The following is a 115,343-nucleotide window of genomic DNA, read 5'->3' on the forward strand; positions in this document are numbered from 1 at the left end:
GGGGTGCAAATGTAAAAAGCATTTTCAAATCTCACAAGCTTTTCGAAATCTTTTTTTGAAAATATTTTTTCATCATGATTCCGTATTCTTGTCAGTATTTCAGTGAACGTCTCTCGTTGTTGCGGGTGCAAAAGTAGAACCTTTATTCAGTTATACAAGCTTTTTCGATGTGTTTTTTTTATCTTTTTTTGGATTATTTCTTAACTCACTGATAACGGATTCTTTACAATCCAAAAAATTTTACCCATCTGTAGCCTTTTTCTGAATTAAGGTGCGGTTTTGATTGTTTCCGGCATTTTTCCGTTCTCCATTTTGTTGATTTTTTAGTCTTCCCCACGCTTTTATGAACAAAAAACAACCTTTTGAAGTCGAACATTTGGCCGTTTTGATCCCCGAAAGACGCAAAAGTCCCGAGTTTTCTTCCTTTCAGCCCCTCCTTTTATACGCAATCTTCCCTTCTCACTCTGGATTTCTCCTCAAAACAGCTCCCATAGCCCCGATAGTAGCGGAAATCCTTTTGCTTTTTTCTTTAAAAAGCAAAAGATTGGAGCGGATAGCGGGAAATAGCTCCTTATACAAAATCCAAAATTCGGTTTTTTTACCCTTATATATAGCATAGCTTTCTATATACATATATATGTATCGAAAAAAAAAAAAAAAAAAAAAAAACGACAGGTTTTCAAAAACTGTCGGGTTGCGTGACTGAAATCTACTATTATATAATGGTAATCATTTTATACATATATAATAGAGTAATCTTCTCAATATATATATTGTATGTATTTTTGTAATCATGTATATTTGCATTCACAAAATTATAAACAATGATCAAGATTACTTTACCCGATGGGTCAATTAGAGAGTTCGCTCAAGGCGTAACTCCAATGGAGGTCGCTAAAAACATTAGCGAAGGTTTTGCACGAAATGTTATTTCTGCATCTTTTAATGGTACAACTATTGAAACCGAGACTCCATTAACGACCGATGGTAATCTTATATTATATACTTGGAATGATGCTGAAGGTAAAAAAGCTTTCTGGCATTCGACTTCGCACGTAATGGCGCAAGCTCTTGAGGAATTATACCCAGGAATTAAATTAACTCTTGGACCCGCAATTGCTAATGGATTCTATTATGATGTTGATTTTGAAGATCAGAAAATTTCTGAAGCAGACTTTAAAAAGATTGAAGACCGTATTCTTGAAATTTCGAGAGGAAAATATGATTTCAAAATGCGTCCTGTAAGCAAAGCAGAGGCTTTGGAAATGTATAAAGATAACGTTTACAAGACTGAATTGATTTCCAACCTTGAAGACGGAACTATAACTTTTTGCGATCACGCAACTTTTACTGATTTATGCCGTGGAGGACACATTCCAAACACAGGAATTATCAAAGCTGTAAAAATAATGAGTGTTGCTGGTGCTTACTGGAGAGGTGATGAGAAAAACAAACAGCTAACTCGTGTTTATGGAACTTCTTTCCCTAAACAGAAAGATTTAACTGAATACCTTGAACTTCTTGAAGAAGCGAAACGTCGTGATCACCGTAAATTAGGAAAAGAATTAGAATTATTTGCTTTCTCACAAAAAGTTGGTCAAGGTTTACCTTTATGGCTGCCAAAAGGTGCTGCACTTAGAGAACGTTTAGAGCAATTCTTAAAGAGAGCTCAAAAGAAAGCAGGTTATGAACAAGTTGTGAGTCCACATATTGGTCAAAAGGAACTTTATGTTACTTCAGGTCACTATGCTAAATATGGCGCTGATAGTTTTCAGCCAATTCATACTCCAGCAGAAGGCGAAGAGTTTTTATTGAAACCAATGAACTGTCCTCACCACTGTGAGATTTATAATGTTCGTCCTTGGTCTTATAAAGATTTACCAAAACGTTATGCTGAATTTGGTACTGTATATAGATATGAGCAATCTGGCGAATTACATGGTTTAACTCGTGTTAGAGGATTTACTCAGGATGATGCGCATATTTTCTGTACTCCAGAACAATTAGACGAAGAGTTTAAAAAAGTAATTGACCTTGTATTATATGTATTTGGTTCATTAGGCTTTGAAAACTTTACAGCTCAGATTTCTTTGAGAGATCAGGAAAACAGAGAAAAGTATATTGGTACGGACGAAAACTGGGAGAAAGCCGAAAATGCTATTATCAACGCAGCAAGAGATAAAGGCCTTAATACTGTTGTTGAATATGGTGAAGCAGCATTTTACGGTCCGAAACTGGATTTCATGGTAAAAGATGCCTTAGGAAGACAATGGCAATTAGGAACAATTCAGGTAGATTACAACTTGCCTGAGCGTTTTGATTTGACTTACAAAGGTGCTGATAATGAATTACATCGACCAGTTATGATTCATAGAGCTCCTTTTGGATCTATGGAACGATTTATAGCAATTTTACTAGAACACACTGCGGGAAATTTCCCACTTTGGCTAATGCCTGAACAGGCTATAATCTTGTCTTTGAGCGAGAAATACGAAAATTATGCTAAAAAAGTTTTAGATTTGCTAGAAAATCACGAAATTCGCGCCCTAATTGACAATCGAAACGAGACAATTGGCAAGAAAATTAGAGATGCAGAAATGCAAAAAATCCCATTTATGCTGATTGTAGGCGAAGAAGAAGAGAAAAACGGTACTATTTCTATTCGCCGCCACGGACAAGAAGGAAAAGGTAACATTACAGTTTCTATTGAAGAATTCGCTTCGATTGTAAACGAAGAAATAAAAAAGACATTAAAAGTTTTTACAGTTTAACTTAAATTATAAAGTCATAGCAATAAGAAGCAACAGAGGTTTTCAACCTCGAGTAGAAAAAAAGGACGCACACAGGATAAATAACAATATTCGTGGTGTACAAGAAGTAAGACTAGTGGGTGAGAACATCGAACCAGGTGTTTTTAAACTTGCAGATGCTTTGCGATTAGCAGATCAGTTCGAATTAGATTTGGTTGAAATTTCACCAAATGCTGAGCCGCCGGTTTGTAAAATCATGGATTACAAGAAATTTGTTTACGAACAAAAGAAACGTGATAAAGCTCTAAAAGCTAAGTCAACTCAGGTTGTAGTAAAAGAAATTCGTTTTGGTCCTCAAACAGATGAGCATGATTATGAATTTAAAAGAAAGAATGCTGAAAAGTTCCTTAAAGAAGGTGCTAAATTAAAAGCTTTCGTATTCTTTAAAGGTCGTTCTATCATCTATAAAGATCAAGGGCAAATTTTATTATTGCGTTTGGCTACGGATTTGGAAGAACATGGTAAAGTTGAAGCGATGCCAGTTTTGGAAGGAAAGAGAATGATTATGTTCATTGCTCCTAAGAAAAAGAAATAAGTCTTAAAGTACAAAGTCTTAAAGTCGAAAGTCATAAACTGACTTTTGACTTTTGCTTTGCAAACTTTCAGATAAAGAAATAAGTAAGTAAGAATAAATTAAAACACTAGGAAAAATGCCTAAAATGAAAACTAAATCTAGCGCTAAGAAACGTTTTAAAGTTACTGGTTCTGGAAAGATTAAAAGAAAGCATGCTTTTAAAAGTCACATCTTGACTAAAAAATCTAAAAAACGTAAATTAGCTTTGACACACTCAGCGCTAGTTCACTCAACAGATATGAAAAGCATCAAACAACAATTAAGAATTATCTAATAATTCTTTAGGTTAAAAAATTATTTATATAACCTTGGAGTATGGCTTTGAAGTTCCTTTGATTCAATTCAGGACGCCTGCTACAAAAACACATTAAAATTATGCCAAGATCGGTAAATTCAGTTGCTAAAAGAGCAAGAAGAAAAAAAATAATGAAGCAAGCCAAAGGTTTCTTTGGAAGACGTAAAAACGTTTGGACAGTTGCTAAGAATGCAGTAGAGAAAGCAATGTGCTACGCTTACCGCGATAGAAAACAAAACAAAAGAAATTTCCGTTCATTATGGATTCAACGTATCAACGCTGGAGCTAGATTAGAAGGAATGTCTTATTCTCAATTCATGGGGAAAGTTAAAGCTAACGGAATCGAATTGAACCGTAAAGTTCTTGCAGATTTAGCTATGAACCACCCAGAAGCTTTCAAAGCTATTCTTAATAAAGTAAAATAAAACGTTTTATAAACTCAATTTAAGATTACTTACTTATTATAGAAAAACCATTCGTTAACGCGAATGGTTTTTTGTTTTTGAACAACTTTCAAATATAGACTTTATGCAAAATAAAATTAAAAAGTAACTTTGCACAAACCAAGCTAGTATTATGTACAAACCACTTTTTGATCATATTGAAAAATTCATTGTTTTAGAACCTTCAGAAATTGATAAATTAGAATCAACTCTTACTCTTTCGAAAATTAAAAAGAAAGAGCATGTATTAGAAGAAGGTCAAATCTGCAGCACTATATATTTTATAATTAAAGGCTGCATAAGGCAATATATTATCAACTCGAAAGGTGCAGAACAAACATTACAGTTTGGCATCGAAAATTGGTGGATTACAGATTATCTGAGCTACCATAATCATATTCCATCCAGCTTTTATTTACAAGCAGTAGAAAACACAGAAGTTATTGCAATCGAAAAAACTGTATTAGAAGCACTTTTAATTGAAATTCCGAGTCTGGAACGATACTTTAGAATTGTATCTCAAAAAACATTTGGCGCAATGCAAATGCGGATTAAATTCTTATTCACTATGTCGGCTGAAGAAAGATATCATCATTTTAACGATCATTTCCCAGAATTTGTTCAACGCGTCCCTCAATATATGATTGCATCTTATTTAGATTTTTCAGCAGAATTTATGAGTAAAATTAGGGCAGGAAAAGTCTAATTCGAATTTCTTGAAGTAGTTCAAGTTTTTACAAGTATACATTACTGACCTTTGTAATGAACTTTTAAAACACATAAAAATGAAATCAAGAATCGTTATCCCACAAGTTGCCCCTGAAGCTTACCAAGCCATGTTAGGCCTAGAAAAATATATTGCTTCTACTTCCCTGTCTCCAGTACACAAGGAGTTAATTAAAATTAGAGCATCGCAAATCAACGGCTGTGCTTACTGTATAAACATGCATACAGCAGATGCAAGAAAATTAGGCGTAACAGAACAACGCATTTATTTGTTAAGTGCTTGGCGCGAAGCTGATTTTTACAGTGAAGAGGAAAAAGCAATATTGGCACTTACTGAAGAAATAACTTTAATCAGTAATCACGTTTCAGAAGAAGTATATCAAAATGCTGCAAAATTATTCGACGAAAAATATCTTGCCGAAATCATTTTAGCTATTATTACAATTAATGCTTGGAACAGAATTGGAATTGCTACCGGAATGAGAGCAGAATAATTTTATAAAGATAAATTTTACAACAAATTCACACGTACACACCCTTCTATTGAAGGGTGTGTTTGTATATGCCTGTAAATGAGATTCCGAAATTTATTTTTTTCAAACTAAAACAAAATACCGTATTTATACGTGGTTGTAAGAAATATAATTTTCTATTTTTGGCGCATGGTTACAAAAAGAATACGATTTTCTTGGCCTATTTTGTTTCTTCTTCTGTTGTTTTTTGCCTGTCAGAAGAAAAAAAATAATACAGAGAAAATCACAAACAATAAGGTCGAAATAGAAAAGATAATTAATGCTGCTGATTTATTTTATAAGAATAAACAGCTTGATAGCGCATTTTATCTTTACAATAAAGCAAGAGCAAACTGTAACCCAAATGAAGATGCTAAAAGCTATGTCTACTGCATGTATTACATGGCCGAAATTCAACAAGACCATGAAGACTTTATTGGAAGCACTATAACAGCGACAGAAACATTTCCCTTTCTAAATAAAATTACTGATTCTGAATACGTATGGAATATCTATAGCGTTTTAGGCAGAAATTATTATTATACTTATGACTACCCGAATGCTATTTATTATTATTCGAAAGCATTTATTTTAAAAAGTGATCGAATTAATAAACTTGAAGCAAAAAATAATATTGCAGTTATTTATATAAAACAGCAAAAATTCAATAAAGCACTGCGAATTTTTCTTTCAATAAGTAAAGAAAAAATTATACAACAAAACCCTGCATATTATTCAAAAATACTCGATTATATTGGGCATTGCTATTATAGACTTAAGGATCCTAGAGCATTACCTTATTTTCAAAAAAGTATTGAAATAAAGTCCGAAGCAAAAGATCAAGATGGTTTAGGTCGAACTTATTATAATCTTGCTGACTATTATAAAAAGTACGATGCTGCTTTATCGATGAAGTATGCAAAATTAAGTTACGAAAATTTCACTGCGGCCGGCAATATTGATGATTGTTTACTTTCTCTAAAATTGATTATAAATAATAGCTCAGATATAGAGACTAAGAGAAATACACTTACTTACATAAAATTAGTAGATAGTATTTATGAAGTAAGACAAAAAGCAAAAAATAAATTTGCAAAAATTAAATATGATTCTAAAAAAGAAAAAATAGAAAATCTAAAACTAAAGGCTCAAAAAATTAAAAATGAACTTCAAATAGAAAAACAGGAAAGAAGAAATATCATTTCATACGTCATAATCATAATAGCATTATGCCTTATTATCTTTCTTTATTTTTATTTAACCGCACGAGCAAATCGTGAAAAAATTGAAGCAACTTATCAGAGTGAAACCAGAATTTCAAAAAAATTACACGATGAATTAGCTAATGATGTCTATCATGCTATGGCATTTGTAGAAAACAGAAATCTTTCTGTTGAAGAAAACAATACTCATTTATTAAAAAAGATAGATGAAATTTATTCCCGAACAAGAAATATTTCAAAAGAAAACAATCCCGTTTCGAATGATCAAAACTATACTTCCCAGCTTAAAGAAATGATTTCGAAATTCGACAATTCTAATGTAAATCTTTTGCTAAATGGATTGGACACAATTTCGTGGAATAAAGTCGATAAAACAAAAAAAATAGCTGTTTACAGGGCCATACAGGAACTACTTGTAAATATGAAAAAACATAGTGAGGCCAGCTTAGTTGCAATAACTTTTAAAGAAAAAGACAATAATACTATTATAATCAATTATGCTGATAATGGAAAAGGAATAGATACATCCAAAATGATTTTAAAAAACGGTTTACATAATATGGAAAACCGAATTCATAGTATTCAAGGCGAAATTGATATTTATTCCGAGTTTGGAAAAGGTTTTAAAGTTCAAATTAAATTCCCACTATGATGATTAAGAACTTAATTCGCTTTTTACGAAAAAAACACATAGCCTTTTACTTGCTATTCTTTTCTATAGTTTTGGCAACAATTTTTTCTATACAATTTTCTCAGGCAAAAAGTCTACAGATAAAATACATCCAAAAAGACCGTACAGCCGAAATAAAACAAATGCAGGATAAAGCATTTATTTTTTTCAATTCAGGAAAACATGATAGCGCATTTTTTTATTTCAATAAAACACAGTTATTATGTGAGCCAAAAACAGATTATGCAGATTATTATGTTGAATCATTAAACTATATGGTAGAAATATTGCAGCGATATGGCAATTATTACGAAGCAGAAACTACACTTATAAAAGCATTTCCTTACTTAGAAAAAACAACCAATATAAAATATGCTGTTAATTCTTATACATTTATGGGCTACAACTATTTGTATACCTATGATTACGAAAAGGCATTATATTACCATAAAAAGGCATTAAAAAAAGCAGTATCTACATTTAGAAAATCACGAATATTGTCTGAAATTGCATTTGTCTATATGCAACAAAAAAAATATCAAGAGGCTATAAATTTATTAGAACCAATAGTTAAATATAAAATTGAAGATAAAATAACCCCTTCAAAGACAAATTATCAACGTGCAGCTATTTTATATAATCTAGGCCTTTCCTATTTATATCTCGGAAATCATAAAGAACAAGCATTCAAATGCTTCGACGAAAGCTTAAAAATTACACTAACACTGAACGATGATTATGAACTAATTGGCAGTTATCATGCTTTTTATAAATATTATGAAAAGTACAACAATCCAGAGCTGAAAAAAATTAATGCGGAGAAAGCTTACTATTGTGCAAAAAGGGCAAAATCTTCGACAAATGAAATTAATATGTTGGCCCAACTTATTGAGGCTGATGATGCCAAAAATTCAAAAAAATATTGGAAAATTTATATTAGAAAGATTGACAGTCTTATTGTAAACAGAAAAAAAGCAAAAAATCAATTTGCTGATGTTATATACAATTCAAAAAAAGATAAAGACGAAAATCTAGAACTAAAAAATCAAAAAGCGGAAAAAGAATTACAACTAGAAAGACAAAAAAATCGTAATATCATTCTATATATTTCTATAATTTTTGTTCTTTCAGCGTTTCTATTTCTATTTTTCCATCTTTTCAAAAAAAGTAAAAAAGAAAAAAATGAAGCCATCTATACAAGCGAAACGAGAATTTCTAAAAAATTAGATACTGAACTTGCTAACGATTTGTATCAAACCTTAATTCTCATCAAAAAAGGAAGTCTGGAACAAAATGAAAATAAAAATCAGCTTTTAAATAATCTTGAAAAAATATATTCGAAGACCAGAAACATTTCTAAAGAAAACAGTTTTATTACCACTGATGAAAATTATCCATCTGAATTAAAAGAAATGATTTCAGGTTACAAAACCGATAAAGTGAATATTCTTCTTCAAGGCTTTGATACTGTACGCTGGAATCAAATTGAGAAAAACAAAAAAATCATTCTCTACAGAGTACTTCAGGAAATGTTTCGCAACATGAAAAATCATAGCGAGGCAAGTTTGGCTAGTGTCACTTTGAAAATATCTAATAATATTTTAACCGTTTCGTATGCAGATAATGGCATTGGAACGACGAAAAGTTCTCTAATTCTTCAAAATGGTCTTCAAAATGTGGAAAACCGTATAAAAACTATAAAAGGAACTATTACTTTTGATAAAAATTCTGACAAAGGTTTTAAAGTAAGTTTTACATTCCCAATTTAAAAGAAAATTATATGTTCAAAAAGGTTTTAGTTGCCGAAGATCTAGACAGCATAAGCATAGCTGTAATTCAAGTACTTGAAGATTTAAAAGTTCCTGTAATCGACCATGTAAAATATTGTGATGATGGTTTATTAAAAATAAAAAAAGCAATTGCTGATAATGCCCCTTATGATTTATTAATTAGTGATTTATCATTTAAGATTGATCATAGAAAAAACCAGCTGACTAGTGGTGAAGATCTTGTTGAAGCCGCAAATAAAGTACAGCCGGAGTTAAAAAAAATTATTTTTTCTATAGAAGACAAATCGTATCGCATAAAATCATTATTCAATGATTTGGGTATTAATGCATATGTATCTAAAGGTAGAAATAGTATCGAAGAATTAAGAAAAGCTATTGAAAAAGTTTATCAGAATGAAGAAAAAATATTATCATCTGATTTATCTTTTAGTTTTAGTGACAAATCTCTGATTGAAATTGAATCGTATGATATTTCAATTTTATCGCTTTTAGCAAAAGGCTATATTTTAGAGCATATTTCAAATGAATTCAAAGCATTATCTATAACTCCAAATGGAACTAGCAGTATCGAAAAACGAATCAACAAATTAAAAATATATTTTAAAGCAAATAATAATGTTCATTTGATTGCTATTGCAAAAGATTTCGGATTAGTTTAATTAACATTTTCATTACGGTTTTCCGTAAGGAAATGTCTTTTTATACTCATAAATTTGTGTACAATTCTATTAACTGACCAATGAAACCTAAATATCGCATTAATTTTTTAACAAAAATTAATACAACCAAAAACAGAATTATTATGAAAACAATGCTTCTTTGTATCTTTTTATCTGTAAGTTTTGCATTTGTATCTGAAAAATCAGGTGGTTATGAAATTGAATGGAAAATGATTTTTATTCCGGCACTGCTAGTATTACAAATCATTATTATTTCGACTGCATTAAAAAACAGATACAAAAAGAATTAATTCCTTCGAGTCAAAACTTGTAATGCTTATATTTGAATTTTAGATTTCGAATGAAAACCATTTTAAGCATTGTCCTTTCTTTTTTTACGTTTCTTTCTTTTTCACAAACAAAAATTCTGTCCTGGAATTTAGAAAATTATGGGAAATCAAAATCTGAATCCGAAATAAACTTTATCGCAAATGTAGTTCTCGACTACGATATCATTGCCATTCAAGAAGTTGTTGCCGGTTATGGCGGAGCTCAGGCAATTGCAAAACTTACTTCAGTTTTAAACGAAAAAGGCTCAAAATGGGCTTATACAATCAGTGACCCAACAACCAGCAGCAGCTATAAGGCCGAACGTTATGCCTTTATCTGGAAAACAAGTAAAGCAAAATTAAAAGGAAAACCGTGGCTTGAAAAAAGATATACTTTAGAAATTGATCGCGAACCTTATTATGCCACATTTGAAATTGGCAAAAAAACCTTCACTTTAAGTAACTTTCACGCCATCACCAAAAGCAAAAACCCAGAAACCGAAATAAAATATTTTAAATTTATACCTAACTCCTACCCTGATTTAAATCTGATTTTTATGGGGGACTTTAATTGCCCGCAATCACATACGGTATTTTTTCCATTAAAGAAAATGGGATATACTTCTGCTTTAAAAAATCAAAAAACGACATTAAAGCAAAAATGTAAAAATGCCGAATGCCTAGCTTCAGAATTTGATAATATATTTTACAAAACGGTAAATGTAAACTATTTAAATTCAGGCATAATTCCATTTCACAAAAAGTTTAATTCATTGGCAGAAGCCCGAAAAATATCCGATCATTTACCAATTTGGCTGGAATTTTCTTTAAATTAATTTAGGTCTTAAGTTTCTTCTTTTTTGCCGCAGGAAATAAAACATTGTTCAAAATTAATCGGTAACCGGGAGAATTAGGATGCAAATCTAAAACAGTTGGCGGATCTCCGACTTGATGCTGGAAATCTTCAGGATCATGTCCTCCAAAAAAAGTAAACATCCCTTTTCCTTTTTCTCCATGAATGTATCTTGATTCACCATTTAATTCACAGGTTCCCATTATTAAAACATTAGATTTAATTAATGCGGTATCAAACGAAGTCGTTTGCCCCATAAATCCTTTAACCAACTGAGTGTGGTTTTGACATAACATACTCGGAATTGGATCCCATTTTGCTGAAAATTCCATTAAAGTAAAATAATCTTTTTCCATTGGAACTTTACGTTTTAGTGTCATATCAATATCCGAAAATTCATAAACTTCTGGCCTTCTTTCCAAAGTGAAATTTTTAAAAGCAAATGAATTTCCATAATCTAATTTTGACTGATAATTAGAATCACTTGGGTCACCATCAAACATAGCTTCACAAATATCAACACCATCAGCGGCAAGTGCAATATCAAAACTATCTGTTGCAGAGCACATGGCAAACATAAAACCGCCACCAATTACAAAATCACGAATTTTTTTGGCAACAGCTCCTTTTTCCTGCGAAACTTTGGCATAACCTAATTTTGCAGCCAAAGCCTCAGCATCCTTTTTCTGATCAATATACCAGGGCGTATTTTTATATGCCGCATAAAACTTACCATATTGCCCCGTAAAATCCTCATGATGCAAGTGGAGCCAATCATATAATAAGAGTTGATCACTCAAAACTTCTTCATCATATATTGGTGTAAAAGGAATCTCAGCATAAGTTAGAACCAATGTTACCGCATCATCCCAAGGTTGTTTTCCCTTTGGAGTATATACCGCAATTTTTGGGGCTTTTTCCAAAATAACCGACTCCATATTTTGAGACGGACTGGAAATCTCATTTAAAATTGCCGCTTCTTCACTATCAGATAAAACTTCAAAGCTTACACCTCGAATTTTACATTCTTTCCTAATTTCTTCGGCATCAGGCAATAAAAATGAACCCCCTCTATAATTTAGAAGCCAGCTTGCCTTATAATCTTTACTTAAACACCAATAGGTAATTCCGTAAGCTTTAAGGTGATTTTGCTGTGTCGTTTCGTCCATTGGAAGTAAAATAAAGGACGCTTTTGCTGAAAACGAAAGCAATACTATAAAGATAAAAACTAAACTCTTCTTCATTAAAAAATTATTTTAGTAAAGATATAAAGGAAGCATGTAAAATACTATAGTTGCTCTTGTTTTATGATTGAAAGAAAAGTTAAAAAAAATTAACTTTTTATATTTAAGAATGTAAAAACAGGTATAAACACCTATTTCACAAAAACAAATTCTAACTACATTTGGTATCCCAAATCATTGAGAGATAAATCAATGAAAATAGAAATTATGAAATTTAACGAAAGTAATAACCAGCCAAAAGGATTAAATGTCATTCAAAAAATTGGGATTTGCGTACTTGTTCTTACCATTATCTTGTATTACGTTCTGTCAATACAATTTCTAACAGCCTAAAAAATTATAGCGTCAAAACGGCAATTTCATTTTGTATCGCATACACAACTAATCCAGCAATATTTCTTGATTCTGTTTTAAGAAGCAAATTATTGCGATGCCCCTCAACTGTTCTCGGACTTAAAAAAAGACGTTCTGCAATTTCAGTAGTTGTTTTTTGCTGGCATATAAGTTGGAGAATTTCAATTTCACGAGGAGAAAGAAAACTAGTTTCCAGATTAACTTTTGATGTTTTTGATGAAACAATCGTTTCCTGAATTATTTTTAATACATTCTCGTTATAATAAAATCCTTTTTTTGCAACTTCATTTATAGTATGTATCAAATCCTTTGGAGTTGTATTTTTTATAAGATAGGCAACAGCACCAACCTGAATCATATTGGCTATAAATGATTTTGTATCGTAGCTGGTAAGTGCAATTATTTTAATATCCGGATAAGATTTACGAATGATTTTTGTTGCTTCGACACCGTTGAGAACTGGCATCTTCAAATCCATTATAATAATATCAGGTTTTGTTTCGCTTTCTTCTAAGCTGGCAAGAAGTTCTTCACCATTAGATGCTTCAAAAATAATTTCTATATTTTCTTCTCTCTGCAACAAAAAGGCAATTCCTTTTCGAAATAAAACTTCATCATCTACTAAAGCAATTTTAACAGCAGCTTTCATTTTTTATTCTGTTTTGGTCATTTGGTCTGCCGAATTTACAAAATATGTAGCAAACAATAACTCAAGAAAGCTAATATGTCGATTTAAAACTACAAATAATACACCATTTTAACTTAAAATGTAAAATTTGCAGTGAAACCTTTATTTTTTTCTGAAGAAATTTGAATCGTTCCTTTTAAGAAAGAAATTCGGCTCTCAATATTTTTCATTCCGAGTCCTTTTTGATTTTCAGCATTTTTACTATCAAAACCAATTCCGTTATCATGATAATTACAAGTTGAAATTCCATTTTCATCAGAGAAAGAAATTTTGATTTCAGTTGCTTTTCCATGTCGAAGTGAATTACTCATAAATTCCTGAAGAATTCTAAAAATGTGCAAATGGCGATCAATATCTTTTTCATCAAAATCAATCTCATTTTTATAAAACACTTTTACCGATTTACTGGTTTCAAATTCTGCACATAACTCTTCCACGCCTGCGTTAAGTCCAAATTTTTCAAAAACCGGAGGCAGTAAGTTGTGTGCAATTTTTCGGGAATTTTCTAATGCTTTAGCGGTAAGGTCAATAATATTTTCTGTAATTTCTTTAACTTCAGATTCAGTTAAATTTGGTGCAGATAACAAATGTGTGTTTAACGAAACAATATTTAGTTTAGAACTAATATCATCATGAAGATCTTGGGCAATTCGTTTTCTTTCCTCTTCCTGAGTAACAATAATTGCATGCAACTGTTCTCTTTGATGGAAGATTTCAAGATCTCTTTTTTCTAGTTCTTTCTGAGTTATTTTTTTTCGCGAAAAATAAAAAAACAAGATTAAAACAAGCCCCATTAATAAAAAAGAGACACAACTGAATATTGCGGTTGCAACAATTTCGGATTCTTGGATTGCTTGAGCTCTCATAATTATTTTAATAAATTTTGTTTTTTACACTTTTGAACTGAAATTCATAGTGAATTTTCAAATAAAACTCTCTCACCATTTTTATCGTGAGAGAGTTTCAATATTTTCCTAAGAAATTAAATCTTAATATGGAAGTGAAGGACGTACATCGTAAACATCCAGAGGAACATCTATTTTTTAATTAATTAGAATTAATTGTCTTCGTTCTGGAATAACTTACTTTCCATTCGTACAAGAAAAATAAATGATATACTATAACCAAACCAGCATTTAAAGTCCAAGTTATCAGATTAAAATCCTTACTGAATTTTGCAGTCAAATTTCCAATTAGAAATAAAATTGTACTTGCGAACAGATACAATAAAATGCCCATATTGATAAAATAAAACTCTTTTTTTTCATCAAGCATATTATAAAAATGAAAAACTGCGTAAATAATTAACAAAAACGAAGTAATAAAAATTTCATATAAATTAAATTTCAAAAACATTTCTGGCTTTAAACCATATTGAATACCTAAGGTCAACAAAACTAGCACAAATCCAATTTTAATAACTTTCTTCTGGAATTGATCTTTTACTAATTTTAAATAAAAAATACTCAGTGCAATAAACTGTCCAATAAAATAAATATGCGATAAAAATAAATTACTAACTTTTTTCATCATACATATTCTTGCTGCAATCTGTACACAAACAATAATTAGCAAGTAAATTACAAACACTTTATATGCCTTGTTTTTTCCAGGGAATTTTATGGTATACAAAATAAAATTAAGGAACAAGAAAACGTATCCACAGTTTACAAGAAATGAATACATACTTTTATTCGTTCATAGGACTATCTGGATCAGCGGTAGCAGGTGGGCTTGGTTCTGTAAAATCATAAATACCTGCACCGTCTTCAGTTACTCCATCTTTGTAACCAGGAATTTGATCTTCATAAATTCCAGTTTTTTCATTATAAGTTGTTCCAACGATCATTAAAGTTTGCAAGCCTTTATCGTTTACTCCTATATAAGCTCTTGCAGCATCAATTCCTTGTGCTAAAACTTTTTCTAAATTAACTTTAGGAATTAAAAACGAATTAACACGTTTCTTTGCTGTTTCTTCGTCTGTTTGCTTTTTCCAACTTGCTACCCAAGTTTGAGCTACTTCTAAAGTAATGTTAGTATCCTTTTCAGGTAATCTCTCATTTGCCATAATATATAATTTGTTTATTGGTTACAGTTAATTATGCGATTGTTTAGCAATCGATTCGCTAATCTACTGAATTTTATCAATAAATTTAACATTAAGACATAAAAAAAACCTTATAAAAAGGTTTTTAAATTGTATTTAGAATGGCACATCACTGTCATCGTCATCGTCATTGAGATTGCTTCCAAAAGCTTCATTCGCTGACGGGAGATTTTTAGTAATAAATGGATTATCGTCGTGATTCATTTTTGAAGGCAAATCATCAAATCCACCGGTAAATTCTTCAAGATTGTCGAACTTACCTAAATGTCCTAAGAATTTCAAACGAATATTCTCAAGTCCACCATTACGGTGTTTGGCTATAATAAACTCCGCCTGACCAGCTGTAGGTGATGCCTCATCATCATCCCATTCCTCAATTTTATAATATTCAGGACGATAAATAAATGATACAATATCGGCATCCTGCTCAATCGCTCCAGATTCACGAAGATCCGAAAGCAAAGGTCGTTTACTAGATCCACGAGTCTCAACGGCACGTGACAACTGCGAAAGTGCAATAACCGGCACGTTTAACTCTTTTGCTAAAGCTTTTAAGTTTCGGGAAATTGTCGAGATTTCCTGCTCACGATTTCCTCCTCCTTTTCCGTTACCTCCAGCAGTCATTAACTGCAAGTAGTCGATAATGATTAATTTAATTCCGTGTTGTGATGCCAAACGACGACATTTTGCACGTAAATCGAATATCGAAAGCGAAGGTGTATCATCAATAAATAATGGGGCTTTTTCTAGATTCTTAACTTTTGTACTTAATTGCTCCCATTCGTGTTTTTCTAATTTTCCAGTTCTTAATTTTTCTGAAGACAATCCTGTTTCAGAAGAAATAAGCCTTGTAATCAACTGAACAGACGCCATCTCCAGAGAGAAAACTGCCACTGCATGCCCAAACTGAATCGCAACATTTCGTGCCATCGAAAGTACGAAAGCCGTTTTACCCATACCCGGACGAGCCGCAATAATAATCAAATCCGAAGGCTGCCATCCAGATGTTACCTCATCTAATTTTTCAAAACCAGTTGCGATACCACTCAAACCTTCTTTACCTGCAATTTCTTCAATACGTTTTTTCGCCTGAAGAACCAAACTCTGCGCAGTTTCAGAACTACGCTTGATATTTCCCTGAGTTACTTCGTATAATTTAGATTCGGCTTTGTCTAATAAATCGAAAACGTCTGTAGTTTCATCGTACGATTCTTCGATAATTTCAGAAGAAATTCGAATCAAACTTCTTTGAATAAATTTCTGAAGAATAATACGTGAGTGAAACTCGATATGCGCAGACGAAGCAATTTTCTGCGTAAGCTGAATCAAATAAAAATCTCCACCCGCTACATCTAACTTTCCATTTTTCTTTAACTGTGTCGAAACCGTCAATAAATCGATTGGCTGTGTTTCGGTAAAAAGTTGTAAAATCGCCTCAAAAATATGTTTGTGTGCGTCTTTGTAAAAAGCATCAGGCTGCAAAATATCAATTACATCATCTACACCCTTTTTATCAATCATCATCGCTCCAAGAACAGCCTCTTCAAGATCAATTACTTGCGGAGGAAGTTTTCCTTTTTCAAGATTAATAATAGTGGTTTTATCTACCTTTACAGGGTTTACATTTTTGAAATTTTCCATATAGCGAAAGTAACAAAATTTAAAAAAAAATTGTTATCGAGTTATAACTATTAATTGTTTATAAATATGCTTTTTTTGTTCATAACCAAAAAAAAATCCGAAACTGTAAGGCTTCGGATTTTTAATTAATCTGTAAGAATTTACTCTTTATACTCGCCCATATTACTATATTTGTCCATTCTTTGGGCAATTAGCTCGGCTGTTGATAAGTCTTTCAATTCGTTATATCCTTTGGTAATGTATTCTGCTACTGTTTTGAAAGTAGTTTCGCGGTCGTAGTGTGCTCCACCTAGTGGTTCCGGAATAACATCATCAACTAATTTTTGTTTTTTCATGTCAGATGAAGTCAATTTCAAAGCATCAGCAGCACGTTCTTTGTACTCCCAGCTTTTCCATAAAATTGACGAACAAGATTCTGGTGAGATTACAGAATACCAAGTATTTTCTAACATGTAAACTTTATCTCCAACACCAATTCCTAAAGCTCCTCCAGAAGCACCTTCACCAACAATAATTGTGATGATTGGCACTTGTAAACGAACCATTTCAAAAATGTTTCTTGCAATTGCTTCACCTTGTCCTCTTTCTTCAGCTTCAAGTCCTGGATATGCACCCGGAGTATCAACTAAAGTAAGAACCGGAATTCCGAATTTCTCTGCCATTTTCATTAAACGCAAAGCTTTACGATATCCTTCAGGGTTTGCCATACCAAAATTACGGTATTGGCGTGTTTTTGTATTAAAACCTTTTTGCTGTCCAACGATCATAAACGACTGCCCGTTTATTTTTCCAAGACCACCAACCATTGCTTTATCATCTTTAAAACCTCTGTCTCCATGAAGTTCTAAAAAAGTATCACCACAAATTGCTCTGATATAATCTAAAGTATAAGGTCTATTTGGGTGTCTTGACAATTGTACACGCTGCCAAGCCGTAAGGTTTTTATATATTTCTTTCTTAGTTTCTACTAATTTTTTGTTGATTTCCTTGCAAGTTGCTGTTACATCAACCTCAGATTCTTTTCCAATTACAACACACTTTTGCAACTGTTCTTCAAGTTCTTTGATTGGAAGCTCAAAATCTAAATATTCCATGGATTTTTGAATTTTGTTTTTAAATCGAACCGCAAATATAAAAATATTATATCATTGGCATAGTTAATTGTTAGTAAAGTATCAAATTCTGAATTAAAAGATAAGTAAACTATTACACTTCTTTCTTGTTTTTATAATGTTTAAAAACACCATTTAAAATAACTGTAATGATGATTATTACGGCTCCTATGTAAAATTCAGTACTCATTTTTTCTTTTCCGCCAAGAATAAAATAAGCTAGCATAATTCCGTAAACTGGCTCTAAATTAGTCGTTAACATTACTGTATAAGGTGTTAATCGCTGCATCACTTTTACAGATGCGGTAAAAGCATAAGCAGTACAAATGGAAGCCAGAATAAGTAATAAAACCCAATTATTCAATGACAGAGTAAAGAAATCAGCGGTAAATTTTCCTTGAAATAAAAAATAAATAGTGATAAAGAAAACTCCAGCACCAAATTCATAAAATGTAATTACTGAAGGTTCATGATCTGAAATTAATTTTCCGTTCATCAACGTAAATAACACACCAAGAATTATCGCTGCCAAGGCATAATAAACACCTGTAAGATATTTAATTTCAACCTGTAAGATCAAAGCGAGACCAGCAATAATAATCAATCCGAAGAAAACTTCGTAAAACAATATTTTTCTTCCGTAAAAAAGCGGTTCGAGTAATGAAGCAAAAAAAGCGCCCAAAGAAAATATCGAGAGTGTTATCGATACATTGGAAACATGAATGGCTTTAAAAAAGAAAATCCAGTGCAATGCAATCAATAAACCAACAAATATCAACTTAAAAAGCTCTTTTATCGGAACCTGAAAAGACTGCTTTTTATAAATAATAAATGCTCCTAAAAAAATCATGGCAAGAAGCATTCTGAACCAAACCAAATTTTCGGCATCAATGGTGATTAAAGCGCCCAAAATGGCTGTAAAACCCCAGATAAAAACAATTAAATGAAGATTTAAATAACTTTTTAAATTATCGTTTCGCATTACGTAGTAGGTAAACTGCTAAAATTCCGAAAACAATATTCGGAAACCAAACAGCTAATAAAGGTGAGAATGTAGATTTTTCGGCAAGGGTTCCAAATATTTTATCAAAGAACACAAATGAGAAAGCAATTGCAATTCCGATAGCCAGATTGGTTCCCATTCCGCCACGGCGTTTCATAGAAGAAACCGCAACGGCGATAATCGTTAAAATAAAGGCAGAAACCGGTACACTATACTTTTTATAAAGGACAACCAAATAAGTATTGATATTTCCTGAACCTCTTTTTCTTTCTTTATCAATAAAATCGATCAATTTACCAAGAGAAAGTGTTTCGGCAATATAAACCACCGGAGTCAAATCGGCCAATTCGAATTTGAATTTCTGTTCTTTTTCAGGAACTTTTTCGATTATATCATTTAGTTCACCTACAGTTCTTTTAGTGTAATCGTATAAAATATATGTTTTCTTTTTTGGATCCCATTTAATTCGGCTTGCTGAAATTTTATACGTCATTTTTTCCTTTTCAAAATGCTCTAGCGTAAAATTAAAAGCCGTTTTAGATTCTTCATTAAAACTGTTTACATAAATAAAATCGTGATCATTTAATTGTCTGTATACATTGGTATTATTACCAAGCATCTCAGCTTTTCCGTTTCCTTTTAAATAAGTATATCTAAAATTATTGAATCCTTCACTAGCCGCAGGAACAATAAAAAATCCCATTAAAAGAACAAAAACCGAAACGATTGAAGCGCCAATAATATAAGGTCTTAAAAAACGGCTAAATGAAATTCCAGAACTTAAAACCGCAATAATCTCTGTATTATTTGCCAATTTTGAAGTAAACCAAATCACCGATAAAAACAAAAATATCGGAAAAAGTGAATTCGCAAAATAAATAGTAAAGTTGTAATAATAGAGCGCAATATCCATAAATGGAATCTTGTTCTCCAGCATTTTATTCACCTTTTCAGAAACATCAATTACAATTCCAATCGGAATAAATAACAAGATCATCACCGAGAAAGTGGCTAAATATCTTTTTAAAATATACTTATCTATTATTGTCAGCATATATTTTTTGTTTGTTTTGTTTCAAGTTTCAGGTTTCAAGTTCTGCAGAGAACATGAAACCTGAAACCTAAAACTTGAAACTTTTTATTTAAAGTCTTTGACTCATGTTTTTAACCATCATTTCTTTCCAAGGCCTGAAATCTCCGGCTAAGATATGTTTTCTCGCTTCACGAACCAACCACATATAAAAACCAAGATTGTGGATCGTTGCAATTTGTTTTCCTAAATATTCGTTAGCCGCGAATAAGTGACGCAAATAAGCTTTTGTATATTCTGTATCTACAAAAGTATGCCCCATTTCGTCGATTGGAGAAAAATCAGCTTCCCATTTCTTGTTTTTGATGTTGATTGTTCCGTTTGCTGTAAATAACATTCCGTTTCTTGCGTTACGCGTTGGCATTACGCAATCGAACATATCAATTCCTAATGCAATATTTTCTAAAATATTTATAGGAGTTCCAACACCCATTAAATAACGAGGTTTATCTTCTGGAAGAATTTCGCAAACTACTTCAGTCATTGCGTACATTTCCTCAGCTGGTTCACCAACCGAAAGTCCACCAATTGCATTTCCTTGCTGACCAGAGTTAGCAATATATTCAGCCGACTGGCGACGTAAATCTTTATAAGTACTTCCTTGAACAATTGGAAAAAATGTTTGTTCGTAACCGTATTTATATGGAACTTTTTCCAAATGATTAATACAACGATCCAACCAACGGTGAGTCATGTGCATTGAACGTTGTGCATATCTGTAGTCACAAGGATAAGGTGTACATTCATCAAAAGCCATAATAATATCAGCTCCAATTGTACGTTGAATTTCCATTACATTTTCCGGTGTAAAAAAGTGATATGAACCGTCAATATGCGATTTAAACTTCACTCCTTCTTCCTTAATTTTTCTGTTTGAAGAAAGAGAATATACTTGATATCCGCCAGAATCCGTTAAGATATTACGATCCCAATTCATGAATTTATGCAATCCTCCTGCTTTTTCAAGAATTTCTGTCTGCGGACGTAAATATAAATGATAGGTATTTCCAAGAATAATATCCGGATTAATATCATCTTTTAACTCACGCTGATGTACCCCTTTTACAGAAGCCACCGTTCCTACAGGCATAAAAATAGGCGTTTCAATTACGCCGTGATCAGTAGTTATACTTCCCGCTCTTGCTTTTGACTGCGGATCTTTTTGTAATAAATCGAACTTCATTTGTTTCTTTTTTCAGTCGGCAAAGATAAGTTAATTTCATGGAAATTTAATTAATTAGGCAATTTGTCAATTATAAAATTGAGTTAATTCAAAAACAATATAAAACCTAAACTCCAGAAATTTTTAAATTTGAATAAAATCAATTAAAAATGAATCTAGCTCAAAAACTCGGATATCCAGAAAACACCAAACTATTAATGATTCACGCCGATGATGCCGGATTATCTCACTCAGAAAATCAGGCCACGATAAAAGCGCTTCAAAATGGCTCTGTAAACTCTTATAGTATAATGGTACCGTGTCCGTGGTTTTTTGAAATGGCAACATTTACCAAAGACAATCCAAATTACGATTGTGGCATTCATTTAACGCTGACTTGCGAATGGGAAAATTATAAATTCGGGCCAGTGCTTCCTATTTCTGAAGTTTCGAGTTTAGTTGATCAAAACGGTTATTTCTATAAAACGAGACAAGATTTCAAAAACAATGCAAAGCTTTCTGAAATTAAAAAAGAACTTACTGCTCAAATAGAAAAAGCTTTGCAATTTGGCATTCAACCTACACATCTCGATTCGCATATGTGCAGTGTTGGAGTAACTCCTGAAATTTTGGAAATTTATAAAGAACTCGGGAAAACATATAATTTACCCGTTTTTATTAATAAAGCATTTGTAGAATCCATTAGTTTATGTGATGAAAAATATGATTTTGAAAATACACTTTTAGCAGATAATCTTTTGATTGGATATTACACTGATTTCGAAAAAGGTGAACTTAGAAAATCTTATGAAAAAGCTTTAGACAACGTAATTCCCGGATTCAATGTTTTCTTACTCCATCCTGCTTTTGATGACTTTGAAATGCAGGGAATCACTCTAAATCATCCAAATTTTGGTTCAGAATGGCGCCAAATTGACTTTGATTTTTTTACAAGTGAAGAATGCGCTACAAAGCTCAAAGAAAACAATATCCAGCTTATTACATGGAAAGAGATTGCTGCAATTAGATAATTTGTCAATTAGAAAATGAAATATTTTTTTGCACTTAATGTAAATATTGCAATTTTCTGATTTCTAAAATATAACAAATCAAATTCATTGATTTCATAACTTTATAAAACACTTAAAATTTAGAAATCATGATAAATTCAGAAGATAAAAATCCAGCAAAAGAAAATCAAATTGAAAGAAATCTGGAGAATTTAGATTATCCGGCAAACGAAGATATTTATAATCAGGAAGACAAACTTGAGGATATTGATCCAGAAGATATTTCCAGCGAAAGAATCATTAATCAGAACAATCACGAATGGAAACAAAACAGCGACAAACTTGGCGACGATCTTGATGTTCCAGGCGCTGAACTTGATGATGATCAGGAAGAAATTGGTTCAGAAGATGAAGAAAATAATTTTTACAGCGAAAGCGATTCAAATTAATTTTTACATCAAATTTTCTGCAACTATTTTTATGCCGTAAATTAAGTGTATTTACAACATTTAAAACCGTTGTTATACATTTAATTCGTAGCATAATTTTTATGTACAATTATCAATATCTCTAATTTTACTCAAATCAGGTAAAAAAAGCGCAAAAAAATATCACAATTGAGGCAAACTAAAGCAAAAAATCATTTGTCTCCCCGCAAAATAACCTTTACTTTTGCTTCAGTTTAAAATTTTACATATAAAATGAAGCCTAACACACAACAATTAAGCGATTTAACGATCCAAGTAAGAAGAGACATTCTTAGAATGGTACATGCTGTAAACTCTGGACACCCAGGTGGTTCATTAGGTTGTACTGAATTTTTGGTAACACTATATCAAAATATTATGGACCGCAAAGAAGGTTTTGATATGAACGGAATTGGAGAAGATTTATTTTTCCTTTCAAACGGACATATCTCTCCTGTATTTTATAGCGTATTAGCGCGCAGCGGTTATTTTCCAGTTTCAGAACTTGCTACTTTTAGATTATTAGATTCTCGTTTACAAGGACACCCAACAACTCACGAAGGTTTGCCTGGAGTGCGTATTGCATCTGGTTCATTAGGACAAGGTTTATCTGTAGCTCTTGGAGCGGCGCAAGCAAAAAAATTAAACGGTGATAATCATATTGTTTATACTTTACACGGAGACGGAGAATTGCAAGAAGGTCAAAACTGGGAAGCTATCATGTATGCTTCTGCTAAAAAAGTAGACAACATTATTGCAACTATCGACTTAAACGGAAAACAAATCGACGGAACAACTGACGAAGTTTTGCCAATGGGAAGTATTCGCGCTAAATTCGAAGCTTTTGACTGGGATGTTTTAGAAATTAAAGAAGGAAACAGTATTGATGCAATTCTTGCTGGCTTAACTGATGCTAAATCAAGAACAGGAAAAGGAAAACCAGTTTGTATTTTATTACATACAGAAATGGGTAATGGAGTTGATTTTATGATGCATACTCACGCATGGCATGGTAAAGCACCAAACAATGACCAATTAGCAAACGCTTTGGCTCAAAACATTTCAACTTTAGCGGATTATTAAAAAAAGCTATAAGCTGTAAGCCATAAGCCATAAGCTTATTGCCTAAAGCTTACTGCCTAAAGCAAAAAACAAAAATGAAAAAATACGAAAATACAGGAAGTAAAGATACTCGTTCTGGTTTTGGAGCGGGAATGACTGAATTAGGTCAAAAAAATGAAAACGTAGTAGCGTTATGCGCAGATTTAATTGGTTCATTGAAATTTGATGAATTCAAAAAAAATCACCCAGAGCGTTTTTTCCAAATCGGAATTGCAGAAGCTAACATGATTGGAATTGCTGCAGGTTTAACAATTGGAGGGAAAATTCCTTTTACAGGAACTTTCGCGAATTTCTCTACAGGTAGAGTTTACGACCAAATTCGCCAATCTGTTGCTTATTCAGATAAAAATGTAAAAATCTGCGCTTCTCACGCTGGTTTGACTTTAGGAGAAGACGGAGCAACACACCAAATCTTAGAAGATATCGGATTAATGAAAATGTTGCCAGGAATGACTGTAATCAATACTTGCGATTACAACCAGACTAAAGCTGCAACTTTAGCTTTAGCAGATCACCACGGCCCTGCTTATTTGCGTTTTGGACGTCCAGTTGTACCAAACTTTACTCCTGCTGATGAGCCATTCGTAATTGGAAAAGCAATTATGTTAAACGAAGGAACTGATGTTACAATCGTTGCAACAGGTCACTTAGTTTGGGAAGCTCTTATTGCTGCTGAAGCTCTAGAAGCAAAAGGAATTTCTGCTGAAGTAATCAACATTCACACTATTAAACCTCTTGATGAAGAAGCTATCTTAAAATCTGTAGCTAAAACGAGATGTGTAGTTACTGCAGAAGAGCACAACTACCTTGGAGGTCTTGGAGAAAGCATTTCAGGCGTATTAGCTTTAAAAAATCCGACTCCACAAGAATTTGTAGCAGTACAAGATAGTTTTGGAGAATCTGGAACACCAGAGCAATTAATGGAAAAATACAAATTAAACAATCAAGCGATTGTTGAAGCTGTAGAAAGAGTTATCAAAAGAAAATAATTTTTACTTTCTTACTTTATAAAAAAAGCCTCGAAATTAAATTTCGAGGCTTTTTTGTATTTCTATTTTATCTTAATTATTTTACGCTATGATGATTTTTATCAACATGAATTCTTAATCTTCCTGGAGAAGTATAATCACCTCCAAATGCAGGAATTCCATATGTTTCACTCTCATCTACATTTGGCGTGCTAGGATTATCCGGAATTGGGTCAAAAGGATAATATTTACTTATTCCAGTAACTGGAGCATCAGCAGGTTTTGTAGTTTCAAAACGAGTAGTATAACCATCTCCATCATCATCAAAATCTAAGAAATCTGCGATTCCATCCCCATCTGTATCGTCTTTCATCCACTCTGGAGGATTTGGATACCTTACCAAATCTCTTAAGTCATAAACATATCCATTGCCATCAAAACCATCAGCAGTAACAGTTTTATTAACATCTTCAAAATAATCAGGAATACCATCTGGCTCAGCAGTTACTGTTGTTCCATTTATTCTAATATCATGATCCATTCTTAATAGACCATACAATTTAAAACTAAATACCAAAGGAGAATATGCAGGAATCTTATCTTGCGCCGATGCATAATACGCTAATCCTGAAGGCAGAAACATTACACCAGCTCCAAAATTATCATAAGTAATTACGCCATTTGAAGCAGTAGTTGATGTTCCAGTCCTAAACTGAGGGAAAATTTCTCCCCAGCCATCAATTACGGCACCTTGAGTATAAACAAACAAATCAAAACTTACTCCATATCCATATGAAGTATCAAAAAGAGTTCCATCAAGCAAATTACCTGAATAGGAAGCGTAAATTTTATCTGTATTACATGGAGCTTCACCAGTTCCTTTTCTTAATTCTAAATAATAAACATCATAATAAACATCACGATTGTAAACTTTTCTAACTTTTAGGGGGTATGTTTTTTGATCCCAAATTGAAGTCTGCGTACCGCCAGCAGGAATTTTCTTTATTACAATATCATAATTCGCAGTAACGTTGTCAATATAATTAGTCTTTAAATATTTTATAATAGAGTCATTATCTGCTTTATATTGCACTTTATAATCTCTTACCTCAACTACAGTTTCATCATCATCACTCTTATTACAAGAAACCATGGCAATACCAGCGAGCAATAAAATAAAATAATATTTAAATTTATTCATTATTGTTAATTTTTTAGGTGCGCAAGATACAATATTGATTTATTTTTGTAAAGAATTTAACTTGGATTTTAGAAAAATTATGAGAATAGATAAATACTTATGGTGCGTGCGTTATTACAAGACCAGAAACATGGTTACAGAAGCCTGCAAAAAGAACCATATTACTGTAAATGGGCAGGTTGCCAAACCTTCTAAAGAAGTTTTCCCAACAGACAAAATCACCTTTAGAAAAGATCAGATTACACAAATTATCACGGTCCTTGATATTCCGGAAAGCCGCGTGGGAGCAAAACTTGTTGATATATACCGCAAAAACGAAACTCCACCCGAAGCTTATGCACATTTAGAGTTATTAAAACTCTCAAAAGAGCATTATAGAAAAAGCGGAACAGGAAGACCAACCAAAAAAGACAGACGAGATATTGACGAGTACGGAAATGAAATTTTTGATGAAGACGAAGAAAATGAAATTTAAATTTTAATTCTGAAATCTCAATTTCCAAAAAACATAAAAAATTAATTTTCTAAAATTGGAATTTGGAATTTAAAAACTGCAATTCATAAATTTGTACATTAGCAAAAAATAAAATCATGAGCAAAAACATCATCTTAACTAATCAGGAAATCGAACACAAAATTAAACGTATTGCCTATCAAATTTACGAGACATTTGTTGACGAAGAAGAAGTCGTTATTGCCGGAATCGCTTCTAACGGATCTGTTTTTGCCCAAAAAATAGCCACTGCCCTAAGCAATATCTCAACGCTGAAAATTTCAACCTGCGAAGTTAAAGTCGACAAGCAAAATCCGCAGTTGCCAATTCATACTTCTTTAACCAAGGAAGAATACCAAAATAAAGGATTAGTATTAGTTGATGATGTATTAAACTCGGGCACAACATTAATATATGCTGTTCGTCATTTCTTAGACGTTCCGCTTAAGAAATTCAAAACAGCAGTACTTGTTGACAGAAATCACAAAAAATACCCTGTAAAAGCCGATTTTAAAGGAATCTCTTTATCAACTTCTTTATTAGAGCATGTTCAGGTAGTTTTTGACGAAAATGGAGATAATTACGCTTTTTTAAGCTAGGATTTCCAAAATATCTTCAACTGTTTCTTCGACTGATTTACCATCAACCGACACTTTATGTTGTGCATGGTTATAATAAAAACTTCTGTCGAATAAATGTTTTGCGATAAATTCTTTCATTTCATCCTCTTCCATATTTGCAATCAACGGGCGTTTGCTTTTGTTTTGGGCTAATCTATTATATAAAGTTTCAATTGATGCTTTTAAGTATATAGATACTATATCATCATTTTGAAGCAGTAAATGATTATTCGCATAACATGGAGTTCCTCCACCAAGACCAATAATGTTATTTTCTGAAGAATTAAGCAATTCTACAAACATTTCGTGTTCTAATTTTCGAAAATAAACTTCCCCATGTTTAGAAAAAATTTCATTTATCGACAAATTTGCTCTTTTTTCGATGCAAGTATCTAAATCCAGAAACGGAATATTTGTAATTTTTGACAAGTTTTGGGCAATTGTTGACTTTCCGCAACCCATATAACCTAATAACACTATTTTTTTCATATTAATAAAACCTTATAAACTAAGACATTGGGAACTTTTCGTAAAAAAAGACAAATTTATAATAAAAATGCTTGGAAACTTCGAAAATAACTCCTTATATTTGCACCCGCATTCAAGAAACGAATATGACTCGATAGCTCAGTCGGTAGAGCACATCACTTTTAATGATGGGGTCCTGGGTTCGAGCCCCAGTCGGGTCACAAAATTTGTGATTAACAAAATAAGTTTCTTGAAAGCAATGACTCGATAGCTCAGTCGGTAGAGCACATCACTTTTAATGATGGGGTCCTGGGTTCGAGCCCCAGTCGGGTCACAAAGGTCGGGTAAATTATTTTACTCGACCTTTTTTCTTTTTAGGCCATGTGGAGAAACGGTAGACTCGCCATCTTGAGGGGGTGGTGCTCGCAAGGGCGTGAGGGTTCAAATCCCTCCATGGTCACTTAAACAAAAGCGCAAACCAATAAACATAAGGTTGCGCTTTTTTAATTTGTTATTTTTCCGACTTCTGCCCGACAATTTTGATTAATTAGCAAACATCTCTATTTATTCAATTTTCTCACTCTAATTTGCAAAGTTTAAAAACTGCATCCTAATAAGCTTTATTATTGAAAAGAGACACACTTAATTAATTAAAACATTTTTATTATCATTTTTTAATTTTCATCTCTTCGTTTTTTTTTATTTAAACAACTCTCTACTCTAGAACAGATATTTAAACAAACGAAATGTCTTATCACAATGTTTTTTTGACCCAATTGCGTCATTTAAATGCAAGATTGATAGTTTTTTTGCATTATTAAAAATCAATAATTATGGAGAATACAATAAATGAAAAAACGTTAATAGAATCAAAAGTAGATTTGATGTATTTTAGAACAGTAAGAAGAACTACAGCACATGCAACACTCACCGACAAAGCATTAACTATATCCAAATACATTGGAATTGTCAAAGACAACTACAGTCTTGAAGAAATCGAATCTTATTATTTCTTCAAAGTTGCTTTAATTATGCCTACGGGAATTGGATTTAAATTAAAAAATGGTAAGAAGGTTGAATTTGCACCATTAATCGGAAAAATAGGAAAATGGAAATCCGCTCTTAGCGAAAGTACAATTCCACAGGCTTAATATTCATAGACTTTTTTTGTAAAGTGACTTTAGGCCCGATCAATATATGTGGCCAATTAACAAAATACTAAACTCGTCACATAAAATTACAACCATTAAATCTAATGAGTAAATAAAAATGAGTCCAGCCTCACTTTAAACTGGAAATAAGTGATCAACATCGCAGAGTTTTTCATTCCAAACCTTCGTTAACTCGCATGAAAGATGAAAAACCTCCAAAAAAAGTTTGAATTTTGCATCAAGGAAATTCACCAAAAAAATTAAAGCCTATTTTACTGTAAAATAGGCTTTTAAAATTTATTCCGAAAAAAGCATTAAAAAAAGGCTTCAAAACCTAAATAAAGTACTTATATTTGCACCCTCATTAGAGAAAACAATGACTCGATAGCTCAGTCGGTAGAGCACATCACTTTTAATGATGGGGTCCTGGGTTCGAGCCCCAGTCGGGTCACAAAAACAAAAAAGCCTATTTCATTTCGAAATAGGCTTTTTTTTATGTCTTTTTTTTTGCTTTTACAAAAAAGCTATTTCTCATTTCCAAATACCCCTCTCCCCTTGCAATGAATCCGGAATGGCAATATTTTCTACCATTTTTAACTCTTATGATCAAAGCTCAAAACCTCTTTTAAAACCCACTCCTTATTAATTAAAAGATAGACATGCGTAAATTTTGCTTCGCTTGTAAAAACATCTGGTTTATTTGCTTCTCTTAAATAAAAATCATGAATTCCAGTTTGAACGACTCCGTAAAGTTTTCCTTCGCTATAAAGCGGATACACTTCTAAACTTTCCGGTTTTACTTTTCTGATTGGTTTTTGCAAACCTTTTCCACAAATATTCTTTTTTACATTTTCTAAAAAAGTCTTTTTATTCTGAACACCGCCCTGATCATGATAAAAAACCAAATCGGGATGAATCGCTTTTTCTAAAAAAGCAATATCACATTGATTAAAACTCTTTTCAAAGAAAATACTGTCATGTTTTTTCAAAGTCAAAAACAATTCGGAATCTTTTGCAACTTGCGAAAAAACAGCAACCGAAATATGGAATAAAAATAATGCGAGAATCTTTTTCATATCTAAGTTTCTTAGTTGTTATTATTTATAAAAACCTTCACTTCAATAATTTCTTTAAAAGTAACACAAACCAATTAAAAACAATTTTTTAGAAGTTAAATTTTTCATCCCTTCAACAATTTCAAAGGCTTCAAGTGTTTCACTTTTTTTTACTAACAGCACATTTTCAATTAATTACAAAAAATATTTGTTAAAAAATTTGCGTAGCCAAATGACTTCGTATATATTTGTAGCCAAATAACTTCACAACATGAATTTAAGACGAGATGTATTTCAGGCCATAGCCGATCCTACAAGAAGAGCTATATTACTTTTGGTGACTTCGCATTCGATGACTGCCGGTGCGATAGCTTCTAATTTTGACACGGCGCGTCCAACAGTTTCCAAACATTTAAAAATTCTGACGGAATGCGATTTATTGCAACAAACGCAAAATGGACGAGAAGTTCATTATACAATTAATGCTAAAAAAATGAAAGAAATAGCCGATTTCATAGAACCTTTCCGCCAAATGTGGGACGAAAGATTCAATAAACTTGAAGAAATTATGAAAAACTACAAACAAAAAAACTAACTGATATGGAATTAAAAACAAAAATAAATGCGCAAGACGACAAACAAGAACTTGTTATTACACGTGATTTTGATTTGCCCGTCGAATTGCTTTTTAAAGCTTACATCGAGCCTGAAATTGTAGCACAATGGATGGGAACAAAAGTTTTAAAACTTGAAAGCAAAAAACATGGTAGTTATCAATTCGAAACCAGTGATGCAAAAGGAAACGTGGTTGTTCAAATGAATGGTGTTATTCATGAATTTATTCCGAATGAAAAAATAACCCGAACATTTGAGATGGAAAATTCGCCTTTTACTGTTCAATTGGAATTTTTGGAATTTGACAAAGTAAGTGAATCGACGAGTAAACTCACCATGCAGATCGTTTATAAATCGACAGCTTTGAGAAATCAAATGCTTCAATTACCATTTAAACAAGGGCTAAACATGGCCCATAATCGATTAGAAGAAATTTGCAGTAAACTAAAATAAACCTATCATGACAAAAAGAAACAAAATTATCTATTGGGTTGCTACGCTTTGGCTAGCACTAGGAATGACAGCAACCGGAATCGTGCAATTAATGCAATCAAAAGACGAAACAGATCGAATGTCGCATTTGGGTTATCCAATTTATTTACTAACTTTATTAGGCATTTGGAAATTATTAGGCGTTATAACAGTTCTAATCCCTAGATTTCCATTATTGAAAGAATGGGCTTATGCTGGTTTTTTCTTTGCAATGTCAGGCGCACTATTTTCGCATTTTGCAGCAAATGACAGTGCAAAAGATTTTTTTGGACCGGCACTTTTAATCGTCCTAACAGTTACGTCTTGGTATTTCAGACCAACGGAACGAAAACTCATTAACGTTTAAACTTATAAAAATGAATCCGAAAGTTGATTTTTTCTTTGACAAAGCCACAAAATGGCAGGAAGAATTGGAACAAATGCGAACCATTGCTCTTGAATGCCAGTTAACCGAAGAATTAAAATGGGGAAATCCTTGTTATATGTACCAAGATACCAATGTTGTTTTGATTCATGCGTTTAAAGATTATTGCGCTTTTTTATTTTTCAAAGGCGCTTTGCTAAAAGATACTGACGGAATTTTGATTCAACAGAGTGAGAACGTTCAAGCAGCACGTCATATCCGATTTACAAGCTTGAAAGAAATTGTTGATTTGAAACCTATTCTAAAAACATATATTTATCAAGCAATTGAAATTGAAAAAGCAGGTTTGAAAGTAACTCTGAAAAAAACTTCGGATTTTCCTGTTTCAGAAGAATTTCAAAAGAAACAAGATGAAAATCCCGAATTTAAAAAAGCTTTTGAAGCTTTGACTCCGGGGAGACAAAGAGCTTATTTGCTTCATTTTTCTCAACCAAAACAAGCCAAAACCCGTGAAGCCAGAGTCGAGAAACACACTCAGAACATTCTTGACGGAAAAGGTTTAAATGATTAATTTGCCATTGAAATAAAAACCAAATCAAAATGACAGCAAACGATATTTTAACACAACTCAAAGCTCTTGGAGACGAAAAAGTATTTGCCCAAAATAAAAAACGCGGCGCAAGCGAAAATCAATTTGGCGTTAAAATGGGCGATATTCGAACATTGGCAAAAAAAATCAAAATCAATCATGAATTAGGGCTCGAACTTTGGGACACTGAAAATGCTGATGCCCGATTTTTATCTATTTTAATTTTAGATCCAAAAAAGCTTTCGAATGAACAAATTGCCAAAATGGTTTCTTCGGAAAAATTCGTTCATATTGCCGATTGGTTTTATTCTTATATAATTAAAGATTATTCAGATAGAGAAACGCTACGTCAAGCCTGGATGCATTCAACTGATGTCATGCACGGCCGCGCTGCATGGAGTCTTACCAGCGGATGCGTTGCCCGTAATCCTGATGTTTTGGATTTACCCTCTTTGCTAGACCGAATTGAAAATGAAATGCCAACTGCAGCACCGGAAGTTCAATGGACAATGAACAGCACATTGGCACAAATTGGAATCAAATTTCCTGAATACAGAACTCGTGCTTTAGCCATTGGAGAAAAACTAGGCATTTACAGAGATTATCCAACTTCAAAAGGCTGTACTTCTCCTTTTGCCCCAATTTGGATCAACGAAATGGTGCGCCGACAAGAATAAAAATCAAAAAACATTGAAATGAAAAATAAAATTTCGCAAGAAGAACAAGAACAGCTTATCAGTATTTTGAAAGTTCGTTTCGAAAAAAACTTAAGTCGTCATACCGATATTGACTGGACAAAAGTAGAAGCGAAACTTATTGCTAACCCAGAAAAACTTTGGTCGCTTCTTCAAATGGAAAAAACAGAAGGAGAACCGGATGTAGTCGCTTACGATAAAAATACCGACGAATACATTTTTTTTGATTGTGTCGCCGAAAGTCCAAAAGCACGAAGAAGTCTTTGCTACGATAGAAAAGCGCTTGATTCCAGAAAAGAACACAAACCAAAAAACAGCGCTGTGGACATGGCGGCAGAAATGGGAATTGAACTTTTGGCCGAAGAACAATATCGCCAATTACAAGAACTTGGGAATTTTGACACCAAAACTTCAAGTTGGATTTCAACACCGGAAGATGTTAGAAAATTAGGTGGTGCCGTATTTTGTGATTTCCGCTACGGAAGAGTATTTCTTTATCATAATGGTGCCGAATCCTATTATGCAGCACGAGGATTTCGAGGTTGTTTAAAAATATAATTTATATCACAATTATTTTACAAAAGTAGTTCTCGTACAAAACAAATCTTTCTTAAATTCGTTTGGAAATAATTAATCACTAATCCCAAATTAGTTTATGAAAAACCTACTACTAGTATCTTTTATTATGATTACCTGCGCGACATGGGCGCAATCTGCAACGGCTTATTTTGACAAAGCCATGAAAAAAGCCGAAGCCGGAAACACAAAAGGCGCAATTGCCGATTACACAAAAGCCATCAGCATGAATTCTAAATTTGTCGAAGCCTACCAAAATCGTGGCGTGGCTAAGGTGAAAATTAATGACTTAAAAGGTGCATTGGCAGATTTTAGCAAAGCAATCGAATTAGACGACATGAATGCCGATGCCTTTACAGGAAGAGCAAACGTAAATTATAAATTATTGAATTATCAGGACGCTATTAATGATTGTAGTTCATCACTTGGTTTAAACCCAAAAGATTATATTGCTTACAATTTAAGAGGTCTTGCTTATAATAAACTTGGGGACAAAAAGAATGCCTGCAAAGATTTTTCAAAAGCTGTTGAATTAGGTAGTCAGAGTGCCATCAAAAACAAAGTAACGTTTTGTAAATAAATAAAACGCAAATAATAAAAAGCCATTTGTAAACACCAAAATACAAATGGCTTTTTATTTTACAAACACTTTAACATTCCACAAAAGATATTTATAAATTTGCTCTTCAATTAAATTTCTATGGCGCTTCTTAAAAAAATAAACAACTACGCTCAAACCGATAAAAATTCCGGATTTGGAACCAATGCAGAAAGCTACGGCGGAAGATTTGTTAATAAAAACGGAACTGCAAATATTGAAAAAAGAGGCATGCATTTATTGCGACGCATCAGCTGGTACCATACCATGATTGATATGCCAAATTGGAAATTCATGCTCATTTTATTTAGTTTTTACATTGTCATCAATTTTATTTTTGCTATCATTTATTATGCTATCGGAATTGAACATCTTAACGGAATCGAACAATCTCAAAGTATTTTGACGCAATTTGGCCAAGCTTATTTTTTTAGTGCGCAAACTTTTACCACGGTTGGTTATGGACATATTAGTCCGACTGGATTTTTAACCAGCGCCTTGTCTGCCGCCGAAGCTTTAATTGGATTATTGAGCTTTGCAATTGCAACAGGATTGTTTTTTGGAAGATTCAGCAAACCTACTGCGTTTTTAAAATTTTCTCATAATGCCTTAATTTCGCCTTACGGAGAAAACAAAGGTTTAATGATTCGGCTTGTACCTTTTAAAAATACCAACTTTACTGATGCAACTGCAAAAATTACTTTAGGATTGAGCCTTGAAGAAAATGGCGAACGAGTAAATAAATTCTACAATCTGGAACTGGAATTAGACCGAATCAATGCGCTTACATTAAGCTGGACATTGGTGCATCCAATTACAGAAAATAGTCCTTTATATAATTTTACCGAAGAAGATTTCAAAAAAACACATGGTGAAATTTTAGTCTTTATTACCACTTTTGATGACATGTTTAGTAACACAGTTGCTGCCCGAACTTCGTATACTTTTGACGAAATTATATACGGCGCAAAATTTGTAACTATGTACAACAGAAGTAAAAACGCATCCAAAACAATTCTTCATCTGGACAAATTAAATCAGTATGAGACTACAAACTTTCAATAATCTAGCATTTTGATAAAGTTTTAGAGGTTTTTTCAGATTTTATTTTATTTTTGTTTATTCAACAATTAAAAATGGTAAACAATATAAAAACAGTTTTCAGTATAAAAGACCTTGAAAACTTATCTGGAATTAAAGCGCATACAATTCGTATTTGGGAAAAAAGATATAATATTCTTGAGCCAATGCGAACTGATACTAATATCAGACTATATAATTTACAAAACTTACAAAAGCTTTTAAATATTACTTTACTGCACGAGTACGGTTATAAAATATCTAAAATTGCGACTTATCCTGAAGAGAAAATTCCACAATTAGTTCGCGAAATTATCTCAAAGAAAAATTCACAAAACTATGCCATCACTTCTTTTAAAATGGCAATGATGAATTTTGATCAGGAATTGTTCTTTAATACTTTTGACTGGCTTATTTCAGAAAAAAGCTTTAAAGAAGTTTTTAAAGAGCATTTTCTTCCATTGTTGAAAGAATTAGGATTATTATGGCAATCAGAAACCATAACGCCAGCAAATGAGCATTTCATGAGTCATTTGATCAAGCAAAAGATTTTAATTTATACCGAAAGTCTTCAAATATTAAAACCCACCAAAACAGATCGAATTTTTGTTCTTTCATTGCCTTTAAATGAAATTCATCAAATTGGTCTTTTGTATTTACAGTACGAGATTTTATCAAAAGGATACAAAACCATTTATTTGGGCGAAAGTATGCCAATTGAAAATCTTCAGGATTTAACGCGTCATTTTGAAAATATCACTTTCGTTTCTTTTATGACTGTGCAGCCCGATCGCGCTGTTATCAATCAATATGTAAAATCAATGGGACAGAAACTGCTGTTAAAAAACAACGAAATCTGGCTTATGGGTAATATGGTTGAACATATTGATCAATCTAATCTACACGAACGCATTCGTATTTTTGATTCGATGGAAGAAACTATAGAAGAAATTCAATAGTTTTGTTTAAAGTTTTTGTATATTTGTTAAACAAATGACAAAAACTATCATCATAATAGGATCTGGCTTTTCTTCATTAGCCGCTTCATGTTACTTGGCGCAACAAGGAAACAAGGTCATTATTTATGAAAAAAATCCAACAGTCGGCGGTCGTGCCCGACAATTCAAAAAAGACGGTTTTACTTTTGATATGGGGCCAAGTTGGTATTGGATGCCCGATGTATTTGAACGTTTTTTTCAGGATTTCAACAAACAAACTTCTGATTATTACGAATTAATAAAACTAAATCCAGCTTATCGGGTTTATTTTGGAACAAATGATTTTATCAGCATTTGCGATAATTTGGAAGAAATCAAATCTACTTTTGAAACTATCGAAAAAGGAAGCGCATCTAAACTTCAAAACTTTATCGATCAGGCAAAAAGCAATTATGATATTGCCATCAAAGATTTAGTTTATCGCCCCGGAGTTTCTCCTTTAGAATTAATCACTCCGAAAACCGCATTAAAACTAAATCAGTTTTTAAGCAATGTCAGTCAGGATATCCGCAAGAAATTCAAAAATGAAAAATTAATTCAGATTTTAGAATTTCCGGTTTTATTTCTTGGAGCAAAACCAAACAAAACACCTTCGTTTTACAATTTCATGAATTACGCCGATTTTGGCTTAGGAACATGGCATCCAAAAACGGGAATGTTTGATGTAATTTCTGCCATCGAAAAACTGGCTCTTGAACTTGGCGTAACAATCAAAACCAATTCACCAATTGAAAAAATTCTTGTTGAAAATAAAAAAGCAACCGGAGTTAAAATCAATGGAAAAATCATAAAAGCTGATATTATTTTAAGCGGTGCCGATTATCAGCATACTGAAACTTTATTAGAAAAAGAGCATCGTGCCTATTCCGATAAATATTGGGAAAGTCGTGTTTTCGCACCATCTTCTCTCCTATTTTTCATTGGCTTTAATAAAAAAATAGAAAACGTTTCGCATCATGCTTTATTCTTCGATGTCGATTTCAATCAACATGCAAAAGACATTTATGATAATCCAAAATGGCCGGAAGCACCATTATTTTATGCCAATTTCCCTTCTAAAACCGATTTAACAGCCGCGCCAAACGGAATGGAATCAGGTTTTTTCTTAATTCCGCTTGCACCAGGAATCGAAGATAATGAAGTACTTCGAGAAGAATATTTCGAAAAGATAATCACTCGTTTCGAACAGCTTACGAATCAAAAAATAAAAAATAACATTATATTTAAGAAGTCATTCTGCAAAAATGATTTTGTAACAGATTACAACGCTTACAAAGGAAACGCTTACGGAATGGCAAATACTTTATTGCAAACCGCCTTTTTAAGACCAAAACTAAAAAGCAAAAAAGTACGTAACTTATATTTCACAGGACAATTAACTGTTCCTGGCCCAGGGGTTCCGCCTGCTTTAATTTCGGGAAAATTGGTTGCTGAGTTAATTCAAAAATCTTTTAGATCTTAAAAAATGAAATCATTATTCGACGCCGTTTCTTTCAAATGCAGTAAGCTGATTACGCAAAATTACAGTTCCTCTTTTTCATTGGCTGTAAAAATGCTTTCGCCAAGTATTCGCGATGCCATTTACAGCATTTATGGTTTTGTTCGCTTTGCTGATGAAATTGTAGATTCATTTCACGATTATGAAAAAGAATATCTGATAGAGGATTTCGAAAAAGAATATTACAAAGCAATGCAATTAGGTATCAGCTTAAATCCTATTTTAAATTCATTTCAACATACCGTAAAAGAATATAATATTACAGATGATTTAGTTCAGGCTTTTTTGCGAAGCATGAAACTCGATCTTATAAAATCAACTTACAACACACAAACTGAATATACAGATTACATTTACGGTTCTGCCGATGTTGTCGGTTTAATGTGCCTGAAGGTTTTTGTTGCTGGAAAAGAGCACAAATACGAACAATTAAAGGATGAAGCCATGCGTTTGGGTTCAGCTTTTCAGAAAGTCAATTTTCTGAGAGATTTAAGAGATGACAACTTGGTTTTAAACCGAACTTATTTTCCGGGAATCAACCTCAACAATTTCAACGAAGCTTCAAAAGCACAAATAATCAAAGAAATCGAAGAAGATTTCCGTATCGCCTATCAAGGGATTGTAAAATTGCCGATTGAAGCAAAATTTGGTGTTTACACGGCTTATGTTTATTATAAAAAATTGCTCAAAAAACTAAAAAACACACCATCGCATGAAATTGGAAATTCCAGAATTCGGGTTTCAAATTATACAAAAGCCGGACTTTTAGCGCAGTCTTTTGTGACATATAAATTAAAACTAGTTTAAAAATTAAGATCAAAGCATGTCATCCTGAGCGAAGTCGAAGGACCACGAGAAGCTCGACAAAGATTGGATTCTCGTTGCGGAGTTACTTGCGGTCCTTCGACTTCGCTCAGGATGACAAAAAACAAAAAATCTTTAGAGTTAATCTTTTATAATTTAAAGCTAAACTCAGAAAAAATAAAATGATAATTTTAAAACATCAACATTTATAAAATGATTTCTTTTTTAATCTTTATAGGCGTTTTTCTGTTCATGGAATGTATTACCTGGCTTACGCACAAGTACGTAATGCATGGTTTTATGTGGTATTTTCACGAAGATCATCATCAGCCAAAATATGAGCATACTTTCGAGCGCAACGACATTTTCTTTGTCATTTTTGCGACTCCAAGTATTATTCTATTTTATTTTGGTGTTCAGGGCGGCTTCAATTATTTGTTTTTCGTGGCCTGCGGAATCACGCTTTACGGCGTTTGTTATTTTTTAATTCACGATGTTTTGATTCATCAGCGTTTTAAATGGTTCAAAAATACCAAAAACAAATACCTCATCGGACTCCGAAAAGCACATAAAATACACCATAAACACCTTAATAAAGAAAAAGGAGAATGTTTCGGAATGTTGTTTGTACCGTTTAAATATTATAAAATGTAAAATATTTTGAGCGTTCTCCGCCGCGGCGGATCGGGTTTTCCGCTCACGTTTTTTAAGAACAATTGATTCAACGAGAAAATGAAATTATACAAAATAGAAACCGTTCAGTATGTAAATTCAAGTGTTGAAGATTGCTGGGATTTTTTCTCCAGTCCAAAAAATCTTAAAACCATAACGCTTGACAATATGAGTTTTGAAATTCAGGATTTTGATAATAAAAGAATGTATCACGGACAACTCATTACTTACACCTTAAAACCGCTTTTCGGAATTAAAATTTCTTGGGTTACTGAAATTACGGCCTGCAAGGAAAATGAATATTTTATCGATGTTCAGCGTTTCGGCCCGTATAAATTATGGCATCACAAACATTTTTTTGAACGCACAAAAGACGGCCGAACAAAAATGACAGATATTGTTCATTATGCTCTTCCACTAGGAATTTTAGGCCGATTCATGAATACCATAATTGTAAAAAACAAACTCAAAACAATCTTCGATTTCCGTCACAATAAAATCGAAGAATTATTCAATTCACAAAAAGAGCCACTAGTTCTACAAATTAATGGCAAACAAAAAAGCTTTTAATTTTTTAAACACACAATACAAAATTCGTCAAGACATAACCAATACAAATGACAAAACAAAAAGTTAGCTTTTTCTGGTTCAGACGCGATTTGCGTTTGGAAGACAATACCGGATTATTTCACGCCTTACAATCGGATTTTCCTGTAATTCCGCTATTTATTTTTGACGAAGATATTTTGGATAATCTTCCAAAAAGTGACGCTAGAGTAACTTTTATTTACGATTCACTTCAGAAAATAAATTCACAGCTAATCGAATTCGGTTCTTCAATTTTAACCAAAAAAGGAAAAACAACAGAAGTTTGGAAATCACTTAGTGCAGAATTTGACATACAAAACGTTTTTTTCAATAAAGATTACGAACCTTTTGCAATCAAACGTGACAATACAATTTGTTCACTTTTAAAAGAAAATAAAATCGAGTGTTTCTCTTTTAAAGATCACGTAATTTTCGAAGAAAAAGAAATTACGAAAGCTGATGGAAATCCCTATACGGTTTACACTCCTTATAAAAACAAATGGCTCGAAAAATATCATTTTTCAGGATCAGCTCCAGAATATGATTCTACTCCATTTCAATCTAATTTTGCAAAAAATCAATTTTCATTTCCAGAATTATCAGAAATTGGTTTTGAAAGAAGTGCTATAAAAGTACAACCTCATAATTTATCTCAAATTGCCAATTATAAAGAAACACGGGATTTTCCGGCTTTAGACAGTACCTCTTATCTTTCTCCACATTTACGTTTTGGAACCGTAAGTATTCGGAAATTGGTAAATTGGGCCAACCGAAAAAACCAGACTTTTTTGAGCGAATTAATCTGGAGAGAATTCTTTATTCAAATATTATTTAGTTTCCCAAATTGCGTCAATCATAATTTCAAATCGAATTACGACGGAATCCAATGGCGCAATAACGAAGAAGATTTTAAACGTTGGTGTTCTGGAACCACAGGTTATCCAATGGTCGATGCCGGGATGCGTCAACTTAACGAAACTGGTTATATGCACAATCGTGTTCGAATGGTTGTGGCGAGTTTTTTATGCAAACATTTATTGATTAACTGGCAATGGGGCGAAGCATATTTTGCAGAAAAACTATTGGATTTTGAATTGGCGTCCAACATAGGAAACTGGCAATGGGCTGCGGGAACAGGATGCGACGCCGCGCCCTATTTCAGAGTTTTTAATCCCGAAATTCAGCAAAAGAAATTTGACGAAAAAGGCGAATACATCCGCAAATGGATTCCTGAATTTGATTTTGGTTATAATGAACCAATGATTGACCACGCTTTTGCGAGAGATCGTGCAATTGCGACTTATAAAGCGGGAATTTTGAAATAGTTATTTTTGTTTCAGGTTTCAAGTTTCAGGTTTCAGGTTTTTGCTGAATGCTTAATTTATTATATCCAAGTTTATGCGCAAAGTTCCGCCAACTTGAAACTTGAAACCTGAAACTTGAAACCTGAAACAAAAACCTAATATTTCAAATAATTCTCAACGACGATTTTCGCCTTCAAATCAAACATTAAATTGTAAAGCCCGAAGAAAGTACGGTTCATGTAAATAAAGTGTTTAGAACCACGATTTCCGTTCATTTTTCTCAAATTTGTATCAGTTGAAAAGCGTTTTCCTAACTCAGCAATATCATTAAAAAAATTCTCATCAGAGAAATCAAAAGTCTCATTCTGAAAAGGTTTTGTAAACAAAGACAACAAATCAAAAAACATATTGGTAAAATATTCAATTTTTGATGGCGAGTCATCGTCACGAAGAACTTCTAATTCAAATAATTTTTTATTGAACAATGCAGTATCCGTAATTACATTTTTATTTATTAACTCAAAGTACGGCGTATAAAACTCTTCCGGAATTTGTTTCATACAGCCAAAATCCAACGCAATTAATTGATTTTGATCATCAACCAAAAAATTTCCCGGATGCGGATCAGCATGTACTTTTCGCAAAACATGCACTTGATACATGTAGAAATCCCAAAGCGCCTGCCCTATTTTATCGCCAACTTCCTGATCTGTATTTTTTGCCGTAAATTCAGAAAGATGAATTCCAGTCATCCAATCCATTGTGATTATTTTCTCTGACGAAAATTCAGGATAATAATTTGGGAAAGAAATATTCTCGATTTTATTACAAGCATCAACAACTTCCTGACTTTGTTTTAATTCCAATAAATAATTGGTTTCTTCAATTAATTTGTCTTCAACTTCTTTGAAATATTTATCCGAATCCTTTCCTTGAAGATTAAACATTCTGATGGCAATTGGTTTTACCAAAGCCAAATCAGAAGAAATGCTGTTTGCAACTCCGGGATATTGAATTTTCACAGCCAGCTTTTTATCATTTTTCTTTGCTAAATGTACCTGACCAATACTTGCTGCATTTACAGAATTTGGATTGAATTCGTCAAAAATCTCATAAGGCGTTTTTCCGAAATTGCCTTTGAAGGTTTTTAAAACCAAAGGCGCAGAAAGCGGCGGAACAGAAAACTGCGAAAGCGAAAATTTCTCCACATAAGCCTGAGGCAGAAAATTTTTGTCCATGCTCAACATTTGAGCGACTTTCAGTGCACTTCCCTTTAAGCTTTTTAATCCGTCATAAATATCCTCGGCATTATTTTCATTTAATTTATCTCGGGTCAAATCGGGATTAACTATTTTTTCTGCGTAATGTTTCACGTAATTTACTCCAATTTTAGCGCCGGTCTGAACCAGTTTTCCAGCTCTTTCTATTTTTGAAGTTGGTATATAATCGATTGTTTTCATTGTTTGCTGTATATTTTTTCTTTAAACAGAAATTTTCCAAGATCAATCAAATGATTCATTGGCGCTACATTCATTAATTCGAAGGAAGCATTCACTGATTTTTCAATGAAAATATCGGTTTTTTCAAAAGCGGCAGATTCATCATCCATCCAGAATTTAATGGTCAGCATCAACTGCAGCCAAGCCGATTCCTGAATGGCGCTTTCCTGAAACTTCTGGAATTTCTCCTGTTCTAATCTGTAATCATCTGTTAGAATTTCTGAAACGTATTCTTTGAAACTGTTTCTAAGCGATGTCAGCTGAACTAAATTTTTAAGCGGATTTCTGTCGATTTTAAGAGATTGAAGCACATAACTTCTGTTGGCAGTCAAAATCTCGAAGAAAGTAAAATAGAAACTCAGCATTTTATTTTTCATATCATATTGCTGATATTCTTCGTTTTTGTGAAGCAAGTTGACTGTGTTTTCAAAAAATAATCGGAATATTTCTTTTTCTAGACCTTCTAATGTTCCAAAAAAAGCATAAAACTCCGCTTCGGTAAAATCATTTTCTTTTGCAAAATGAAAAACGGATTTTGGTTTCTGACCTTTTTCTAAAACTTCATTCATGTATATTGAAACGATATCATCTTTAGTAATTACCTTTTTTTTAGTCGCCATTTTATTAAAATTTAGAATTTGCCATAAAGGTAAACATTGTTTAAGTACCTTTACTTATCCTTAAACAAGAACCACTGTTAAATATATTATAAACTATTATGGCTCAAAATGTTTTACTAACCGGCGGAACAGGATTTGTTGGTAAACATCTGACCGATGTTCTTATCGACAATGGCTTTTCCGTGTCTGTTTTGACCCGATCTGAACAAAAAAACACGCCATCTATTACGTATTACAAATGGGATCTCAAAAGAAATTTTATTGAGAAAGAAGCCGTTCTGAATGCTGATTATATTATACATCTTGCCGGCGAAGGAATTGTTGAAAAAAGATGGACTAAAAGACGCAAAAAAGCAATTTTAGAAAGCCGAACAAAACCTATCGAACTTATTTTTTCAATTTTAGAAGAAAACAACAAAACAGTAAACGCATTTGTTTCTGCATCTGCAGTTGGAATTTATGGGGCAATTACAAGCCACAAAATTTGCAATGAAGAAACGCGGCCCGCAAATGACTTTCTCGGAAAAACGTGCCAGATTTGGGAAAATACTGCCGACAAAATAAATACACTCGGAATTAGAACTGTCAAGATCAGAACTGGAATTGTTTTTGGAAAAGATGAAGGTTTCCTAAAAAAAGTTGTTCCGAGTTTTAAATCAGGTTTTGGTGCGGTTTTAGGCACAGGAAAACAGTATTTACCCTGGATTCACATTGATGATTTAGTTCAAATCTACCTGAAATCAATTACCGATGAAAATATAAATGGCGCATATAATGCCTGTGTTACAGATAACACAACAAATTCAGGGTTTTCAAAAACATTAGCGACTGTTTTAGGTTATGCCATCTGGCTTCCTAAAATACCTGCTTTCTTCTTAAAAATTGCGCTTGGAGAAATGAGCGAAGCGGTTTTAAAAGGACAACGTGTTGCATCACAAAAAATCCAGAAAACAGGATTTGAATTCCAGTTTACGGATTTAGAGCGAACGCTTCGAAATTGTCTGCAATAACATACGACTCAGACTCTACAAATTCTTGAGGTCAATATGCTGCTACCCATTTATTTTAAAAACCAAAAGAATTTGTAAAAATCTTCGTCAATTTTTATTTCATGATTCCCGTTAAATCGGTCTGGACAGTTTTTGAAATTTTGTTGGCTACAACGTACGGAATTTCGATATTAAAATCTTCTACTGAAATAGGAAAAGTCGATACAATCTGAATTCCTTCAGGAACTCTTTTCATCAGCGCTTTTACCGCAATCATTTTCGATTTTCCATGCAGATATAATTTCCCTTTAATATCATATTCTTTTTCAGTTTCATCGATATTTTTCAAATCAAATTTTTCGATTTTGCCTTTAAAAACAGCTTTTGGATAACGATGGCTTTCAATATAATTATCGTTAAAATGTTCCTGCATTAAATCCATTTTAAAACGAAAATCTTTGATAATAACAGTACAGATAAGCGTACTTGTTTCAGGTTCAAGAACAAGAGTTCCGAGCTTATTTACCGCTTTCACTTCTTCAAAAAAAGGAACAGAAGCTTCAAAATTTACAACCGCTGAATTGGTTCTAAATTTATCCTGAGCAAGCAAAGAAAATGCGGTAAAAAGTAAAATTAATAAAGTAGTTCTTTTCATAATCGTCATCATTAAACAATTATGTCATTCGATTTTTTTATTTTAAGAAGAGAAAATCAGAACTTAAGATAATGGCTTAAAAAAATTGAATGGCAGTACTCCGTGAGATATTCTATAACCTAATAATTATACTTAAAGTTACGAAATTTCTCTTTACAAAGTTCTTGAACTACTGCTAAAAATTTGTGAATATTTTGGGTGTGAAATGATTATTGTGAAATGTGAAATGAAAGCTATTTTACGTCTCACATCTTACATCTCACATCTTACATCTCACATCTCACATCTTACATCTTACATCTCACATTTCACACAGAACAAAACGCTAACTGATTTCCAAGAGAACATTGTATTTATCCAAGCTCGCTAAATCTTCGATAGAACTCACATTGGCAACTTTTTCATGCTCTTCAACTTCTTTTTTGATTTCAATATGCTTGATGGCTTTTCTAAAACGGCGTACTTCTTCCAGACTTGATAAAATAAGTCCTGGAACCTGAACACTTTTGCCTTCTTTATCTTTGGCAACCATTGTAAAATACGACGAATTACAATGTTTTATTACGCCGGTCTGAATGTTTTCGGCTTCAACACGAATTCCAACAACCATTGAACTTCTTCCTACATAATTTACAGAAGCTTTCATAGTTACCAATTCACCAACTTCAATTGGTTTTAAAAAGTTTACTGTATCGACAGACGCGGTTACGCAATAATTCCCACTAAATTTTGATGCCGATGCAAACGCAATCTGATCCAGTAATTGTAAAATATATCCTCCATGAATTTTACCGCTAAAGTTGGTATGCGATGGCAGCATTAATTCTGAAATACTAATTTTTGATGATGAAACGAGTTTGAAATCTGAAGTCATGTCTTTGTTTTTTTTTGTATTTTATATTATTCTGGATGTAGTTAAATCGTAATCTAATTTAAAAATTGATTTTCGTCTTCATTTGAGGCTCTTGCAATAATATTTTCAGGTAGCGACTTCTTTGCCTTTGCTCCCATTTTTTTAAGTCTTTCAACGCTTGAAATTAAGTTTCCCTTTCCGTCAACTAATTTATTCATAGCACTTTCATATTCCGTTTTGGTATCCTTTATTTTATTCCCAATTCGGACCAAATCACTCACAAAACCTTCAAATTTATCATAAAGTGCGCCGGCTTGTCTTGCAATCTCAAAAGCATTTTCCTGTTGTTTCTGATTCGTCCACATGCTGTCAATTGTGCGCAAAGTCGCCAATAAAGTAGTCGGAGTTACAATTACAATATTTTTATCAAAAGCTCTATTATATAAGGTAGCATCTTCGTTTAAAGCAATTGCAAAAGCAGGTTCTATCGGAATAAAAAGTAAAACAAAATCCGGACTTTCAATTTGATATAAATCGTGATAGTTTTTGTTTCCTAGTTGCTCAACATGTCTTTTTATAGAACTAACATGTTCTTTCAGAAAATCGATTTTCAATAATTCTGATTCTTCGTTAACCCATTTTTCGTAAGCAACCAATGAAACTTTAGAATCGACGATCATTTTTTTTCCATCGGGCAAATTGATTACAACATCGGGCAGTACTCGGCTTCCTTCTGTATTGGTAAAACTTTGCTGCACTTCATATTCGCGTCCTTTTTCTAAACCAGATTTTTCTAAAACACGTTCCAGAACTAGTTCACCCCAATTTCCCTGCATTTTAGTATCGCCTTTCAAAGCTTTCGTCAAATTCAGGGTTTCTTTGCTCATTTGCGCATTCATTTCGCTTAAGCCAATAATCTGCTGGCGCAAAGCGGCATGATAATCAATACTTTCTTTATGCGTTTGTTCGACTTTTTTCTCAAATCCCTGAATTTTATCCTGAAGTGGCAACAGAATGCTCTTCATATTTTCGCTGTTCTGTTCTGTAAATTTAGCCGACTTTTCTTCAAGGATTTTATTTGCCAGGTTTTCAAATTCTTTGGTGAATTTTTCCTGAAGCTCTGTTATTTCAACTTTCTGTTCTTTATGGCGTTCCCATAAATTTTCAAAATCGACTTCTTTTTTTGAAAGCTGAATTGCGAGACTGTCTTTTTCTGTTCTTATATTTTCTTTTTCAGCATTGATTAATTGAATCTGTTTCTGAAAATTATTTCTTTCCGTTTCAAGTTGCTCTTTTTGCAGTTCTTGCTGATTTAAATTGGCATTTAATTTTTCTTCCAAGCTCACTTTTTCAGTTTGAGATTTAGCCGACATTAAAAGTTTCCCCAAGTAAATACCTAAAAATAGCGCCACAATAAAAGCCAACAAAACGGGAAGAAAGTTCAACATATCTAAGTTTTTTTTAAGTAAAAGTACGCAATAATACGTAGTAGTAAATCTTTAAAATTAAAATTTCACGAATTCACAACTATTCTAAATTAAATCATCATTTTGAAAAAAATTAAAAGAAAAAATAAATTTCTACGCAACCTTTTTAAAACTCAGCCATCTACAAAGTATAACCTATTAAAATAATATAATGAAAAAATTAATGTTGAGCTTATTTATAGCTTTTGGATTGAGTGCATGCTCTTTAGGAAATGATGATTTAAATGTAGATTGTGGAGCTAATAAAGAACTAGCTTTTGCAGGTTATCCATTTTTGTGCAATTATGCGGTTAAAACGTACCCAAATGATCCGGCTGCTGTCATAGTGACATCTCAAGAAAAATTGGATTTCCTTTTCACTAAACATGAAAATACATGTCCGATTGCAACTGACCCAAATATAGATTTTAATAAAAATATGATAGTTGGAATTTTTGCAGGTATGAAATCTACAAGCGGATATTCTATAAAAATGACTTCAGTAGTCGAAAACAACTGCGAAATTTTAATTACTTACTTCGAAAGTGGTCCTCAATCTGGAGAAACAACTAATTCAGCTCCGACATATCCTTCGGATTTTATTATACTTCCAAGATCTTCTAAAACAATCATTTTCAGTAAAACTACGGAAAGTCCAGATAATATTATTATCGGAAGCTATTTTGGAAATTGTTCAGGTTCTGATTGCCAAAACTTCTTTCAACTGAATGATTTTAATATTCTAAAATTAACTAGTACAGCTTCTGGAAATTTCAATTTTGATCAGTCTGCTTATTTTGCAAAAACTAAAAGAGGTGAATATACTGCATTTGGAAAAATTATTCCTTCAGAAATTTTAAGCTTAAAAGGACAAAATAAAACGTTTGGAACACCAGATTCAGCAAACCAGGGCGGTGTCTTTTTCCAATGGAAACAAGGAGCAACAACAACTAAAATTTTTCTTGACAATAACGATACAGCAGATCAAAGTACAGATGTCATCACTTTCAAAAGAGCGATTAAAGATAAAATCACAAATCTAAAATAATCTGATTATGAAGAAACATTTTTTATTTCTTATAGTTTTTGGACTTTTCAATACAGCCTATTCAATTGATTCTTCCAATTTAAATTCGGGTTCAATTGTAAATACTTGGATTTGGGAAAAATCAGTCGGTGGAGTAAGCAATCCTTATATAGCAACACCAAAAACTGCTGGTTTTAACAAAAAAGTAATTTTTACTTCAAACGGAAGAGTTATCACTTATAAAAATGATGTCGAAATTAGAAACAGCTCTTATGAAATAGGAAAAGGAATTGGGTTTGCTGATCAGACAGAACACGAACTAATTACCTTTGAAGGCAAGACATACGTAATAGAAAACCTTGATAATCAAAACCTAACCATTGTAAGCAACAATCAGGATGCTGCGCGCAGTATCTTTAAAAGATAGTTTTTTAAGTTTATATAAACTATTTTTGCAAAACCAAACAATACCACTTTTTTGAAAGACGATTTAGAAAAATACATTAGGCTCTGCATGGAGAATAACCGAGAAGGACAGCTGAAAATCTATCAGCTGTTTTCTCCGGTTTTATATGGTATATGCTTAAAGTATATGAAAAATGAAGATGATGCCAAAGATGTTTTTCAAGAAGCATTTGTAATTGTCTTTCAGAAAATAAGCCAATATAAATTTGAAGGAAGTTTTGAAGGCTGGCTAAAACGGATTTTCATCAACAAACTCATTGAAACTTTAAATAAAAAGAAAAAAGAAAGTTTCTTTTTAGATGTTTTTGATCCGGATACTGATTTTATTGAAGAAGAAGAATTAGATACAATTCCGATAGAAAAAGAAAAACTATTAGAATATATTCGGGATTTACCCGATCAATACAGGACGGTTTTCAACTTATATGTTTTTGAACATATGAAACATAAAGAAATAGCCGAATTATTGAAGATTTCAGAAGGAACATCAAAATCAAATTTAAACAGGGCAAAAGGAATTTTGCAGAAAAGGATTTTGAGCATAAAAAATTTTAAAATAGCATGAAGAAGCAAAAAATAGAAGATATTTTTTCATCATTGGAAGACTTTTCGAGTGTTCCGCCACCAGAACTTTGGGCTGGTATTGAGGAAAAACTAGACAAACCTAAAAAGAAAAAAAGAGTGATTCTTTGGTGGTCGGCTGCGGCATGCTTATTATTATGCTTATCACTTCCTGCAGTTCTGTCTGATTCGGGCAATAAAATTGGCAATGGTACTTCTGTAGAAAAAAACAATGTAGTTCTTGATGAAAATCAAAATGGTGAAAACCAAGCAAAACCAACTTCAACAGAAGATCAAAATTCGGAAAACAATAAAGAAGGAATTTTAAAACCAAATTCGGAAAACGCTACAAAGGCTACAAATAATTCGATTGTAAATCAAACGAAAGAAACGGCAGTTGCTGAAAATAATTCGGAAAACGAAAACGCTTCTAAAACTCCACTTTCAAAATCAAATGTTTCAAAATCAAACATTATAAACAGCAATACAAATCAGGCTGTCGCCGAAGGAAAAACTGCGGAAGAGAAAAACGATCAATTTTCTGTTAGTAGAAATCAAAAAACAAACTCAGAAAAACAAATTTCGAATCAGGCAGTTGCAGTTAAACATTATAATTCAGCGAAAGAAAATAGATTTAATTCAGCTGAGAAATATCAATTGAATACTTCAGAAACTCAGAAATTAAACGCTGAAAAAAGTAATTCAAATCAAGCTGTAGCAGTTAAAAATTACGATTCAGAAAAACAAAACGGATTTAATTCTGCTGGAAAAAATCAGTTGAATACTTTAGAAAATCAGAAATTAAACACTGAAAAAAGCAATTCAAATCAAGCTGTAGCAGTTAAAAATTATAATTCAGAAAAACAAAACAGGTTTAATTCAGCCGAGAAAAATCAGTTTAACACTTCTGAAAACAAAAAATCAAACAACGAAAAAGGAAATTCGAATCAGGCTATCGCATTTAAGAATTATACTTCAGGAAAACAAAACGGGTTTACTTCTGCGGGAAAAAATCAATTTTCTGAAAATGAAAAAAGAAATCTTGATAAAGTTTTGGCTGAAAAAACATTCACAAGCAAAACAACGAATTCATTTAATACGACTTCAAAAAACCAACTTCCAAATTCTGTTTTTGAAAGCAATTTAAATTCGAATGCAAATAATGTTGCTTTAAATCCTTCGAAAACAAATTCAACGGAAAGAAAGCCAAATATGCTGAGTGAAAACAAAAAGGAAACTTTAGACAAGACTCAGAAATCAGAAAATGTAATTGCTGAAAACATTCAAAAAAACAATTTAAAAAACAATGCGGTTTTAAGCAAACAGGATTCTGTACAATTTGCAGAACTTCAAATTATGCAAGATGCACTCGCAACTTTTTTAGTAGACAGAAAAAAAGAAAAGAAACCTAAAACCGCTTCAAGTGGTGAGAAATGGGCAGTTGAAGTTTTTGCAGGAGTAGCAAGTTCTGAAAACTATAAAAATGACAAAACGCTGGGCAACGTCAACGATTCCAAACAAAGTAACAGTTATGGAGTGAAAACGAAATACAAGCTCAACAAAAAATGGGCTGTAGGTTCTGGATTTAAAATAAATGAATTAGGACAAAGTGTTGCAAATGTTTCATATATTAGCACGAAAAATAATGCATTTTTAGGAACCAGTGATTATTTAATACAAAATGCGACCGTTCCTCAGATTGCAACAAACGAAAGTTATGTACTGGTTTCTAATACCACAAGAAATGCACTGAATAGTAATAATATTCAGAGTGGAAACTTAGATCAGAGTTTGAAATATATCGAAATGCCATTAGAGGTTTCGTATGCTGTTTTTTCAAAAAACAAAGCAAGTATCAGTTTAAATACAGGCGGATTTGTTGGAAAATTAATTGGAAATAGCATTGCTATTGATGGAAATTCAATTGGTGAAAACGCAAACGCAAATAGTTTTGTTTACGGACCAACTTTAAGCAGTACAGTACAATATCGAGTTTATAAAAAAACAAATATTTTTGTAGAACCAGCTATGAATTATTATATGAATCCTTTGAGCAGTCAGTCTTTCAATCAATTCCAATGGGGATTGAACTTTGGATTGAATGTTTCATTTTAAAAAAATTATTAACTATTTAAACCCCAAAACCAACGTAACCCCCTAAACCTACATAATTTTGAAAACAAGCCTAAAAGCAAGTCTTCTCAAAATGATCGTAAAAAACCATTGGTCGAACCACAAATCTTTCCCCAAGGATTTGATTTTAGCCAAGGAACTGGTTTATGATTGTTTTGATTTTGATTGCACTCAGCCACAGCAGGAAAGTGAAAGCATTGATTACAGTGCCTATCGCTTCCAGATGAATGAAAAAAACATTTGTTATCGTGAGGCTAAAATCACTCCAGCCAAAACCGGGCAATTTGTCACTTTGTGGAAACGAAGCAGACTTGGAGTAATCGAACCTTTTGATCATTCTGATGCCATCGATTTTGTCATCGTAAGTGTCCGAAAAGATAATCTTTTGGGACAATTCATCTTTCCAAAAAATGTGATGCTGGAAAAAGCCATTTTTTCTTCAAAAACCGAAGAAGGAAAAAGAGCCATCAGAGTTTATCCGCCTTGGGATGAAACTGAAAGCAAACAAGCCAAAAAAACACAGCAATGGCAATTGGATTATTTTTATCCGATAGTTCCTGAACCTGATTTTGACGCTTTTAAAAAATTGATTTCCTATTAATACAAAAAAAGGCTGCCTGGAAAAACAGACAGCCTTTTTTACTTTTATATTTCAAAGTTAAATCGCAGTATAACCTCCATCAGCAATAATATAACTTCCTGTTGTAAAAGACGATTTTTCAGAGCTCAAAAACACTACCAGGTCTGCAACTTCCTGAGCAGTTCCAAGTCTATTCATTGGTGCTTTTGCCGCAACGGCATCCATCAAATTTTGAGTAAGATTATCTTTCAGCAAAGCCGTTTCAATATAACCGGGACCAACGGCATTACAGCGAATATTTTTCAATGCATATTCTGCCGCAATATTTTTAGTCAATCCAACAACTCCATGTTTTGATGCAGTATAAGCTGGACTGTTTGGCGCAGCAACCTGACCATGAATTGAGGCAATGTTAACGATGTTTCCACCTCCATTTTTTTCCATTTGCTCTAACTGATAACGACATGCATAAAAAACACCGCTCAAATTAAGCGCAATTACACGATCCCAGGCATCTGGTTCGTATTCTCCGGTTGGTTTTGCTGGTCCGCCCATTCCGGCATTATTGCAGGCAATATCAAGTCGGCCGTATTTTGAAACTGTTACCTCAACCATGCGCTTATTATCACTTGCGCTCGACGAATCACCTTTTACAAAAAAAGCCTCGCCTCCATTGTCTTTTATAATTTTTACGGTTTCTTCGCCATGTTCAACATTAATATCCGAAAGGACCACTTTTGCTCCTTCACGAGCATAAGCTTCTGCAACTGCGCGCCCAATTCCTGAGCCACCACCAGATACAAAAGCCACTTTGTTTTCTAAAAGTGCCATATTCTTGTAATTTAAAATTGTCTTTACAATTTACGAAGATATCACGCAACGAGAGCAGTAAAAACGGAGTTTACAATAACATTAACTTGATATGCTAATCAAATGTTATTTAACGCTAAAACGGTCTCTTTTTAAGAAAAAAACCGTAATATTTTATTGATCTTCATCCAATTTCATGTTCCCTCGATCTTTATGACTTTCCGGATTTGAATTTGGATAACGGTTTGGCGTAATGTCTGAATTCCTGTCTTTATTTTCGATTGTTTTGTTTGCCTCTTCATCTGTTTGAACACCTCGATTTGCGTTTGGATTATTTGGGTTTATTTCATCGGCAACTTTTTTAATTTTCTCATTTTCGTCTCTTGCCCTTTCCACAACTTCTTTTTTTCCCTCTTTATCTGCAACAACTTCTTTTTTTAAATTGGAATCTTCAGACTTTCCGTCGTGCGAAACATTTTTGCCTTTTGTGTCATCCACATTTTTCTGTACTCCATTTATTTTTTTTGCACCTAAATTATTCGTTTCCATAACTTTATTCATTTAGAGTTCTTTCGATAATATTACGAATTCCTCACTTGAAAAATTTACGACTTGATCTTGCTTTTGTTTTATAATTGCCATCTTTTCGAAATTTATTACCTTTAATGATAGCAACTTAACATTCGAATTATTATGAATTTCTTCAAAATCAAAACCTGTTGGTCAAATGCCGAATTTATTCTTATAAAATTATGTATGGCTTCAATTTATATTTTGGTCGGAAGCTATTTTCATGAATTTTTCCAAAACTATTATAAAGTTTTGCTTGTCGTTTTCGGGATAACCGTAATTTGGTTTGTGTATCAATGGCTAAAAAAAATGAAAGCATAAAAACTTTGCCTATTAATTTTGCCAAAGAAACTATCTTTGCAAAAAATTAAAAATGCACAGACACTTTATTCTTTTTAAGCCGTACGGCTATTTGAGCCAATTTATTTATGAATTAAAAAGGAAGAAAAAACTTTTGGGCGAATTGCATAATTTTCCCGAAGGAACAATGGCAATTGGAAGACTGGATGAAGATTCTGAAGGATTGCTTTTACTGACAACCGATGGTAACATGAGCGAACTTGTTCGAAGCAAAAAAGTTGACAAAGAGTATTATGTTCAAGTTGATGGATTAATTACTCCAGAAGCGATAGAACAATTGCAAAATGGTGTCGAAATTGGACTTGATGGTGGCAAATACAAGACAAAACGTTGTAAAGCATTTATTGTTACCGAAATTCCGGATTTTGGAGTGAGAGCAAAAAAAATTCGGGACGAACGCCATGGTCCAACTTCTTGGGCATCAATCACAGTAAGAGAAGGTAAATTTCGCCAAGTCCGAAAAATGACTGCTGCAGTTGGTTTTCCAACATTGCGCTTAGTTCGCGTTAGGATTGGAAATGTATATTTGCAAAACCTAAAAGCCGGCGAAGTTCTTGAAGTTTCCGATTTCCAATTAGATAATTAGAAAATATGGCAATTAGATAATTGCTAAACTCATAATTCAAAATTCAAAAAAAATGCTAAACGTTGTTCTTGTAGAACCTGAAATACCTAATAATACTGGAAATATTGGAAGATTATGCGTTGGTACAGAAAGCCGACTTCATTTAATTCATCCTTTCGGATTCGTAATTAATGACAAAAACCTGAAACGTTCCGGTTTAGATTATTGGGTACATCTTGATGTAACCGAATATCAAAATGTCGAAGAATGGATGCAACAAATTCCAGACAAATCTCGTGTTTTTTTAATGAGTTCGCATGCTGAAAAATCATATTTAGAAACTGATTTTCAAGATGGTGACTGGCTGGTTTTTGGAAAAGAAAGTGTTGGTTTAAGCAAAGAAGTTTTGGCTTTATTTGAAAATCATTTAACAATTCCGATGTCGAAATTGATTCGTAGTTTTAATATTGCTAATTCTGTGGCTTTTGTGGTTGGAGAAGCGAAAAGACAAATTTCGTTGCAAAAATAACATGAGACCTTTCATTGATCTAAACAATTTAAGTTATTCGAAAGAAAAATTAATTTATTATTCTCAAACTATAATTTTTACTTATTTTCTAATTGCAATTGCACTTTTGATTTATGCCATCTATTCACTTACAGATGGTAAAGATGGCTATATATTTTCCCTGTTTTTATTGCCATTTATTACATTTTTAATTTACAATGCATCGAAATTACTTAAGAAAAGTAATGATGTCCAATTTCGAATCAACTCGCAAGGAATTCAATATAGAAATGAAAAACTTGTTTCTTGGAGCAATATTCAAAATGAAGGAATCGAGACAGAGCGATCGGGCAAATACACCAACGATTTTTTTGTATATTACATCATTGATCAAGATAAGCGAGTAAAACATAATATAGGCAATTTAAATACTGACGTATTAGAACTGCAACATACTCTTAAAATTCATCGAAACCGATATCTCAGAGAAAACAATATTCTCTAAACATTAATTTTCCTTTTTTAACCCCAAAAACTAAAATGACCGAAACTGTAACCGTAGAACAAGCTTTAAAAAAAGGCAGATGGCAATTAAAACATTTGCCAATGATTGTAACTTTTGGCATTATTGGAGGAGGAATTTACCTTTCCTATGCAAAAATATTTGAGGGCTGGATTATTCCCGTCGGATTTGTATTGGGCTTTTTATCTGGATGGCTCGTGTGGAGTTATTTTGTCAATCAATGGAAAATTTGGGCTTTCGAAAATGTTAGAAATGTCCACGAATTACAGCGAAAAGCAGTTGAAGAAAAATTGATTTGGGAAAGCGGAAGCTGGTTTGAAAAAACAGAATTTAAAAATTATCAGCAGAAGCAGAAATTAAAACAGTTAGAGAAAAAATTTCTTGAAAAAGACATTTTTAAAGATGACATTTCAGTACCAAAAGAAACAGTAATTTTTTACTCAAGAATTGCTATTCTTTTTTTATTAGTACTTTCTCTAGTAATGAATATATCGGGCATTTACTTTCTTTATGAGAAAGAATATTTAGGGTTATTTCTCTTAGGAGTAGGTGTTTATTTAACTTATGATAATGTTAAAAAATTAAGAGACAAAAGTCCTCAAATTATAATTAATGCCGAAGGAATAAAACTTAAAGATGAAAAACTTGTTAAATGGAATAACATACGAAATGACAGAGTTTTTACAGAAATAAGAGGGAAAAATTCCACAACCTATTTGGCATTTAATCATGAAAAGATTGATATTGGAGAGTTAGATATAAAAACTCAGGACTTAGAAAAAATGCTTCATGTGTATCGTGTGCGTTATGAAAACACTCTTTAAGTCACAATAAACTTTCCTTTTTCAGCATCAAAAATAATATGTTCGTCTTTGAATAAAGAAGCAAAACTTCCATTCGAAATTAAATTACACGGCTGATCTTGAACTATGTTTTCAGGCGTCATGACAATCATTTCATCACTTAACTGAATTGCAAGATCAATATCGTGAGTTGAAAATAAAATGCATTTTTCTGTTTCCTGTGTTAGTTTTTTCAATAGCTTGAATAATGAAACCTTATGAAGCAAATCAAGGTGGGTTGTTGGTTCATCCAAAATAATCAAAGGCGTATCCTGCGCAAGCGCTCGCGCAATTAAAACTTTTTGTAATTGTCCGTCGCTTATTTCAAAATGTTTCTTTTTTGCTAAATGCGTAATTTGAGTTAAAGCTAAAGCTTCATTTACTTTTACAATATCTTCAGGAGTCAAAGTTCCAATCCAATTCGTATAGGGCTGGCGTCCCAACGCAACCAATTCAAAAACAGAAAGATTACTTGGTGGCAATTTTTCGGTTAAAACCAAACTTAAATTCTGCGCTAATTCTAAAAGTTTGAATGCCGAGATATTTTTTTCCTTCAAATAAACATTTCCGGACAAAGGTTTTTGGATTCCGGTAATTGTTCGGAGTAAAGTCGATTTTCCAATTCCGTTTGCTCCAATCAAAGTAATGAGTTTTCCTGATGCTAAATTTAGATTTAGATGCTCAGCAATGGTCGTAACTCCTTTCTTGGATTTGTATCCAATATTTAAATTTGAAGTTGATAGAATGTTTTTCATTTTTTAAGATGCTAAGGTTCTAAGTTGTTAAGATGCTAAGTTTTTTAAAACACTGCAAATCTGCTTAATCCGATTAATCTGTGGCTAAACAAATTACTGAAAATTTCTTTTTCGGACTAAAAGCCAAATTACAACCGGCGCGCCAATTATAGAGGTTATTGCATTGATTGGAAGCGTTACATCAAATCCAGGCATTTGCGAAACGATATCACAAAATAGCATTATTATAGATCCAAAAAATAATGTACTCCAAAACAATATTGTATGATTGCTTGTTTGAAAAACCAATTTTGCAATATGCGGCACTGCAAGTCCGATAAAAGCAATTGGCCCGGCAAAAGCCGTAATACTTCCTGATAAAATACTCGTAGCAAATATGATAATCAATCTTGCTTTTTTAAAGTTCAGCCCCATGCTTTTTGCGTAATTTTCGCCCAAAAGCAATGCATTTAAAGGTTTTATACTACTTGCACTTAAAATCAAACCAATTCCGACGCAAACTGTCAAAATTACGATAGTTCCCCAAGAAAGATTTCCAAGACTTCCCATTGACCAAAACGTGAATTTCTGAAGCTGTTCTGCAGTACTGAAATACGTCAAAACACTGACAATTGCAGTAGTAAAACTTCCGAACATTAATCCAACAATCAAAATCGCCATTGTATCACGCAATCTTTGTGAAACTACTAAAACCAGAAGCAAAACTAACGTGCTTCCAAAGGTAGATGCAATTACAATTCCGTAAGATGATAGTGCAATTATCTGTAAAAAAGAAGGCAAAAATCCGGCTCCCAAAATTACAAAAGCAACACCTAAACTTGCACCTGAACTCAGTCCTAAAACATACGGACCTGCTAACGGATTTCTAAATAAAGTCTGCATCAAAAGTCCGCTGATCGAAAGTCCTGTTCCAACTAAAACTGCCGTAATTGCTTTTGGCAAACGATAATTGATGATAATATATTCCCAAGTTGATTTTGTCGCTTGTCCGCCTGTCAAGCTCGTAAAAACATCTTTTAGCGGAATCGTAACAGACCCTAAACTAATGCTTGCAAAAAACATAAGTAAAAGTCCTAAAGACAAAACGACAAATAAAATGGTATTTCGTTTTTTGTTTGCCAATTTAATTCAGTTTTGATGCAAAAGTAAATTCGTAACCCGTCAATAAATCAGGATGGAAAATCTTGATATAATCTTTTAAAACCAAATCCGGACGGCTTGGCGATAATTCATAAAAAATCGTTCCACCGGTTGCTCCAAATTTACTTTCTAAAGAATAAACTGTTTTATTTTTAAAAGCGTCAAATTCACCATAATGCGGATTCGCTTTCTGCAATTCTTCTAAAGTTTTAAAAGAACCTGAAACCACCCAAATATTTGCGCCTTTTGCTTTATCCAGCACTTTTTCAAAAGACAAACCTTCACTTCCTGTTCCTTTTAAATTGCTCCATAAATAATCGGCTTTTGCATCTTTCATGAATTGTGCAACCCAACTATTACCTTTGGCTACATACCAAACATCTTCATACATCGAGCCATATAAAACTTTTGTTGTTGCCGGTTTATCTGCTACTAATTTTTTGGCTTGATTATAACTTTCAACAATTTTATCAAACAATTCTTTGGCTTTGTCTTCTTTGCCAAATAATGCTCCGTAAAGCTTAATCCATTCGGCTTTTCCAAGTGGAGATTGTTCCATCCAATCGCCCTGAATCAAAACATTCAAACCGCTTTTTTTCAAATTATCCAACATCGGATTGTTATTGTCAACTCCAAAAGTCACAATCAAATCTGGTGATAATTCAATCAGTTGCTCAATATTTAATTTTTCATTTTGTCCAACATTTTTTACTGAACCTTTGTCAATAAGTACTCTTGTTTTTTCAGACGAAATATAATCAGTGTGTGGAAAACCAACCAATTTATCTTCAACTTCAAGCATTTCCAAAAACGGAATATTTGTTGTCGAAGTAACCACTACTGACTCTAATGGCACTTTTATTGTTGTATAGGTTTGAAGGCTGTCTGGAACTTTAGCATCTTTCTCTTTTAGCACATATTTAAAATCCTTATTTGCATTAGGCCAGGGATTTGAAATTGTAACTACAGAATATCCTTCTTGTTTTACGATAGAAAGTCCCGAAGCGAATTCGATGCTATTTTTTGCAGTTTCTGATTTTACGGTTTCAATATTCTCACTTTTTTTACAACTTGTAAGAATAAAAAAAGAAAGAAAAAATACTAACTTAGGTAAATAAAATTTCATATTTAACGTTTTGGATAGGGACAAAGGTAAATCATTTTCTGATTTTTTTGTTTACTTTTATTCTTACAAAATTCAACAAATTGTATCTTTACATTATGAATACCACAAAAACAAAAATTTGCTCAAGCTGTGAGACTTCTTTCAGCTGTGGAGATATTTCAGTTGAAAACAAATGCTGGTGTAATGATTACCCACCTATTTTTAATCTTTCAGAAGGAGGCGACTGTTTATGTCCAGCCTGTTTCAAAGAAGCCTGCGAAGATAAAATTGATGCTTATATAGAAACAATAACTCCTGAAAAAGCTTTAAAAAATAAAGCCGCATTGCTGCCCAAAACAGAAAAACTTATCGAAGACATTGACTATTACATGGAAAATGGCAATATGGTTTTTAAAACATGGTATCATCTAAAACGAGGCAAATGTTGTGGAAACGATTGCAGACATTGCCCCTATTAAATTATTAATTATAAATTGTTTGTTGTTAATTATGAAAAACAATGTCGTTAAAAATAAAAGCTTTGATTTCGCAATTCGTATTGTCAAATTAAATCAATATCTAAACAACAACAGAAAAGAATTTACTCTTTCTAAACAACTTTTAAGATCTGGAACAAGTGTTGGCGCAATGATTCGGGAAGCTGAACATGCAGAAAGTAAAAGCGATTTTATTCATAAATTTGCAATAGCACAAAAAGAAGCTAATGAAACTGTTTACTGGTTGGAGTTATTAAAAGCAACAGATTATCTTAACGAAAAAGAATTTGATAACATTCATCGCGATGCGATTGCAATTTTAAAATTAATAACAAGTATCTTGAAGACTTCAAAAAACCAATTAGTAGCAAAACAAACCCAAAAAATCAACAATTAACAATTAATAATTAACCATTATAAATGATTTACCTAATAACAGGCGGAGAGCGTTCTGGAAAAAGCCATTTTGCACAAAATTTAGCTTTACAACTTTCTGATTCGCCTCTTTATGTTGCAACAGCGAGAAAATGGGATTCCGATTTTCAAAATCGTATTGATCGTCATCAGCAAGAACGTGACGGGCGCTGGACCAATATTGAGAAAGAAAAATATCTTAGTGAAATTGATTTTTCAGGAAAAGTTGCACTTATTGATTGCGTCACGCTCTGGCTGACTAACTTTTTTGTTGATACTAAAAATGATGTTTCTTTGTCTTTGGAAGAAGCCAAAAAAGAATTTCTTTCGATTGCCAATCAGGAAAATGCCACATTAATAATTGTGACCAACGAAATTGGAATGGGCGTTCATGCCGATACTCACATTGGCAGAAAATTTACAGAACTGCAAGGCTGGATGAATCAGTTTTTAGCGTCAAATGCTGATGAAGTTTTCTTGATGATTTCTGGAATTCCGGTTAAAATCAAAGGGGAAAATTCCAAATTTTAAATTCCAAATTCCAATATACTAAAGTACCTTTACAAAAAAAGGATAATCACATTCACAATGAATTTGGGATTGAGGATTTAAAAAAATTGGAATTTATGACTAGTTTAGATGATATCTTAAAATCACGCCGCGACACACGCCATTTCACAGCCGATGAAGTTCCTGATGAAGTAATTCAAAAAGCTTTGCAGGCAGGGCATTGGGCGCCTTCTGTTGGGTTAACGGATGCTACCAGATATTATCTCATAAAATCTTCCGAAGTCAAAACAGCCATTAAAAACCTATTTTTAGAGTATAATAAAAAAGCCGAAGCGCTCACCGATAATCCTGAACAAAAAGAACTTTATCGTTCATTAAAATTAGAAGCAATTGAAGAAGCACCAATCGGACTGATAATTGCTTATGATCGTTCGGTTTTGAATCAATTTACGATTGGAACCGTTGGCAGCAATGAAGCGGTGAAATTTAGTTCGGTTTGTGCAGCACAGAATATTTGGCTTTCTCTTACAGAACAAGGCTACGGAATGGGTTGGGTTTCGATTTTAAATTATTATCAGTTTAAAAAAATTCTGGATTTACCCGAAAATATTGAACCGCTTGGTTATTTCTGCATTGGAAAACCAGCAACAAATTATAACAATCAACCGATGTTGCAGCAATTGCATTGGAAACAAAAATCGGAAACGCCAATTTGCGCAGAAATTCAAAAAGTAAACGAAAGTCCTGTTTCAGAAATCACAACTAATTTTGCATCAAAAAATAAAACTGAAACCAATTTTGACAGACTTCTTCAGGAAAAAATAGATTCAAAAACAAAACCAATAGGCGCTTTAGGAACTTTAGAAACGCTTGCTTTTCAAATAGCAACAGTTTTTGAAACTTTAACTCCAAAAATCATAAATCCAAATATGGTTGTTTTTGCCGCCGATCACGGAATTGCAAATCATGGCGTAAGCGCTTATCCGCAAGATGTGACACGCCAAATGGTGAATAATTTTCTAGACGGAGGCGCAGCAATTAATGTTTTTTGCAGACAAAACAATATTCAATTATCAATTGTAGATGCTGGTGTCAATTATGATTTCCCTACAAATGCAAAACTGATTGATGCTAAAATTGCTAAAGGAACACAATCTTTCCTGCATGTGCCCGCCATGAGCCAAACCGAGCTTCAATTGTGTTTTGAAAAAGGAAAATTAATCGTTGAAGAAATTGCCAAAACTGGTTCAAACTGCATTGGTTTTGGTGAAATGGGAATTGGAAATACTTCAACAGCTTCGGTTTTGATGAGTCTTTTGACCGGTTTTCCTATTGAAGAATGTGTTGGAAAAGGCACAGGAGTTGTCGATGAAAAATTAATTCAGAAACAGAATCTTCTAAAAAAAGCAATTGAAAATTATTCCGGTCAAGCCGAATTAAAAGAACAATTGGCTTTCTTTGGAGGTTTCGAAATTATGCAAATGGCAAGCGGAATGCTGACTGCCTTCGAAAATAAAATGCTGATTCTGGTTGACGGGTTTATTTGCAGTACTGCATTTTTAATTGCAACCAAAATCAATCCTGAAATTATAAAAAATGCCGTTTTTTGTCATTGCTCTGCTGAGAATGCACATCAAAAACTACTTCAATATTTGAATGCAAAACCTATTTTGAATTTGGATTTACGTTTGGGAGAAGGAACTGGTTGTGCAATTGCTTTTCCAATTTTAAAATCGGCCGAGGCTTTTTTGAATGAAATGGCTAGTTTTGAAAGTGCTGGAGTTAGTCGCAAATAAACCCCAATTGTCATTTCGACCAAAGGGAGAAATCACAATCGAAACTCGACAAAGATTGGCAATTTCTGTGTGGAATTTCTAGTGTGATTTCTCCTTCGTCGAAATGACAAAACTGAATTAAAAATTATTTTTTAAATGAAAAAAGAACTCCACATCTTCTTCACCTGTTTAATGTTTTACACCCGAATTCCATGTCCAAAAAACATTACACATCATCCTGATTATTTAAACAAAGCAACACGATATTTTCCTTTTATCGGTTGGATTGTCGGAAGCATTTCATTTCTGGCTTTTTATCTTTCTTCTCTTTTTCTTTCAATAGAAACGGCTGTAATTTTTGCTATTATCGCTTCTGTTTTAACAACCGGTGCATTTCATGAAGATGGTTTTGCAGATGTTTGTGATGGTTTTGGCGGCGGTTGGACCAAAGAAAAAATTCTGATGATTATGAAAGATAGCGCAATTGGAGCTTATGGAGCAATTGGATTGGTTTTGTTGTTTTTGGCCAAATTCAAATTGTTTTCTGAATCTCTTCTAATTTTCAAAAATGACAACAACTATTTTCTACTATTCTTGTTATTTATTTCAGCTCATTCTTTAAGCCGTTTGGCTGCAATCAGTATTATTTTTACTCATGAATATTCAAGAGATGATGCTACAAGCAAAAGCAAACCAATTGCAAAAAATCATACCTGGAAAGAAATTTTCGGAGCCTTTTTCTTCGGATTAATTCCGTTGCTGGCACTCTCCTATTTTTCTTTTGAAATAAAAACGATTCTGATTTTGATTCCTGTTTTTTTGACAAGGTATTTTTTAGCAAGATATTTTCAAAAATGGATTGACGGCTATACGGGAGATTGTCTCGGCGCAACGCAACAAGTCTGCGAAGTTATTTTTTATTTAAGTCTTCTTTTTATATGGAAATTTATCTAGTTCGCCACACCGAAACAGTTTGCGAAAAAGGAATTTGCTACGGACAATCAGATGTTGATATTGCAATTCCTTTTGATATTATTTTTAATGAAATTGTTTCGCAACTACCTTCTGAAGTAATTATTTATTCTAGTCCGTTGAAGCGTTGTGTGACTTTGGCAAAACACATTCAAAATAACATCAAAACAATATCCTATCAAGAAGATGACCGATTAAAAGAAATGAACTTTGGCGATTGGGAGCTGAAAAACTGGAACGAAATTCCGCCCGAACAACTCAATCCCTGGATGGAAGATTTTGTAAATATTAAAGTTTCAAACGGAGAATCTTTTGTGGAATTGCACAATCGGGTTGGCGACTTTTTGTTGAACGAAATTTCGAAAAACATAAAACATCCAATTATTATTGTTGCACATGCCGGAATCATTAGAAGTATCTTATGTCATCAAACTTCATTACCTTTAAAAAAGGCTTTTCAAAATAAAGTTGATTTTGGCCAAGTCATTAAAATTGAGCTTTAATAATGCTTTTGTTCAGAATTTATCTGAAAAAGTAAAACAAATTTGAAAATTCAATAATTTTAACTTTATCTTTGCACAAAATTAAGGTTGTGTTTTAATAAAAAAACACATTAAAAGGGAATCAAGTAAAATCTTGAGCTGTACCCGCAACTGTAAGCTTAGTTCTGAAAAGAATGCTTGTTGTAACTGCAAAGCCACTGCTCGCCCCGGCGAATGGGAAGGCAAACAACAAGACGCAAGCCAGGAGACCTGCCTTTGAAACAAAGATCGAACTCTCGGGAAAAAGAGTGTAGAAATTATGACTTTAAAAAAATATTTCGCTTTTAGTTTATTGTTGTTGTGCCAGTTTATTTGGGCGCAGAAAGATTCTATTACCAGTCTGAAAGAGGTTTTGGTTTCCGATTCAAATCTTAAAAAATACTCTGCTTCGCAATCTGTTTTAAAACTCAATGATTCTGTTATCAATAAAAATGAAGCTTTATTGACAGATTTATTAAATTTTAATTCCACTATTTATTTTAAAGAATATGGTCGTGGAATGCTTTCGACAGTTGCTTTTAGAGGAACGACTTCGTCACAAACAGCAGTTATTTGGAATGGAATCAACATCAATTCCCAAATGAATGGAAGTACTGATTTCAACACTATTTCCGGTTCCGATTATAATTCTATTAGCGTAAAAGCCGGTGGTGGAAGTGTTATTTATGGAAGCGGTGCCGTGGGTGGAACTGTCCATTTAAATAACGATTTGGCATTTTATAATCGTTTTGAGAATAATTTAAAACTTGATTACGGAAGTTTCAATACAATTGGAATCAATTATAAAACCAATATTTCGAACGAAAAATGGAGCGCACAAATTGGTTTCTCAAAAAACAGCTCGACAAACGATTATAAATACCTGAATAGATATACCTGGAAAGGAGAACAACGTTGGAACCAAAACGGACAATACGATGTTATCACACTGAGTGCCAATTTGGGATATAAATTTGATGCAAAAAACAGTTTGAAATTATACACTCAGACTTCAAACACTGACCGAAATACTTCTTTAATAACTGAAACTGAAACTCCAAGCAAATACATAAACGGTTTCAATAGAAATCTACTGGAATATGATGGTGATTTTGGCAAGTTTAAAGCCAATTTCAAAACGGCATACATTTTTGAAAACTACCAATATTATCCTGATAATTCTCTTAATCAGTACACTTACGGAAAAACAGAAAGCTTAATTACTAAGGCTGATGTGGGATATACAATTTTCAAATCAACTCAAGTAAATGGAATTTTAGATTATAACCGAACTAAAGGCTACGGAAGTGGTTTTGGAGATAACACAAGAGAAATCAGTTCTGCGGCATTATTAGTAAAACAAGATTTTTCTAAAGATTGGAAAAATGAATTTGGTATTCGAAAAGAATTCACAGACAATTATAAATCGCCAGTTTTATTCAATTTAGGCTCTTCTTATCAATTTGGAAAACTGTATAATTTAAAATTGAATTTGTCCCGAAATTTCAGAATCCCGACTTTCAATGATTTGTATTGGGAAGAAGGCGGAAATCCAGATTTGAAACCAGAAAGTTCGTATCAGGCGGAAATTGGAAATGTTTTTACTTTTAAAAACATTTCGCTTACGCAAACACTTTATTACATCAAAATTACCGATTTATTACGATGGGTTCCAGGAAGCGGGGGCATCTGGAGGCCAGAAAACACAGACAAAGTAAACAGTTATGGCGCTGAAACTTTGTTAAGTTGGAAAAAACAATACGGTAAAAATTATTTTGGAGCCAATGCCACTTACGCCTATACGGTATCAGAAAACACAGAAACTGACAAACAGTTGTTTTTTGTTCCATTTAATAAAGTAACGACCGCTGTGTCGTATTCAAGAAACCGAATTTCAGCATACTACCAATTCCTTTACAATGGATTTGTATACACGCAAGCAGATAATGATCCGAATGAAATAGTTGATGCTTATACGGTTTCAAATATCGGAATCGATTATGATTTTAAATTTTTGAGTTCTTTCAAACTTGGATTTCAAGTATTAAATCTTTGGAACGAAAATTATGAAAGCCTTGAAAACAGACCAATGCCCGGAAGAAATTTTAATTTGTACATAAACCTTAAATTTTAAATATAATGAAACTAACTAGATTATTTTTATTAGCAATAAGCGCATCGCTTTTTGTTTCTTGTTCTAACGATGATGATAATGACCCAAAGGGAGTTTATGATAAAGGATTTTTCATCTTAAACGAAGGAAATTCTGGTGGTGGATCAGTTTCTTTTGCAAGTGATGATTTAGCCAATTTTACAGCTGATGTTTACAAAACTGCAAATGCTGGAGATTTCGCTGGAGTATATCTTCAAAATATCTTTTTTGACGGAGATAAAGCGTATATCATCGCTGGTGGATCTAACGTAATTAATGTTGTAAACAGATACTCATTTAAATTAATTGCAAAAGTTGACAGCGGACTGGCAAACCCAAGATATGGTGTTATAAAAGATGGAAAAGCATATGTAACGAATGCAAACACGTATTCATACAGCAATCCTGCAACTGGTGATACTGATGATTATATTGCTGTAATTGATTTAGCTACTAACAAAGTAGAATCTAAAATTGAATTGAAAGCGACTGCAAACCGAATTTTATTAGAAAACGGAAAATTATACATTACAGATTCTTACAATGACAAAGTATTGGTTGTAAATCCTACGACAAAAGCATTAGAAACTCCTGTGACAATTGGTTACAGTGGAGACAGTATGGAAGTTAAAGATGGCATTTTATATGTTTTGAGAGCTCCTTACGGAGATAACAGAAGTGAAATTGTAAAAGTGAAACTATCTGACAAATCAGTTACTAAAATCACTTTCCCAAAATCTTTAGACAGAGCTGGGTATTTAGATATTTACAATGATAAAGTTTATTATACTTCTAACAAATCTGTTTATGCAATTAGCCCTTCTGCAACTGAAGCGTCTACAACACCAATTTTAACTGCGAGTCTTCCAACTGGTGGTTCTATTTATGGTTTTGCTGTAGAAAACAATAAAATTTATATTGCTGATGGTGGTGATTTTAGTTCAAACAGCAAAGCTTACATCTACAACTTAAGTGGTGTATCACAAAAAGAATTAACTGTAGGAGTTGGACCAAATGGTTTTTACTTCAACAATTAATATACCTTTATTTTTAAATTAGTTTTTGGATTTTTTTTGAAAAAAAGGCTTTCATTTCTGAAAGCCTTTTTTTTTATTTTAATGATTTTGAAAATCCTTTTGGAACAGTTTCAAGATACATTTCATTTCGTAATCCGTTGATTTTTTTCGAATCGTCTATATAAGGCAAAATTAGGCTTTTGTCGGTTTGAAGCTTTTTAGCTGTTGCTCCAGTAATTTTTGAAATTGCTAAATTCAACAATGGTTCAGAAGGATCTCCAAGAACTCCGTAAGTACTTACATGTTCTAACTGCATATATGTAGGAACTAATCCTGAAGTATAATCTCCAAAATCCTGAGCATTGGTAATTTTAAAGACCAACGGCTGCATTGCATATTTATGATTTGGATTTACATTTGATTTCGTAAAAGTTGGTGAATCATAAACAGTAAATGAACCAACATTTTTTCCAATAGTTGTTTCGCCAATCTGAACAACATCAATATAAGGCTTTAAGCCATTAACAACTAATTCACTTGCCGATGCCGTGCTAGAAGTTGTCAAAATATAAATCTTTGATAAATTCAGACTATTTAATGCTGTTCCATCAATGTTCGTGACAAATCTCTGATTCAAAGACTCCAAATCTTCAGTAGTCATTGTTGCCATCAATTTTAGATTGTATTGCTGTTTCGAAAATATTTTTCCGTTAAATTGTCCTGTAATCATACTTGCCAAACGAGTTGATGTACGTACAGACCCGCCTCCGTTATATCTTAAATCTAAGACTAAATCTGTAACGCCCTGTGCTTTTAATTCGCCAAAAGCCTGATTTAGTTTAAGATCGTAATCCGAATAAAAACCATTGTACATTAAATACCCAATTTTACGACCTCCAGATGTAATTACTTTATTAATTAAAATTGGATTTTCTTCTAAAACTGTTTTAGTCAAAGCAACTGTTTTTCCATTCAAAACAAAAGCAGAACCATTATAATCAGCAAGATTTAAAGTATAACTATCTGGAGCTAACAACAATGACTGATAATTAGAAACTGTAAGTTTTGTACCATTCACTGCCGTAAATAAATCACCTCTTTTTATGGCTTTAGTTGAAGCATCAGAATTTGGAATAATATAACGAACATAACCAACCACATCATTTGAGCCGTCAGCAACTCTTGAGAGTTTAAAATCAACACCATTATTTTTTGTGATTCCGTTAAGTTCTTGCTCTAAAACAGTATAATCATCAACAATCCAGCTAAAACGGTCAATTGCCGTTGCAGGATATTTACTGATTGGTTTATTTAATAAATCTTGAAATAATTCTTTTGGGTCTGAATATCCAGCTAAATAAGAGTTTAATTCTGCTTGAGTGCTAAACCTATCATCGGCTAAATTTGGCACATCGGCCTGCCACAAATAAACTTCATTTAATCCTTTCCAGATAAAATCATTTACTTGTAAAGTTGCCGGAGCTTCTACATCATCCTGATCTTCACAGGACTGTAAAGTAAAGGCAAGCAAAAAAATTAGTAGTAAACTCTTTAATATTGTTTTCATAAAAAATGTTCTTGGTAATCTATTAACGTAAAAATACTACCTTTAGTTTTAACTCTATCAAGTTTATTTCATTTTTTCTTCATTTTTTTTTTTAAAGTGGCTGTAACAAAAATAATAGTGCCTCGTCTTGACTATATAAGCTAACGCAAAACCAACCAAATTTTATGAATCAGAATGTGTTTATAGAATTAATTAATCCTTTCAAAGACAAAGTTTTTCGTCTGGCAAAAAGATTGCTTACCAGCACTGAAGAAGCTGAAGATGCCACTCAGGAAGTGATGGTGAAATTATGGAACAAAAAAGACAATTTGGATTCCTATAATAATATCGAAGCAGTTGCCATGACAATGACAAAAAATTATTGTCTGGATCAATTAAAATCTAAAAGAGCCGGAAACCTTAAAATTGTGCACAACAATTTTACAGACCGAGAACCTCAATTAGACAAAAAATTAGAAGATTCTGACAGTTTGGAATGGGTCGAAAAAATTATAAATCAGCTGCCAGAGCAGCTCCAAATATTAATTCAACTTCGCGATGTTGAGCAATATGAATTTGATGAAATTGCGAAAATTGTCAACATGAATGAAACGGCTATTAGAGTAGCACTTTCGAGAGCGAGAAAAAAAATTAGAGAATCAATGGTTAACACACACAGTTATGGAATTAGATAGAATAGAAAATATATTAGAAAAATACTTTCAGGGAGAAACTACTATTGCTGAAGAAAATGAATTAAAAGACTATTTTTCGTCTCCAAATGTTGCGCAGCATTTAGAGCAATATCAGCCAATGTTTGGATATTTCTCTCAGGTAAAACAACAAAAATCAACGCAGGAAATTCCACTACAAACTAAGAAACGAAATGTGGCGTGGTTATCGATTGCAGCATCTGCAGTTGTTTTACTCGGAATTGGGACTTATTTCTTTGTCAGCGAAAAAGATACAGCTCCGGCTGTAGTGCAGTCAGAATTAGGAACCTATGATAATCCAGAAGAAGCTCTCGCAGCAACGCAAAAAGCTTTGGCACTATTATCAAACAATGTTAATGTAGGTATTGAAAGTGTGCAATACATTAACGAATACGAACAATCAAAAAACAAAATCTTTAAACAGTAATTAAATTCAATCAAAAATGAAAAATCTTATTATAACTCTAGTTTTCGCCTTTTTCACACATTCATTCTATGCACAAGGCGCTTTTGACAAATTTGACGGTCAGGACGATGTAACATCAGTAATTGTAAACAAAAAAATGTTCGATTTAATGAGCAAAGTAAAAGTTGATGCTTCTGACAAAGAAACGCAGCAATACATCAATCTTATTAAAAAATTAGATTACCTAAAAGTGTTTACAACTAAAAATCCTAAAATCGAAGCCGATATGAAAGCTTCTGCAGACAAATACATCAAAACTGCAGGTCTTGAAGAATTAATGCGTGTAAACGATAGTGGTAAAAATGTCAAAATAATGGTAAAATCTGGAGCAAGCGACACGCAAATCAAAGAATTGCTGATGTTTGTTGACGGTGCAAAAAATGACGAAACAGTTTTATTATCTCTAACAGGTAATTTTGACCTAAACGAAATTTCAGTATTGACAGACAAAATGCAGCTTCCTGGTGGAACTGACTTAAAAAAAGCCTCTAAAGGCAAAAAATAATCATGAAAACACGTGTTTTTACCTTAGCCCTTATAGCATTGCTGACTTTGATAAGCTGCAATTCTGAACCTTCATTGCAAAAATATTTTGTTGAAAATAATGAGAAAAAGGATTTTATTGCAATTGATGTTTCCTCTAATATTTTAAACATTGATAAAGCAAAATTATCAGCAGAGCAAGCAGAAGCCTTAAAGTCATTTGACAAAATGAACATTTTAGCTTTTAAAGCAACAGATAAAAATCAAGCCGAATTTGAAACAGAACGCACAAAAGTAAATGCCATTTTAAAAAACCCTAAATATCAGCAATTGATGAAAGTGGGTTCTGGCAAAGACGGCGCTTCAATAAGCTATGTTGGCACAGATGAAAACATCGAAGAGTTTGTAGTTTTTGCCAACAGAAAAGAAAATGGTTTTGCCGTGGTCCGTGTTCTCGGAAAAAACATGAATCCGAATAACATTATGACAATTATGTCGGTTCTGCAAAAATCAAAAATCGATATGGAACAATTGAAGCCTTTGCAGCAATTGATTAAATAATCATCAATCTTACTTTTATAATCAGAAAAAGCTCCAAATAATTTTGGAGCTTTTTTTTATGCCTCATTACGTTTTACCGTAAAATAGATTATAATCGTTTAGCTACTTTTGGATTTTAATCCAAAAATCAACCTAATGAAAACACCAAAAATTCTGTTTCTTGCTCTAATTCTTGCCTTAAACAGCTGTTCAAGCGACACCTCAACTCCAGACGAAACTACACCAACATCAACATTCGCAATGACAGCAAAAGTTGACGGTACATTGTGGGAAATGCAAAATCCGTTTGGTTCAGATTATGCTACAAAAACACTATTTGATATGTATCCGGCAGAACAATATATTCTTTTACAAGGAAGAAACAGTAATTTTGTAGATGAAATCAGACTTTACATTAAGAGAAGCGATCTAAAAATTGGAACATATCCTATAACAAAAAACACGTTTGATGCATCTAAAACACAAGTTGAGATCTCATTCAATACTAAAGGAAAAAGTCAATATCCTGTTAATGGCTCAGTATCAATTACAACAATTGACTTAAGTGCTAAAAAAGTAACCGGAACATTTTCATTTAATTGTGTAGATGATGATGCTAAACCAATTAGCGCAACTAATCCTATTACAACAAAAGTAACGGAAGGTACTTTTAATTACAGATATGATGTAGCAGGGAAATAATTCTGATATATTTCCATATAAAAAAAGCTCCAATTAATATTGGAGCTTTTTTATTAAATAAAATTTCTAAATTTATTGTAATGTTTTAAAACGAAGTCAAATGCATAGATATATAAAAATTGGTCTTTTATTGATTTTTTCAAGTATTCTAATGTGGTTTTTAGGTATAAGCTTATTTACAAGCAACAGTCACATCAATTCAGTTTTAAGCTTTCTCGGGCAAATTTCATTTATAATATGGCTTCCAACATTTTTAGTTGGTTTATTTTTTTTGTTACGCCCTAAAAACAAAAAAGACCCTAAATAATTAGAGTCTTTTTATATTAGCAATCTGAGATTATTTACTCAAATACATTTTTCTTCTAGAGTACAATTCGTAGAATTGATCGTCTTTTAAGTCGTCAATAAACAAGATACTTTCTCCTGTTGATTTCATTTCTGGCCCTAATGCTTTGTTTACATTCGGGAATTTGCTGAAAGAGAAAACTGGTTGTTTGATTGCATAACCTTTTAATTGTGGGTTGAAATCAAAATCAGTTACTTTATTATGACCTAACATTACTTTTGTAGCATAGTTTACATAAGGTTCTCCGTAAGCTTTTGCAATAAACGGAACTGTTCTTGAAGCTCTTGGATTTGCCTCGATGATGTAAACCGTATCGTCTTTAATCGCAAACTGAATATTGATCAAACCAACAGTTTTTAAAGCTCTGGCAATTTTATGCGTATGATCTTTAATCTGCTGCATTACAAACTCTCCTAAGTTGAAAGGAGGCAAAGTAGCATTACTATCTCCAGAGTGAACACCGCAAGGCTCAATATGCTCCATAATTCCGATAATGTAAACATTTCCATCAGCATCACAGATTGCATCGGCTTCAGCTTCGATTGCTCCGGCTAAATAGTGATCTAAAAGCAATTTATTTCCTGGAATCGTTTTCAATAAATTGATAACGTGCTCTTCTAATTCTTTTTTGTTGATTACAATTTTCATTCCCTGACCTCCTAATACATAAGAAGGACGAATCAATAATGGGAAATCTAATGTATCTGCAAGTGCAGAAGCTTCGTCAGCAGTTTCAGCAATTCCAAATTTAGGGAAAGGAATATGTAATTCAGTTAATAAATCTGAGAAACGTCCTCTGTCTTCCGCTAAATCAAGTGCATCAAAACTAGTTCCGATGATTTTCACTCCGTATTTAGAAAGTTTATCAGCCAATTTCAATGCTGTCTGACCACCAAGCTGTACAATTACACCTTCAGGTTTTTCATGCTGAATGATATCATAAATATGCTCCCAGAAAACTGGCTCGAAGTATAATTTATCAGCCGTATCAAAATCAGTCGAAACCGTTTCAGGATTACAGTTGATCATGATAGTTTCATAACCGCATTCTTTTGCTGCCAAAACTCCGTGTACACAAGAATAATCAAACTCAATTCCTTGGCCAATTCTGTTTGGTCCTGAACCTAAAACGATGATTTTCTTTTTCTCCGTTACAATACTTTCGTTATCTACATAACGCTTACCATCTGCTTTTTCAATTTCAGCTTCAAAAGTTGAGTAGTAATAAGGAGTTTTTGCTTTAAATTCTGCAGCACAAGTATCAACCAATTTAAACACACGGTTAATATTTTGATCCATACGCAAAGCATGCACTTCACTTTCCAGGCAATTCATCATGTGAGCTAATTGTCTGTCAGCAAAACCTTTTTGTTTCGCTTCAAGCAATAATTCTTTTGGAAGATTTGAAACCTTATAGTTAGAAATTTCTTTTTCTAAAGTATAAAGTTCTTCGTATTGTTTTAAGAACCACATATCGATTCTTGTAATTTCATGAATACGGCTCAACGGAATTCCCATTGCGATCGCATCATAAATTACAAAAACACGATCCCAACTTGCGTAAGTCAGTTTCTCAATAATTTGTTCGTAGTTTTTGTATCCTTTTCCGTCAGCACCAATTCCGTTTCTCTTAATCTCTAAAGATTGAGTTGCTTTGTGAAGTGCTTCCTGAAAAGAACGTCCAATCCCCATAACTTCACCAACAGATTTCATCTGAAGACCTAAAGTTCTGTCAGAACCTTCAAATTTATCGAAGTTCCAACGAGGTATTTTTACGATTACATAATCTAAAGTTGGTTCAAAAAGAGCCGAAGTAGATTTTGTAATTTGGTTTTGCAACTCATCTAAGTTGTATCCTAAAGCTAGTTTAGAAGCGATTTTTGCAATTGGATAACCAGTCGCTTTTGATGCTAAAGCAGAAGAACGAGATACACGAGGGTTGATCTCGATTGCTACGATATCTTCTTTTTCATCTGGAGAAACTGCGAATTGTACGTTACATCCTCCTGCAAAATTTCCGATACTTCTCATCATCAAAATTGCGTAGTCACGTAATTTTTGGAAAGTTGTGTCAGATAAAGTCATTGCTGGTGCAACTGTAATTGAATCTCCAGTATGGATTCCCATTGGATCCATGTTTTCGATAGAACAAATAATTACAACGTTGTCATTTTTATCTCTTAGAAGCTCTAATTCGTATTCTTTCCATCCCATTAAAGCTTTATCGATCAAAACTTCGTGAATTGGAGAAGCTTCAAGTCCACGAGTTAAAAGCTCATCAAAATCTTCTTTTTTGTAAACTACCGCTGCTCCAGTTCCTCCTAATGTAAACGAAGGACGAATTACAAGTGGAAAACCAAATTCCTGAGCAATTTCTTTTCCTTCTAAGTAAGAAGTAGCCGTTTTTGCAGGTGCAGTTGGAACATTTATTCTTTCTAAAAGCTGTTTAAACTGCTCTCTGTCTTCTGTAATATTAATTGCGTTTACGTCAACTCCGATTAATCTTACTCCGAAATCCTGCCAGATTCCTTTTTCCTCAGCTTCCAAACACAAGTTCAAAGCAGTCTGACCTCCCATTGTTGGTAAAACAGCATCAATTTGTGGATGTTCCTTCAGAATTTCAATAATCGATTTTGTAGTTAAAGGTTTCAAATAAATATGATCGGCCATAGATGGGTCGGTCATAATCGTTGCTGGGTTCGAGTTAATCAAGATAACTTCAATTCCTTCTTCACGAATCGAACGTGCAGATTGTGATCCTGCATAATCGAATTCGCAAGCTTGACCAATAACAATAGGTCCTGAACCTATTATTAAAACTGATTTTATTGATGTGTCTTTAGGCATTTTGTATGTATTGTGTAGTTATATAAGTACTTTAAAAAACTTTTCTAGTATACTAAAAACTAGAAAGTTGAGAAAATTTTTACCGACAAGGTATAAAAAAAGGCGATACTAAAAAAGTAATCGCCTTATGTATGTTTATACAAACATTATTTTTTGTGTCTAGGCTCGCTAGAAACAGTTAATTTATGTCTTCCTTTTGCTCTTCTACGCGCTAGAACTTTTCTTCCATTCGCAGAAGCCATTCTGTCCATAAATCCGTGCTTATTTCTTCTTTTTCTTTTCGATGGTTGAAATGTTCTTTTGCTCATTGCTTTGTATCTTTAAAAATGGTATCTAATTAACTCGTTCTTGGTTTTGAATATCGTTGCTCAAAAACCGAGTGCAAATATACAAAGACTTTTTTTTCTGGCAAGCACTTTAATAAAAATATTTTTAATTCATTTTACTATATTTGCAATCACAAATTTACATTAATTATGTTTCACAAAAATATTAAACTAATTTTAGCCGGACTTCTTGTTGTAGCTGGCATTTGGCAATTTACAGAAAGTAATATCGGAAATGGAATCTTTCTTATATTATTGACTGCAATTCCAATTTTTCTTTACTTTAAAAATGAATTTATCCTTTTAGCCTTCCTTAAATTAAGAAAACAAGACTTCGAAGGAGCTAAAAGCTGGTTGGCATATATTAAAAATCCTGAAGCGGCATTAGTAAGAAAACAACAAGGTTATTTCAATTACCTTCACGGAATTATGTTATCTCAAACTAATCTTATTCAGGCTGAGAAACATTTCAAAAAAGCAATTGAACTTGGTTTATCTATGGATATGGATTTAGCAGTAGCAAAATTAAACCTTGCAGGAGTTGCAATGTCAAGAAGAAGAAAACTTGAGGCTACAAATTTATTAGCTGAAGCTAAAAAACTAGACAAACAAGGAATGCTGAAAGAGCAAATTTCTATGATGAAAGAACAAATGAAGAAAATCTAATTTTTTCAAATCATAATATTTAAAATCCCAAATTCTAAAAAAGAGTTTGGGATTTTTTATTTTAAAGAATCAACAACAAATGTTGATGGCACTTTCATTATAACCATTTTGTTTATTTCTTCCAGATCAATTTTTTTATTCGTTTTTATAAATTGATGAATAGACTTAATATTATCTAATGATTTAGCAAAAAGCCAAAATTGATTTGGTCCATTATGCCCATGAATCTTAAGTTTTCTTGTTTGATTTCCATCCTTTAACACAAAAGCATTAGTTTCTCCATCCTCAACCTGACTTTCATAAGTATCCTTATTTGGAAAAATTAGCGTATCTAAAACATCTTGAATCCTTTCTTTTTCATCTCTGTTTAAAACCGTAAAGAATGTTTCTTCTTTAAAACCATAAACATCCACATAATAAAGTGTATCAGAAGAATTAAACTTCAAATAATAGGATTCATGAATATTCCATTTAAAAAAAGTGAAATCAAAATCTTTTTTTGGAGATTTACATCCCGTCAAGACTAAAACGAGAACTATAGTTAAGTTTTTCATTTTTTTAATCCTCCAATATAATCGAAGGCAAATTCTCATTCAGCCATTTATACTTATTGAGAATCATAATATGTGTTCCGCCTTTTACGACAATACATTTATTGATATACTTTATAGGAAAAACATCATCCTGATCGCCGTGAATATGAATCACATTATCATCAACTTCATTTCGATCCCATAAAATAACTGATTCTACAGCCCACTGCAGATAATTAAGATCTCGTACAGCTAAAAATTTCTCGTATAATTTGATGCGCTTATTTACCTTTTCTCCGAAAGAATATTTAGCCAGATTTTCGATATTCAAAATCAACTTCATCGGAATTAATTTGTAGGCTTTTGTTGTTTTTCCAATTTTCATTCTTCTCGGAAATTCAACATTACTTCTGACACTTGAAATAATAATTACCTTTTGAGCCTTAATATGTTTCGAAATTTCCTGAACCAAAATTCCGCCAAAAGAAACTCCAATCAAAACCGGATTTTCATGTTTGATATTCTTTGTAATTCGAACTGCATAATCAGATAAAGATTCTTTCGGCTTAGGAATCTCCCATTCAAGTAAATGAGTTTCAAAGATAGATTCATCTAATTTAATTCTTTCAAAAATAGCAGGACTAGCCGCCAAGCCAGGCATAAAATAAACAGGAATTTTACTCATTTGTCAAAAAAGGTATTTTAATTACAAATCTTAATTTCAAGATAAATTTACTTTTTTTAACAATATGCACAGCAAATCTTACACCATAATACATATTAAAACAAATAAAATTACAAAATATTCAAAAAAAAGACGTTCTAAAAAAATAATTTCATATTGAAAATCAAATGATTAACTTTGCATTCCAAATCATTCATGTTTAACATTCTTACATAAGTATTTAAACAGAATAACGCCCTAAATCTATTTTATATTTTAAACCTGCTAAAAAAATGACAAATTATGGAATCAATTGAAACTACATTGGCAATTAAAGACAACACTTTTGCGAGACAATTTGAAACTTTAGCTCCAGAAGGAATGCTTTCTGTTGAATATTCATTTCAAGAAAAGAAAATTTTCCTAACCAAAATCAACACACCTGAAGGTTACGACAATCAAGCCGTACTTGACAACATGCTGAAAAACATCATGGAATTAAATACAGAAAAAAAATTCAGAGTTGTTCCTATTCACCCAAAGATTGTTACTTTTTTCAAAAAAAACCCAAAATACAAAGAATTGCTTCCTCCAGGAATCAGGATTTAAAAATCACCAATTAATCGGAGCCACAAACCTCCTATTACCATATAGATAAAAAGCATAACTAATCCAGTTATCAGGCCTTTGACCCACCAGCTTTTTAGGTCGACATAACCACTTCCGAAAAAGACTGGTGCCGGTCCATGTCCGTAATGTGTTAAAGTTCCGTATATCGATCCAACGAAACCAAGCATAAAAGCAAGGAGCAAGCCCGGAATTCCAAGCGAAACTCCAACTCCCAACAAAGCTGCATACATTGCTGCAACGTGTGCCGTTGCGCTTGCAAAAAGATAGTGGCTAAAAAAGTACACCAATATAATAATAGGAAAGGCCATTTGCCAGCTTAGCCCTCCAATTTCAGCTTTTACCAAATCACTAAACCACGCAATAAAACCTAATTCATTTAGCGAACTTGCCATCATTACTAAAACCGAAAACCAAACAATGGTATCCCAAGCGCCTTTTTCGGCTTTGACATCATCCCAAGTTAAAACTGAGGTTAAAAGCAAAATTACCAATCCAATAAACGCAGTTGTAGTTGCATCTATTGAAAACAGATCGCCTGTCATCCATAAAAACAATAAAATAAAGAAAGTCAACAACATCATCCATTCATTTCGCGTAATTGCCCCCATTTCTTTAAGTTTTTGAGCTGCAATTTGAGGTGCATCTCCAGTTTTCTTCAATTCTGGCGGATAAATTTTATAAAGTACAAACGGAATTACAAAAAATGAAACCAAACCAGGAACTATAGCGGCAGTTGCCCAAGAAATCCAAGTGATTTTTATTCCGAGATTTAACGCAAATTTTTGACACATTGGATTACTCGCCGTACCCGTCAGAAACATAGACGACGCGATCAAATTTGCATTATAACTATTTAAGGTAAGATATGCACCTAATTTTCGATGCGTTTCTGGCTTATCCGGCATCGAACCAAAACTCATTGACATAGACTTCATAATTGGATAAATAATCCCTCCTCCACGAGCTGTATTACTTGGAACTGCAGGAGCCAAAACCAAATCAGCAAGTCCCAAACCATAAGCAAGTCCGAGCGAGCTTTTGCCAAATATTCGAATAAACAAAAAAGCAATTCTGTTTCCTAAACCTGTTTTTATAAATCCTCTCGCAATAAAAAATGAAATCCCGATAAGCCAGATTACTTTATCGCCAAAACCTTTCAGTGCCAATGTTATAGACTTTCCAGCATCACCAGGCGCTAAAACCTGAGAAAAAGCTGTTAATGCAATAGCAATCATACACATAGTTCCCATTGGGGCTGCTTTCAGGATAATCCCTAAAATGGTAGCAACAAAAATGGCGAACAAATGCCACGCTTCGGCAACAACACCGTTCGGAGCAGGAATTAACCAAATTGCAACTCCCACAGCAAGTGTGATTATAGTTTGGGGAATTTGTACTTCTTTCATAAAAACAAGATTTAAATTAATTAAAGTCTAAGCTGGAGCTGTATTAAAAACAAGTTATTATCATAGGTCGTTGTATCTGGAACATTTTGATCAAATCTGTCAATTTGAAATCCTGCTTCAATTCGGCCTCTATATGCTTTCCCAAATTCAAGACTCACCATTGGCGTATATGTTTGCCTTAAGTTTGAATCAACCTTATAACTCGGATCAAATCTTTCATAACGACACGAAATCTCTAACGAGGTTAATTTATTATAATCGACAACATATCTGAAATTAGGCAAAAAATAAATTCCGCGCATTTGATAATCTGCAACATCTGGAGTTCTTGAAGCAACTGGCAAAGAAAAATACAAATTATGATTTGTCCCCTGCTTGTATTCAATTTGCAAATCAAAACTCAATTTGTCGGTCAGTTTAAAATCACTTGTGATATCGGCGCCAATTGCAAAAACATCTTCTTTAAAAACTTTTCCAAAACCTCCGTTTAACCCTAAATTGATTTCGTGTTTTTTCGACAATCCCAAAACCCATCTTGTTGAAAATTGTTTGCCGTTATCTTTATCCATCTCGGCATTTTTTCCGTTTCCATTCAAAACAGAAAAAGCATAGTCAACAGGTATTTTTCCAACATCAAAAGCACCCGTTGCTGAGGCTCCAATTTGAAAACTTGTCCAGCCATTTTTTCCAAATTCATAATATTGATTAGAAAAATCGAACGACTTAATGATGTCTACCGGAACCAATTCCTCAATACCAAAAGCTGGCCTGAACTGCCCGCCGGTTAACGCTATATATTTATTAAAAGTATATTTTCCGTAGGCATTTTCAAGAACTTTGCCTTTAGTATCTGATTTAAAATCGGCCAAGTTTACTAAAATTACAACTTCGGTTTCTTTACTAAGCTTCGTATTAAGCCCAACACGCATTCTTTTAATATCAAATGAACTCTGAGTGACATTTCCCGTTGAATGATGCGCTCCCAAAACATCAACATCATCTTCAAAACTTTCTAAATATCTGGCTTGTATAAGCCCTTTAAACTGAAATGTTGGATATTTGATATCACTTTCAGAATCAGTCGCAGGTTGAGTTTGTGTAGTTTGTGCAATCGAAAACAACGGCATTAGAAATAAAACAAAAATTATTCGAAGAAGTAAAGTCTTTTTCATAGGCATATAAATTAAACTTTTATAAAAGGTTCAGAATTATTTTTTCATATTTGGGGTATATAAAAAAACGCAAACACTTATGAATCAACACAAAAACAGTTATAAATATAATAAAAAATCGATAACTTGTAAAAATAGTTGCATTAAAATTTGATTATCAATTTTAACAAAATAAAAAAGGCGCAAGAATTAACTTGCGCCTTTTTACTATTTTATAAGATTTTTACTTTTCGATTTCTCTCATCGAATCCATTTTTTTATGTGCCAAGAAACCAGCAACATCTTCAAAATGCTCTTTAACTCTTTTATTTCCGAATTCAAAAACTTTCGTAGCTAATCCGTCAAGGAAATCACGATCGTGAGAAACCAAGATCAAAGTTCCATCAAAATCACGTAACGCATCTTTGATAATGTCTTTAGTTTTCATATCCAAGTGATTGGAAGGCTCATCCAGAATTAATAAATTAACCGGTTCAAGCAATAGTTTAATCATCGCCAAACGTGTTTTTTCTCCTCCAGAAAGCACTTTTACTTTTTTAGTAATATCATCACCTTGAAACATGAAAGCTCCAAGAATATTTTTGATCTGAGTTCTGATATCTCCAACTGCAATGTTATCGATAGTTTCAAAAATCGTAGCATTTTCATCTAACAAAGAAGCCTGATTTTGAGCAAAATATCCAATTTGAGAATTATGGCCAATTTCAACACTTCCTTCATCAACACCGATTTCTTTCATAATCGCCTTAATCATTGTTGACTTTCCTTCTCCATTTTTTCCAACAAAAGCAACTTTCTGACCTCTTTCGATTACGATATTAGCATCTTTAAAAACTACATGATCACCATATGATTTAGACATTTCTTTTACAATAACCGGATATTGTCCTGAACGTGGTGCCGGTGGAAATTTCAAGCGCAATGCCGAAGTATCCACTTCATCAACCTGAACGATTTCCAGCTTTTCAAGCATTTTTACACGCGATTGAACGGCATCTGTTTTAGAGAAAGTTCCTTTAAAACGGTCAATGAAAGCTCTGTTATCAGCAATCATTTTTTGTTGCTCGTCATATGCTTTTTGCTGATGAATACGACGATCTTTTCTTAATTCTAAATAATGAGAATATTTCGCTTTATAGTCGTAAATTCTTCCCATTGTTACTTCGATAGTTCTGTTTGTAATATTATCTACAAACGCTCTATCGTGCGAAATTACCACAACTGCTTTCGCAGAAGTCAATAAAAACTCTTCTAACCATTGAATACTTTCAATATCCATGTGGTTTGTTGGCTCATCCAGCAAAATCAAATCTGGTTTCTGCAATAAAATTTTCGCAAGCTCGATACGCATTCTCCATCCTCCAGAAAATTCAGAAGTTTGGCGACCAAAATCTTCACGATCAAAACCTAAACCAACTAAAATCTTTTCAACTTCAGCTTCGTAATTTATTTCTTCAATTGCATAAAATTTCTCGCTTAAGTCAGAAACTCTTTCGATCAATTTCATGTATTCATCACTTTCATAATCTGTACGAACGGTCAATTGCTCATTGATTTCGTCAATTTCGGCTTTCATTTTGAAAATTTCGCCAAAAGCTTTTGAAGCTTCTTCCATTACAGTTGAACCGTCTTTCGTCAATAAATGCTGAGGCAAATAAGCTACTACAGCATCTTTTGGAGTCGAGATACTTCCAGTTGAAGGCTTATTTTCTCCTGCAATAATTTTTAAAAGTGTTGATTTTCCCGCACCATTTTTACCCATAAGGGCAATTTTATCATTTTCATTTATAGCAAAAGAAACATCGCTAAAAAGTGTAGTTCCGCCAAACTGAACCGAAATATCGTTAACTGTAATCATTTGTCTTTGTTAATTTGTTTAATCGGTTAATCGTTTATTTGACTACCCATTTTTTTCGTGGTGCAAAGATAGATTTAATTAGATAATGTGCCAATTTGATAATTAGATAATTTTGAAAATGTGTCATTTACACAATATTCTAATTGAATAATGCTTAAACTGTACCAAATGAAAGCTTAATAGTCTTTTCATATTTCAAAATTTTAATCTTACCTTGTATAAGAATTTAAAAATCAGCAAAATATGAAAACGAAATTAAAACTGATGGCTTATCTGATTGCAGGATTATTATTTGGATTTTCTGCAAATGCGCAAAAAACGGTAATTAAAAAAGAAGCTTTACCTGCAAATGCACAAACATTTTTAAAAACTCATTTTGGATCTAAAAAGCCAAGTTATATATTGCAAGACAAAGAAATACTTTCTACAGAATACAAAGTTCAATTTGACAAACAACTCGAAATCGAATTTGACAAGAAAGGAAACTGGAAAGAAGTAGATGGCAAAAATGATAAAATTCCAAAATCTATTATTCCGAAAAAAATTGCTTCTTACATAAAAACAAATTTTCCTAAAGAAAAAGTGACTAAAATAGAAATCGGATCTTCAGGTTATGAAGCAAAACTAACCAACGGCTTAGAATTAAAATTCAATTTGAAAGAAGATTTTATTAAGATTGATAAGTAGGTTAAATTTGAAAATGTGTCAATTAGATAATTCTGAAAATGTGCCAATTAGATAATCTATAAATCTCATTTTTTTTCATTCTATTCTTAAACTGGACTTCAGTCCAGCTTAAAGACATGTATAAAAAACAAAACCCGACAGGTTTGAAAAACCGTCGGGTTTGTAAAAATTATCTAATTTTCAAATTGACTAATTAATCTTTTCTCCATTTTTTAGTTTCCTCAAAAATGTGTTCTAAGATTGAAGCTTCAACTTCGTCGAATTCAATATTTCTTCTTCCCATAACTAATTTAGCAGTTTCAAAAGCTTTTTTAGTTACATAAGTTGTAAATCCGGCAGCACCGCCCCAAGAGAAACTCGGTACAAAATTACGAGGAAAGCCAGAACCAAAAATATTGGCACTTACACCAACTACAGTTCCGGTATTAAACATGGTATTGATTCCGCATTTACTATGATCTCCCATCATTAAGCCGCAAAACTGAAGTCCTGTTTTTGCAAAACCTTCTGTTTCATAGCTCCATAATTTTACTTCTTCGTAATTGTTTTTTAGGTTTGAATTATTTGAATCGGCTCCAATATTACACCATTCACCTAAAACCGAATCACCTAAAAACCCTTCATGGCCTTTATTTGAATTAGCAAAAAGAACTGAATTTTTAACCTCACCACCTATTCGAGATCCAGGCCCTACAGTTGTCGCACCATAAACCTTTGCTGACATTTTCACCATGGCATTTTCACATAAAGCAAAAGGTCCACGAATTACAGTTCCTTCCATAATTTCAGCATTCTTACCTATATATATTGGTCCTGTCGAAGCGTTTAAAGTTACAAACTCTAACTTTGCACCTTCTTCGATAAAAATATTTTCGGGCGCAATAACATTTACACTTTTAGGAATTGGCTGTGATTTTCTGTCTTCGGTCAAAAAAGCAAAATCGGCACGAATGGCTGCGTCATTTTTTGAAAAAATATCCCAGGTATGCTCAACCGTCAAACAATCTTCGTTATAATGAATGATTTCATACGAATCAAAATCAACTTCTTCCTGATTTTCTGAAGCAAAAAAAGCAATTACATCGTCACCTTTAAAAATGGCTTGATTTGCCGTTAAATCAGAAACCATTTCAGCAAGCTTATCATTTGGCAAATAAGCGGCGTTGATCATTACGTTTTCTTCCATTTCCACCATTGGAAATTTTTCAGATAAATATTCTTCAGTAATTGTTGTTATAGTTGAACCAAGGCGCATTTCCCATTTTTGACGAATTGTCGTAATTCCGATAAGAATATCAGCCACAGGCCTCGTAAAAGTAAAAGGTAATAAAGCATTCCGAACGGGACCGTCAAAAAGAATGTAATTCATAAATAAAAAAATTTGGTACTTGTTAAAATTTTGATTTGGTTATCAGGTTCAAAGTTACAAATATTTATCTGGTTTCATAAAAAGCCATTTTAATGATAAGCATAATTTAACGCATAAAAAAAGCCTTCCGATTGGAAGGCTTTCATATAATTTAAAACAGCTATTATTTTTTAGCGTGTTTAGCGTATTTAGTTTTGAATTTATCAATACGTCCTGCAGTATCGATAAGTTTAGATTTACCAGTATAAAAAGGGTGAGATGTTCTAGAAATCTCCATTTTTACAACTGGATACTCAACTCCGTCAACTTCAATTGTTTCTTTTGTATCTGCAGTAGATTTAGTGATAAAAACGTCATCATTTGACATGTCTTTAAATGCAACTAATCTGTAATTTTCTGGGTGAATTCCTTTTTTCATCTTTCTTTTTATTTATTGTTTGGAGCATTCTTTATTTTGAAGCTTTTTCATGGTTAGAAAAAGGTATAAACAAGCGATACTCTTTTTTGTTTAAAAATTTAATTATTTTTGAGTGTGCAAATTTACAATTCTTTTTTAATAAACAAATACTTAACTCACTTTTTTTTAGTTTATTTCGAAAAGCTTTTTTTATCTACGATTATAGTGGGAATTACTATATTTGTGGATTAATTTTAAAACATATAGAAATATGATTAATGAAGTTATAAAAAAGAATGGTATTACTTATGGTGTAATGATTGGAATTGCATCTGCATTATTCACTGCAACTATTTATGCGATTGATTTAAATTTATTCACTGCATGGTGGATGGGTATAATAGGTATAGCAATAAGTGTTACGATAAGTATTATTTTACTTTCTAAAACTAAGAAAGAATTAAAAGGTGTTTTTCCGTTTAAAGATGCATTCACCACTTATTTTATAGCTGCCGTAATTGGTGTTCTGATTTCTACAACTTTTAACATTCTTTTGTTTAACGTTATTGATCCAGGTGCAAAAGAGACTTTAAACGAAATAATGATCAAATATACTGCAAACATGATGCAGAAATTTAATGCTCCGGCTTCGTCTATCAATGAAGCAATTGCTAAAATGAAAGAAAGCAGCCCTTACTCAACTTTTGAATTATTAAAAGGATCTGCTTTTGCAATAGTAATCAGTGCCATTTTCGGATTAATTTTCGCAGCATTTTTCAAAAGCAAAACTACTCAAGAATAAAAAATATAAATGAATTTATCTATACTTATACCGCTTCTAAACGAGGAGGAATCACTTAAAGAACTCTATTCGTGGATTATTAAAGTGATGCAATCTAACAATTACTCTTATGAAATCATTTTTGTAGATGATGGAAGTACAGATGATTCTTGGAATATTATTGAAAGCTTTTCGAACGAAAACCCTAATGTAAAAGGAATTCGTTTCATGAAAAACTTCGGAAAATCTCAGGCGCTGCATGCTGGTTTTGCAAAAGCTCAGGGTGATGTCATCATTACAATGGATGCTGATTTGCAAGACAGCCCAGATGAAATTCCAGGTTTATACGAAATGATCACAGCTCAGAAATACGATTTAGTTTCTGGTTGGAAAAAGAAACGCTACGACTCAGTTGTAGCAAAAAATCTGCCTTCAAAATTATTTAACTGGGCGGCCAGAAAAACTTCGGGCGTTGAATTAAATGATTTTAACTGCGGATTAAAAGCATACAAAAATACAGTTGTTAAAAATATCGAAGTGTCTGGCGAAATGCACCGATACATCCCGGTTTTGGCAAAAAATGCAGGCTTCAGTAAAATTGGAGAAAAAGTGGTAATTCACCAAGCTAGAAAATATGGTGAAACTAAATTTGGAATGGAACGTTTTATAAACGGTTTTCTGGATTTGATTACCATTTGGTTTTTATCAAGATTCGGGAAAAGACCAATGCACTTATTTGGAGCAATTGGTTCTTTGATGTTTATTATCGGATTTTTATCTGCAGGATACATTGGAGTTTCAAAACTGTACCATATGTATACTGGAATGAAGTACAGCTTAGTTACAAATAATCCTTGGTTTTATATTGCTTTGACCACGATGATTTTGGGAACTCAACTATTTTTAGCAGGATTCTTAGGCGAAATTATCTTAAGAACCAAAAGTAACGAAGCACGTTATAAAGTAGCCAGAGAAGTTAATTTTTAACGTAAAAGCCTTAGTCCTGATAGGAACGGCATCCTTTTGTGGTCTCGTTTTTTTTCTAACGAGACCACAAAAGATATAGTGGACAGCAGGAATCAGCTCCTGAAAAAACTTATCTTTAAATTAAAATTTACATAAAAAGTATTGACATGAATATAGCACCTAATATATTAAGCGCAGTAAATGAATGGTTAACACCAACATTTGACAAAGAAACGCAAGCAGCAGTTAAGGAATTAATGACAACTTCTCCAAAAGAGCTTGAGGAAAGTTTTTATAAAAACCTGGAATTTGGAACTGGCGGAATGCGCGGTGTAATGGGAGTTGGAGACAACAGAATCAATAAATATACACTTGGAAAAAACACTCAGGGATTATCTGATTATTTGCATGAAGTTTTCCCAAATGAGCCTTTAAAAGTAGTTATTGCTTATGACTGTCGTCATAATAGCAATACTTTGGCAAAAGTGGTTGCAGATGTTTTCTCCGCAAACGGAATTCAGGTTTATTTATTTTCAGATTTAAGGCCCACTCCAGAATTATCTTTTGCACTTAAATATTTAGGATGCCAATGCGGAATTGTTTTAACCGCTTCTCACAATCCACCAGAATATAACGGTTATAAAGTATATTGGCAAGATGGCGGACAAATCGTTCCTCCGCAAGACAAAGCTATTATCAATGTAATTGAAAATTTAGGCTACGACAAAATTAAATTTGACGCAAACGAAAGCCTGATTAAATATATCGATACTGATATTGATAAAGCTTTTGTAAAATCGTCTATCGAAAATGCAAGTTTTAATACTCCGGCTGAAGCCAAAGACAACTTACAAATTGTTTTCACTTCATTGCACGGAACTTCTATAAAATCGATCCCTGATACTTTATCACAGGCAGGTTACAAAAATGTTCACATTGTTCCGGAACAGGCAATTCCAGATGGAGATTTTCCAACTGTAAAATCTCCAAATCCTGAAGAACCTGAAGCTTTAACAATGGCTTTAGCTTTGGCAGACAAAACAAATTCTGATATTGTTGTTGGTACAGATCCTGATTGTGACCGTTTAGGTGTTGCTGTTCGTAATAACGATGGTAAGATGATCTTGTTGAACGGAAATCAAACGATGATTTTGATGACTTCTTTCTTATTGAAACAATGGAAAAAAGCTGGAAAAATCAATGGAAAACAATTCGTAGGTTCAACAATTGTTTCAACTCCAATGATGATGGAATTAGCAACAAGTTATGGTGTTGAATGCAAAGTTGGATTGACTGGTTTTAAATGGATTGCAAAAATGATCAAAGATTTTCCTGAACTTCAATTTATTGGAGGTGGTGAAGAAAGCTTTGGTTTCATGGTTGGCGACGCTGTTAGAGACAAAGATGCCGTTGCTGCAACCTTATTAATATGCGAAGTTGCCGCACAGGCGAAAGCTGCCGGATCTTCTGTTTACAAAGAACTTTTACAGCTTTATGTTGAAAATGGTTTTTACAAAGAATATTTGGTTTCTTTAACTAAAAAAGGAATGGAAGGTTTAGAAGAAATCAATCAAATGATGATCAATTTACGTCAGAATCCTTTGAAAGAAATCAATGGACAAAGAGTGATTATGGTAGAAGATTACGATTCTTCAACTGCTTTGAATTTATTAAGTGGCGAAGAATCTACAATGGATATTCCGAAATCAAATGTATTGATTTATTACACAGAAGATGGATCTAAAATCTGTGCAAGACCAAGCGGAACTGAGCCAAAAATCAAATTCTATATCAGCGTAAATGCAGAAATCGAATCGGTTTCAGATTTTGAGGAAGCTGAAAAATTCTTAGACGAGAAAATACAGAATATTATTGCTGATATGCAATTGAAATAATTAAAATACAAACACATTTTTTAAAAACCCGATAACTTTTAAGCTATCGGGTTTTAATGGTAAAAAACACCTAAATGAGTAATTTCAAAAAAATAATTCCTTTTATATATCCGTACAAAAAATACGCATTCTTAAATATCTTTTTCAATATTTTGTATGCGCTTTTTAGCACGCTTTCATTTGTTGCTCTAATTCCGATGCTTCAGGTTTTATTTGACAAAACAAAAGAGATTAAAACAGAACCCGTATATCATGGCATTTTAAAACTCCAAAAATATGGCGAAGATTATTTAAGCTATTATATCACTACATCAAAAGGAAACCACGACCCTGGTTATATTTTATTTGTAATGGTTGCAATAATTATTTCGATCTTTTTATTAAAAAACCTATCCGATTATCTGGCAATGTTTTTTATCAACTTTTTAAGAAATGGCGTTTTAAGAGATATGCGAAATGCATTGTATAAAAAAACACTGGAATTGCCTTTGGCTTTTTATTCTGAAAAAAGAAAAGGAGATGTTATTTCAAGAATCTCTGCTGATGTGAACGAGGTACAAAACTCATTTTTAGCCATACTGGAACTTATCGTAAAAGAACCACTTACGATAATTTTCACTATAATTATGATGCTGATTTTAAGCGCAAAACTAACTATATTTGTTTTTATTTTTATTCCGATTTCAGGATACATCATTTCATTAATTGGAAAACAGCTTAAAAAACAATCTTCAAAAGCACAACAGGAACAAGGTGCTTTTTTATCTACGATTGAAGAAACTATCGGTGGTTTGAAAGTGGTAAAAGGATATAATTCTGAAAACTATTTCAATACTGTTTTTCAAAACTCTACTCAACGTTTCTTTAATTTATCAAACAGCATTGGGAACCGTCAAAATTTAGCTTCACCTGCAAGTGAGTTTATGGGAATTACTGTAATTGCCATTTTACTTTGGTATGGAGGCCAAATGGTTTTAATCGATAAAACATTAGAAGGTGCTACATTTATTGCCTACATGGGATTAGCTTATAACATTCTTACGCCAGCAAAAGCGATTTCTAAAGCTTCATACGGAGTAAAAAGAGGAAATGCTGCAGCTGAACGTGTTCTTGAAATTTTAGAACAAGAAAACACTATTGTTTCTAAAGAAAAAGCCATTGAAAAAACAACTTTTGACAGCAATATCAACGTTCAAAACATCAATTTTAAATATGAAAGCGAAACGGTTTTAAAAGACTTTTCTCTTCAAATTAAAAAAGGTCAAACTGTTGCGCTTGTTGGACAATCTGGAAGCGGAAAAAGCACCATTGCCAACTTGTTAACTCGTTTTTATGATGTTAATGACGGAACGATTTCAATTGATGGAATTGATATTAAAGACATGAATCTGCAATCGCTTCGTAGTTTGATGGGATTGGTTACTCAGGACAGCATTTTATTCAATGATACAATCAAAGCAAACATTTCATTAGGAAAACTTGATGCAACTGACGATGAAATTATAGAAGCCTTGAAAATTGCCAACGCTTATGAGTTTGTAAAAGATCTGCCACAAGGAATCTACACTAATATTGGAGATAGCGGAAACAAGCTTTCAGGCGGACAAAAACAACGTTTGTCTATAGCAAGAGCTGTATTGAAAAATCCTCCGATTATGATTTTGGATGAAGCTACATCAGCATTGGATACTGAAAGTGAAAAATTTGTTCAGGTTGCCCTTGAAAACATGATGCAGAACAGAACTTCAATCGTAATTGCACACAGACTTTCAACGATTCAAAAAGCAGATGTTATTATTGTAATGCAAAAAGGAAGAATCGTAGAACAAGGAACGCACGAAGAATTAATTGCTCTTGACGGAACTTACAATAAACTGGTAACCATGCAGTCTTTCGAGTCTTAAGATCGAGCTGAAAACCAAATTAATTTATTACAGATTAAAGAAATATTAAATCTATATTTAATTTCTTTAATCTGTTTTTATTTTTATAACTTTAGGTAGCTTTTGACTAATCCCCTAAAAATGTACCTTAATAATCCGAATATAAAACTGCCCGAAGATCCAAATACTATTGTATGGAAATACTTAGACTTATCTAAATTTCTTGATTTACTACTTTCGAAGAAATTATTTATGTCGCGTTCAGACAAATTTGAAGATCAATACGAAGGAACTTTTAGCGAACCTACTTATGAAGAGATAAAAAAGCTCGCAATTGACAATCCTGACTTTTTAAATTATTACAAAACACATCGGGAGCAGGTCGCCATAAGCAGTTGGCACATCAACGAATATGAATCGTTTGCAATGTGGCAGATTTTTACACAAAACAGTGAAGGTCTTGCTATCCAATCTACAATTGGGAGATTGCAAAAAGCTTTAAATCCCGAAAATAATTTTGATCAATATATAGGCGAAGTAAATTATATCGACTACAAAAAAGAATATATTCCGTTTGATGATTTGTTCTTTCCGTTTTTATTTAAAAGAAAAAGTTTTCAATATGAACGCGAAGTCCGCATCATTACTGACACTTCAAAAAGCACAATAAAATTAAATGACGGATTAAAAATCAATGTCGACATCAATCAACTGATTGAGAAAATTTACATTCATCCAAAATCTGAAAACTGGTATAAAAAATTGGTAATTGAATTGGTGGAGCGTTTGGATTTTGGTTTTGAAATTGAAAAATCAGATTTAGAAAGTGATATTTTAATCTAAGGTTCTGAGATGCTAAGACTCTAAGATACCAAGGTTTTCAAATCTTCGACATAAAGAAAGCCTGTTTAAAAAAAATATTTTTTTTTAAAACAGGCTTTCTTTATAATGGCATTGTAATAAAATCCTTTTAATCTGCGCAATCTGTGGAAAAACCTTAGTCCCTTAGAGTCTTAGCATCTCAGAACCTTAGATAGGCTTATAGGCCTTAACTTCCCATTTTTTAGAAGCTAAATCTATGTAATTGTAATGCAAAACATCATTTTTATCGAACTGACCATTTTGATTGGTATCTTCAATTGTTCTGAAGTAAATTCGATTTTTTGATTCAATTAAGCTCCAGTCTACTAATTCCTGAAGATCCGGTGAAACTTTTGTAAAATTTTCTCCGCTTATATTACTTAAGTATAAAGTTTTAATATCTCCAGTATCGATTTTTCCATCTTTATTGGTATCAGAATCTGTTAAAGTATAAACCATTACTTTATTTTGTGTTTTATCTGCAACCGTTTTTAAATAGGTTGCTGTTAAAATCAAAACTGGTTTATCCGATAAAGGTCGGATAGAATCTGAATCAACTTTTTGGAATTTTAAATTTTGCAAATAACCCGTAATTTCATATTCGCCCAAATTAGAAATCGTAAAACTAACATCATTTACGCTTGAAGAACCATAACGCGCTTTTGAACCCCTTTCATATACTCGCAAATCGCCAACTGGGTGAATTAAATAATTCGTTCCTTCCATCTGAATAGGAAGATCAGCAATCTCAATCTGTGTAGAATCCGTTTTGGCTACTACACTCGTTTTGTTTGAAGCATCATAAATTACTTTCGGCTTCTGCACTTCGTCCTTACAACTCACTGTAGTTCCGATAATTACTAAGGCGATATATTTTAGATAGTTTTTCATTTATGGCAATTATATTAGAATATCAAATATACTATTTTTGATTGTAAATTTTGGTTTTATTCAATTTTACTAAAACGATGATATTTAAAATTACAAGTCCTAAATAACCCAAAGAAAGTGATCTCCATTTTTGTTTAAAAAAAGAAACTTGAAAATTACACTCTTCTTCTTCTCTTTCATTTTTTCGCATCCAGAGTCTTTGTTTTGCCATGATAGCTCCGGTATCACAATTCATTCTATAATGCTTAGTAGTATCTTTTACTTCTTTATAACTTATACGACTTCCTAAAATATAAATATCATTATTATTTATAGTCCATGTTGGAGCTTTCTCCTCATCAATGATATCTATAATTCTAATAAAAGTTTCATAATATGTTTTTGACCCAAAATGTATTTTGGCTCCATTTACAGTATCTTTATCAACTACCATCTTTCTAAGATAAAGCTTCACTTCATTTAATTTTGTATTTCCATCTAGATTGCTTCCATCAAAACTAAATACCCTATAATTCCGCAGAGCAGCAACCTTATACTTTTCAAAATCACTTTTATTAGGCATTCCTAATTCTATAGCATTATAAATCTTAAAGGCATCAACTTTGTAAAAATGATAAAAACAGAACAACGGAATAAAAACCAAGGAAATCATTCCCGGAACGTAAAAAATTCTTTTTCTTTTTTCACGTTTTCCGATCATAACCTTGCATTTAACTTAATGTTAAAAACTCTCGAAGTCATATAATTTGGAATCGCATATTGGTTTTTAGAATATACATCGCGAACCCAAGTATTTGTAATTGCATTTTGATTATTAAAAAGATTGAAAATTTCCAATCCAACTGATAATTCTTTAAAATCCTTCAGCCATTTCGCTTTAGCAACTTTTGTACTGCTGTCCACAAAAACTTTAGCAAAACCTACATCCGCCCTTCTATAGTCATTCAATCGGTTTTGATACAAATACGGATCTGAATATGCCGGAGCGCCGCCAGGCAAACCAGTATTATAAACTAAATTCAGATATAACTTTACACTCGGAATGTTTGGCATATAGTCCTGAAACAACATGGCAAATTTTAAGCGCTGATCTGTTGGTCTGGCAATATATCCTTTGTTTTCGTAATTTTCTTCCGTTTTCAAATATCCAAAACTTACCCACGATTCGGTTCCCGGCACAAATTCTCCGTTTAATCTAAAATCAAAACCTTGAGCGTAAGCTTTTGCATTATTATTGGCAATATATCGAATTCTGACATTATCAATCGAATACACATTTACATCTGAAAGTGATTTGTAATATACTTCCGTCACCCATTTAAAAGGTCGGTTCCACATTTTAAAATTATAATCATTTCCTAAAACGATGTGCACTGATTCCTGAGCTTTTACATTCGGATTTACAACACCGTCTAAATCGCGAAGTTCTCTATAAAAAGGTGGCTGATGATACAATCCTCCAGAAATTCTGAAAACCATATCCATATCCCAATCGGGCTGAATCGCAAATTGTGCGCGCGGACTCACAACAATTTGATTTTTCCCCTCGACCGATGCCCCTTGAACATTCCAACTTTGAAAACGTGCACCTAAATGATACCAAACCTGACTTGAACCAATTGCTGTTTTTTTATTAAACTGAGCATAACCTGCAAGTCTATTTATAGTATTGAAATTTGTTGCACGAATATCCTGATACGGCAATAATGGCCCCGTATAAGACTGATAAGGTTGATTGTTTTTTGGCAAAATTACCAAAGGCGGATTAATTGAAAATCCTGCAGAATCAATCACTTCCCACTCCACCACACGATCCCGAATCGATTCTCTGGTGTATTTTAAGCCAAATTCAAGCTGACTGTCATTTAGCCATTCTTTAAATCCTTTAATTTCAGCATTTGCAATTAAAGCATCCAAATCATTACGTGCATGATTAAGCTGCGAACCAATACCACGTGTAAAATCGATATTTTCTATATTTCCTTCTTCATCGACATTTCCTAAACGATATTGTGCCAAAATATCAAAATGTTCCTGTTCTGTTGTATGAAAAAGTGAGCCAATCAATTTAAAAGTTAAACTTGGCGAGGCTTTATAAGTTGTTTTAAAAGCACCAAAATAAGTTTCATATTTATCTTTTTCCTGACCTTCATAATAAACCGTCAAAGCCATTGGCTGATCGATAGTTCCAAAATTTGTCTGGCGCGTTAAAGGCTGATAGGAATATTTATTCTGCGAAATATTTCCTAAAAAGCTCATTTGCCATTTTTCTGAAATATCATAATTAATATTCGTCTGGATGTCTGCAAAAACCGGAGTATAATTCGTTTCTGTATCTTGGCTATTTACCAAAAGACTATTGTTTCGATAACGAATTCCTGTAACCGCTGACCATTTCTTATTTTTAGAAACGAGATCAACAGCTGCGCTTCCGCCTAAAAAACTCGCTTCAAAAGCTGCACCAAATTGAGTTGGTTTTCGGTACGTAATATCTAAAACAGAGGATAATTTATCTCCAAATTTTGCCTGAAATCCTCCAGCCGAAAAATCAACATTCTGAACCAAATCAGTATTGGTAAAACTCAGACCTTCTTGTTGACCCGAACGAATCAAAAACGGACGATAGACTTCGACTTCGTTTACATACACTAAATTTTCGTCATAATTTCCGCCACGAACCGCATATTGTGTGCTCAATTCATTATTCGAATTTACGCCGGGCAGTGTTTTTAAAATATTTTCGATTCCGGCATTTGCACCTGGAATTTTTTTAATCGTTTCCGGCTCCACAGTTACAATTCCCTGAACGCGTTTTTTATTTTTTGAAGAAACAAAAACTTCTCCCATTTGTTCCGCAGAATTGTTCATCACAGGATTAAAAAGAAAAACCTCGCCAGGTTTCAAACTTACTGACAAGCTCAGCATTTTTAAAGAAATATGAGTAAAAATCAAGGAAACTTTTTTGTTTGACGGCAGTTCAATATCAAAAACACCATTCGAATCAGACTGAACGACATTTCCCAAACATGAAACATTCACATCGGCAACCGAACGATTTTCAGTATCTAAAATAACACCTTTAACATGAGCGTTTTGAGCAAATGTCGCATGGCCAAGGCATAAAAAAAAGAAAACAAGTATTAGCTTATAAGTATTCAAACGTTGTGATTTTATTTTTGTTGGCTTCTAAAAAAATGAGTTTCAAAAACAGCGACATTTCCAACATTATCAGTCACTTCAACTTTTAAATCATTTGCTCCTTCAGCCACTAATGCATCATTAAAAGTATGTGTAATTTTTCTGGTTTTATTATCATATTCAAACAAAATCCAATTTCCGTTTAAATAGCCATTATACGATTTAATTCCAGATCCAGCATCACTAATTGTTAATTGAATTTTCTTTACATCGCTGATCCATTTGTCCTGAATTGATTTAGTGATAATAATTTTCGGAGCAATTGTATCGAGAACTAACCCGAATTGTCCTAACGTTTTTGATTTTGCAGTAAAAACATCACCTTTTCTGGAAGTTGTATTATAACTTCCACTTCTTCCAATAAAAAGTTTATCACGCAAAGCTTCATCATACGAATCATCTTTAATAGTTACCGTAAAATTGGAATGTACTGGAATTACATCTTCATGAACATAAATTTTATTGTTTTTTACATCAAAATTCAGATTGAAATCATCATAAAAAGTTCCAGCCGGAAAAAATACCGACATATTATCTTTTTCAAAATTAGCATCTCTGTTTGCTTTGATAAAATAGGGAGAAGTTACAGGTGTTTCAGCAACAACAGGAGTTGCAGTATCATATTCAACAGGAACATTAATCGTAGTCATGTTTCCAAAAAAATCCGAAACTTCAATTCGATACATTGAAGCTAAATTCGGCTCGACCAGAACAATTCCGCGCAGCGAATCGGTTTTAATAATACTTAAGGCAAAAGGCGTTTTCATAAAAAGCTTCTGTACGCGCTGACCCGATTTTTTATATTTCGGATAATCTATAAAAGCATTGATGTAACGCATTTCATCAAACGAATAAGTATTGAACTGATAATTGTAATTTTGATTTCCGTTTAAAAAAGTTGAAACATTAAAAACGCCATTTTTATTCCCTGAAACATCATCAAAATCAACAGCTGTTATTCCGAAGCCAATTTTCCCATTCGCTTTTACTTTTCCAGCCAAATATGTACCATCTTTTTGAAGCGACAAATTCAGCATCACTGGCTGTTTCGACTGATTAGCCGTTGTGTTTTCCATTGGATAAACGTAAAGATTCGAAACCGATGGCTTTTTGGTATCCTTTAAATTTTTATCAAACCCAAAAAATATCGGATTAATTACAAATTCTGTTTTGGTATCCCGAATTTCAAAATGGAGATGCGGTCCTTCAGAAGATCCCGTGTTCCCAGAAAGCGCAATTAACTGACCTTTAGTTACAGGCAATTCATTAGGCTTTGGAAACATTTCAATCTCAAAAGCTTTTTCTTTATAATGTGTTTTTTGAATATAATCCTGAACAGGCCCAATTGCAGTCTGCAAATGTCCATAAACAGAAGTATAACCATTGGGATGCGTGATATAAATACATTTTCCGTTGCCAAAAGTAGAAATTTTGATTCTTGAAATATAACCATCAGCCACAGCATAAACATTCAATCCTTCTCTTTGATTTGTTTTCAGGTCAAAACCAGCATGAAAATGGTTCGGTCTCAACTCTCCAAAATTTCCGGAAAGCTGCATAGGAATATCAAGCGGGGCGCGAAAATAATCTGTAGGGTATTGAGTCTGAGCAGAAATAAATTGGCAAAATAACAAGGTCAATATCGAAAATCTCATAAGCAACATTTTTGCTAAGATAAAAAAATAAGAACCGAAATCCGAGGATTTGGCTACAAAAATACAATTAACTGAATTTCATTGCTTTGTCTATTTTAACTACAAAAAAATCGATAAAAAATTGCATTAATAAAAAGGAATACTAACTTTGTATGATTAAGTAATGAATAGGATTTATAATGAGTGTAATTGCCGAAATAATTGATACTCTTGAATATAAAGTCGAGAAGCTTTTTGAAAAATCAAAAAGTTTGGAGAAAAACAATCAGGATTTACAATTAGAATTAACCAAAGCTGTGCAAATCATCCAGAAACAATCTGAAGAAATTGAAGCTTTGAAGAAGCAATATGAGACACTTAAAATAGCCAATTCGTTGCTCGGCAGCGACAATAACAAGAGAGAGACAAAGCTTAAAATAAATTCATTAATTCGCGAAATTGATTACTGTATAGCACAACTATCAGATTAGTAAAACATGGACGGAAAGCTTAGAATCAAAATATCAATTGCAGATCGCGTTTACCCTTTAACGGTTGAACCATCTCAGGAGGAAGGGCTTAGAAGTGCTTCTAAGAAAATTGATGCGATGATAAAGCAATTCGAAGAAAATTACGCAGTTCGTGACAAACAAGATGTATTAGCTATGTGTGCATTGCAATTTGCATCACAAGTTGAACAAAAACAAATTGATAACGCAATCGATGGAGAAGAAACCATCGATAGAATTAAGAAATTAAATTCGCTATTAGATCAATATCTCGAAAAATAAACGTTCTTTACAGAAACTAAGATACTGCCTACATTAGTTCACAATTGGTAAACTCAACACTAACAATTTAGAATGAGCAAATCGTCGCTACTATAGTATGCCCTCCTTTTGGCTGGGAAACTTGAACAGTGAGTTAGCTCAAAACTTGTCTTTACGAGTTTATACAAGCAATTAATGTAGGCTTTTTTTATATATAAACCCTAACAAACATGGACATCATAACGATCATTATTGGTATTGTAGGAATTGCAGCAGGTTTTGCAATTGCTAAAATCATCGAAAAAAGTAATATTTCTAATCTAATCAAAAACGCTAAAAAAGAAGCAGCTTCCATTTTAAAAGATGCTAATTTAGAAGCTGAAAATATTAAAAAAGATAAAATCCTTCAGGCAAAAGAACGTTTTATCGAATTAAAATCAGAGCACGAACAAGTTATTTTAGCAAGAGACAAAAAAGTTGCTGAAGTAGAAAAACGTGTGCGCGATAAAGAATCTCAGGTTTCAAATGAACTTTCGAAAGCTAAAAAAGTAAACGATGATTTTGAAGCTAAGACACAAGAATTCAGCAATAAAATTGAGGTTTTAGACAAAAAACAAGCTGAAGTTGACAAATTACACAAAAGTCAATTACAGCAACTTGAAGTAATTTCAGGATTATCTGCTGAAGAGGCAAAAGAGCAATTAGTTGAAGGCTTAAAAGCTGAAGCTAAAAGCAAAGCTATGTCGCATATTCAGGATACTATTGAAGAAGCTAAACTTACTGCACAACAGGAAGCTAAAAAAATCATTATCAATACCATTCAAAGAGTTGGAACGGAAGAGGCGGTTGAAAACTGCGTTTCTGTTTTTAACATTGAATCTGATGATGTAAAAGGTAGAATTATTGGTCGTGAAGGACGTAACATTAGAGCTTTAGAATCTGCAACTGGTGTAGAAATTATTGTTGATGATACTCCTGAAGCTATTATCCTTTCTTGTTTTGATCCGGTTAGAAGAGAGATTGCTCGTTTGTCATTACACAAACTTGTAACTGATGGGCGTATTCACCCAGCAAGAATCGAAGAAGTTGTTGCTAAGACCGCAAAACAAATCGACGACGAAATTATTGAAGTTGGAAAACGTACTGTAATCGACTTAGGAATTCACGGATTACACCCTGAATTGATTAAAGTTGTAGGAAGAATGAAATACCGTTCTTCTTACGGACAAAACTTATTACAGCACTCTAGAGAAGTTTCTAAACTTTGTGGTATCATGGCTGCCGAATTAGGCTTAAATGTAAAACTGGCAAAAAGAGCTGGTTTACTTCATGATATTGGTAAAGTTCCAGATACAGAAAGTGATTTACCTCACGCTCTTTTAGGAATGCAATGGGCTGAAAAATATGGTGAGAAAGAAGAGGTATGCAACGCAATTGGAGCACACCACGACGAGATCGAAATGAAATCATTATTATCACCTATTATTCAGGTTTGTGATGCCATTTCAGGTGCAAGACCAGGTGCAAGACGTCAGGTTCTTGATTCATACATTCAGCGTTTGAAAGATCTTGAAGAAGTTGCATACGGATTTAGCGGAGTTAAAAATGCTTACGCAATTCAGGCAGGTAGAGAACTTCGTGTAATTGTAGAAAGCGAAAAAGTTTCGGATGACAATGCAGCAAATTTATCATTTGAGATTTCACAAAAAATACAAACTGAAATGACTTATCCAGGTCAGGTGAAAGTAACTGTAATCAGAGAAACAAGAGCAGTTAACATTGCGAAGTAATTCTCTTTTAAACATAAATAATAAAGGCTATCTGTTTAGATAGCCTTTATTATTTTATAATTGTTTGAAAAAATGAAATTACAAATCGCCAAATATAATTTTAAAACTTGTCCCAACCCCCACTTCACTTTCAACACAAATACTTCCTTTCATGGCTTCGATTTGATTTCTGGTGATATATAAGCCAATTCCACGAGCATCTTCATGTTTATGGAACGTTTTATACATTCCGAATAAAAGATCGCCATGGATCGCTAAATCGATTCCTAAACCATTATCAGTAATCTTCAACGATTTGTAACCATCAGGTTCAATCGCAAAATCAAAAATAATCAAAGGATCACGATCCGGATGTGCATATTTAATTGCATTTGTTGTAAAATTCAGCAAAACACTTTCAAGATACGCCGGATTAAAATTAATGGTCAAATAATTCGGTACATTATTTACTATCGTAACGTTTTTTCGCTTATCATAACCTTTGATTGTGGCAATTGTTTTTTCAATATATTCACAAAGCTTCAAGGGAACAACCGCGATATTGATATTGCTTTGGGTTTTTACAATTTGTGTTAAATTTGAGATTGTGTCATTCAAATCATTCGAAACGGTCCTTAAATGAACCAACATTTCGCTTATGGTTTGTTTATCTACATCGGCATCTATAAAGTCTAAAATTGATTTTATATTACCAGCCTGAGTATTTAGATTGTGTGAAACAATATGCGAAAAATTCAGCAACCGGCTATTTTGATCACTGTATAGCTTCATTGTTTTTAAAAGCTCCAGTTCTTTTTCTTTTTGCTGAGAAACATCGGTATGTGTGCCGATTACTCGCAAAGGCTTGCCATTTTCATCACGTTTAATCACTTTTCCGCGATCGAGAATCCATTTATAATTCCCACTTGAAGTCATTACCCGATGGTAATTTTCATAATATGGAATCTTGTTATCAAAATGCTCATGAATATCTGAATAATATTTTGGAAGATCGTCAGGATGAACAATTTTGTCCCAACGTTCCGGATCGTCAAAAACATCTGTTGATTCTAGTTCTAAAATTTTAAGCGAAAGCGAAGAATAAAAAACCTGATTGGTCACCATGTCCCAATCCCAAATTCCAACTGTAGAAGCGTCTAAAGCAAACTGAAAACGTTCTTCGGATATTCGAAGCCTTTCTTCTTTATCTTTTAAATCTGTAATATCAGAAACATGACCAAAAAAACTCACATTTCCATCAGCAGATAATTCCGTTTTTGAAGCTACTTTAAACCAGCGAAGTCCTTTTTTTGGCAAAACTGCTCTAAACTCAACTTCCCAAGGCTTAATTTCTTTTCGTGCTTTAACTAAAGACTGAAAAAACAAATCACGATCCTGCGGAAAAATTCTATCGTAGACAATAAATTTAATATCGTTAGTAAATTCTTTTGCAGAAATCTCAAAAATATCATCAGCCGATTTGCTGACAAGGGGAAAAGAATAGTTGTTATTGTTATCGATTACAAATTGAAAAAGCAAATCAGGCATTTCAGCCAACAATTTTTTGTAAAAATTATTTACTTCCAGACAATCTTCATTTCCATACAAATCAAAAACCATATAATAACATTTATGCAAAATTGAGTCATTTTTGCCTCTTAAATCATTAAACGCGCAGTTCGTCGATTTTATTTGCTTTTAGTAGAAATTATCATACAATATATTAATTTTTGAAATAAAAATTAGCTTTAAAGCAAAAAAAATCACTTTCTTGGATGAAAAGTATGCATTACTTCCTTTAAAAAACTTCGGTCCAAATGCACATAAATTTCGGTTGTTGTAATCGATTCATGACCGAGCATTAATTGAATTGATCTTAAGTCGGCGCCATTTTCTAAAAGATGCGTCGCGAAAGAATGACGCAATGTATGCGGACTAATATTTTTATGCAAACCAACTCTTACTGCCAAATCTTTTATGATAGTAAAAATCATAGCACGGGTAAGCTGATTTCCTCGTCGGTTTAAAAACAATGTATCTTCAAATCCTTTTTTTATAATCAAATTAGGGCGCACTTCATCTTTATAAATTTCAATGTACTTTTTGGTTAGTTTTCCAATTGGCACAAAACGTTCTTTATTTCCTTTTCCTGTAATTTTTATAAACCCTTCATCAAAATATAAATCCGATATTTTTAATGTCGTTAATTCTGAAACACGAAGACCGCAACCATACAAGGTTTCAAGTATTGCCCGATTTCGTTCTCCTTCATTCGAACTTAGATCAATCGCTGCGATTAAGGCGTCTATTTCTTCAACAGATAAAGTATCAGGTAATTTTCTCCCAGTTTTTGGACTTTCGATTAATTCCAGAGGATTATCATTTCTATAATCTTCAAAGATTAAATAATTAAAAAAGCTCTTCAACCCCGAAATTATTCTGGCCTGTGAACGCGGATTTACTTCTTTTGCAACCGAATAAATAAACTGTTGCAAAGTTTCATCTGAAATTTTTACTGGAGAAACCTCAATCTTATTTTGCTCTAAAAAAAGGCATAACCGCTCTATATCAAAGCCATAGTTTTCGATTGTGTTTTTAGATAAGCCTCTTTCAATTCGCAAATACGATTGATAATCTTTTATATATCGGTCCCAATTCATAATTACAAAGTAAATACTTTTTAGAAATAAAAAAACCTTCCTGAAATTAAGAGGAAGGTTTTAATCACAATTATAAAAACAATTCTATTGTACACGAATAGGCTCTACTGTAATAGAATATAGACCTGAACTATACTCCCTAGTTGTATACGTATTAGGTTGCCTACTAATAATCACATTATCTGCAAAATTCACTATAACATCTCCAAGCAAGTCATTTCCTTGCGTAAAAGTTCTTTGTACTGTACTGGTTGTATTAACTTTTTGACTAGTACCATACTTAAGTCCAATTTTTACATATTCTTGAATACTGCCACTTACTTCAACTCCAAAATTAGATGCAAATTCAACTGCTCTTGACTCTGTCAAAACTGTTGTTTCCGTTAAATCCATCTCTTCTATATCTATTTTTATCGTAGATGCATATTGATCTAAGTCCCAATTAAAAATTGGGATATTAAGATTCATTTTTTTAAATCCATTTAGCCTTCTTTCATATACAGTAATATGCTTCATAACATAATTAAAATCGAACAAATCTTGAACTCTTGCATTGAAATATTTTATTATTTCTGATCCAACTCCATTTTTACCATTTACTATTATGCGAATCTTAAATTCGTAATTACCTCCAGTCCAAGATGTAATTGATGCCCCAATATTACCGCTAATAGCTTTAACTGGTAAGTTAGGATCACCTGTCTGGTCACTTATTTTGTCATGAGCTGATGCCAAATCTCCCTCTAAAGAAAATGTTTTTATTGTTTCTTGAAAATCATATTTAAATGGACCTTTTGGTGTATTGGGTGTTATACCATAATATATATAATCCCTCTGCCAACCATCTACATTCAGAGCAGTATAAGTATTAAATGCTGTTACTACAGTCGGGTCTAATGCTGGAATAACAACTATACGAGCAGTATTATTTATTTTTTTAGAGCCATCAAAACAATCATCTAAGAATTTATAACTTGTTCCATTAATAACAGCAACACTATTAGTCTTAAGATTTTTATTCGTAGAATTATTATTTATCACTATTCGCTCATTGTCTTTTAAAACAATAACAGGAAAAGAAGGAATATATTGAGCTTTAATAATTTCCTCAGAACCATCCAAATTAATGATTGGAACGTCATTAGATGTATGTAAGCTTATTGCTACTTTTGGGATTTGATTTTGTGTGTCCCATAATTTTGCAGAAAAAGAATTTTCTGGTAATTCTGGAACCAAGATTGTTAAAGTTGGATTGTTTAATTCAATTTTATTTAGTAAGTCCTCATTACCTAGATTCTGAAGAATACTTTGTCTCACAGTCAAATTGTTTTCTAATTTCTCATCTTTAATCATTTGATATAAAACTTCATAATCATTATCAAACATTTTTAAAGATTCATTTTTAATTAAATCTCGTAAAGATTTACTTTCACTTAAAGATTTAACTAAAGCTTTTCCAAATTCTCGTTTTAGATTAGAATTTGAATCATACAAATTATTTACTTCTAATTTGGCATTTTCCTTATTTGACTGACCAGAAGCATTTTCGCTTTGCTCATCACAAGCTGAAAAAACTGTCAAACAGAGCACACTCAACATTAACATTTTAGAATTTCTTTTCATATATAATAATCTTAGTGGTTAAAATTATACAATTATAGTAAAAAAACTACAATTAAATATAAAAACAAAAGAAAAAACTTTCAAAAACAAAAAAACCTTCCTAATTATGGGAAGGTTTTGATTGTTTATAATTTAAAAACTAAAATTTATAGTTAAAACCTAAATTCAATGAAGAAAGTGTTCCATCATTAGAAATTGATTTATAAGCAAGAAACAATTCAATTTTAGGGTTTTGATATCCAAATTTTGGCTGATATAAAAAACCTCCATCTGCATCTCCACTACCTGCATAAATTGCGTAACCCAAATCTCCTCCAACAAATAAATTTTCTGTTAAAGAATATTGCGCCGTTCCAGCAATTGGAATAAACCCTGCATTTGGAGCTGTCAAGTCACCACTAAGACCCATGCCAAAATCATAATGCTGACTTTTGCCAATAAACGTAGTATATCCTGTAGTTGCACCTGCGCTAAATTTATCGGACACATTCCAAAGATAGGCCGCATCAGCACCCAAATTTACAGAATATGCATCCCCAGCATCACCTAGAGGTATACCAACATGAGCTCCAATTTTAAAATGTCCTTCCTGAGCATTTGCAAAAGAAAATGCCATAACTGCAACTGCAGATAAAATAATTTTTTTCATTACAATTTATTTTTGGTTAAAATTAATGGACCAAATATAGAAGCACCATAACGAAAAACCTTACGTAAAAACGTAAATGCAAAATTTCTTTATGAAGTTTTTAAAATTTGATTGAAATTCAAACCTCAGTTTGCTCCTAATTTAACTTTTTGAGCATTCGCAAATCCATATATTACAACTGTAAAAGCAGATGAAAATATTTTTTTTATTCTTATCATTTTTTTGTTTGTTCAAATTAATTAACAGAAAAATAATATAAGGAGAAAAAAAAAGCCTCCTGATTAGGAGGCTTTTTAAATATAATTTGAACAATTATTTGAATTTATATGCTAATGTCAAGGCCAAAACACTATTTTTTGGGCTGTCGTAATATTCTTCAATATCATCAACTTCATAATCCGCAATATTAGATAAACCAACTGTATAACGAAGATTTACAGAAACATTATCTGTAAAATTATAACCAGCTCCAAAATTGAACCCAGTATCTACCGATTTATACCAATCTTTAATATCTTCACCTTCACTTTTTGCTGAAACTAAAAATCCTAATTGAGGACCTCCTTCTACAGTAAATTGCTTTGTAATATAAAATTTAGCTAAAACTGGGACATTGATATAATTTAATTTTCTATCGATATTTAAATTGTCCAATTTTGCTCCTTGAGTAGAAAACAACACCTCTGGTTGGATTGATAATCTGTCAATAATTTTAATCTCAGCAAAACCTCCAACTTGAAAGCCAACCAAAGACTTAGTGTCCCAATAATTTCCTCCGGCAAAACTCGTAATATTAAGACCTCCTTTTATTCCAAACCTAGTTTCCTGAGCATTACTAAATGCAAAAGCCATTACTGTAATGGCAGATAAAATAATTTTTTTCATTCTAATTTGTTTTGGGTTAAAATTTAATAAATCAAATATAAAAATTTACCTATTAAAAATAAAATAGGTTTTTAACAAATAAATTAGTACTCTTAATTAGAACCATAAAAAATTAAAAAAATATCATATACGTGAGAATTTTGATAATTTTTAAAAGCAGAATGTAAAACAATAAAAGTCAAATAATGTAGTTTTGAATTGTAGATAACATAATAAATACCAATTTTTAAAAGACATTTTTATGAAAAAACTATTTTTAGCAGCTGTAATGTTCTTAGCAGCATCAACTGCAATACACGCACAATTATTAAAAATCGGGGTTAAGGCTGGGGTTAACTTTGCAAGTCAGCCTGGTGATGCATCATTAAATGGTGTGGCATTTGATAAAGATGGAATCACGAGCTTTCATGCTGGTCTAGTAGCTGAAGTGAAATTATTAGAAAAATTTGCGATTCAGCCAGAGCTTTTATATTCTACACAAGGAGCAACTTATAAATTTGCAGATGCTCAGGAAGATTTTAAAAATGAATTAGCTTATTTGTCAATTCCTGTAATGGCAAAAATTTATATGACAAAATCATTAAGTTTAGAGGTTGGTCCGCAGGCTTCATTTTTATTAAGTCAAAAAAATGATGTACGATTTGACGATGCTAACACATTTGACTTTGCTCTTAATGCAGGTTTAGGGTTAAAACTTACAGAAAGCATTTTTCTTCAAGGACGTTACAGTTTAGGATTAACAGATGCTTCTCCAAATGCAGATGTTAGAAATTCAGTAGTTCAACTTTCTGCAGGATTCATGTTCTAAAAATATTTCACATACTTTTATAAAAACCGCTCTATTAATTAGTGCGGTTTTTTTATTTTTACATACTTGTGAATTGTTTTCTGTAAAATGTAAAATGATTCAATACTTTAATTTAATTAAACACTTATGAAAATCTGCATTATCAACGGACCCAATTTAAATCTTTTAGGAAAAAGAGAACCAGAAGTTTATGGAAGCCAAACTTTTGAAGATTATTTTGAAACGTTGAAAGAGAAATTTCCAAACGTTGAGCTTTCTTATTATCAAAGCAATATTGAAGGCGAATTGATTGGCAAAATTCAGGAAGTTGGATTTTCATTTGATGGAATTATTCTGAACGCCGGCGCATATACACACACTTCTATAGGCTTAGGAGATGCGATGAAAGCGGTTACAACTCCTGTAATCGAAGTTCATATTTCGAATACTTATGCACGAGAAAGTTTCAGACATCAATCGTATTTATCTGGAAATGCAAAAGGTGTTATTTTAGGTTTCGGTCTCAAAAGCTATGAATTAGCTATTCAATCTTTTCTGTAAAGCATTTTTAACAAATTATTAATAAGCTCAGATTCAAGTTATTCTATTTTTGTAAGATAAACCACTTACATGAAAAACTTTATTTTATCTGCCTTCTTATTTTTTTCAGTTTCAAATTTTGCCCAAATCAAAGGAACTATTACCGATGAAAAAGGGAACCCATTGCCATTTGTTTCTGTTTTTGAAGAAAACACGTATACAGGAACCACTTCAAACGAACAGGGAAAGTATCAGCTAAATGTAAAAGAGCTTGGTAAAAACAAAATCATTTTTCAGTATCTGGGTTTTAAAACTCAAAAACTGGCTGTCGCTTCAGATTCAAAAACAATCACTCTTGATGTAAAAATGCTCGAGGAAAGTTTTGCATTAAATGAAGTAATCATTGATCCGAAAAATAATCCGGCTGATGCGATCATCAAAAGTGCAATTTCAAACAAAAAAGACAATTCCGATAAAACAGGACGCTACACAGCCGATTTCTACTCAAAAGGAATGTTTAAAGTCAAAGATCTACCGAAAAAGATTTTAGGCAAAAAAGTTGACCTTGGTGCTGATATGGCATCTAATTTAGACTCTACCGGAACCGGAATTTTATATTTATCTGAAACGGTTTCGAAAATTACTTTTGAAAAACCAGACAAATTAAAAGAGAAAATAATTGCTTCTAAAATCTCCGGAAATAATCGAGGATATAGTTATAATACTGCAGCTTTATCAACTTATGATTTTTATGACAATACTTTAGATTTTGATATCAAACTCATTTCACCTATTGCTGATAATGCTTTCAGTTATTATAAATACAAACTTGAAGGAAGCTTTTATGATGACAACAAACATCAAATCTTTAAAATCAAAGTAATTCCAAAACGCGATAAAGAACCTGTTTTTGAAGGTTACATTTATATTGTAGATGACAGTTTTGCCATTTATGCTATTGATTTGGACATTAAAGGCTATCGAATGAAAAATGAATTTACTGAAATTATGAATTTAAAACAGAGTTTCAGTTATAATTCGGCTAACAAAATATGGTCAAAAAACGCGCAGTCACTTTCTTTTAACGCTGGTGTTTTCGGAATAAAATTTTCGGGAACATTTAACTATGTGTATTCTAATTATGAATTTCCTGTTTCATTCGAAAAGAAAACTTTTGGAAATGAAATCGTAGCTTTTGAACCAAATGCTAATAAAAAAGATGATGCTTTCTGGAATCAAATCCGTCCTATTCCTTTAACTATTGAAGAAAGTACAGATTATACCAAAAAAGACAGTTTGCAAACTATCAGAAAATCCCAAAAGTACACCGATTCTATTGATGCAAAAAACAACAAATTCAAAGTTTGGGATATTTTAATGGGTTACAATTATAAAAACACTTTTAAAAGTTATTCTTTTGATTATAAGGGTTTATTAAACATAAGCTCATTAAGTTTTAATACCGTTCAGGGTTTCAATTTAGATTCTGGTTTTTCTTTTAGAAAGTGGAATGAAGAAAAAGGAAAAAGCACATCAATAAGCACTACTTTCAATTATGGTTTCTCTGATGATCGTTTGCGCATAACGGGAGACTTCAGTCACAGATTCAACAATATCAATTATGCCTACATTTCGGCTTCGGGAGGAACAAAAACCGCTCAGTTTAATGGCGCCGAACCTATTACAAAATTTGTCAATTCGATAGCTTCTTTATTTTTTAAAGATAATTATATGAAGTTGTATAATTTGGAATTTGCTCAAATTAATTACGGCCAGGATGTAGCAAACGGAATCAATCTGAATGCAAAAATTGCCTACGAGCAGCGAAAACCGCTCTTCAATACCACTGATTATTCTTTCTTTAAACAAGACGATATTTATTCATCTAATAATCCGTTGGCACCAAATGATTTTACATCTTCAGCTTTTGACCAGCATCATTTATTCAAAACTGCTTTAAGTGCCCGAATTAATTTTGGAAACAAATACATTTCAAGACCTGACGGAAGGTTCAATGTTAGAAACGAAAAATATCCAACCGTTTATTTAATTTTTGAAAAAGCTTTTGCCGCAAGTGAGAAAAAATATGAATTTGAAAGAATTGGCGCTTCTGTTCAATATGATTTATCACTTGGAAACAAAGGAATTCTTGGAACAAATTTCAGAGCCGGAAAATTCTATAATGCAGAAAATATCGCTTTTATGGATTACAGACATTTCAACGGAAATCAAACTCACATTGGCACAACAGATCGTTATTTGAATGTTTTCAATTTAATGCCATATTATTCAAACTCAACAAATGACGCTTATTTCGAGATGCATTTGGAGCATAATGATATGGGATTTATTACCAATAAAATTCCGTTGATTAATCTTTTAAAATCGACAATGAATATTGGATTTCACACTTTAGCGATTCCGGATCGAAAACCATATTCTGAGTTTACAGTTGGCTTAGACAATTTAGGTTTCGGAAAATTTAAATTGTTCCGAGTTGATTATGTCCATTCTTTCCAAGGCGGCATTCAGCAAAATGGAGTTGTGTTTGGGTTGAAGATTTTAAATGTGTTAGATTAAGGTGCTAAGGTTCTAAATTTCTATTGCACGAAGATTTAAAAAGGATTTTAGCAGATTTAAATTTTTCTTCTTAATTACTTAATTAATCTTTGTCAAAGTTTAAAACTTTGACAAAGAAAAAAACTTAGAACCTTAGTATTTTAGAATCTTAGAACCTCTAAGAATGATAATCATCTGGTTCAATATGTATCAAAACATTTCCTAACTGCGGAATCTGTTCTTTTAAAGTGTCTTGGAGTTTATGCGATAAATCATGTCCTTCTTTTACAGAAATACTTGCCGAAACTATTGCGTGAAGATCAACGTGATAACGCATTCCGGCTTTTCTAATAAAACATTTTTCTGTTCCTAAAATTCCTGGAACCTTCAAAGCAACGACACGGATTTCTTCTACCAAATCATCGTTTAAATTTTCATCCATAATTTCACCAAGTGCAGGTCTGAAAATTTTATAGCTGTTATATAAGATGAAAAATGCTGCAAAAAGCGCTGCCCAATCATCTGCCGATTCATAACCTTTTCCCATAATCAGGGCAAATGAAATTCCGATAAATGCTGCAACAGAAGTTATAGCATCACTCCGATGATGCCAGGCATCCGCTGCTAAAGAGGAACTATTAGTTTGTTTGCTTCGTTTCATTACAACACGAAACGAGTATTCTTTCCAAATAATTATTGCTCCCAAAACATATAAAGTCCATGATTTTGGCAAATCATGAGAAGTGCCAATATTAGCAATACTTTCGTACCCAATAATAGTTGCTGAAGTAATTAAAAACCCGACAACTAAAAATGTTATCAAAGGTTCTGCACGGCCGTGTCCATAAGGATGATTTTCATCGGCCGGTTTGTTAGAATACCTGATTCCAAATAAAACCAAACAGGACGAAAATATATCCGTCGTTGATTCGATCGCGTCCGCAATCAAGGCATATGAATTGCCAAAAAAACCTGCGAGACCTTTTACAAGGGCCAGGCAGGTATTTCCAGCTATACTAAAGATAGTAGCTTTTATAGCTTTTTGTTCATTTGTCATTTAGACTATTTTTTTTCGCCACTCCCGATAGCTATCGGGATCACGAATTATTTTTGATAATCTCTGAAGATTTAAACTCGTGAATTCGTGGTTAACTTTTTTTTAAGCTCTCACAATTTTTGCTCCAATTGCTCTTAAACGCTCATCGATACGCTCATATCCACGATCGATTTGCTCGATGTTTTGAATTGTGCTTGTTCCTTTTGCAGAAAGAGCAGCAATCAATAATGAAATCCCCGCACGAATATCAGGAGACGACATTGTAGTTGCTTTTAATTGAGATTCAAAATTGTGCCCCATAACCACAGCTCTGTGCGGATCACATAACATAATTTTTGCTCCCATATCGATTAACTTGTCCACGAAGAACAAACGGCTTTCGAACATTTTTTGGTGAATTAAAACATCCCCTTTTGCTTGAGTTGCTACAACTAAAACAATACTTAATAAGTCAGGTGTAAATCCTGGCCAAGGTGCATCGGCAATAGTTAAAATAGAACCGTCGATATCTGTTTTTACTTCATATCCGTCTTTATGAGCCGGAATGTAAATATCGTCGTTACGTTTTTCGATTGTAATACCTAATTTTCTGAAAGTATTCGGAATCAAACCTAAATTTTCCCAGCTCACATTTTTGATTGTGATTTCGCTTTTTGTCATAGCCGCAAGACCAATCCAAGAACCGATTTCAATCATATCAGGAAGAATTCTGTGTTCGCATCCTCCAAGGCTTTCAACACCTTCGATAGTCAATAAGTTTGAACCAACTCCTGTGATTTTTGCTCCCATAGAGTTCAACATTTTACACAATTGCTGTAAATATGGTTCGCAGGCAGCGTTGTAAACTGTAGTTTTACCTTTTGCTAAAACCGCAGCCATTACAATATTTGCAGTTCCCGTTACAGAAGCTTCGTCTAAAAGCATATCTGTTCCAGTTAATCCTTCTTCAGGAGATTCTACTCCGTAAAAGTGATCTTCTCTATTGTATCTGAATTTTGCTCCAAGATTGATAAAACCTTCAAAGTGTGTATCTAATCTACGACGACCAATTTTATCTCCACCTGGTTTTGGAATATATCCTTTTCCGAAACGAGCCAAAAGCGGCCCAACAATCATAATAGAACCGCGAAGTGCTCCACCTTCTTTTTTGAAAGCTTCAGTTTCTAAATATCCAACATTAACCTCATCTGCCTGAAATGTAATTGATCCCGGCTCATTGCGTTGAATTTTCACCCCTAAATTACCCAACAAAGTGATTAATTTATTGATGTCTATAATATCAGGAATGTTATTAATTTTTACTTTATCTCCTGTTAGAAGCACGGCACATAAAATTTGTAATGCCTCATTTTTTGCTCCTTGCGGAGTGATTTCTCCTTTTAAAGGAGTTCCTCCTTCGATTTTAAAAATTCCCATAGATTTCTTTTAGGTTCTAAGGTTCTGAGATTCTGAGGTTCTAAGCTAAAAAATCTTAGCATCTTAGTTCCTTAGTATCTTAGCCCCTTTTTTATTTCTGATTATTGTTTTTTTGAAAAGGTTTTTTTCCGCCTTTATTATTGTTTTTGTTGCTTTGAATTTTTGGCTGTCCTCCCGGAGTCGTTTTATTTGACACACGTTTGTTGGTACGCATTAAATCAGTTGTATTCAAAAGCTCTTCTGTGCTTTGTAATAAATTGATTTTCCCTCCTGACAATTCGTACAAGTGTTCAAAAATCACATCATCTTTTACGGTGTCTTTATTCCAGCTCAAAAACGATTTTTTCATGTGGTTTGCAATAACTAAAACCAAGGCATTTTTCATTTCGCCTTCCTCCCATTTATTCGCCACATCAATCATATATTTGATGTTGTTTCCGTAAAACCTGTATTTTGGAAAATTTTGCGGATACTGTAATGCATCTGGTTTCAACTGCAAAACATCTCTTGATGGAATTGGATATGGAGATTCAACGTTTAATTTGAAATCAGACATAATAAAAAGCTGATCCCATAATTTATGCTGAAAATCCGGCACATCACGCAAATGCGGATTCAAGCTTCCCATAACCTGAATGATGTATTTCGCCGCTTTGTTTCGCGTTTCATCATCCTCAATTGCAGTAGCCTGGTCAATCAATTTTTGTAAATGACGACCATACTCCGGAATAATCAAACGTTGTCTTTCAGAATTGTATTCCAAATTATAAACAACGTCACTTGCGGCTTCTTTTTTATATTTTTCGATCATAAGTTATAATGAAACTATACCTTCTATTGTAGAAACTTCTTTGTATTTACTAATCACATCATCTGAGCTGTGCATCGTAACATCAACAGAAACGCTGGTAAATTTACCTGTTTTAGATTTTGTTGTTTTAATAACTGCCCCCATTCTGTCAAAAGCTTTTTCAACACGCTCTACATTATCTGCTACAGATGGCACAATGAATTTATATAAATATTCTGCAGGCCAAGTGTTTGCGTTATCAAGCTCTAATTTTAATCTATCGTAAAATTCGGCTGTATTTTTTTCTTTATCGTTCTCCATTCGTAATTAAAAATAAACGCAAATATACGTTTTTGATTTCAGATTTTAGATTTTAGATTTTAGATTTTTTCCATTGAAAAGATAGTCGTTTTTTCGCCACGAATTTCACTAATTAACGCTAATTATATTGCTGTAAATCTCTTCATTAAATTTCACTAATTTTCTAACTGTTTCTAAAATTTAAATCCGCATAAATTCGTGAAATTCGTGGCAAACGTTTATATTTGAAATACTTTGCCAATTTGCTCCTGATAATTATCGGGATTACGAGATTAAAACAGATCACAATGAAAAAAATCATCTTCTTACTTTTTACATTTTTCACTTTTTACAACATTCAAGCTCAGGAAGTCAAAACCTTAACTTATTTTCAAAATGACACTTTAAAACTGGATTTAGATTTATATCTGCCAAAGAAAAAATCTAACGAAAAAATCCCGTTGATTATGTTTGCTTTTGGCGGAGGGTTTTCAGGCGGAGAACGTACCAGCGAAAAAGAATTCGGAATGTTTATGGCGCAAAATGGCTATGCGGTTGCCAGCATTTCGTACAGCTTGTATATGAAAGGAAAAGATTTTGGATGCAAAGGAACTTTGACCAAAAAGATAAAAGCAATTCAGATTGGCGTAAGCGATATGTGGCAAGCGACTGGTTTTTTAATCGAAAACGCCGAAAAATACAATCTTGATACTTCAAAAATCTTTATTTCCGGAATTAGTGCTGGTGCCGAAATTGGTTTCCATGCTTCGTTTTGGGATTATAAATTAATGAATTTATACAAAAGCAATTTGCCGGAAAACTTCAAATACAAAGGTTTCATTGGTGGTTCGGGCGCGATTCAGGATATTAATTTGATTACAAAAGAAAAAGCAATTCCGATGTTACTGGCACACGGAAATAATGACGACACAGTTCCGTACAGCGCAGGTTCACATCGTTCTTGCCCAACAAATGCTTCAGGCTGGCTGATCCTTTTTGGATCTTATGCGGTTTACAATCAAATGAATGATTTGCACAAAGATGTTGAACTAATTACCTTCTGTGGAGGCGGACATGAATTCTCCGGTTATCTTTTTCATCAAGGACAACAATATGTTTTGGATTTTGTGAATAATGTTTTGAACGGAAAGAGATTTGAATCGCATTTGATTGTTCCTTCTAATAAAAAAGGGAAGGATTCAGGGAAGTATTTGTTTTGTGAGTAATAACTAAACCTCTTCAAAATTTTAAATTTTTCATTCTGTTTTCCGTAAGATTTTCAAAACCTTATATGTATTTAAAAAATCATCCCTAAATCTGGACTTCAGTCCAGTTTACAGGAATGTTTTACCGAACCAAGAATACTAACAATAAGAGCCAATGTCGGCTGAAAATGCCAAATTTTTCGCTTCTGATAAATATTCTTTTTAATTATGAATAAGTTTAGGTAAATTTGCCCTTTATTTTTAGAATAGTGCAAAAAGAAATCATAGTTCTCCTTGGCGGTCCTGGTACAGGAAAATCTACGCTGATAAACGAATTAGTAGCTCGTGGCTACTGTTGTTACCCTGAAATTTCTAGAGAAGTTACACTCGAAGCTCAAAAAAGAGGCATCGAGCAATTGTTTTTGGAACAGCCATTATTATTTAGCGAAATGTTATTAGAAGGGCGCATTCAGCAATTTAAAAACGCTGCACAAGAACCTGATAATGTAGTTTTTATTGATCGAGGAATTCCTGATGTTGTAGCTTATATGGATTATATTGGCGACGAATATCCAGAGAATTTTACTAAAGCTTGCGAGGATTACAAATATTCTAAAACTTTTATTTTACCGCCTTGGGAAGAGATTTATCAGAGCGACACAGAGCGTTACGAAAATTTCGAACAGGCACTTGAAATTCAAAAACATCTTATCGAAACGTATAAAAAATACGGGTACGATTTAATTGAAGTTCCAAAAGATACGGTTGAAAACAGAATTCTTTATATCTTAGATAAAATTTAGTGGCGGGTTTAAAGTTGCAAAACTAGAAACTGATTTCTAAATTTTTAACTTTAACACTTTGGCCATGCAGGAAGCACAAGAAATTCTTTTAAAATACTGGAAACACGAAAGTTTCCGACCGCTTCAAAAAGAAATTATTGAATCGGTATTAGAAGGGCAAGATACTTTTGCACTGCTACCAACCGGAGGCGGAAAATCAATTTGCTTTCAGGTTCCTGCCATGATGCGTGAAGGAATTTGTTTAGTCGTTTCACCTTTGATTGCTTTGATGAAAGATCAGGTGGCGAATCTTCAAAAAAGAGATATAAAAGCCATTGCCCTTACCGGCGGAATTCATACTGAAGAAATTATTGATCTTCTGGACAATTGTCAATTCGGCAATTATAAATTCCTTTACCTTTCTCCAGAGCGTTTACAATCGGATTGGATTTTAGAACGCATCAAAAATCTTCCTATAAATTTAATAGCTATTGACGAAGCGCATTGTGTTTCGCAATGGGGTCACGATTTTAGACCGGCTTATTTAAAAATCTCCGAATTAAAAAAATTCTTTCCTAAAATTCCGTTTTTGGCTTTGACTGCAACTGCAACGCCAAGAGTTGTTGAAGACATTAAAACAGAATTAGGATTAAAAGACACCAAACTTTTTCAGCAATCTTTCGAAAGAAAAAATATTGCGTACATGGTTTTTGAAGTCGAAGACAAATTGTATCGTGTTGAACAAATTTTGAAGAAAAATCCGCAGCCTTCTATTATATATGTGCGAAACAGGAAATCGTGCCTAAATATGTCGACGCAATTACAATCCTTAGGTTTCAAAGCGACTTATTATCATGGCGGACTTTCATCTCAGGAAAAAGATAAAAACATGCAATTGTGGATGTCGGAACAAGCGCAGGTTATTGTGGCTACAAATGCTTTTGGAATGGGAATCGACAAAGACAACGTAAAAACGGTTATTCATACACAACTTCCTGAAAACTTAGAAAATTATTATCAGGAATCTGGACGCGCGGGACGAAATGGCGAAAAAGCATTTTCGGTGCTATTATTCAATAATTCTGATGCAAACCAAACAGAACAGCAATTCATAAATGTTCTGCCAGATAAAAAATTTCTAAAAACGATGTATGTCAAACTTTGCAGTTATTTCCAGATTGCTTATGGTGAAGGTTTAGACGATTCTTTTTCTTTTAAAATGAATCATTTTTGTCATAAATATGATTTTCCGACTTTAAAAACCTATAATGCTTTACAGTTTTTAAATCAACAGGGAATTATTACAATGTCTCAGGAGTTTTCGGAAAAAGTTACGATGCAGTTTTTAATTGAATCCAAAGAAGTGATTCGATACATGAGCCTGAATCCGAATGATGAAGAAATTCTTTTAGCAATTTTAAGAACTTATCCGGGAGTTCATGAAATGAAAACACCACTTAATCTTTCACTGATTGCTAAAAAATCAAATCATACA

At 32.9% G+C, this 115,343-nt stretch carries 119 protein-coding genes, 4 tRNA genes and 1 riboswitch (1 of these 124 running past the window's edge); of the genes, 77 read left to right on the forward strand and 46 right to left on the reverse strand.

Annotated features, from left to right (window positions below):
• Positions 1-824: 824 nt before the first annotated feature.
• The 11 genes from thrS (at position 825) to FN795_RS16925 (ending at position 10,867) form a co-directional block, all read left to right on the forward strand.
• Positions 825-2,771 carry a threonine--tRNA ligase gene (gene thrS / locus FN795_RS16880; protein ID WP_142451736.1) on the forward strand — a complete coding sequence of 649 codons (1,947 nt, stop codon included), beginning with the start codon at positions 825-827 and terminating at the stop codon, positions 2,769-2,771.
• 22 nt (positions 2,772-2,793) lie between these two features.
• Positions 2,794-3,345 (forward strand): translation initiation factor IF-3, encoded by a 552-nt coding sequence (gene infC, locus FN795_RS16885; protein ID WP_081909355.1) that lies wholly within the window; start codon positions 2,794-2,796, stop codon positions 3,343-3,345.
• Positions 3,346-3,460: 115 nt separating this feature from the next.
• Positions 3,461-3,658, forward strand: coding sequence for a 50S ribosomal protein L35 (rpmI, locus tag FN795_RS16890; RefSeq protein WP_007810722.1), 198 nt, complete (start codon positions 3,461-3,463; stop codon positions 3,656-3,658).
• Between the two features lie 101 nt (positions 3,659-3,759).
• Positions 3,760-4,104, forward strand: a complete 345-nt coding sequence (gene rplT / locus FN795_RS16895; RefSeq protein ID WP_035649542.1) for a 50S ribosomal protein L20 — start codon at positions 3,760-3,762, stop codon at positions 4,102-4,104.
• Between the two features lie 151 nt (positions 4,105-4,255).
• Positions 4,256-4,828, forward strand: a complete 573-nt coding sequence (locus tag FN795_RS16900) for a Crp/Fnr family transcriptional regulator (RefSeq protein WP_142451737.1) — start codon at positions 4,256-4,258, stop codon at positions 4,826-4,828.
• A 79-nt stretch (positions 4,829-4,907) separates the two neighbouring features.
• Entirely contained in the window at positions 4,908-5,342 is a 435-nt protein-coding gene (locus FN795_RS16905) for a carboxymuconolactone decarboxylase family protein (RefSeq protein ID WP_142451738.1), read from the forward strand.
• A gap of 168 nt (positions 5,343-5,510) precedes the next feature.
• A complete protein-coding gene (locus tag FN795_RS16910) occupies positions 5,511-7,235 on the forward strand; it encodes a tetratricopeptide repeat-containing sensor histidine kinase (RefSeq protein ID WP_244289995.1) in 1,725 nt (574 codons plus the stop codon).
• Between the two features lie 161 nt (positions 7,236-7,396).
• A complete protein-coding gene (locus tag FN795_RS16915; protein ID WP_142451739.1) occupies positions 7,397-9,022 on the forward strand; it encodes a tetratricopeptide repeat-containing sensor histidine kinase in 1,626 nt (541 codons plus the stop codon).
• A gap of 11 nt (positions 9,023-9,033) precedes the next feature.
• Positions 9,034-9,702: a DNA-binding transcriptional response regulator gene (locus FN795_RS16920; RefSeq protein WP_142451740.1), complete on the forward strand. Its 669-nt coding sequence runs from the start codon at positions 9,034-9,036 to the stop codon at positions 9,700-9,702.
• A gap of 143 nt (positions 9,703-9,845) precedes the next feature.
• Positions 9,846-10,013, forward strand: a complete 168-nt coding sequence (locus FN795_RS21455) for a hypothetical protein (protein ID WP_154275323.1) — start codon at positions 9,846-9,848, stop codon at positions 10,011-10,013.
• Positions 10,014-10,063: 50 nt separating this feature from the next.
• Positions 10,064-10,867, forward strand: coding sequence for an endonuclease/exonuclease/phosphatase family protein (locus FN795_RS16925; protein ID WP_142451741.1), 804 nt, complete (start codon positions 10,064-10,066; stop codon positions 10,865-10,867).
• A gap of 1 nt (position 10,868) precedes the next feature.
• Here FN795_RS16925 and FN795_RS16930 read toward each other — a convergent pair whose 3' ends face one another.
• The 10 genes from FN795_RS16930 to tgt form a co-directional block, all read right to left on the reverse strand.
• Complete coding sequence (locus FN795_RS16930) at positions 10,869-12,128, reverse strand: asparagine synthetase B (RefSeq protein WP_142451742.1); 1,260 nt, start codon at positions 12,126-12,128, stop codon at positions 10,869-10,871.
• 337 nt (positions 12,129-12,465) lie between these two features.
• The gene (locus FN795_RS16935) at positions 12,466-13,131 is read right to left on the reverse strand and encodes a response regulator transcription factor (protein ID WP_142451743.1); all 666 of its coding nucleotides are present in this window, start codon (positions 13,129-13,131) and stop codon (positions 12,466-12,468) included.
• 113 nt (positions 13,132-13,244) lie between these two features.
• Positions 13,245-14,036, reverse strand: a complete 792-nt coding sequence (locus FN795_RS16940) for a sensor histidine kinase (RefSeq protein ID WP_142451744.1) — start codon at positions 14,034-14,036, stop codon at positions 13,245-13,247.
• A gap of 181 nt (positions 14,037-14,217) precedes the next feature.
• The gene (locus FN795_RS16945) at positions 14,218-14,703 is read right to left on the reverse strand and encodes a hypothetical protein (RefSeq protein WP_244289996.1); all 486 of its coding nucleotides are present in this window, start codon (positions 14,701-14,703) and stop codon (positions 14,218-14,220) included.
• A 157-nt stretch (positions 14,704-14,860) separates the two neighbouring features.
• Entirely contained in the window at positions 14,861-15,238 is a 378-nt protein-coding gene (locus tag FN795_RS16950; protein ID WP_142451746.1) for a hypothetical protein, read from the reverse strand.
• Between the two features lie 135 nt (positions 15,239-15,373).
• Positions 15,374-16,918, reverse strand: a complete 1,545-nt coding sequence (gene dnaB / locus FN795_RS16955) for a replicative DNA helicase (protein WP_035649575.1) — start codon at positions 16,916-16,918, stop codon at positions 15,374-15,376.
• Positions 16,919-17,058: 140 nt separating this feature from the next.
• Complete coding sequence (locus FN795_RS16960; RefSeq protein WP_142451747.1) at positions 17,059-18,012, reverse strand: acetyl-CoA carboxylase carboxyltransferase subunit alpha; 954 nt, start codon at positions 18,010-18,012, stop codon at positions 17,059-17,061.
• A gap of 112 nt (positions 18,013-18,124) precedes the next feature.
• A complete protein-coding gene (locus FN795_RS16965; RefSeq protein ID WP_035649581.1) occupies positions 18,125-19,012 on the reverse strand; it encodes a DMT family transporter in 888 nt (295 codons plus the stop codon).
• The gene (locus FN795_RS16970) at positions 18,999-20,087 is read right to left on the reverse strand and encodes an LptF/LptG family permease (protein WP_142451748.1); all 1,089 of its coding nucleotides are present in this window, start codon (positions 20,085-20,087) and stop codon (positions 18,999-19,001) included. Before FN795_RS16970 ends, FN795_RS16965 begins: the two co-directional genes overlap by 14 nt.
• Before the next feature lie 88 nt (positions 20,088-20,175).
• Positions 20,176-21,306, reverse strand: coding sequence for a tRNA guanosine(34) transglycosylase Tgt (tgt, locus tag FN795_RS16975; RefSeq protein WP_035649585.1), 1,131 nt, complete (start codon positions 21,304-21,306; stop codon positions 20,176-20,178).
• 149 nt (positions 21,307-21,455) lie between these two features.
• Between tgt and FN795_RS16980 the strand changes: the two genes are divergently transcribed.
• From FN795_RS16980 to FN795_RS16995, 4 genes are all read left to right on the forward strand, one after another.
• Entirely contained in the window at positions 21,456-22,316 is an 861-nt protein-coding gene (locus tag FN795_RS16980; protein ID WP_142451749.1) for a polysaccharide deacetylase family protein, read from the forward strand.
• A 128-nt stretch (positions 22,317-22,444) separates the two neighbouring features.
• Entirely contained in the window at positions 22,445-22,744 is a 300-nt protein-coding gene (locus tag FN795_RS16985; RefSeq protein ID WP_142451750.1) for a hypothetical protein, read from the forward strand.
• A gap of 252 nt (positions 22,745-22,996) precedes the next feature.
• Positions 22,997-23,845, forward strand: coding sequence for a transketolase (locus FN795_RS16990; protein ID WP_142451751.1), 849 nt, complete (start codon positions 22,997-22,999; stop codon positions 23,843-23,845).
• Between the two features lie 74 nt (positions 23,846-23,919).
• Positions 23,920-24,873, forward strand: coding sequence for a transketolase family protein (locus tag FN795_RS16995; protein ID WP_142451752.1), 954 nt, complete (start codon positions 23,920-23,922; stop codon positions 24,871-24,873).
• A gap of 76 nt (positions 24,874-24,949) precedes the next feature.
• Here FN795_RS16995 and FN795_RS17000 read toward each other — a convergent pair whose 3' ends face one another.
• On the reverse strand, positions 24,950-26,053 hold the full coding sequence (locus FN795_RS17000) for an FKBP-type peptidyl-prolyl cis-trans isomerase (RefSeq protein WP_142451753.1): 1,104 nt from the start codon (positions 26,051-26,053) through the stop codon (positions 24,950-24,952).
• 79 nt (positions 26,054-26,132) lie between these two features.
• Between FN795_RS17000 and FN795_RS17005 the strand changes: the two genes are divergently transcribed.
• Both FN795_RS17005 and FN795_RS17010 read left to right on the forward strand, forming a co-directional pair.
• The gene (locus FN795_RS17005; protein WP_142451754.1) at positions 26,133-26,528 is read left to right on the forward strand and encodes an RNA-binding S4 domain-containing protein; all 396 of its coding nucleotides are present in this window, start codon (positions 26,133-26,135) and stop codon (positions 26,526-26,528) included.
• 116 nt (positions 26,529-26,644) lie between these two features.
• Positions 26,645-27,145 (forward strand): phosphoribosyltransferase family protein, encoded by a 501-nt coding sequence (locus FN795_RS17010; protein WP_142451755.1) that lies wholly within the window; start codon positions 26,645-26,647, stop codon positions 27,143-27,145.
• Here FN795_RS17010 and FN795_RS17015 read toward each other — a convergent pair.
• The gene (locus FN795_RS17015; protein ID WP_142451756.1) at positions 27,137-27,655 is read right to left on the reverse strand and encodes a shikimate kinase; all 519 of its coding nucleotides are present in this window, start codon (positions 27,653-27,655) and stop codon (positions 27,137-27,139) included. The genes FN795_RS17010 and FN795_RS17015 overlap by 9 nt on opposite strands.
• Before the next feature lie 127 nt (positions 27,656-27,782).
• On the opposite strand from FN795_RS17015, the gene FN795_RS17020 reads away from it, so the two are divergent.
• From FN795_RS17020 to FN795_RS17040, 5 genes are all read left to right on the forward strand, one after another.
• Positions 27,783-27,855 (forward strand) — tRNA-Lys (locus tag FN795_RS17020).
• Positions 27,856-27,895: 40 nt separating this feature from the next.
• Positions 27,896-27,968: transfer RNA gene (locus FN795_RS17025), tRNA-Lys, on the forward strand.
• A 43-nt stretch (positions 27,969-28,011) separates the two neighbouring features.
• A tRNA-Leu gene (locus FN795_RS17030) sits at positions 28,012-28,094 on the forward strand.
• Between the two features lie 373 nt (positions 28,095-28,467).
• Entirely contained in the window at positions 28,468-28,785 is a 318-nt protein-coding gene (locus FN795_RS17035; RefSeq protein ID WP_142451757.1) for a hypothetical protein, read from the forward strand.
• A gap of 378 nt (positions 28,786-29,163) precedes the next feature.
• Positions 29,164-29,236 (forward strand) — tRNA-Lys (locus FN795_RS17040).
• A gap of 142 nt (positions 29,237-29,378) precedes the next feature.
• Here the strand turns inward: FN795_RS17040 and FN795_RS17045 are convergent.
• A complete protein-coding gene (locus tag FN795_RS17045; RefSeq protein WP_142451758.1) occupies positions 29,379-29,861 on the reverse strand; it encodes a nuclear transport factor 2 family protein in 483 nt (160 codons plus the stop codon).
• Positions 29,862-30,111: 250 nt separating this feature from the next.
• On the opposite strand from FN795_RS17045, the gene FN795_RS17050 reads away from it, so the two are divergent.
• The 14 genes from FN795_RS17050 (at position 30,112) to FN795_RS17115 (ending at position 40,734) form a co-directional block, all read left to right on the forward strand.
• A complete protein-coding gene (locus FN795_RS17050; protein WP_142451759.1) occupies positions 30,112-30,435 on the forward strand; it encodes an ArsR/SmtB family transcription factor in 324 nt (107 codons plus the stop codon).
• Between the two features lie 5 nt (positions 30,436-30,440).
• Positions 30,441-30,908 (forward strand): SRPBCC domain-containing protein, encoded by a 468-nt coding sequence (locus FN795_RS17055; protein ID WP_142451760.1) that lies wholly within the window; start codon positions 30,441-30,443, stop codon positions 30,906-30,908.
• Positions 30,909-30,915: 7 nt separating this feature from the next.
• Positions 30,916-31,293, forward strand: coding sequence for a DoxX family protein (locus FN795_RS17060; RefSeq protein WP_142451761.1), 378 nt, complete (start codon positions 30,916-30,918; stop codon positions 31,291-31,293).
• Between the two features lie 10 nt (positions 31,294-31,303).
• Complete coding sequence (locus FN795_RS17065) at positions 31,304-31,882, forward strand: YdeI/OmpD-associated family protein (RefSeq protein WP_142451762.1); 579 nt, start codon at positions 31,304-31,306, stop codon at positions 31,880-31,882.
• 29 nt (positions 31,883-31,911) lie between these two features.
• Positions 31,912-32,577, forward strand: coding sequence for a DNA alkylation repair protein (locus FN795_RS17070; RefSeq protein WP_142451763.1), 666 nt, complete (start codon positions 31,912-31,914; stop codon positions 32,575-32,577).
• 18 nt (positions 32,578-32,595) lie between these two features.
• Complete coding sequence (locus tag FN795_RS17075; protein ID WP_142451764.1) at positions 32,596-33,153, forward strand: DUF4256 domain-containing protein; 558 nt, start codon at positions 32,596-32,598, stop codon at positions 33,151-33,153.
• Between the two features lie 97 nt (positions 33,154-33,250).
• Positions 33,251-33,751, forward strand: a complete 501-nt coding sequence (locus FN795_RS17080) for a tetratricopeptide repeat protein (protein ID WP_244289997.1) — start codon at positions 33,251-33,253, stop codon at positions 33,749-33,751.
• 120 nt (positions 33,752-33,871) lie between these two features.
• Complete coding sequence (locus tag FN795_RS17085; protein ID WP_142451765.1) at positions 33,872-34,834, forward strand: ion channel; 963 nt, start codon at positions 33,872-33,874, stop codon at positions 34,832-34,834.
• Positions 34,835-34,905: 71 nt separating this feature from the next.
• Positions 34,906-35,808, forward strand: a complete 903-nt coding sequence (locus FN795_RS17090) for a MerR family transcriptional regulator (protein ID WP_142451766.1) — start codon at positions 34,906-34,908, stop codon at positions 35,806-35,808.
• 34 nt (positions 35,809-35,842) lie between these two features.
• The gene (locus FN795_RS17095) at positions 35,843-37,309 is read left to right on the forward strand and encodes a phytoene desaturase family protein (RefSeq protein WP_142451767.1); all 1,467 of its coding nucleotides are present in this window, start codon (positions 35,843-35,845) and stop codon (positions 37,307-37,309) included.
• A 3-nt stretch (positions 37,310-37,312) separates the two neighbouring features.
• Entirely contained in the window at positions 37,313-38,152 is an 840-nt protein-coding gene (locus tag FN795_RS17100; RefSeq protein ID WP_142451768.1) for a phytoene/squalene synthase family protein, read from the forward strand.
• Positions 38,153-38,362: 210 nt separating this feature from the next.
• On the forward strand, positions 38,363-38,803 hold the full coding sequence (locus FN795_RS17105; RefSeq protein WP_142451769.1) for a sterol desaturase family protein: 441 nt from the start codon (positions 38,363-38,365) through the stop codon (positions 38,801-38,803).
• Between the two features lie 78 nt (positions 38,804-38,881).
• Positions 38,882-39,391, forward strand: a complete 510-nt coding sequence (locus tag FN795_RS17110) for an SRPBCC family protein (protein WP_142451770.1) — start codon at positions 38,882-38,884, stop codon at positions 39,389-39,391.
• A gap of 47 nt (positions 39,392-39,438) precedes the next feature.
• Positions 39,439-40,734: a cryptochrome/photolyase family protein gene (locus FN795_RS17115; RefSeq protein WP_142451771.1), complete on the forward strand. Its 1,296-nt coding sequence runs from the start codon at positions 39,439-39,441 to the stop codon at positions 40,732-40,734.
• A gap of 134 nt (positions 40,735-40,868) precedes the next feature.
• Here FN795_RS17115 and FN795_RS17120 read toward each other — a convergent pair whose 3' ends face one another.
• Both FN795_RS17120 and FN795_RS17125 read right to left on the reverse strand, forming a co-directional pair.
• On the reverse strand, positions 40,869-42,173 hold the full coding sequence (locus FN795_RS17120) for an ABC1 kinase family protein (protein ID WP_142451772.1): 1,305 nt from the start codon (positions 42,171-42,173) through the stop codon (positions 40,869-40,871).
• Positions 42,170-42,832 (reverse strand): TetR family transcriptional regulator C-terminal domain-containing protein, encoded by a 663-nt coding sequence (locus FN795_RS17125; RefSeq protein WP_142451773.1) that lies wholly within the window; start codon positions 42,830-42,832, stop codon positions 42,170-42,172. Before FN795_RS17125 ends, FN795_RS17120 begins: the two co-directional genes overlap by 4 nt.
• A 98-nt stretch (positions 42,833-42,930) precedes the next feature.
• Between FN795_RS17125 and FN795_RS17130 the strand changes: the two genes are divergently transcribed.
• Positions 42,931-43,842, forward strand: coding sequence for a TIGR01777 family oxidoreductase (locus tag FN795_RS17130; protein ID WP_142451774.1), 912 nt, complete (start codon positions 42,931-42,933; stop codon positions 43,840-43,842).
• Between the two features lie 94 nt (positions 43,843-43,936).
• On the opposite strand, the gene FN795_RS17135 is transcribed toward FN795_RS17130, so the two are convergent.
• The 3 genes from FN795_RS17135 to rmuC form a co-directional block, all read right to left on the reverse strand.
• A complete protein-coding gene (locus FN795_RS17135) occupies positions 43,937-44,476 on the reverse strand; it encodes a YceI family protein (protein WP_035650633.1) in 540 nt (179 codons plus the stop codon).
• A 325-nt stretch (positions 44,477-44,801) separates the two neighbouring features.
• Positions 44,802-45,350, reverse strand: a complete 549-nt coding sequence (locus FN795_RS17140; protein WP_035649634.1) for an acyl-CoA thioesterase — start codon at positions 45,348-45,350, stop codon at positions 44,802-44,804.
• Between the two features lie 53 nt (positions 45,351-45,403).
• Positions 45,404-46,777: a DNA recombination protein RmuC gene (gene rmuC, locus FN795_RS17145; RefSeq protein WP_167498093.1), complete on the reverse strand. Its 1,374-nt coding sequence runs from the start codon at positions 46,775-46,777 to the stop codon at positions 45,404-45,406.
• A 190-nt stretch (positions 46,778-46,967) separates the two neighbouring features.
• On the opposite strand from rmuC, the gene FN795_RS17150 reads away from it, so the two are divergent.
• The 5 genes from FN795_RS17150 (at position 46,968) to FN795_RS17170 (ending at position 51,582) form a co-directional block, all read left to right on the forward strand.
• Positions 46,968-47,843 carry a protease complex subunit PrcB family protein gene (locus tag FN795_RS17150; protein WP_142451775.1) on the forward strand — a complete coding sequence of 292 codons (876 nt, stop codon included), beginning with the start codon at positions 46,968-46,970 and terminating at the stop codon, positions 47,841-47,843.
• Positions 47,844-47,850: 7 nt separating this feature from the next.
• Positions 47,851-48,249, forward strand: coding sequence for a hypothetical protein (locus tag FN795_RS17155; protein WP_142451776.1), 399 nt, complete (start codon positions 47,851-47,853; stop codon positions 48,247-48,249).
• Positions 48,250-48,336: 87 nt separating this feature from the next.
• On the forward strand, positions 48,337-48,852 hold the full coding sequence (locus FN795_RS17160) for an RNA polymerase sigma factor (protein WP_244289998.1): 516 nt from the start codon (positions 48,337-48,339) through the stop codon (positions 48,850-48,852).
• On the forward strand, positions 48,849-50,963 hold the full coding sequence (locus FN795_RS17165) for a hypothetical protein (protein ID WP_142451778.1): 2,115 nt from the start codon (positions 48,849-48,851) through the stop codon (positions 50,961-50,963). The genes FN795_RS17160 and FN795_RS17165 overlap by 4 nt, the downstream gene beginning before the upstream one ends.
• Before the next feature lie 58 nt (positions 50,964-51,021).
• Positions 51,022-51,582, forward strand: a complete 561-nt coding sequence (locus FN795_RS17170; RefSeq protein WP_244289999.1) for a MepB family protein — start codon at positions 51,022-51,024, stop codon at positions 51,580-51,582.
• A gap of 57 nt (positions 51,583-51,639) precedes the next feature.
• Here the strand turns inward: FN795_RS17170 and FN795_RS17175 are convergent, their stop codons facing one another.
• Both FN795_RS17175 and FN795_RS17180 read right to left on the reverse strand, forming a co-directional pair.
• Entirely contained in the window at positions 51,640-52,392 is a 753-nt protein-coding gene (locus tag FN795_RS17175; protein ID WP_142451779.1) for an SDR family NAD(P)-dependent oxidoreductase, read from the reverse strand.
• A gap of 153 nt (positions 52,393-52,545) precedes the next feature.
• On the reverse strand, positions 52,546-52,920 hold the full coding sequence (locus FN795_RS17180) for a hypothetical protein (RefSeq protein ID WP_142451780.1): 375 nt from the start codon (positions 52,918-52,920) through the stop codon (positions 52,546-52,548).
• 144 nt (positions 52,921-53,064) lie between these two features.
• On the opposite strand from FN795_RS17180, the gene FN795_RS17185 reads away from it, so the two are divergent.
• Genes FN795_RS17185 through FN795_RS17205 form a run of 5 tightly spaced genes read left to right on the forward strand, consistent with a single transcriptional unit; the run spans position 53,065 to position 55,721 of the window.
• On the forward strand, positions 53,065-53,262 hold the full coding sequence (locus FN795_RS17185) for a hypothetical protein (protein WP_142451781.1): 198 nt from the start codon (positions 53,065-53,067) through the stop codon (positions 53,260-53,262).
• A gap of 52 nt (positions 53,263-53,314) precedes the next feature.
• Positions 53,315-53,887 (forward strand): pseudouridine synthase, encoded by a 573-nt coding sequence (locus FN795_RS17190; protein WP_142451782.1) that lies wholly within the window; start codon positions 53,315-53,317, stop codon positions 53,885-53,887.
• 52 nt (positions 53,888-53,939) lie between these two features.
• Positions 53,940-54,395 (forward strand): tRNA (cytidine(34)-2'-O)-methyltransferase, encoded by a 456-nt coding sequence (locus FN795_RS17195; RefSeq protein ID WP_035649659.1) that lies wholly within the window; start codon positions 53,940-53,942, stop codon positions 54,393-54,395.
• Between the two features lies 1 nt (position 54,396).
• A complete protein-coding gene (locus tag FN795_RS17200; protein ID WP_142451783.1) occupies positions 54,397-54,879 on the forward strand; it encodes a hypothetical protein in 483 nt (160 codons plus the stop codon).
• A 35-nt stretch (positions 54,880-54,914) separates the two neighbouring features.
• Positions 54,915-55,721, forward strand: coding sequence for a hypothetical protein (locus tag FN795_RS17205; RefSeq protein ID WP_142451784.1), 807 nt, complete (start codon positions 54,915-54,917; stop codon positions 55,719-55,721).
• On the opposite strand, the gene FN795_RS17210 is transcribed toward FN795_RS17205, so the two are convergent.
• The 3 genes from FN795_RS17210 to FN795_RS17220 form a co-directional block, all read right to left on the reverse strand.
• On the reverse strand, positions 55,718-56,494 hold the full coding sequence (locus tag FN795_RS17210; RefSeq protein WP_142451785.1) for an ABC transporter ATP-binding protein: 777 nt from the start codon (positions 56,492-56,494) through the stop codon (positions 55,718-55,720). The genes FN795_RS17205 and FN795_RS17210 overlap by 4 nt on opposite strands.
• 93 nt (positions 56,495-56,587) lie before the next feature.
• Positions 56,588-57,616 (reverse strand): FecCD family ABC transporter permease, encoded by a 1,029-nt coding sequence (locus tag FN795_RS17215; RefSeq protein WP_142451786.1) that lies wholly within the window; start codon positions 57,614-57,616, stop codon positions 56,588-56,590.
• A gap of 1 nt (position 57,617) precedes the next feature.
• Entirely contained in the window at positions 57,618-58,760 is a 1,143-nt protein-coding gene (locus tag FN795_RS17220; protein WP_142451787.1) for an ABC transporter substrate-binding protein, read from the reverse strand.
• A gap of 95 nt (positions 58,761-58,855) precedes the next feature.
• Here FN795_RS17220 and FN795_RS17225 point away from each other — a divergent pair, with 95 nt between their 5' ends.
• The 8 genes from FN795_RS17225 (at position 58,856) to FN795_RS17260 (ending at position 66,617) form a co-directional block, all read left to right on the forward strand.
• Positions 58,856-59,218, forward strand: a complete 363-nt coding sequence (locus tag FN795_RS17225) for a DUF5522 domain-containing protein (protein WP_142451788.1) — start codon at positions 58,856-58,858, stop codon at positions 59,216-59,218.
• A gap of 31 nt (positions 59,219-59,249) precedes the next feature.
• A complete protein-coding gene (locus tag FN795_RS17230) occupies positions 59,250-59,633 on the forward strand; it encodes a four helix bundle protein (protein ID WP_142451789.1) in 384 nt (127 codons plus the stop codon).
• A 23-nt stretch (positions 59,634-59,656) separates the two neighbouring features.
• Positions 59,657-60,181 (forward strand): bifunctional adenosylcobinamide kinase/adenosylcobinamide-phosphate guanylyltransferase, encoded by a 525-nt coding sequence (gene cobU / locus FN795_RS17235; RefSeq protein WP_142451790.1) that lies wholly within the window; start codon positions 59,657-59,659, stop codon positions 60,179-60,181.
• 95 nt (positions 60,182-60,276) lie between these two features.
• Positions 60,277-61,956, forward strand: a complete 1,680-nt coding sequence (gene cobT / locus FN795_RS17240; RefSeq protein ID WP_142451791.1) for a nicotinate-nucleotide--dimethylbenzimidazole phosphoribosyltransferase — start codon at positions 60,277-60,279, stop codon at positions 61,954-61,956.
• 135 nt (positions 61,957-62,091) lie between these two features.
• A complete protein-coding gene (locus tag FN795_RS17245; protein WP_142451792.1) occupies positions 62,092-62,889 on the forward strand; it encodes an adenosylcobinamide-GDP ribazoletransferase in 798 nt (265 codons plus the stop codon).
• Positions 62,874-63,410, forward strand: a complete 537-nt coding sequence (gene cobC, locus FN795_RS17250) for an alpha-ribazole phosphatase (protein WP_142451793.1) — start codon at positions 62,874-62,876, stop codon at positions 63,408-63,410. Before FN795_RS17245 ends, cobC begins: the two co-directional genes overlap by 16 nt.
• Before the next feature lie 67 nt (positions 63,411-63,477).
• A riboswitch (cobalamin riboswitch) is annotated at positions 63,478-63,681 on the forward strand.
• 27 nt (positions 63,682-63,708) lie between these two features.
• Positions 63,709-65,562: a TonB-dependent receptor plug domain-containing protein gene (locus tag FN795_RS17255; protein WP_142451794.1), complete on the forward strand. Its 1,854-nt coding sequence runs from the start codon at positions 63,709-63,711 to the stop codon at positions 65,560-65,562.
• Positions 65,563-65,567: 5 nt separating this feature from the next.
• On the forward strand, positions 65,568-66,617 hold the full coding sequence (locus FN795_RS17260) for an amine dehydrogenase large subunit (protein ID WP_142451795.1): 1,050 nt from the start codon (positions 65,568-65,570) through the stop codon (positions 66,615-66,617).
• A gap of 73 nt (positions 66,618-66,690) precedes the next feature.
• Here FN795_RS17260 and FN795_RS17265 read toward each other — a convergent pair whose 3' ends face one another.
• Positions 66,691-68,163, reverse strand: coding sequence for a S41 family peptidase (locus tag FN795_RS17265; RefSeq protein WP_142451796.1), 1,473 nt, complete (start codon positions 68,161-68,163; stop codon positions 66,691-66,693).
• Between the two features lie 164 nt (positions 68,164-68,327).
• Here FN795_RS17265 and FN795_RS17270 point away from each other — a divergent pair, with 164 nt between their 5' ends.
• From FN795_RS17270 to FN795_RS17290, 5 genes are all read left to right on the forward strand, one after another.
• A complete protein-coding gene (locus FN795_RS17270; RefSeq protein ID WP_035649689.1) occupies positions 68,328-68,837 on the forward strand; it encodes an RNA polymerase sigma factor in 510 nt (169 codons plus the stop codon).
• The gene (locus FN795_RS17275) at positions 68,824-69,282 is read left to right on the forward strand and encodes a hypothetical protein (RefSeq protein WP_142451797.1); all 459 of its coding nucleotides are present in this window, start codon (positions 68,824-68,826) and stop codon (positions 69,280-69,282) included. The genes FN795_RS17270 and FN795_RS17275 overlap by 14 nt, the downstream gene beginning before the upstream one ends.
• Positions 69,283-69,298: 16 nt before the next feature.
• The gene (locus FN795_RS17280; RefSeq protein ID WP_035649692.1) at positions 69,299-69,826 is read left to right on the forward strand and encodes a DUF4252 domain-containing protein; all 528 of its coding nucleotides are present in this window, start codon (positions 69,299-69,301) and stop codon (positions 69,824-69,826) included.
• Positions 69,827-69,828: 2 nt separating this feature from the next.
• Positions 69,829-70,365, forward strand: coding sequence for a DUF4252 domain-containing protein (locus tag FN795_RS17285; RefSeq protein ID WP_142451798.1), 537 nt, complete (start codon positions 69,829-69,831; stop codon positions 70,363-70,365).
• Between the two features lie 135 nt (positions 70,366-70,500).
• Entirely contained in the window at positions 70,501-71,046 is a 546-nt protein-coding gene (locus FN795_RS17290) for a DUF6252 family protein (RefSeq protein WP_142451799.1), read from the forward strand.
• Positions 71,047-71,383: 337 nt separating this feature from the next.
• On the opposite strand, the gene carB is transcribed toward FN795_RS17290, so the two are convergent.
• Both carB and rpmH read right to left on the reverse strand, forming a co-directional pair.
• Positions 71,384-74,239 carry a carbamoyl-phosphate synthase large subunit gene (gene carB / locus FN795_RS17295; protein ID WP_142451800.1) on the reverse strand — a complete coding sequence of 952 codons (2,856 nt, stop codon included), beginning with the start codon at positions 74,237-74,239 and terminating at the stop codon, positions 71,384-71,386.
• Between the two features lie 146 nt (positions 74,240-74,385).
• Positions 74,386-74,547 carry a 50S ribosomal protein L34 gene (gene rpmH / locus FN795_RS17300; protein ID WP_008464848.1) on the reverse strand — a complete coding sequence of 54 codons (162 nt, stop codon included), beginning with the start codon at positions 74,545-74,547 and terminating at the stop codon, positions 74,386-74,388.
• Between the two features lie 168 nt (positions 74,548-74,715).
• Here rpmH and FN795_RS17305 point away from each other — a divergent pair, with 168 nt between their 5' ends.
• Entirely contained in the window at positions 74,716-75,231 is a 516-nt protein-coding gene (locus tag FN795_RS17305) for a hypothetical protein (RefSeq protein WP_035649699.1), read from the forward strand.
• A gap of 56 nt (positions 75,232-75,287) precedes the next feature.
• On the opposite strand, the gene FN795_RS17310 is transcribed toward FN795_RS17305, so the two are convergent.
• Both FN795_RS17310 and FN795_RS17315 read right to left on the reverse strand, forming a co-directional pair.
• Positions 75,288-75,785, reverse strand: a complete 498-nt coding sequence (locus tag FN795_RS17310) for a hypothetical protein (protein ID WP_142451801.1) — start codon at positions 75,783-75,785, stop codon at positions 75,288-75,290.
• 4 nt (positions 75,786-75,789) lie between these two features.
• A complete protein-coding gene (locus tag FN795_RS17315; RefSeq protein WP_142451802.1) occupies positions 75,790-76,449 on the reverse strand; it encodes an alpha/beta hydrolase family protein in 660 nt (219 codons plus the stop codon).
• Between the two features lie 282 nt (positions 76,450-76,731).
• Here FN795_RS17315 and FN795_RS17320 point away from each other — a divergent pair, with 282 nt between their 5' ends.
• The gene (locus FN795_RS17320; protein WP_133525279.1) at positions 76,732-77,037 is read left to right on the forward strand and encodes a GNAT family protein; all 306 of its coding nucleotides are present in this window, start codon (positions 76,732-76,734) and stop codon (positions 77,035-77,037) included.
• On the opposite strand, the gene FN795_RS17325 is transcribed toward FN795_RS17320, so the two are convergent.
• From FN795_RS17325 to FN795_RS17335, 3 genes are all read right to left on the reverse strand, one after another.
• On the reverse strand, positions 77,034-78,464 hold the full coding sequence (locus tag FN795_RS17325) for an anion permease (RefSeq protein WP_142451803.1): 1,431 nt from the start codon (positions 78,462-78,464) through the stop codon (positions 77,034-77,036). The two genes, FN795_RS17320 and FN795_RS17325, sit on opposite strands and share 4 nt — an antisense overlap.
• 20 nt (positions 78,465-78,484) lie before the next feature.
• Positions 78,485-79,636, reverse strand: a complete 1,152-nt coding sequence (locus tag FN795_RS17330; RefSeq protein WP_142451804.1) for a porin — start codon at positions 79,634-79,636, stop codon at positions 78,485-78,487.
• Between the two features lie 223 nt (positions 79,637-79,859).
• Complete coding sequence (locus FN795_RS17335; RefSeq protein WP_142451805.1) at positions 79,860-81,494, reverse strand: ABC-F family ATP-binding cassette domain-containing protein; 1,635 nt, start codon at positions 81,492-81,494, stop codon at positions 79,860-79,862.
• Between the two features lie 243 nt (positions 81,495-81,737).
• On the opposite strand from FN795_RS17335, the gene FN795_RS17340 reads away from it, so the two are divergent.
• Positions 81,738-82,181: a PepSY-like domain-containing protein gene (locus tag FN795_RS17340; protein WP_142451806.1), complete on the forward strand. Its 444-nt coding sequence runs from the start codon at positions 81,738-81,740 to the stop codon at positions 82,179-82,181.
• Positions 82,182-82,374: 193 nt separating this feature from the next.
• Here the strand turns inward: FN795_RS17340 and FN795_RS17345 are convergent, their stop codons facing one another.
• Complete coding sequence (locus FN795_RS17345) at positions 82,375-83,550, reverse strand: GlmU family protein (RefSeq protein ID WP_142451807.1); 1,176 nt, start codon at positions 83,548-83,550, stop codon at positions 82,375-82,377.
• 163 nt (positions 83,551-83,713) lie between these two features.
• Positions 83,714-83,968, reverse strand: coding sequence for a type B 50S ribosomal protein L31 (locus FN795_RS17350; protein ID WP_011921626.1), 255 nt, complete (start codon positions 83,966-83,968; stop codon positions 83,714-83,716).
• Positions 83,969-84,218: 250 nt separating this feature from the next.
• On the opposite strand from FN795_RS17350, the gene FN795_RS17355 reads away from it, so the two are divergent.
• From FN795_RS17355 to FN795_RS17375, 5 genes are all read left to right on the forward strand, one after another.
• Positions 84,219-84,749, forward strand: a complete 531-nt coding sequence (locus tag FN795_RS17355) for a DUF4199 domain-containing protein (protein ID WP_142451808.1) — start codon at positions 84,219-84,221, stop codon at positions 84,747-84,749.
• A 9-nt stretch (positions 84,750-84,758) separates the two neighbouring features.
• Entirely contained in the window at positions 84,759-85,715 is a 957-nt protein-coding gene (locus tag FN795_RS17360; protein WP_142451809.1) for a glycosyltransferase family 2 protein, read from the forward strand.
• Positions 85,716-85,861: 146 nt separating this feature from the next.
• Positions 85,862-87,589: a phospho-sugar mutase gene (locus FN795_RS17365; RefSeq protein ID WP_142451810.1), complete on the forward strand. Its 1,728-nt coding sequence runs from the start codon at positions 85,862-85,864 to the stop codon at positions 87,587-87,589.
• A 74-nt stretch (positions 87,590-87,663) separates the two neighbouring features.
• Positions 87,664-89,493 (forward strand): ABC transporter ATP-binding protein, encoded by a 1,830-nt coding sequence (locus FN795_RS17370; protein ID WP_142451811.1) that lies wholly within the window; start codon positions 87,664-87,666, stop codon positions 89,491-89,493.
• A gap of 120 nt (positions 89,494-89,613) precedes the next feature.
• Positions 89,614-90,315 (forward strand): DUF2971 domain-containing protein, encoded by a 702-nt coding sequence (locus tag FN795_RS17375; RefSeq protein ID WP_026727591.1) that lies wholly within the window; start codon positions 89,614-89,616, stop codon positions 90,313-90,315.
• Positions 90,316-90,501: 186 nt separating this feature from the next.
• Here FN795_RS17375 and FN795_RS17380 read toward each other — a convergent pair whose 3' ends face one another.
• Genes FN795_RS17380 through FN795_RS17395 form a run of 4 tightly spaced genes read right to left on the reverse strand, consistent with a single transcriptional unit; the run spans position 90,502 to position 96,077 of the window.
• Positions 90,502-91,224: a hypothetical protein gene (locus FN795_RS17380; protein ID WP_142451812.1), complete on the reverse strand. Its 723-nt coding sequence runs from the start codon at positions 91,222-91,224 to the stop codon at positions 90,502-90,504.
• A 31-nt stretch (positions 91,225-91,255) separates the two neighbouring features.
• Complete coding sequence (locus tag FN795_RS17385; RefSeq protein ID WP_142451813.1) at positions 91,256-91,924, reverse strand: hypothetical protein; 669 nt, start codon at positions 91,922-91,924, stop codon at positions 91,256-91,258.
• Positions 91,921-94,383 (reverse strand): TonB-dependent receptor plug domain-containing protein, encoded by a 2,463-nt coding sequence (locus FN795_RS17390; RefSeq protein WP_142451814.1) that lies wholly within the window; start codon positions 94,381-94,383, stop codon positions 91,921-91,923. The genes FN795_RS17385 and FN795_RS17390 overlap by 4 nt, the downstream gene beginning before the upstream one ends.
• Before the next feature lie 11 nt (positions 94,384-94,394).
• The gene (locus tag FN795_RS17395; RefSeq protein ID WP_142451815.1) at positions 94,395-96,077 is read right to left on the reverse strand and encodes a M23 family metallopeptidase; all 1,683 of its coding nucleotides are present in this window, start codon (positions 96,075-96,077) and stop codon (positions 94,395-94,397) included.
• 179 nt (positions 96,078-96,256) lie between these two features.
• On the opposite strand from FN795_RS17395, the gene FN795_RS17400 reads away from it, so the two are divergent.
• From FN795_RS17400 to rny, 3 genes are all read left to right on the forward strand, one after another.
• The gene (locus FN795_RS17400; RefSeq protein WP_142451816.1) at positions 96,257-96,547 is read left to right on the forward strand and encodes a hypothetical protein; all 291 of its coding nucleotides are present in this window, start codon (positions 96,257-96,259) and stop codon (positions 96,545-96,547) included.
• A 6-nt stretch (positions 96,548-96,553) separates the two neighbouring features.
• Complete coding sequence (locus FN795_RS17405; RefSeq protein ID WP_142451817.1) at positions 96,554-96,847, forward strand: cell division protein ZapA; 294 nt, start codon at positions 96,554-96,556, stop codon at positions 96,845-96,847.
• A gap of 209 nt (positions 96,848-97,056) precedes the next feature.
• Positions 97,057-98,616, forward strand: coding sequence for a ribonuclease Y (gene rny / locus FN795_RS17410; protein ID WP_142451818.1), 1,560 nt, complete (start codon positions 97,057-97,059; stop codon positions 98,614-98,616).
• A gap of 78 nt (positions 98,617-98,694) precedes the next feature.
• Here rny and FN795_RS17415 read toward each other — a convergent pair whose 3' ends face one another.
• The 5 genes from FN795_RS17415 to FN795_RS17435 form a co-directional block, all read right to left on the reverse strand.
• Positions 98,695-100,215, reverse strand: coding sequence for a PAS domain-containing sensor histidine kinase (locus FN795_RS17415; RefSeq protein WP_142451819.1), 1,521 nt, complete (start codon positions 100,213-100,215; stop codon positions 98,695-98,697).
• A gap of 143 nt (positions 100,216-100,358) precedes the next feature.
• Positions 100,359-101,255 carry a site-specific tyrosine recombinase XerD gene (gene xerD, locus FN795_RS17420; protein ID WP_142451820.1) on the reverse strand — a complete coding sequence of 299 codons (897 nt, stop codon included), beginning with the start codon at positions 101,253-101,255 and terminating at the stop codon, positions 100,359-100,361.
• Between the two features lie 84 nt (positions 101,256-101,339).
• A complete protein-coding gene (locus tag FN795_RS17425; protein ID WP_142451821.1) occupies positions 101,340-102,878 on the reverse strand; it encodes a hypothetical protein in 1,539 nt (512 codons plus the stop codon).
• 139 nt (positions 102,879-103,017) lie between these two features.
• Positions 103,018-103,527, reverse strand: coding sequence for a porin family protein (locus tag FN795_RS17430; RefSeq protein ID WP_142451822.1), 510 nt, complete (start codon positions 103,525-103,527; stop codon positions 103,018-103,020).
• Positions 103,528-103,839: 312 nt separating this feature from the next.
• Positions 103,840-104,412: a porin family protein gene (locus FN795_RS17435; protein WP_142451823.1), complete on the reverse strand. Its 573-nt coding sequence runs from the start codon at positions 104,410-104,412 to the stop codon at positions 103,840-103,842.
• A gap of 241 nt (positions 104,413-104,653) precedes the next feature.
• Between FN795_RS17435 and FN795_RS17440 the strand changes: the two genes are divergently transcribed.
• The 3 genes from FN795_RS17440 to FN795_RS17450 all read left to right on the forward strand — a co-directional run bounded on the left by FN795_RS17440 (position 104,654) and on the right by FN795_RS17450 (position 108,319).
• Complete coding sequence (locus tag FN795_RS17440) at positions 104,654-105,220, forward strand: porin family protein (RefSeq protein WP_142451824.1); 567 nt, start codon at positions 104,654-104,656, stop codon at positions 105,218-105,220.
• 126 nt (positions 105,221-105,346) lie between these two features.
• Positions 105,347-105,760 (forward strand): type II 3-dehydroquinate dehydratase, encoded by a 414-nt coding sequence (gene aroQ / locus FN795_RS17445; RefSeq protein ID WP_035649746.1) that lies wholly within the window; start codon positions 105,347-105,349, stop codon positions 105,758-105,760.
• A 69-nt stretch (positions 105,761-105,829) separates the two neighbouring features.
• Positions 105,830-108,319, forward strand: a complete 2,490-nt coding sequence (locus FN795_RS17450; RefSeq protein ID WP_142451825.1) for a DUF5686 and carboxypeptidase regulatory-like domain-containing protein — start codon at positions 105,830-105,832, stop codon at positions 108,317-108,319.
• 157 nt (positions 108,320-108,476) lie between these two features.
• Here the strand turns inward: FN795_RS17450 and FN795_RS17455 are convergent, their stop codons facing one another.
• The 4 genes from FN795_RS17455 to FN795_RS17470 all read right to left on the reverse strand — a co-directional run bounded on the left by FN795_RS17455 (position 108,477) and on the right by FN795_RS17470 (position 111,882).
• Positions 108,477-109,355 carry a cation diffusion facilitator family transporter gene (locus tag FN795_RS17455; RefSeq protein WP_142451826.1) on the reverse strand — a complete coding sequence of 293 codons (879 nt, stop codon included), beginning with the start codon at positions 109,353-109,355 and terminating at the stop codon, positions 108,477-108,479.
• Between the two features lie 102 nt (positions 109,356-109,457).
• A complete protein-coding gene (gene murA / locus FN795_RS17460) occupies positions 109,458-110,771 on the reverse strand; it encodes a UDP-N-acetylglucosamine 1-carboxyvinyltransferase (protein ID WP_035649754.1) in 1,314 nt (437 codons plus the stop codon).
• A 91-nt stretch (positions 110,772-110,862) separates the two neighbouring features.
• On the reverse strand, positions 110,863-111,582 hold the full coding sequence (locus FN795_RS17465) for a DUF4290 domain-containing protein (protein WP_142451827.1): 720 nt from the start codon (positions 111,580-111,582) through the stop codon (positions 110,863-110,865).
• A gap of 3 nt (positions 111,583-111,585) precedes the next feature.
• Positions 111,586-111,882, reverse strand: coding sequence for a DUF493 family protein (locus FN795_RS17470; RefSeq protein WP_142451828.1), 297 nt, complete (start codon positions 111,880-111,882; stop codon positions 111,586-111,588).
• Positions 111,883-112,169: 287 nt separating this feature from the next.
• Between FN795_RS17470 and FN795_RS17475 the strand changes: the two genes are divergently transcribed.
• The 3 genes from FN795_RS17475 to FN795_RS17485 all read left to right on the forward strand — a co-directional run.
• Positions 112,170-113,087 carry an alpha/beta hydrolase family protein gene (locus FN795_RS17475; RefSeq protein WP_142451829.1) on the forward strand — a complete coding sequence of 306 codons (918 nt, stop codon included), beginning with the start codon at positions 112,170-112,172 and terminating at the stop codon, positions 113,085-113,087.
• 248 nt (positions 113,088-113,335) lie between these two features.
• Positions 113,336-113,869, forward strand: a complete 534-nt coding sequence (locus tag FN795_RS17480; protein ID WP_035649762.1) for an AAA family ATPase — start codon at positions 113,336-113,338, stop codon at positions 113,867-113,869.
• Between the two features lie 64 nt (positions 113,870-113,933).
• A protein-coding gene (locus tag FN795_RS17485; protein WP_142451830.1) for a RecQ family ATP-dependent DNA helicase crosses the window boundary here: on the forward strand, positions 113,934-115,343 show its 5' portion. It continues 486 nt past the right edge of the window; only the first 1,410 of its 1,896 coding nucleotides appear in the window; it begins with the start codon at positions 113,934-113,936; the stop codon falls past the right edge of the window.

This window comes from Flavobacterium resistens, from assembly GCF_900182645.1.
GTDB lineage: Bacteria > Bacteroidota > Bacteroidia > Flavobacteriales > Flavobacteriaceae > Flavobacterium > Flavobacterium resistens.

What these genes read in the sequence shown, in the direction of transcription:
- rplT (WP_035649542.1), top strand. Translation starts at nt 3,760, where the DNA reads ATGCCAAGATCGGTAAATTCAGTTGCTAAAAGAGCAAGAAGAAAAAAA.
- FN795_RS17175 (WP_142451779.1), bottom strand. Translation starts at nt 52,392, where the DNA reads ATGGCACTTTTAGAAAACAAAGTGGCTTTTGTATCTGGTGGTGGCTCA.
- FN795_RS17265 (WP_142451796.1), bottom strand. Translation starts at nt 68,163, where the DNA reads ATGAAAACAATATTAAAGAGTTTACTACTAATTTTTTTGCTTGCCTTT.
- FN795_RS17080 (WP_244289997.1), top strand. Translation starts at nt 33,251, where the DNA reads ATGAAAAACCTACTACTAGTATCTTTTATTATGATTACCTGCGCGACA.
- FN795_RS17035 (WP_142451757.1), top strand. Translation starts at nt 28,468, where the DNA reads ATGGAGAATACAATAAATGAAAAAACGTTAATAGAATCAAAAGTAGAT.
- carB (WP_142451800.1), bottom strand. Translation starts at nt 74,239, where the DNA reads ATGCCTAAAGACACATCAATAAAATCAGTTTTAATAATAGGTTCAGGA.
- rny (WP_142451818.1), top strand. Translation starts at nt 97,057, where the DNA reads ATGGACATCATAACGATCATTATTGGTATTGTAGGAATTGCAGCAGGT.
- FN795_RS16945 (WP_244289996.1), bottom strand. Translation starts at nt 14,703, where the DNA reads ATGATGAAAAAAGTTAGTAATTTATTTTTATCGCATATTTATTTTATT.
- FN795_RS17245 (WP_142451792.1), top strand. Translation starts at nt 62,092, where the DNA reads ATGAAAAAAGAACTCCACATCTTCTTCACCTGTTTAATGTTTTACACC.
- FN795_RS17205 (WP_142451784.1), top strand. Translation starts at nt 54,915, where the DNA reads ATGACCGAAACTGTAACCGTAGAACAAGCTTTAAAAAAAGGCAGATGG.
- FN795_RS17185 (WP_142451781.1), top strand. Translation starts at nt 53,065, where the DNA reads ATGAATTTCTTCAAAATCAAAACCTGTTGGTCAAATGCCGAATTTATT.
- FN795_RS16925 (WP_142451741.1), top strand. Translation starts at nt 10,064, where the DNA reads ATGAAAACCATTTTAAGCATTGTCCTTTCTTTTTTTACGTTTCTTTCT.
- FN795_RS17225 (WP_142451788.1), top strand. Translation starts at nt 58,856, where the DNA reads ATGAATACCACAAAAACAAAAATTTGCTCAAGCTGTGAGACTTCTTTC.
- FN795_RS17325 (WP_142451803.1), bottom strand. Translation starts at nt 78,464, where the DNA reads ATGAAAGAAGTACAAATTCCCCAAACTATAATCACACTTGCTGTGGGA.
- FN795_RS16910 (WP_244289995.1), top strand. Translation starts at nt 5,511, where the DNA reads ATGGTTACAAAAAGAATACGATTTTCTTGGCCTATTTTGTTTCTTCTT.
- FN795_RS17435 (WP_142451823.1), bottom strand. Translation starts at nt 104,412, where the DNA reads ATGAAAAAAATTATTTTATCTGCCATTACAGTAATGGCTTTTGCATTT.
- FN795_RS17190 (WP_142451782.1), top strand. Translation starts at nt 53,315, where the DNA reads ATGCACAGACACTTTATTCTTTTTAAGCCGTACGGCTATTTGAGCCAA.
- FN795_RS16970 (WP_142451748.1), bottom strand. Translation starts at nt 20,087, where the DNA reads ATGCTGACAATAATAGATAAGTATATTTTAAAAAGATATTTAGCCACT.
- FN795_RS17220 (WP_142451787.1), bottom strand. Translation starts at nt 58,760, where the DNA reads ATGAAATTTTATTTACCTAAGTTAGTATTTTTTCTTTCTTTTTTTATT.
- FN795_RS17060 (WP_142451761.1), top strand. Translation starts at nt 30,916, where the DNA reads ATGACAAAAAGAAACAAAATTATCTATTGGGTTGCTACGCTTTGGCTA.
- FN795_RS17045 (WP_142451758.1), bottom strand. Translation starts at nt 29,861, where the DNA reads ATGAAAAAGATTCTCGCATTATTTTTATTCCATATTTCGGTTGCTGTT.
- FN795_RS17100 (WP_142451768.1), top strand. Translation starts at nt 37,313, where the DNA reads ATGAAATCATTATTCGACGCCGTTTCTTTCAAATGCAGTAAGCTGATT.
- FN795_RS17395 (WP_142451815.1), bottom strand. Translation starts at nt 96,077, where the DNA reads ATGAGATTTTCGATATTGACCTTGTTATTTTGCCAATTTATTTCTGCT.
- FN795_RS17260 (WP_142451795.1), top strand. Translation starts at nt 65,568, where the DNA reads ATGAAACTAACTAGATTATTTTTATTAGCAATAAGCGCATCGCTTTTT.
- FN795_RS17180 (WP_142451780.1), bottom strand. Translation starts at nt 52,920, where the DNA reads ATGGAAACGAATAATTTAGGTGCAAAAAAAATAAATGGAGTACAGAAA.
- FN795_RS16950 (WP_142451746.1), bottom strand. Translation starts at nt 15,238, where the DNA reads ATGGCAAATGAGAGATTACCTGAAAAGGATACTAACATTACTTTAGAA.
- FN795_RS16990 (WP_142451751.1), top strand. Translation starts at nt 22,997, where the DNA reads ATGAAGCCTAACACACAACAATTAAGCGATTTAACGATCCAAGTAAGA.
- FN795_RS17365 (WP_142451810.1), top strand. Translation starts at nt 85,862, where the DNA reads ATGAATATAGCACCTAATATATTAAGCGCAGTAAATGAATGGTTAACA.
- FN795_RS17385 (WP_142451813.1), bottom strand. Translation starts at nt 91,924, where the DNA reads ATGATCGGAAAACGTGAAAAAAGAAAAAGAATTTTTTACGTTCCGGGA.
- FN795_RS17405 (WP_142451817.1), top strand. Translation starts at nt 96,554, where the DNA reads ATGGACGGAAAGCTTAGAATCAAAATATCAATTGCAGATCGCGTTTAC.
- FN795_RS17085 (WP_142451765.1), top strand. Translation starts at nt 33,872, where the DNA reads ATGGCGCTTCTTAAAAAAATAAACAACTACGCTCAAACCGATAAAAAT.
- FN795_RS17375 (WP_026727591.1), top strand. Translation starts at nt 89,614, where the DNA reads ATGTACCTTAATAATCCGAATATAAAACTGCCCGAAGATCCAAATACT.
- FN795_RS17440 (WP_142451824.1), top strand. Translation starts at nt 104,654, where the DNA reads ATGAAAAAACTATTTTTAGCAGCTGTAATGTTCTTAGCAGCATCAACT.
- FN795_RS17255 (WP_142451794.1), top strand. Translation starts at nt 63,709, where the DNA reads ATGACTTTAAAAAAATATTTCGCTTTTAGTTTATTGTTGTTGTGCCAG.
- FN795_RS17450 (WP_142451825.1), top strand. Translation starts at nt 105,830, where the DNA reads ATGAAAAACTTTATTTTATCTGCCTTCTTATTTTTTTCAGTTTCAAAT.
- FN795_RS17350 (WP_011921626.1), bottom strand. Translation starts at nt 83,968, where the DNA reads ATGAAAAAAGGAATTCACCCAGAAAATTACAGATTAGTTGCATTTAAA.
- FN795_RS16995 (WP_142451752.1), top strand. Translation starts at nt 23,920, where the DNA reads ATGAAAAAATACGAAAATACAGGAAGTAAAGATACTCGTTCTGGTTTT.
- FN795_RS17465 (WP_142451827.1), bottom strand. Translation starts at nt 111,582, where the DNA reads ATGATCGAAAAATATAAAAAAGAAGCCGCAAGTGACGTTGTTTATAAT.
- FN795_RS17115 (WP_142451771.1), top strand. Translation starts at nt 39,439, where the DNA reads ATGACAAAACAAAAAGTTAGCTTTTTCTGGTTCAGACGCGATTTGCGT.
- FN795_RS21455 (WP_154275323.1), top strand. Translation starts at nt 9,846, where the DNA reads ATGAAAACAATGCTTCTTTGTATCTTTTTATCTGTAAGTTTTGCATTT.
- FN795_RS17345 (WP_142451807.1), bottom strand. Translation starts at nt 83,550, where the DNA reads ATGAATTACATTCTTTTTGACGGTCCCGTTCGGAATGCTTTATTACCT.
- rmuC (WP_167498093.1), bottom strand. Translation starts at nt 46,777, where the DNA reads ATGTTGAACTTTCTTCCCGTTTTGTTGGCTTTTATTGTGGCGCTATTT.
- cobT (WP_142451791.1), top strand. Translation starts at nt 60,277, where the DNA reads ATGACTAGTTTAGATGATATCTTAAAATCACGCCGCGACACACGCCAT.
- FN795_RS17015 (WP_142451756.1), bottom strand. Translation starts at nt 27,655, where the DNA reads ATGAAAAAAATAGTGTTATTAGGTTATATGGGTTGCGGAAAGTCAACA.
- FN795_RS16915 (WP_142451739.1), top strand. Translation starts at nt 7,397, where the DNA reads ATGCAGGATAAAGCATTTATTTTTTTCAATTCAGGAAAACATGATAGC.
- FN795_RS17455 (WP_142451826.1), bottom strand. Translation starts at nt 109,355, where the DNA reads ATGACAAATGAACAAAAAGCTATAAAAGCTACTATCTTTAGTATAGCT.
- FN795_RS17200 (WP_142451783.1), top strand. Translation starts at nt 54,397, where the DNA reads ATGAGACCTTTCATTGATCTAAACAATTTAAGTTATTCGAAAGAAAAA.
- FN795_RS17380 (WP_142451812.1), bottom strand. Translation starts at nt 91,224, where the DNA reads ATGAAAAACTATCTAAAATATATCGCCTTAGTAATTATCGGAACTACA.
- FN795_RS17305 (WP_035649699.1), top strand. Translation starts at nt 74,716, where the DNA reads ATGTTTCACAAAAATATTAAACTAATTTTAGCCGGACTTCTTGTTGTA.
- FN795_RS17275 (WP_142451797.1), top strand. Translation starts at nt 68,824, where the DNA reads ATGGAATTAGATAGAATAGAAAATATATTAGAAAAATACTTTCAGGGA.
- dnaB (WP_035649575.1), bottom strand. Translation starts at nt 16,918, where the DNA reads ATGGAAAATTTCAAAAATGTAAACCCTGTAAAGGTAGATAAAACCACT.
- FN795_RS17005 (WP_142451754.1), top strand. Translation starts at nt 26,133, where the DNA reads ATGAGAATAGATAAATACTTATGGTGCGTGCGTTATTACAAGACCAGA.
- rpmH (WP_008464848.1), bottom strand. Translation starts at nt 74,547, where the DNA reads ATGAGCAAAAGAACATTTCAACCATCGAAAAGAAAAAGAAGAAATAAG.
- FN795_RS17075 (WP_142451764.1), top strand. Translation starts at nt 32,596, where the DNA reads ATGAAAAATAAAATTTCGCAAGAAGAACAAGAACAGCTTATCAGTATT.
- FN795_RS16935 (WP_142451743.1), bottom strand. Translation starts at nt 13,131, where the DNA reads ATGAAAGCTGCTGTTAAAATTGCTTTAGTAGATGATGAAGTTTTATTT.
- FN795_RS17120 (WP_142451772.1), bottom strand. Translation starts at nt 42,173, where the DNA reads ATGAAAACAATCGATTATATACCAACTTCAAAAATAGAAAGAGCTGGA.
- FN795_RS17010 (WP_142451755.1), top strand. Translation starts at nt 26,645, where the DNA reads ATGAGCAAAAACATCATCTTAACTAATCAGGAAATCGAACACAAAATT.
- FN795_RS16960 (WP_142451747.1), bottom strand. Translation starts at nt 18,012, where the DNA reads ATGGAATATTTAGATTTTGAGCTTCCAATCAAAGAACTTGAAGAACAG.
- aroQ (WP_035649746.1), top strand. Translation starts at nt 105,347, where the DNA reads ATGAAAATCTGCATTATCAACGGACCCAATTTAAATCTTTTAGGAAAA.
- FN795_RS17160 (WP_244289998.1), top strand. Translation starts at nt 48,337, where the DNA reads ATGGAGAATAACCGAGAAGGACAGCTGAAAATCTATCAGCTGTTTTCT.
- thrS (WP_142451736.1), top strand. Translation starts at nt 825, where the DNA reads ATGATCAAGATTACTTTACCCGATGGGTCAATTAGAGAGTTCGCTCAA.
- FN795_RS16930 (WP_142451742.1), bottom strand. Translation starts at nt 12,128, where the DNA reads ATGAAGAAGAGTTTAGTTTTTATCTTTATAGTATTGCTTTCGTTTTCA.
- FN795_RS17320 (WP_133525279.1), top strand. Translation starts at nt 76,732, where the DNA reads ATGGAATCAATTGAAACTACATTGGCAATTAAAGACAACACTTTTGCG.
- FN795_RS17230 (WP_142451789.1), top strand. Translation starts at nt 59,250, where the DNA reads ATGAAAAACAATGTCGTTAAAAATAAAAGCTTTGATTTCGCAATTCGT.
- FN795_RS17050 (WP_142451759.1), top strand. Translation starts at nt 30,112, where the DNA reads ATGAATTTAAGACGAGATGTATTTCAGGCCATAGCCGATCCTACAAGA.
- FN795_RS17475 (WP_142451829.1), top strand. Translation starts at nt 112,170, where the DNA reads ATGAAAAAAATCATCTTCTTACTTTTTACATTTTTCACTTTTTACAAC.
- FN795_RS17165 (WP_142451778.1), top strand. Translation starts at nt 48,849, where the DNA reads ATGAAGAAGCAAAAAATAGAAGATATTTTTTCATCATTGGAAGACTTT.
- FN795_RS17425 (WP_142451821.1), bottom strand. Translation starts at nt 102,878, where the DNA reads ATGAAAAGAAATTCTAAAATGTTAATGTTGAGTGTGCTCTGTTTGACA.
- FN795_RS17400 (WP_142451816.1), top strand. Translation starts at nt 96,257, where the DNA reads ATGAGTGTAATTGCCGAAATAATTGATACTCTTGAATATAAAGTCGAG.
- xerD (WP_142451820.1), bottom strand. Translation starts at nt 101,255, where the DNA reads ATGAATTGGGACCGATATATAAAAGATTATCAATCGTATTTGCGAATT.
- FN795_RS17150 (WP_142451775.1), top strand. Translation starts at nt 46,968, where the DNA reads ATGAAAAAATTAATGTTGAGCTTATTTATAGCTTTTGGATTGAGTGCA.
- FN795_RS17310 (WP_142451801.1), bottom strand. Translation starts at nt 75,785, where the DNA reads ATGAAAAACTTAACTATAGTTCTCGTTTTAGTCTTGACGGGATGTAAA.
- FN795_RS17095 (WP_142451767.1), top strand. Translation starts at nt 35,843, where the DNA reads ATGACAAAAACTATCATCATAATAGGATCTGGCTTTTCTTCATTAGCC.
- FN795_RS17415 (WP_142451819.1), bottom strand. Translation starts at nt 100,215, where the DNA reads ATGGTTTTTGATTTGTATGGAAATGAAGATTGTCTGGAAGTAAATAAT.
- FN795_RS17340 (WP_142451806.1), top strand. Translation starts at nt 81,738, where the DNA reads ATGAAAACGAAATTAAAACTGATGGCTTATCTGATTGCAGGATTATTA.
- FN795_RS17135 (WP_035650633.1), bottom strand. Translation starts at nt 44,476, where the DNA reads ATGAAAAGAACTACTTTATTAATTTTACTTTTTACCGCATTTTCTTTG.
- FN795_RS17470 (WP_142451828.1), bottom strand. Translation starts at nt 111,882, where the DNA reads ATGGAGAACGATAAAGAAAAAAATACAGCCGAATTTTACGATAGATTA.
- FN795_RS17195 (WP_035649659.1), top strand. Translation starts at nt 53,940, where the DNA reads ATGCTAAACGTTGTTCTTGTAGAACCTGAAATACCTAATAATACTGGA.
- FN795_RS17330 (WP_142451804.1), bottom strand. Translation starts at nt 79,636, where the DNA reads ATGAAAAAGACTTTACTTCTTCGAATAATTTTTGTTTTATTTCTAATG.
- FN795_RS17070 (WP_142451763.1), top strand. Translation starts at nt 31,912, where the DNA reads ATGACAGCAAACGATATTTTAACACAACTCAAAGCTCTTGGAGACGAA.
- FN795_RS17270 (WP_035649689.1), top strand. Translation starts at nt 68,328, where the DNA reads ATGAATCAGAATGTGTTTATAGAATTAATTAATCCTTTCAAAGACAAA.
- FN795_RS17055 (WP_142451760.1), top strand. Translation starts at nt 30,441, where the DNA reads ATGGAATTAAAAACAAAAATAAATGCGCAAGACGACAAACAAGAACTT.
- FN795_RS17430 (WP_142451822.1), bottom strand. Translation starts at nt 103,527, where the DNA reads ATGAAAAAAATTATTTTATCTGCAGTTGCAGTTATGGCATTTTCTTTT.
- FN795_RS17125 (WP_142451773.1), bottom strand. Translation starts at nt 42,832, where the DNA reads ATGGCGACTAAAAAAAAGGTAATTACTAAAGATGATATCGTTTCAATA.
- FN795_RS17065 (WP_142451762.1), top strand. Translation starts at nt 31,304, where the DNA reads ATGAATCCGAAAGTTGATTTTTTCTTTGACAAAGCCACAAAATGGCAG.
- FN795_RS16920 (WP_142451740.1), top strand. Translation starts at nt 9,034, where the DNA reads ATGTTCAAAAAGGTTTTAGTTGCCGAAGATCTAGACAGCATAAGCATA.
- FN795_RS17110 (WP_142451770.1), top strand. Translation starts at nt 38,882, where the DNA reads ATGAAATTATACAAAATAGAAACCGTTCAGTATGTAAATTCAAGTGTT.
- FN795_RS17315 (WP_142451802.1), bottom strand. Translation starts at nt 76,449, where the DNA reads ATGAGTAAAATTCCTGTTTATTTTATGCCTGGCTTGGCGGCTAGTCCT.
- cobU (WP_142451790.1), top strand. Translation starts at nt 59,657, where the DNA reads ATGATTTACCTAATAACAGGCGGAGAGCGTTCTGGAAAAAGCCATTTT.
- FN795_RS17335 (WP_142451805.1), bottom strand. Translation starts at nt 81,494, where the DNA reads ATGATTACAGTTAACGATATTTCGGTTCAGTTTGGCGGAACTACACTT.
- FN795_RS17360 (WP_142451809.1), top strand. Translation starts at nt 84,759, where the DNA reads ATGAATTTATCTATACTTATACCGCTTCTAAACGAGGAGGAATCACTT.
- FN795_RS16900 (WP_142451737.1), top strand. Translation starts at nt 4,256, where the DNA reads ATGTACAAACCACTTTTTGATCATATTGAAAAATTCATTGTTTTAGAA.
- FN795_RS17210 (WP_142451785.1), bottom strand. Translation starts at nt 56,494, where the DNA reads ATGAAAAACATTCTATCAACTTCAAATTTAAATATTGGATACAAATCC.
- rpmI (WP_007810722.1), top strand. Translation starts at nt 3,461, where the DNA reads ATGCCTAAAATGAAAACTAAATCTAGCGCTAAGAAACGTTTTAAAGTT.
- murA (WP_035649754.1), bottom strand. Translation starts at nt 110,771, where the DNA reads ATGGGAATTTTTAAAATCGAAGGAGGAACTCCTTTAAAAGGAGAAATC.
- cobC (WP_142451793.1), top strand. Translation starts at nt 62,874, where the DNA reads ATGGAAATTTATCTAGTTCGCCACACCGAAACAGTTTGCGAAAAAGGA.
- FN795_RS17355 (WP_142451808.1), top strand. Translation starts at nt 84,219, where the DNA reads ATGATTAATGAAGTTATAAAAAAGAATGGTATTACTTATGGTGTAATG.
- FN795_RS17285 (WP_142451798.1), top strand. Translation starts at nt 69,829, where the DNA reads ATGAAAACACGTGTTTTTACCTTAGCCCTTATAGCATTGCTGACTTTG.
- FN795_RS16940 (WP_142451744.1), bottom strand. Translation starts at nt 14,036, where the DNA reads ATGAGAGCTCAAGCAATCCAAGAATCCGAAATTGTTGCAACCGCAATA.
- FN795_RS17140 (WP_035649634.1), bottom strand. Translation starts at nt 45,350, where the DNA reads ATGACTTCAGATTTCAAACTCGTTTCATCATCAAAAATTAGTATTTCA.
- FN795_RS17105 (WP_142451769.1), top strand. Translation starts at nt 38,363, where the DNA reads ATGATTTCTTTTTTAATCTTTATAGGCGTTTTTCTGTTCATGGAATGT.
- FN795_RS16905 (WP_142451738.1), top strand. Translation starts at nt 4,908, where the DNA reads ATGAAATCAAGAATCGTTATCCCACAAGTTGCCCCTGAAGCTTACCAA.
- FN795_RS17290 (WP_142451799.1), top strand. Translation starts at nt 70,501, where the DNA reads ATGAAAACACCAAAAATTCTGTTTCTTGCTCTAATTCTTGCCTTAAAC.
- FN795_RS16980 (WP_142451749.1), top strand. Translation starts at nt 21,456, where the DNA reads ATGAATCTAGCTCAAAAACTCGGATATCCAGAAAACACCAAACTATTA.
- tgt (WP_035649585.1), bottom strand. Translation starts at nt 21,306, where the DNA reads ATGAAGTTCGATTTATTACAAAAAGATCCGCAGTCAAAAGCAAGAGCG.
- FN795_RS16965 (WP_035649581.1), bottom strand. Translation starts at nt 19,012, where the DNA reads ATGCGAAACGATAATTTAAAAAGTTATTTAAATCTTCATTTAATTGTT.
- FN795_RS17090 (WP_142451766.1), top strand. Translation starts at nt 34,906, where the DNA reads ATGGTAAACAATATAAAAACAGTTTTCAGTATAAAAGACCTTGAAAAC.
- FN795_RS17000 (WP_142451753.1), bottom strand. Translation starts at nt 26,053, where the DNA reads ATGAATAAATTTAAATATTATTTTATTTTATTGCTCGCTGGTATTGCC.
- FN795_RS16985 (WP_142451750.1), top strand. Translation starts at nt 22,445, where the DNA reads ATGATAAATTCAGAAGATAAAAATCCAGCAAAAGAAAATCAAATTGAA.
- FN795_RS17130 (WP_142451774.1), top strand. Translation starts at nt 42,931, where the DNA reads ATGGCTCAAAATGTTTTACTAACCGGCGGAACAGGATTTGTTGGTAAA.
- FN795_RS17280 (WP_035649692.1), top strand. Translation starts at nt 69,299, where the DNA reads ATGAAAAATCTTATTATAACTCTAGTTTTCGCCTTTTTCACACATTCA.
- FN795_RS17155 (WP_142451776.1), top strand. Translation starts at nt 47,851, where the DNA reads ATGAAGAAACATTTTTTATTTCTTATAGTTTTTGGACTTTTCAATACA.
- FN795_RS17370 (WP_142451811.1), top strand. Translation starts at nt 87,664, where the DNA reads ATGAGTAATTTCAAAAAAATAATTCCTTTTATATATCCGTACAAAAAA.